Here is a 91,119-nt window from a genome sequence, read left to right as displayed (position 1 = left end):
CCCTAACCCTCCCGAAACGTCGGACCGCCCGGAGGGAGAGGGGACTGACCGAGGTGTCTGTTCGAAATCCATCGACCTGAAAGTCTTCAGTCGAACTCAGGTTCTGAAACCAACGACGGTCAGCTCCCTTTCCCCCTCGCCCCCCTTGGGGGGGAGAGGGTTGGGGTGAGGGGGGAAAAGATCTAAAGCGAACTCAGACCTTCAGCACACCGCGATCAAAGCTTCGCTTTAACCGCCGCCAATGCATCTTTGCCATCCACCGTCTTCACGCCATCAAGCCACTTGTCCAACACCGCCGGGTTCGCCTTGATCCACGTCTTCGCCGCATCGGCATTGCTGACCTTCTTGTTCACCACCTCGGCCATGATGCTGTTCTCCATCTCCTGAGTGAACGAAAGATTGGTCAGCAATTTACCCACATTCGGACAGGCCTCGGCGTAGCCCTTGCGGGTCAGGGTGTAGACGCTGCCGGTGTCGCCAAAGTACTTCTCGCCGCCCTTGAGGTAATGCATTTTCAGCTGCACGTTCATCGGGTGCGGGGTCCAGCCGAGGAAGGTGACGAATTTCTGCTTCTTCACCGCCCGCGAGACTTCGGCCAGCATCGCCTGTTCGCTGGACTCGATCAGCTTCCACTGGCCCAGGTCGAAGTCGTTCTTCTTGATGATCTCTTGCAGCGAGATGTTCGCCGGTGCGCCGGAGCCGATGCCGTAGATCTTCTTCTCGAATTTATCGGCGTACTTATTCAGGTCGGCGAAGTTATGCACACCCGCATCCCACACGTAATCCGGCACGGCCAGGGTGAATTCGGTGCCGTCGAGATTCTTCGCCAGTTGGGTGACATCGCCGGTGGCGACGAACTTGTCGTAGAAGCCCTGCTGCGCCGGCATCCAGTTGCCGAGGAATACGTCGACCTGGCCATCCTTCAAGCCGCCGAAGGTGATCGGCACTGCGAGGGTGTCGATCTTGGCCTTGTAGCCCATGCCATCCAGCAGAAAACCGGTGATGGCGTTGGTCGCGGCGATGTCGCTCCAGCCGGGATCGGCCATTTTCACCGTGTCGCAGCTCTCGGCGAACGCGGATGCGCTGCCCAGTGCCAGCAGGCTGACTGTCACGACTGTGGATAACTTGACCATGGACTTCCCCTTGACGTTATTGGTTTTGGCAGGGTTGTGGATAACGGGCCTTGCGCTCCAGGTCATCGAGGTCGATGTGGTTGCGCATGTACTGCTGACTGGCGTCCACCAGCGGCTGGTGATCCCAGCTCTTGAGCTTGCCGATCGTCAGCGCCTCGGCAACGAAGCGCCGGCGCCGCTGACTTTCGAGCACCTCGCGGTGGATCGTCGGAATGTCCCATCTGGCCCGTGCTTCGGCGAGAAAATCGTCGAACAGCTGACGATGTTGCGGTGATTGGCTGAGTTCTTCGAGTTCACGCGGATCGTTGTGCACATCGAAGAGCAGGCAAGGGTCGCTTTCGCTGTAGATGAATTTGTACGCGCCGCGACGGATCATCATCAACGGGCTGATCGTGCCTTCGGCCATGTATTCGCCGAACACTTCGTCATGACCGCCCTGCCCGTGCAGGTGCGGGACCAGCGAACGACCGTCCAGCGGCAGGTTCGGTTCCAGGCTGCCGCCGGCCAGTTCGACCAAGGTCGGCAACAGGTCGGCGGTGGACACGGCGGCGCTGACTCGGCCCGCAGTGAACTGCCCGGGGGCACTTATCAACAGGGGTACCCGCGCTGCCATTTCGAACCAGTGCATTTTGTACCAGAGGCCTTTTTCCCCAAGCATGTCGCCATGGTCGCCGGAGAACACGATGATGGTGTCATCGATCAGCCCGGTATCTTCGAGGGTTTGCAGGAGTTTGCCGACGTTCGTGTCGATATAGCTGCACGCGCCGAAATACGCCCGGCGCGCATCGCGAATCTTATCCACAGGGAGCGGCTTGTCCCAGAGGTCGTAGACCTTGAGCAAACGCTGGGAATGCGGATCAAGGGAATGTTGATCCGGCGTCGTCGGAAGCGGGATATCCGCATCGTCGTACAAATCCCAGAACGCCTTGGGAATCGTGTACGGATCGTGAGGGTGAGTCATCGATACGGTCAGGCAAAACGGCTGGTCGCCGTCCTCGCGAATGTGGTCGAACAGGTATTGCTGAGCCTTGAACACCACCTCTTCATCGAAGTCGAGCTGGTTGGTGCGCACGCACGGCCCGGCCTGCAACACCGAAGACATGTTGTGATACCAGCTCGGCCGCACATCGGGTTCGTCCCAGTTAACCGCCCAGCCGTAGTCGGCCGGGTAGATGTCGCTGGTCAGGCGTTCTTCGTAGCCGTGCAGTTGATCCGGCCCGCAGAAATGCATCTTGCCCGACAGTGCGGTGCGATAGCCGAGACGGCGCAGGTAATGGGCGTAGGTGGGAATGTCGGCGGGGAAATCGGCGGCGTTGTCGTAGGCGCCGATCTTGCTCGGCAACTGGCCGCTGACCAGGGTGAAACGCGACGGTGCGCACAGCGGGCTGTTGCAGTACGCGGCATCGAACACCACGCCCTGTTCGGCGAGGCGGCTGAGATTCGGCAGTTTGATCGGCGACGGACCGTAGAACGGCAACATTGGCGCGGCCATTTGATCGGCCATGATGAAGAGAATGTTCTTGCGCTTCATGTGATCGCGGCATTCCATAGTGAATATTTATGCGACATTGCTGTGAATGAGCATGGATTCCACGCAATATCCCGTAAAGCCCGCGCCGGACAATGACTAGGATAAGCACAGCTTATGTATGAAGCCCTCGGTGATTTGTCGCTGGACCTGCTGCGTGCCTTCGAGGCTGCGGCCCGTCATCGCAGTTTTACCGCTGCAGCGGTGGAGCTCGGCACGACGCAACCGGCCATCAGCCAGCAGATCAAACGGCTGGAGGAACAGCTCGGAACGCGGCTGTTCGACCGGATCTATCGAGGTATCGGGCTGACTGAGGTCGGTTCGATTCTTTTTGAGCAAGTCACCCTCGGTTTACAGAACATCGACGCAGGATTGAGCGCGATCAGCGCACAACAGCAACATGAAGTGCTGCAGGTCGCCACCGATTTTGCCTTCGCCGCGTACTGGCTGATGCCGCGCCTGCACCGTTTCCATGAAGCTTATCCACAGGTCGACGTCAGCCTGGTGACCAGCGAGCGCAATCACAACATGCTGCGCACGGATATCGATGTTGCCGTGCTGTTCGGCGACGGTCGCTTCAAACAGGGCGAAAGTCACTGGTTATTCAGCGAAGAAGTATTTCCGGTGTGCAGTCCGCAATTGCTCAGGGATCGCGCTCTGCCCTTGCCGGCCCCAGCGTTGCTGGAGTTTCCACTGCTGCACCTTCGCGGGGAAAACAGCAGCAACTGGTTCGACTGGAGCGGTCTGTTCCGCGCGCTGAACATCAGTACGCCGCCGGCCCCGGGCCAGTTGCGCTTCGACAATTACACCTTGCTGATTCAAGCAGCGATTGGCGGTCAGGGTGTAGCCATCGGCTGGCGCCACCTTGTGGATAACTTGCTCACCCAGGGTTTGTTGTGCCGACCGATTGCCGAAACCACCCTGTCGCGCCTCGGTTATTACGTGGTGTTGCCGCAGCGCAAACGCCGGGGCGCGTTGATTCAGACGTTCGTGGATTGGCTGATGGCCGAACAGGCCAGCAGCGCCGAATCCCTGGCCGGGCTGCCGCTGCCGTCGATTGCGGTGTAACGGATCAGCAAGCAGCAACAAAATCCACGTGCTGGCGCAGATGCAAATTCAGCCGCAGCTCATCGGCGATGCCCACCGCCACCCGATTCAGCCGCTCCAGCGGTTCAGCCAGACCCGGTTCAAGCGTGCGGCCAACCTGGCTGAAGTGCTCGATCGTCAGCCCAGCCACGCTGCGCGGTGCATTCACCAACGTCCAGTGCAGCGGGCTGCTTTGCAGGGCTTCGCGCACTTCTTCGGCGGCGTGGCGTTGCAGCGGGTCGGCGTTTTCCGGATCGTCCAGGGCTTCGAATTCGCCGATGACAAACAGCCGCGAGACGTTCGCTGCCTGCAGCCCGTCGATCAGCGCATCCACCGCCAGCACCTGTTCCACCGGCCCCAGCACCACGGATTTCTCAATGTGATCGCTGCTCAGCGGCAGGCCCGGCGCATTGAGCAGGCAGATCACCGCCGAACTGCCAGCCACGCTCTGATTGACCCGCTCGGCATCGAGCAGGTCGCCGCTTTTGGTACGCAGTCCCGGCCGTGGCGCGAGCGCCGTCAAATCGTCGAGGATGGCGATGACTTCATGCTGGCGACGCAGCAGTTCAGCCATCAACGCACTGCCCAGGCTACTCATGGCACCATAGAGCACCACTTTCACCGCCGGGGTTTCGGCATTTTTCATGGCTGAGGTCCCGTTTGTTTTCCCTTGTATGGCGTGTGACATACGGGCAACGCCGAGGGTTCGAACCGATTCAGAGGGTTTGCGATGCAGACGATCAAGGGCTATCACGCCCATGTTTATTTCGATGCCAGCACCATTGAACAGGCGCGGGCGCTGTGTGAGCAGGCCGCGCAATTATTCCCGTTGAAGATGGGCCGTGTGCACGAGCGTCCGGTCGGCCCGCACCCGGACTGGAGCTGCCAGCTGGCCTTCGGGCCGGAACTGATCGGCGACGTGCTGCCGTGGCTGGCGCTCAATCGCAAGGGGTTGGTGGTGTTCCTGCACCCGGATACCGGTGATGATTTGCTTGACCACACCGAGCACGCGATCTGGATGGGCGCTGTGCGGCCGCTGGATCTGTCTGTTTTCTGATCAGAGTGTTTCTTCGGGCTCCCCCGGCAAATGCTCATCCAGGTGCAGCCACGGCAATTGGCTGTCAGTCCAGATGTGCCGCTGCGCAGCGGCCTGCTCCGGGTGATCGAGGGTGGCGACCGTCAGATCGATACTTTCGGGACTGAGCAACGTCACCAGCGCCAGTTGCGCGCCGCAGTTCGGGCAGAAGAACCGTGCGCAACTGGTTGACGAGTCGTAGCGCGAAGGCGTCCCGGCCAGCCACTGGAAATTCGCCACCGGCAGCGTGATCCAGGTGGTGACGATACCGCCGCTGACCCGCCGACAAATCGAACAATGGCAGTGGGCAATGTCGTGCAATGTCCCACTGAACTGATAGCGGATATGTCCGCAATGGCAGCCACCGCTGTGCAATTCACCCATCGCCCCACTCTCCCGTTCCCGTGTTCATTGACTCTAGCCGCATCCGACGGCCGGTTGGCCGTTCGCATCGAAGCTTTCATCCGCGAAAGCTGGCTGAAAGGTTGCCCCATTAGGATCGCCGCCACTACCGGCAACAGACCGGTTGGCCACGCGTGTGATTGCTTGCACGTCAGGCCCTATTAACAACAACAATGGTGATTCTGATGTCCTCTGTAACCCGCCTCCTCGCTGCAACTCCGCCCGTACGTCTCGTGCTTCCCGTTCTGCGCTGATCCCGCCCGATCCGCCCATTCCCTAGCCGCACTACGCCTGGAGTATTCCCATGCTGACTTTCCTTGGCTTTGCCATGGTCATCACGTTCATGTTCCTGATCATGACCAAGCGCCTGTCTGCGCTGATCGCTCTGATCATCATCCCGATCCTGTTCGCCCTGTTCGGTGGTTTCGCGCCGAAGATCGGCCCGATGATGCTCGAAGGTATTACCAAGCTTGCGCCGACCGGCGTGATGCTGATGTTCGCCATTCTGTATTTCGCCCTGATGATCGACTCCGGCCTGTTCGATCCGGCCGTGCGCAAGATCCTCAAACTGGTCAAGGGCGACCCGCTGAAAGTTTCGGTCGGCACCGCCGTACTGGCGCTCGTCGTTTCCCTCGATGGTGACGGCGCGACCACTTACATGATCTGCGTGGCCGCCATGCTGCCGCTGTACAGCCGCATCGGCATGAGCCCTCGGATCATGGCGGGCCTGATCATCCTCGCCGGCGGCGTGATGAACATGACCCCCTGGGGCGGCCCGACCGCCCGTGCCGCCAGTGCGCTGCACGTGGACCCGTCGGACATCTTTGTACCGATGATCCCGGCCATGGGTGCCGGTGTGATCGCGATCCTGATCATTGCCTACTTCTACGGCAAACGTGAACGTGCGCGTCTGGGTGAGCTGCACCTGATCGGCGACGAGATCGATCACAGCGAAATCAGCGTGTCGCAGTTCCCGGATGCCCGTCGTCCGAAGCTGATCTGGTTCAACGGCCTGCTGACCCTGGCGCTGATGTGCACCCTGATCGCCGGCCTGCTGCCGCTGCCGGTGCTGTTCATGGTGGCGTTCAGTATTGCAATGATCGTCAACTACCCTTGCCTGCAACAGCAGAAAGACCGCGTCGCGGCTCACGCCGGCAGTGTGCTGTCGGTGGTCAGTCTGATCTTCGCGGCGGGCATCTTCACCGGTATCCTGTCGGGCACCGGCATGGTCGATGCCATGTCGAAAAGCCTGCTGGCAGTGATCCCTGATTTCCTCGGCCCGTACCTGGCGGTGATCACGGCGCTGGTGAGCATGCCGTTCACGTTCTTCATGTCGAACGACGCGTTCTACTACGGTGTGTTGCCGGTACTGTCGGAAGCGGCCAGCCATTACGGCATCACCGCAGTGGAAATGGCCCGTGCCTCGATTGTCGGCCAGCCGGTTCACCTGCTGAGCCCACTGGTGCCGTCGACGTATCTGCTGGTCGCACTGGCCGGGATCGAGTTCGGCGATCACCAACGTTTCACCCTGAAGTGGGCAGTGCTGGTCTGCCTGTGCATACTGGTCGCAGCCTTGCTGTTGGGGACTTTCCCGCTGTTCAGCACTTTGTAACGGCATCAACTCACCAGAACGCCAGCTGCTTGCTGGCGTCCTGGTTTAACACACGCTCAAAGGAATACACATGGAATGGCTGACCAACCCTGAGATCTGGGTTGCCTTCTTCACCCTGACCGCCCTGGAGATCGTCCTGGGCATCGATAACATCATCATGATTTCGATCCTGGTCAGCCGCATGCCCAAACACATGCAACAGCGCACCCGGATCTTCGGTCTTGGCCTGGCCATGATCACGCGGATCCTGTTGCTGCTGTCGATCACTTGGGTCATGCGCCTCACCGCCGACCTGTTCGTAGTATTCGGTCAGGGCATTTCCGGGCGTGACCTGATCCTGTTCTTCGGTGGCCTGTTCCTGCTGTGGAAAAGCTCCCAGGAGATGTACCACGCGCTTGAAGGTGAGGATGAAACCGGCGACGAGCCTTCGGGCAAAGGCGGCAATTTCCTCTACACCATCATCCAGATCGCGATCATCGACATCGTGTTCTCGCTGGACTCGGTGATCACCGCCGTCGGCATGGTGTCCCACGTACCGGTGATGGTCGCGGCGATCATCGTGGCGGTGCTGGTGATGATGGCGGCCTCGGGCAAGATCAGCGAGTTCATCGACAAGCACCCGTCGCTGAAAATGCTCGCGCTGTCGTTCCTGCTGGTGGTCGGTACCGTGCTGATTGCCGAATCGTTCGACGTGCACGTTCCCAAAGGCTACGTCTACTTCGCCATGGCGTTCTCGCTGGCGGTCGAAGCGATCAACATCAAGATGCGCACCGCCATCGCGAAAAAGAAGAAACAGCAGGATCCGGTAAAACTGCGCAAGGATATTCCGGGTCAGTGACTCGAACGCTGCGCAAAAGATCAAAGGGCCTTCGGGCCCTTTTTTCATGGCTGCATGAACCTGTTTTCATGACACTTTTGTTTCAATCCACGCTTTAGCTGTGCAATGCTGGCGCCGAGACCGTTAGCCAACTACAGCTTAAGTATTAAAAACGTAGAAACCGCGCGGTGCCGTCCACTTGCCCCACTGGGGCGCTGCTACTACAGGGGGTCTGCATGCTAACCCTGCTCAATCTGCTCTCTGCCGTGGCTCTGCTGATCTGGGGCACGCACATTGTCCGAACCGGCATCCTGCGGGTGTACGGCACCAATCTGCGCCACGTGATCGGTCAGAACATGTCCAGGCGCTGGCTGGCCTTTGTCGCCGGTATCGTCGTCACCGCGATGGTGCAGAGCAGCAACGCCACCGCCATGCTCGTGACGTCCTTTGTCGGTCAGGGCCTGATGGTGCTGACCCCGGCCCTGACTACCATGCTCGGCGCCGACGTCGGTACCGCGCTGATGGCGCGGGTGCTGACGTTCGATCTGTCGTGGCTGTCGCCGCTGCTGATTTTCCTCGGGGTGATTTTCTTTCTGTCGCGCAAACAGACTCGGCTGGGGCAGATGGGCCGTGTGGCCATCGGGCTGGGGCTGATCATTCTGGCGCTGCAATTGATCGTCGAAGCTGCCGGGCCGATCACTCATGCCAAGGGTGTGAAGGTGATTTTCGCCTCGCTGACCGGCGACATTCTCCTCGACGCTCTGGTCGGCGCGTTGTTCGCGATGATTTCCTACTCCAGCCTGGCCGCAGTGCTACTGACAGCGACCCTGGCCGGTGCCAATGTCATCAGCCTGCCGGTGGCGCTCGGTCTGGTGATCGGTGCCAACATCGGCAGCGGTGTGCTGGCATTCATGAGCACCAGCATGCAAAACGCCGCCGGCCGTCAGGTCGCGCTGGGCAGCCTGTTGTACAAGCTGATCGGGCTGCTGCTGATCATCCCGGTGCTAGATCCGCTGGTGCACTGGATCGACAGCCTCGATTACAGCCCGCAGGAAATGGTCATCGGCTTCCATCTGCTCTACAACACTGCGCGCTGCCTGATCCTGCTGCCGACGGTCGCCCCCATGGCGCGGCTGTGCGCCTGGCTGTTGCCGGAGCGTCCGGAGGTCAACGGCACCGCAAAACCGCGTCACCTCGACCTGACCGCCCTGGTCACGCCCAGCCTGGCGCTGGCCAACGCTGCCCGGGAAACCCTGCGCATGGGTGATCTGATCGACAACCTGCTGGACGCCACACAGGATGTGTTGCGTGGCAAGCAGACCGCCGTCACCCAGGAAGTGCGCAAACTGACCGATGACGTCGAAGCACTTTACAGCGCGATCAAGCTGTACCTGGCGCAGATGCCTCGGGAGGATCTCGGCGAGCAGGACAGTCGGCGCTGGGCGGAAATCATTGAACTGGCGATCAACCTCAAGCTTGCCAGCGATCTGATCGAACGCATGTTGCGCAAGATCCAGCAGCAGAAGACCTCGCAGCGCCGGTCATTTTCCGAAGACGGGCTGGAGGAACTGGCCGGGCTGCACAGTCAGTTGATTGCCAACCTGCGGCTGGGCTTGTCGGTGTTTCTCAGTGGCGACAAGGAAAGTGCTCGGCAGTTGTTGCGTGAGAAACGTCGCTTCCGCGCCCAGGAGCGCCGTCTGGCCCATGCCCATGTCAGCCGTTTGCAACGCAAGATCGTGCAAAGTATCGAGACCAGTTCGCTGCACCTTGAGTTGATTGCCGACATGAAACGATTGAATTCGCTGTTCTGCAGCAGCGCCTATGCGGTGCTGGAAACCTCCGATACCGGCGCGCTGGCGGCGGACGATATGGCGGACATCACGCATTCGCCTTGAACGTCTGGGGTTGTGGTCAGTCAGTAACTCAGCGTTCAGTCTCAAGGATGCCTTCGCGAGCAAGCTCGCTCCCACATTTGAAACGTATTCCCTTGTGGGAGCGAGCTTGCTGGCGAAAGCGATCTGTCTGACGACACGGATCTCCAATTCAGCCGTATGGAAGCTTGTTATGCGTTGCCTGTTGTTCGCTTGCCTGTTGCTCGGTGCCCTGCCCGCCTTCGCCCTGGATCGTTTTCAGGTCGAAGGCTATGCGCTGCCCAACGGTTTGCAATTGCTGCTCAAGCCCGGCACCGAGCGTGGACATGTGGCAATCCGGCTGGTGATCGGTGTCGGTCTCGATGATTTCGCCTGCAATGAAAAGGAGCTGCCGCACCTGCTCGAACATTTGTTGTTCAGCGGCATAGACGCCACCGGCGAAGGCGGCCTCGAAGAGCGCATGCAGGCCCTGGGCGGTGACTGGAACGCCTTCACCAGCAACGCCGACACCACGTTCGTCATCGAAGCCCCGGCGAAAAACCAGCGCAAGGTGCTCGATCTGTTGCTGGATCTGCTGACCCAGACCCGTTTCGACGACAACGCGATCAACGCCGCCAAACGAGTGGTCGAGCGCGAGGATGGCGGCCATTACACCCGCCTGCGGCGCTTTCTCGATCGTCAGGACCTGGGCCACAGCGCGAGCAATCAACTGGCGGTAGAGCTGGGCTTGAAGTGCTCGCAACGGGCCGAAGTCGATGGCCTGACCCGTGAACAGCTGGATAAGGTGCGCAAAGCCTGGTACGCGCCAAACAATATGACCCTGATCGTCGTCGGCGACCTCGACAAGTTGCTGCCGGCCTATCTGGAGCGGGCCTGGGGCGCACTTGAAGCGGTCGACCCGAGTGAACACCGTCCGTTGCCGGACATCCGTGCCAGCGCCGCCCACGAACGCACGATCACACGCGGCTTCGTCGGTAACAGCGCCAAGCTGCACTGGCTGGTGCCGGAGCCGGTGCTGGACGATCAGTACGACCAGACGTTCGATCTGCTCAAGGAATATCTGGAGTGGGCGCTGTACCGCCAATTGCGCCTGAACCACGGTTTGTCCTACGGGCCCTGGGCCGAGCGCGAGGTGTTCGGCGGCGTTGGCTTCATGAGCCTCAACGCCGACCTGGATCGCGGCGATATCGCCGAAGCCGAACAGGTGCTGGAAGGCCTCAAGGCGGACCTGCGGAAAAACGGTCTCGATGCCGACACGTTCAACCGTATCAAGCAAGCAGCCATCGCCCACCAGGCCTGGGCCGTGCAGGGCAACAGCGGCATGGCCGACTATTACTGGAGCGCGCTGGGCGACTACGAAGATGGCCGCTTCGCCGATCCCGCCAGGGAACTGCAAGGGGTCACGCTGGACGCGGCGAACAAGGCCATGCGCGAGTTGCTGTTGCAGCCGGGGTATCTGCGGATCGAGAAGCCGCTGCTCAGTGACGATCAGGTGGTTTGGCTGATCGGCGGCGGATTGGGCGCCGTGTTACTGATCCTGCTCGGCTGGCGCCTGCATAGACGCCAGTCCGTGCATTCAGACTGATCGACAGCCTCGCCACAGCCCCCGGCGGGCGGTACTCTGTCGAGGTTTTTTTCTTCGACTGTCGTGAATCGCCCAAATGCCCAAATTGACCCTCCTGATCCAGCGCATCCTCGAACTGATGAAGCGCTATCCCGGGGTCATTGCGCTCGGCGGTTTCATCTCCGGAGTCGGCAGTTTCATCCTGGTCGACCGGCAACAGGGGCTGGCGAGCTGGATCACCACGATCATGCTGCTGAGTTGGATCTGGCTGATGCTGGAAAACAGCCTGACCGAGCTGTTCACCCGAGTTTTCAAACGGGAAATCCCCCAGCCGCTGCTGCGTTATGCGACGCAGATGATCCACCAGGAAAGCCTGTTTTTCGTCCTGCCGTTCTTCTTCATCACCACCACCTGGAACAGCGGCCAACTGGTGTTCACCGGTCTGCTCTGCATCGCCGCGCTGATCTCGATCGTCGACCCGCTCTACTACAAATGGCTGGCGCCGCGGCGCTGGGCGTTCCTGGCGTTGCATACCCTGACGCTGTTCGCTGCCCTGCTCACCGCGCTGCCGGTGATCATGCACCTGACCACCTCGCAGAGTTTCAAGTGGGCGCTGGGGACTGCCGTGGTGCTGTCGTTCCCGAGTCTGGCGTCGATCTTCCCGATCCGCACCGTGCGCAACGCGCTCGCGATCCTCAGCATCACCATCGGTATCGGCGGCGTCGGCTGGGTGCTGCGTTCGTGGGTGCCGCCGGCAACGCTGTGGATGACCGACGTGGCGATCAGCACCCAGGTGCAGGATCGCGTCCCCGGCGCCAGCCTGGAGCAAGTCAGTGCCGAGCAGATCCGCAACGGCGGGCTTTACGCCTATACCGCGATCAACGCACCGCGCGGGCTCGATGAGCGGATCTACCATGTGTGGCAGTTCAACGGCAAAGAGGTCGACCGGATCGCCCTCGACATCCACGGCGGGCGCAAGGAAGGCTATCGGGCGTGGACCCACAAGCAGGTTTTCCCCGGCAACCCGGTGGGTGACTGGCAGGTGCGGGTGCTGACCGAGGACGACCAGGTGATCGGCGTGCTGCGCTTCGAAGTCACGGACAGCACACCGACCAAAGAAAAGTAATCCGGTTCGTGCTATTACGTAGGTTCGCGAATTTAGCCGAACAAGCACGGAGCTTATGACCAGCAGCTCGATGACCGGTAATGCCCGTCTGGACACCTCGATCAGCCCTGCCCGCCTGCGGGTCACCGGGGACTGGACGCTTGCTCATTACGCCGAGCTCAAGCACCTGAGCGAAACGCTCCGCGGTCAGTACGACGCCAGCACCCCCATCGACCTCAACGGCCTCGGCGCCCTGGACACCGCTGGCGCCTCGCTGCTGGTGGAACTGCTCGGCTCCGAGCGTCTGGGCCAATCCGCCGAACACCCCGATTGCACGATTTCCACGGCCGACCGCGCGTTGCTGCAAACCGTCTATCGCTCGCTGACCGACTTCTGCGTGCCGGTCAAGGAACCGGAAATCAGCGTCAGCGTGCAATTGCTGACCCGCATCGGCCGGGCCGTCGACACGGTGTGGCAAGACACCCTGCAACTGCTCGGCTTCGTCGGCCTGATTCTTGAGACCATCGCCCGAAGCCTGTTTCGCCCCAAGCGCTGGCGGATCACGCCGATGATTGCGCACATCGAACAGACGGGCCTCGACGCTGCACCTATCGTGGCGTTGCTGACCTTTCTGGTGGGCGCCGTGGTGGCGTTTCTCGGCGCGACGGTGCTGGCCAGTTTCGGCGCCAGCGTGTTCACCGTGGACCTGGTGGGCTTTGCCTTCCTGCGCGAATTCGGCGTGTTGCTCACGGCGATCCTGATGGCCGGCCGTACCGCCAGTGCCTTTACCGCGCAGATCGGCTCGATGAAGGCCAACGAGGAAATCGACGCCATCCGCACCCTCGGCCTCGACCCCATGGAATTGCTGGTGGTGCCGCGGGTGCTGGCTTTGCTGGTGGCGCTGCCGATGCTGACCTTTCTGGCGATGATCTGCGGGATCATCGGCGGCGCGGTGGTCTGCGCGGTGTCGCTGGATATCTCGCCGGCGATGTTCCTGTCGCTGCTGCAAAGCGATATAGGGATTCAACATTTCCTGGTTGGCCTGGTCAAAGCCCCGATCTTTGCGTTCCTGATTGCCGCCATTGGCTGTCTGGAAGGCTTCAAGGTCAGCGGCAGCGCCGAATCGGTCGGCGCCCACACCACCTCCAGTGTGGTGCAATCGATTTTCGTGGTGATCGTGCTCGATGCGGTCGCCGCGTTGTTCTTCATGGAGATGGGTTGGTGAGTCGTCTACCCCGCATGCCCTCCGAGGCGGTGATCGAAGTCCGTGGCCTGTGTAATCGCTTCGGCCGCCAGAGCGTGCACGAGAACCTCGACCTGGACTTGTACAAAGGCGAGATCCTGGCCGTGGTCGGCGGCTCCGGCAGCGGCAAGTCGGTGTTGTTGCGCAGCATCGTCGGCCTGCGCCAGCCCAGTGAAGGCATGGTCAAAGTATTCGGCCAGAACCTGCCGAGCCTGCCGGAACATGAGCGTTCGCTGATCGAGCGGCGTTTCGGTGTGCTGTTTCAGAAAGGCGCGCTGTTTTCATCGCTGACCGTAACCGAGAACGTCGCCCTGCCCCTGATCGAACACGCCGGCCTCAGTCGCGACGACGCAGAGCATCTGGCGGCGGTGAAGCTGGCGCTGGCCGGGCTGCCGCTGTCGGCGGCGGACAAGTATCCCGCCTCGCTGTCCGGCGGCATGATCAAACGCGCGGCCCTGGCACGGGCGCTGGCGCTGGACCCGGACATCCTGTTTCTCGACGAACCCACTGCCGGCCTCGATCCGATTGGCGCGGCGCAGTTCGACCAATTGATCCTGACGCTGCGCGATGCGCTGGGCCTGAGCGTGTTTCTGGTAACCCACGACCTCGACACGCTCTACACCATCACCGACCGGGTGGCGGTGCTGGCGCAGAAGAAAGTGCTGGTGGCAGGCCCCATCGACGTGGTCTCGGAAACCGACGACGCGTGGATTCACGAATATTTCCACGGCCCTCGCGGCCGCTCGGCGCTTGACGCCGCCAAACTGCTCAACGAGGTCTGACATGGAAACCCGAGCCCATCATGTGTTGATCGGCCTGTTCACGGTGATTGTGGTGGCGGGCGCCCTGCTCTTCGGTCTGTGGCTGGCCAAGTCCAGTGTCGACACCGAGTTCAAGGATTACGAAATCGTCTTCAACGAGGCGGTCAGCGGCCTGTCCCGGGGCAGCCCGGTGCAGTACAGCGGGATCAAGGTCGGCGATGTGGTCAGCCTGCGCCTCGACCCGAAAGACCCGCGTCGGGTGCTGGCACGGATTCGTCTGGCGGGCGACACGCCGGTCAAGGAAGACACCGAGGCCAAACTCGCTCTGGCCGGGATCACCGGCACTTCGATCATCCAGCTCAGCGGGGGTACGCCGCAAAGCCCGAAACTCAAGGGCCATGACGGCAATCTGCCGACCATCGTCGCCTCGCCCTCGCCCATCTCGAGGCTGCTCAGTGACAGCAACGATTTGATGAGCGGGGTCACGACGTTGCTCAGTAATGCCAATCAGATGTTCTCCGCCGACAACATCGAGCGCGTCAGCAAAACCCTCGAACACCTGGAACAGACCACCGGTTCGATCAACGATCAGCGCGGTGACCTGCGTCAGGCCATGCAGCAACTGGCGACGGTCGGCAAACAGGCGGGCAACATGCTCGAACAGACGTCTGCGCTGATGCGCAACGCCAACGGCCTGCTCAACGATCAGGGCAAACAGGCGCTGGGCAGTGCCGAACAGGCGATGAAATCCCTGGAGCAAAGCAGCGTCACCATCAACGGCCTGCTCAGCAAGAATCAGAATTCCCTCGACAGCGGCATGCAGGGTCTCAACGGTCTGGCCCCGGCGATCCGCGAACTGCGTGAAACCCTGAATTCGCTGCGCGCCATTTCCCAACGCCTGGAGGCCAACCCCAGTGGTTACCTGCTGGGCAGTGACAAGAACAAGGAGTTCACGCCATGAAGCTGACTCACCTCGCCCTCCTCGCCGGCTTCACGCTGATCAGCGCGTGTTCGATCCTGCCCAAGTCCGAACCGTCGGATGTCTATCGCCTGCCGGCGGCACAGGCGCCCGCCTCGGCCAGTTCGGCGGCGACACAGCACTGGTCGCTGCGCCTGAACAAACTGCAGGCCAGCGAAGCGCTGAACCGGCCGGGCATCGCGGTGATTCCTCAGGGTGATGTGATCAGCACTTATAAGGCCTCGCGCTGGAGCGATCCGGCACCGGTACTGGTGCGTAACCGGTTGCTCGATGGCTTCCAGCGCGATGGCCGGGTATCGCTGTTGAGCACCGATGACAGCAACTTCCAGGCGGACCTGGAACTGGGCGGTAGCCTGCAGGCGTTTCAGACCGAGTATCAGGGCCCGCAGGCCAGCGTGGTGGTGCGGGTGGATGCATTGCTGGTGCGCGGTTATGACCAGCGGATTCTCGCCAGTCGCCGCTTCGAAGAGCGTCAGCCGCTCAATGATGTGAAAGTCCCGGCGGTGGTTGCCGGGTTTGGTCAGGCCAGTGATCGGCTCACCGCGAAGGTGGTGGCGTGGGCGGTGGAGCAAGGGCAGAAAGTTGCCCCACCTGCCCGGCCTTGAGCCTTAACCGAAGAACCAGTAGCAGACGCCAATAGCGCCGAGCACGCCCGCGAGTTCGGCCAGCAGCGCGCAACCCACGGCATGCCGGGCGCGCTGGATGCCCACGGCGCCGAAGTACACCGCCAGTACGTAGAACGTGGTTTCGGTGCTGCCCTGGATCGTCGCCGCGACCAGCGCCGGGAAGCTGTCCACGCCCGAGGTCTTCATGGTTTCGATCAGCATCGCCCGGGCGGCGCTGCCCGAGAACGGTTTGACCATCGCGGTCGGCAGCGCATCGACAAAGCGCGTGTCCCAGCCGGCCCACTGCACCAGATGACGGATGCCGTCGAGCCCGAAATCCAAAGCGCCTGATGCGCGCAACACGCCGATGGCGCAAAGCATCGCCACCAGATACGGCAGCAGATTCTTGGCGACGTCGAAACCTTCCTTCGCACCTTCGACGAACGCCTCGTAGACCTTCACCTTGCGCAAGGCGCCGATCACCAGGAACAACATGATCAGACCGAACAGCGTCAGGTTGCCGAGGATCGACGACAGCCCCGCCAGCGCGGTGGCCGACATTGTCGCGAGCAACGCCATGAAGCCGCCGAGAATCAGCGCGCCGGGAATCAGGTAGGCCAGCACCACCGGGTCCCAGACCCGCAGGCGCTGCATGAGCGCCACCGACAGGAAGCCGACGATGGTCGAGCAACTGGTGGCCAAAAGGATTGGCAGGAACACCAGCGTCGGGTCCGGCGCGCCTTGCTGGGCGCGGTACATGAAGATCGTTACCGGCAACAGGGTCAGGGATGACGCGTTGAGCACCAGAAACAGGATCTGCGCGTTACTGGCGATGGTGGAACTGGGGTTGAGCTCCTGCAGCGCTTTCATGGCCTTGAGGCCGATCGGCGTGGCGGCGTTGTCCAGGCCCAGGCCGTTGGCGGCAAAGTTGAGGGTGATCAGGCCGATGGCCGGGTGCCCCGCCGGCACTTCCGGCATCAGCCGCAGGAACAGCGGGCCTAGCGCTTTGGCCAGCCATTCGACGATCCCGGCCTTCTCGGCGATGCGCAGGAAGCCCAGCCACAGGGTCAGCGTGCCGAACAGCAGCACCATGACCTCGACCGACAGCTTGGCCATGGCAAAAATGCTTTCCACCATCGCCGCGAAAATCCCGGCGTTGCCACCGATCAGCCATTGCCCCAGCGCCGAAACGGCTGCCACGATGAAGAAGCCAAGCCACAGGCCATTAAGCATCAGTCAAATCCCCCGGAAGATGCGGCGAATGATAGCGGGGTCGCCAGAAACGACAAACCCCGGATTTCTCCGGGGTTTGTCAGGGTTGCACAGGGGCGACGATCAGTTCTTGGAAATCTCGCCGGCCGGCAGTTTTTCCTTGCTGCGCCAGTGCGGCAGCGAGTTCCAGTAGCGCTGGCCCTTGGCGTCGTCGTACATGCCTTCCCAACGGGCGATGACCAGTACGGCGAGGGCGTTGCCGATCACGTTCAGGGCGGTACGCGCCATGTCCATCACACGGTCGACACCGGCGATGAAGGCCAGGCCTTCCAGCGGAATGCCCACGCTGCCCAGGGTGGCCAGCAGTACCACGAAGGACACACCCGGTACGCCGGCGATGCCTTTGGAGGTGACCATCAGGGTCAGAACCAGCAGCAGTTGCTGGCTGATCGACAGGTCGATGCCGTAAAGCTGGGCAATGAAGATCGCCGCGATGGACTGGTACAGGGTCGAACCGTCGAGGTTGAACGAGTAACCGGTCGGCACCACGAAGCTGCAGATGGCTTTCGGTGCCCCGTAGGCTTCCATCTTCTCGATGACGCGTGGCAGCACGGTTTCCGAAGAAGCGGTGGAGTAAGCCAGGACCAGCTCATCCTTGAAGATGCGCATCAGCTTGATCACCGAGAAGCCGAACATCTTGGCGATCAGACCCAGAATCACGAAGGCGAAGAAGGCGATGGCGACGTAAACCAGGATCACCAGCTTGGCCAGTGGCAGCAGCGAGGCGAAACCGAAGTTGGCCACGGTCACCGCGATCAGGGCGAACACGCCGATCGGGGCGTAGTTCATGATCATGTGGGTGACTTTGAACATGCTTTCCGAGACGCCCTGGAACATCTTCACCAGCGGCTCGCGCAGGTCCGACTGCAGGCTCGACAGACCGAGACCGAACAGCACGGAGAAGAAGATGATCGGCAGCATCTCGCCGCGGGCCATGGCCGCGAAGATGTTCGACGGGATCAGGTTGAGGATGGTCTCGATGAACGCGTGTTCATGCTGTACTTCGGCGGCGGTCGCCTGGTACTTGGAGATGTCCACGGTGCCCAGAGTGCTCATGTCGATGCCGGCACCCGGATGGAACAGGTTGGCCAGCAGCAGGCCGACGACAATGGCGATGGTGGTGACGATTTCGAAGTAGATGATGGTCTTGAGGCCGATACGCCCGAGCTTCTTGGCGTCGCCCACGCCGGCGATGCCGACGATCAGGGAAGAGATGACGATCGGGATCACGATCATCTTGATCAGACGGATAAAGATATCGCCTGCCGGTTGCAGGACGTTGCTGATCCACCAGGCCTTCTCGGCACTGAAATGGTTGAGCAACGCACCGATTGCAATCCCCAATACCAGACCGATGAGGATCTGCCAGGCGAGGCTAAGCTTTGCCTTCTTCATATTCTTTACCCTTACTTGCGTTTGACTCAAGGCACATGCAGGAACTGGAACGCTCTTGGCGGAAAAGTCTGTGCATCTGCCTCCGTATAAGGTGCCCCGAAGCGCGTGTTTACGGCTCTCCGGCAGGCGAAAAAAGGCGCAACTATTCCCATGCGGGGTTGCGCCGTCTAATGCCGTAAACGCCTACCCTATACCGAATCGGCATGAGCTTTTTTAAATGAAACTGGCGTCCCAACCGGTTCGAATACGACATTTCGGCAGGCATAAGTGCCGTGAACCGGCCATTACAGCGTAGGTTGGTTATTTTTTGAACGAGTGATTTCGTCGAAAAATTTAGGAAAAAGCCTACGTACGGAAACTAAATGTCCGACTTACTCGATCGACTCTTTCTAGATATACGGTCGCCAGGAAACACCGCGAAATGCTTTCGCACGCAGTGTGAGCGATAAAACGACGAGCTGAACGCTCTGGATCAACGTTTTGTCACGTTGAAAGCTCAGCGCAAGTCCGTCGAACCGTTCCGGTTGGCGAACTTGCGTCGCAGCTTTTACCCTGACCCGGCCCTCATCGCAGGCACTCCCTGTACCCGTAGGTCACTCCGACCCTGCAACAGTCAGAACGTCCCGGCCCCCTGGTCATGCACCGGCCTTCCTCGGGCGGGTGCAATGGAGGACAGCCTTTCAGCTGCCCTCATGTTCAATACCAGTTCGGATCTTTCTTGAGCGTTTCCATCAACAGATCCTGCATGCCCTGATCGGGTTTGCCGAGGAAGCGGTAGGTGGCATGTCGCGTTGGCGACTTGTCGGCCGGCAGTCCTTCAGGCACATCGACGAGCATGGCGTAAGCGTGTTTCTTGTCGAAGCTGAACGCGACGATCAAGCGGTGGTTGAGGCACTTGTCCTGCGATTCGCAGAGCGGCCCGACCAGGTACTTGTCGCCATCTTCAGTGACGGCATTCATCTGTTGGTCTGGCGTACCGGAGAGGTTCATCACCCATTCCGGCAGGCGTTCTTCCTTCTTCACCACGCCTTCCCAGGTCTCCCTGTATTGCGGGTCTGAACTCAACAGTTCGTTGACCCGCGTCTGGCCATCATTGGCCGCCATCGCCATGGCACTGCCGCCCAGAAGCAGGGCGGCTGCCAGTGTCTTTAGAGCACTCATGGTCAACCTCGGCCGCGACGGCCGAAGAAGAAGGAGGCGATGAACATCACCAGGAATACGACAAAGAGAATCTTGGCGATACCCGTGGCGGTGCCCGCGATACCACCGAAGCCCAGTACCGCAGCGATGATGGCAATGATCAGGAATGTGATTGCCCAGCTCAACATGGTGATTCTCCTTGTTTCTATTTAGGGATGTTGCCGGTCTCGGCGCAGCGGCGCCCAGATTCGTGGATCAGAAAACCCAGCGTTCTTCACGCGGCATGTCGCCCAGCGGCTGAGGCTGGTCGACATCCATCATGCGCATTGCGCCGCTTTCGGCGTGGCTGCTGCTGACGGCGCTGAAGTGTGTCTGCGTCGCGTGTTGCATCGAAATCAGGGGTTCAGGGTGCTGACTCTGTTCCCAGCGCAGGTACTGCTGGCAGGCGAGCAGGGTGATCAACAGCGCGAGTGCGCCAAACAGGCCCTGCTGAAGATGCAGGGGCGAGATACGCAGTTGGGCGGCACGTTGGCGAGTCATCCTGGGTTCCTCACTCTTATTGGGTTAGGGCAGTGCTTATCTGCCCGGGCTGAGAGAGGTATTGCAGCCGGCATGCCAGCTTTTTTGTTTAAAAAAATTCAATAAAATCAGATAGTTATTAGTGGTATGAAAATTTATGACGACGCATCCTGCACGATGGGTCATCCACGGTCGTGCGAAATGCACGAATGTTTCGTAGGAGAAATCATTCTTTTTGAATTGAGAGCAGGGTGTGGATGTCAGAAACATAAGCAGGCAAATGCCTGAAAAGCGTCGATTTGGAAAAAAATCAACAAAATCAGCTAATTAGCCGTTAGAGCAGGAGAGAGCTACCCTGCTATGACTGGAATCGATCAGAATCAACCATGCAACTTGCCCGATTTTTCCGGGACTAACCCAAGACATTCACTTATGGAGCGTAGGAAAAATGGAATCAGCCACTGAGCATCAAGGCCGCATTCTGCTGGTGGATGATGAATCCGCCATCCTGCGAACCTTCCGTTATTGCCTCGAAGACGAAGGCTATACGGTTGCCACCGCCAACAGCGCGGCCCAGGCCGATGCGCTGTTGCAGCGTCAGGTGTTCGATCTGTGCTTCCTTGATCTGCGCCTCGGCGAAGACAACGGTCTCGACGTGCTGGCGCAGATGCGCATTCAGGCGCCATGGATGCGGGTGGTGATCGTCACCGCCCATTCGGCTGTCGATACAGCGGTCGATGCCATTCAGGCCGGTGCCGCCGACTACCTGGTCAAACCCTGCAGCCCTGACCAGTTGCGCCTGGCCACCGCCAAGCAGCTTGAAGTACGCCAGTTGTCTGCGCGTCTGGAAGCCCTCGAAGGCGAGATTCGCAAACCCAAGGACGGACTCGATTCCCACAGCCCGGCGATGAAAGTCGTTCTGGAAACGGCGCGGCAAGTGGCGAGTACCGACGCCAATATCCTGATCCTCGGCGAGTCCGGCACCGGTAAAGGTGAATTGGCCCGGGCCATTCACGGCTGGAGCAAGCGCGAGAAGAAATCCTGCGTCACCATCAATTGCCCGTCGCTGACTGCTGAACTGATGGAAAGCGAGTTGTTCGGTCACAGTCGCGGTGCGTTCACCGGGGCCAGCGAAAGCACCCTGGGCCGGGTCAACCAGGCAGATGGCGGTACGCTTTTTCTCGACGAGATCGGCGATTTTCCTCTGACGTTGCAACCCAAGTTGCTGCGTTTCATCCAGGACAAGGAATACGAGCGGGTAGGGGATCCGGTCACCCGCCGCGCCGATGTACGCATTCTCGCGGCGACCAACCTCAACCTTGAAGACATGGTGCGCGACGGTCGTTTCCGAGAAGACCTGCTGTATCGCCTGAACGTCATCACCCTGCATTTGCCTCCATTGCGCGAGCGGGCCGAAGACATCCTGACCCTGGCCGACCGCTTCCTGGCCCGCTTCGTGAAGGAATATGCCCGTCCCGCCCGCGGCTTCAGCGACGAGGCCCGGGAAGCGCTGTTGGGTTACCGCTGGCCAGGCAACATCCGTGAGCTGCGCAACGTGGTCGAGCGGGCGAGCATCATTTGTCCGCAGGAGCGTGTAGAGATCAGCCACCTCGGCATGGCTGAACAGCCGGCCAACAATGCCCCGCGGGTTGGCGCGGCCCTGAGTCTCGATGAGCTCGAGAAGGCTCACATCGGCGCGGTGCTGGCGACCGCCGGCACCCTCGACCAGGCTGCCAAGACTCTCGGGATCGATGCCTCGACCCTGTATCGCAAGCGCAAGCAGTACAACCTGTGAGCGTGCGCCGATGAAACTGGCGATGAAGTTGCGGACCCGCTTGTTCCTGAGCATTTCCGCGCTGATCACCGTGGCCTTGCTCGGGCTGATGCTCGGGCTGGTCAGCGTGATGCAAATGGCCGGTACTCAGGAGGCATTGATCCGCAACAATTTCGTCACCCTCGATCTGGGGCTCAAGCTGCGTCAGACCTTGGGCGATCAACTGATCATGATGCTGGCCGAGAAGCCCGATCCGGTGGCCTTCGAAGCGTCCAAGCAGCATTACTTCGAACTGCTCGACGAAGGCATCGCCCAGGAACAGAAAGACGATGGACGCCAGTACGGGTTCAGTCAGGCCAAGGCGGATTATCTGAATTTCCTCCAGGCGTTCGATGTTTCCCGCGACCCTGCTGCAGCCCTGAGTGGCAGTGGCGATCTGCGCGAGCGCTTCAACACCCTGCGCAACGGGTTGATCGCCGAGCACAAGCACGCGCTGGATAACATCAACTCCGTACAACACGCCGCCCGCGACCGGGCCTTGCTGATTGCCGGCCTGCTCGGGCTGGTGGGGCTGGCGGTGTTGATCATCGGTTTCATCACCGCCCAGGGGATTGCCCGCCGGTTTGGGGCTCCGATCGAAGCCCTGGCGAAAGCGGCAGACAACATCGGCCAAGGCAATTTCGAAGTAACCCTGCCGGTGTCCTCGGCCATGGAAATCAATCTGCTGACCCGGCGCTTCGGGTTGATGGCCGAAGCCCTTCGCGAGCATCAGGCGACCAATGTCGACGAACTGCTGGCCGGCCAGCAGCGCTTGCAGGCGGTGCTCGACAGCATCGACGACGGTCTGCTGATGATCGACCGTCAGGGGCACCTTGAGCACTTGAACCCGGTGGCACAGCGACAACTGGGCTGGGACAGTGACCGTTTCGGCCAGGGACTGGGCAGCGCCTTGCAGCGTCCGGAACTGGATGCACAACTGCAACTGGTATTGCGCGGCGGCACCCTTGAGCGCGCACCGGAAGACTTGAGCGTCGAGGTCGATGGCGAATCCCGGCTGCTGACTTACAGCCTTACCCCGGTCAGCCATACCCAGGGCCATATTCTCGGCGCGGTGATGGTGCTGCACGATGTCACCGAACAGCGCGCGTTCGAGCGGGTGCGCAGCGAATTCGTGCTGCGTGCTTCCCACGAACTGCGTACGCCGGTGACCGGCATGCACATGGCGTTCGGGCTGTTTCGTGAGCGGGCAAAGTTCCCGGCGGAGTCCCGTGAGTCCGATCTGCTCGATACCGTCAACGAAGAGATGCAGCGCTTGATGCAGTTGATCAATGATCTGCTGAATTTTTCGCGCTACCAGAGCGGCCTGCAGAAACTCACGCTGGCGCCGTGTTCCATCGAGGATTTGCTGGCCCAGGCGCAATTGCGTTTTGCCGATGCGGCGGCGCAGAAGGGGGTGGCGTTGAATGTCGAGGTGCAGAGCCCTTTGCCACGTTTGCAGGCCGATCAGGCCCAGTTGGATCGAGTCCTGGACAACCTGATCGACAACGCCTTGCGCCACACCGCCCGCGACGGGCAGATCCGCTTGCAGGCGCGCCGCCACGGCGAGCGGGTGATCATCAGTGTCGAGGACAATGGTGAAGGTATTGCCTACGGCCAGCAGGGCCGGATTTTCGAACCTTTCGTACAGGTCGGGCGCAAGAAGGGTGGCGCCGGGCTCGGACTGGCATTGTGCAAGGAAATTGTCCAGCTGCATGGCGGGCGGATGGGCGTCTATTCGCGGCCGGGGCAGGGCACGCAGTTCTACATGGCGCTGGCAGTCTAGGCTTCGTCGTCCATCCGGCGGCCGGCGAGCCGTCGTCCTCGGGTGATCAGCTCAATGAATTGCACGGCGCTCAAGGCATGGGCGAACAGCCAGCCCTGACCGAACTTCACGCCTTCGCTGCTGAGCAGCGCCGCCTGGGATTCATATTCGATACCCTCGGCGATCACTTTCAGATCCAGTGCCTGAGCCATGTGAATGATGTGCGGCGCGACACCGCTGCTGGCCGCGTCATGGCCTAGGGCGTCGATGAAGGCCTTGTCGATTTTCAGGCAGTCCACCGGCAGGGTCTGCAGGTAGGCGAGGCTGCAATAGCCGGTGCCGAAATCGTCGATCAGCACTTGGTGGCCCACATCGCGCAACGCTTGCAGGTTTTCCCGGGCCACCACTACATCGATCAGGCCGCGCTCGGTCACTTCAAATGCGATTTGCCGCGCCGCCACCCGATGCAGGCTCAGCAGCCGCGCCATGACCTGGCCGATGCGCGGCACCATCACATCGCATGCCGCCAGATTCACTGAGATATACAACTGCGGATTGGCCCGCAGCAGTTGGCCCAGTTGCTCCAACAGGCGCTGGAGGACGAAGTCTGTCATCTGGCGAATCTGCCCGGTGTTTTCCGCCATCGGGATGAACAGATCGGGACTGGTCAGCGTGCCATCCGGCCGGCGCCAGCGCAGCAGGGCTTCGGCGCCGACGCAGTTGCGGCTGTCGAGATCGAAGATCGGTTGATACAAAACCTGCAGTTCGCCCCGGCGAATGGCTCCGTGCAGTTCGGCGTCCAGTGACTGGCGCTGGCGCACGACCCAGAACACCACCACCCCCACCAATGCACCCAGCACCACACAGAACGGCACCATCCACCACCACAATTGCGGGATATGCATGCCGGTACGCGGTGTGATCAATACCAATTGATATTCCGGATTGTCGGTCGGCATGCGATAGATGAGACGGGTCTGAGTGACCTGCAGCGCGTCGGTGGATTGCGGCGGCCACGGTTCAGTCGGCGGCCAGGCCTGTGGCACGCCGAGCACCGGAATCGCCCGGGTCCCGTGATCCAGCACCACCAGCAGGCTGCTGTCGGGGGACAGGTCGACCATGTCGGTCAAATGCCCGCGAGAGGTGGCCACACGAAAGTTGCCGCGTCCGAGCATCAGCGCCGCGCGGTTTTCGTCGGGTTCGGTGGTGGTGTTCAGCCAATAGCTGTAGGTCGGGCCCTTGATGTCCGGCGGACGGACGACTGACAGGCCTTCCTGGCGCGGACGGTTCGAGCAGATGCGCGAAGCATCCATGTAGGCCGCTTCATAGACAAAGCGATAGTTGAAGGTCACCTGCTGCAATGTAGCGATCATCTCGTCGTCGCAGCTGCGCAGGGGCTGGGCCTCGAGGTCGTCGAGGCTTTCACGCAACTGGCCGAACAACTGCTCCAGGCGGGCCAGGAAGCGCTCACCCTGGGCGTTCATTTCCTGGCTTTCGCTCTGTTCGACCTGGTGCATAGCCACGAACAACCCGCCAGTGATCAGCAGGCCTGCGCTGAGGACAGCCGCCAGCATCGCCAGAAACCACGGACGATAAAACCAGCTGCGCAGTGTCTCTCGGGTGGCAACCATCATGGATATCCGAAGAGTTACCAATGAGTTATAGCTGCTGATTGCCTTTTCGCCCTGACCGTCGGGCGGGCGTCATTATTTTGTCTGATTCAACACCAGCAGCAACGCTGCGGTTTGCGCGTCCGGCATACCGTCGAAGCGGGAAGGGCGGAAGTGCATCTGAAAGGCTGCGAGAACATGACGGGTTGCCACATCCAGTTCGCCGTTCTGCGGCGTCGCGTAGCCCAGGCGTGCCAGTTGTGTCTGGAACCAGCTGATGCTCGGCAACTCGACGTCGAAACGAACTTGCTGACGGGCTACCGCCTGCTCATCGGGCCACAAGCCAAGGCCTTCGGCAGCCAGGCGCTTCCACGGGAACAATGGGCCCGGATCAAGCTTGCGCAGCGGTGCGATATCGCTGTGACCGATGATGTGATCCGGGCTGATCCCGTTGCGTTTGCTGATGTCCCGGAGCAGCACGATCAGCGACTGTACCTGGGCCTCACTGTATGGATACCACACGCGTCCGGTCGGCGTGTCCTTGAAGCCTGGGTTGACGATTTCGATGCCGATGGAGCTTGAGTTCAGCCAGGTACGGCCTTGCCATTCGCTTTCGCCGGCATGCCAGGCACGGAGGTTTTCGTCCATCAGCTTGTAGATCGTGCCGTTCCTGTCATCGCCGATCAGGTAGTGGCTGCTGACTTCACCGTGGGTCAGTAGTTGCAGTGAACGCTCAAGGGAGGCGGAGGTGTAATGCACGATCACGAATTGCGCGCGGCTGTCGTGATTGGCAGAAGGATGGCTGGTGTCGTAGCGCGGTCCGCTGGCACAACCGGACAGAATGAGCAGCGATGCGATGAGGGCAAGGAATTTCATGGCAGTACACGTCAGTCAGTAATGCAACAGTGTAACGTACTGACTTGCATGCGAACGGCAAAAGGGCTGATTTAAATGAAATGGAACAATTGTCTTCAGCCCAGCTCCACCCGGTTACGTCCTGCATTCTTTGCCCGGTACAGTGCCTGATCGGCTCTTTTGAGTACAAGATCGCTGTGTTCTCCTGGCCTGAACGCTGCCAGTCCCATTGAAATGGTGATCGTCACCCGCTCGCCCTTGAAGTGAAACGGGCAGGCCTCGATGGCGGCGCGCAGGGTTTCCAGCAGTTTGGCACCGACGGCCGGCGGGGTGGCCGGCAGGAGCAGGACGAACTCCTCGCCACCGAACCGGGCAATGAAATCGCTGTCACGCAGGCGCTTGCGCAGCACTGTGGCGATGATCTTCAACACCTTGTCGCCGGCCAGGTGCCCGTAGCTGTCGTTGATCCGTTTGAAGTGATCAAGGTCGAGCATGGCCAGGCTCAGGGTATTGCCATGCTGCTGCCATTGGGCGATTTCGTGGTCGAGCCGTTCGCCCCAGGCGGCGCGGTTGGGCAGCCCGGTAAGCGGATCGATCAGGGCTTTCTGGCGTTGCTCTTCAAGGTGTTCGCGGTAGCCGAGGGCTTCCTGCTCCATATGCGCCACGCGTTCGGCGAGGCTTTTCAAGCGGCCAGCCACTTCCTGTTCACGGGCGTCGCGCTGTTTCTGATGCTGGTCCATCGTGCCGAGCAGGCCTTCGAGGTGGTTTTCCAATACCTGCTTGAGGTCGTCCAGGTCCGCCGCTTCCTGCACGCTGTTCTGCAGACCGTCGACCTGTTCACGGATCTGGGTGTCCATCGCTCGCGCCGCAGAGCTGTTGTCGGCGTGACCTTCGCTGGCGGCCTGCAGGTTGCTCTGGAACGCTTCGAGGCGTTCGTTGAGCTGCTGCAGATACGCCTCGAATTCGTGCTGGCCGCTATCGGTGATGGCCAGCATCAACGTCGCCAGATCGTCGAGGATCGGCAGCAATTCGTACCAGTTCAAGCCATTTTTCAGCCGGTCACGCATGGCTTCGGCTTGCGGGCGGTGACGCTCCGGCAGGGTCAGGTCATCCAGCAGCCCGATCAGCGTGTCTTCGATGTGCTTGGCCACCGAGCTGTAGGAGGGTTCGGGTGAGTCTGGCAGGGCGTAGAGAATGTCATGCTCGGACTGCTCCGGATCGATGGCCGCGAGGGCCTGCGCGATGGGCTCGGGCAGGGGCAGGCTGTCGAGGAAAACCGGGGGCGGGTTGTCGCCGGGGTGGATCAGTTCGTCAGGATTGATGGCCGTTGGTGCCGACGGAGTGAAGACCGGAGGCGGCGCGAAGGTTGGCGGCTCTGATTCCGGCCCGGCTGGTTCCGGTTCGCCGGGAGTGGTAACGACTTCTGGAGGGATCCGGACCGGCTCGAAGGCCACCACTTCCGGCTCTGCAACATGCTCTGGTGTTGATAGTGGTGCGGGTGCTGAAGCCTGCGTTGGTGCGACAAGAGGTATGGCGACCGGTGCTTCGCTGACAGTGGCGATGGCTGCCGGTTCGGCGATTGCGACAGGCGCTTCTGGCATTGGCGCGCTTTCAGGCGCAGCGGGTGGTTGCGCTGGCTGAGCGGCTGGAGACTTCACGACAGGCTGAGCCGCAGGTGCGGGCGCTTCCTCGCTGTCGCGGCTGCCGAACAGGCGCTGCAACAATCCCGGACGTCCCGGTTCCGCCGGCGTCTCCAGTTGGCTCAATGCCTTGCCCTGCAAACCGCTGAGCTCGCTGAGCAGCAGCGGCATTTCCCGCGCCTGGCTGACCCGGCCATCAAGCTGCTTGGCGAATTTCTTCAGTGGCTGAGCGACATCCCGGGGCAGGGGAAGCGATTGCAGCTGAGCCACCAGCGAGTTCAGGGCGGTGCTGACCTGCTCGATCCGGGTTTCACGGCGTTGCTCGGAGTCGAGCACGGCTTTTTCAAGACGCGGCAACAGGGCGGCGAGTCTGGCATCCATGTCGTCGGTGCGCACCACGTCGCGCATTTCCTTCATGCATTGGTCGACCACGCGGTCGGTGCCTTCCGCCGCGAGAGTGCTACGCACCAGGCCGCGGCGCAGCAGGTCGAGCCGGGCGTCCCATCGACGTTCGAGCTTTTCCTGTTGTTCGATGCTTTTGAGGTATTTCTCTTTCCAGCGCTGGGCTTCGTCGCTCATTCAGGCGTTCCGCGAGGGGCAGGACTCAACGCGGGCAATGCATCGGCCGTGAGCGAACCCGGCAGACGAATCTCTACCGCGACGGGCAGGTGATCGGAAATCGGTTGGGCCAGCACTTCGACCTTTTCCAGGGTCAGGGTCGGGCTGAGCAGAATATGGTCCAGGCAACGCTGCGGGCGCCAGCTGGGGAATGTCGCTTCGAGTTGCGGAGCCAGCAGGCCGAGGTCGCGCAAGGGCGAGTGCTGCAGCAGGTCGCTGGCATGGGTGTTCATGTCACCCATCAGCACCTGATGCTTGTAGCCGCCGATCAGCTCGCGGATATAGGCCAGTTGCAGGGTGCGTACCCGGGCGCCGAGCGCCAGGTGCATCATCACCACCACCAGTGCCTCGGGACCTTCGCCGAAGCGCACCAGAATCGCCCCGCGACCTTTCGGTCCCGGCAGCGGATGGTCTTCGATCGCCCACGGACGCAGACGGCTGAGCACACCGTTGCTGTGCTGAGCCAGTCGGCCGAGGTTGCGATTGAGTTGTTGGTACCAGTAGGGGAAGGCGCCGAGCTGAGCCAGATGTTCGACCTGATTGACGTAGCCTGAACGCAGGCTGCCGCCATCGGCTTCCTGCAGGGCGACCAGATCGAAGTCGCCGAGCAGATTGCCGATCTTCTGCAGATTGCCGGAACGGCCGGGGTGCGGCAGCAGATGCTGCCAGCTGCGAGTCAGGTAGTGCCGATAACGCTCGGTACTGATGCCGACCTGGATATTGAAGCTGAGCAAGCGCAAACGGCTGTCTGCGGGCAGGCCCGTGGATTCCAGGTGATGCTCGTTGACCTGCGGATCATGCAGGCCGACGAGACGTTCGGTTCCCCAGCGGCGCATGGCGACAGCCGCGCTTAGTTGGCGGCTGCCTTGTTGGCCGCTCGCTCTTTGGCAACCAGCTGGTCAGCCAGTTTCAGTGCTTCTTCGGCGCCGCCGGCAGAGCCGATGTCGAAGCGGTACTTGCCGTTGACGATCATGGTTGGAACGCCGGAGATTTCATATTTCTTGGCCAGTTCACGAGCCTTGACGATCTGGCCCTTGATGGCGAAGGAGTCGAAAGTGGCCAGGAACTTGTCCTTGTCCACGCCCTGGGTGGCGAGGAAGTCGGCCATGTCGTTCTTGTCCGTCAGCTTCTTGTGTTCTTTCTGGATCGCGTTGAACACGGCAGCGTGAACGCTGTGCTCGACACCCATGGCTTCCAGGGTCAGGAACATCTGACCGTGAGCGTCCCACGGGCCGCCGAACATGGCAGGGATGCGTACGAAGTTGACGTCGGAAGGCAGTTTTTCAACCCACGGATTGATCACCGGCTCGAACGCGTAGCAGTGCGGGCAGCCGTACCAGAACAGCTCCACCACTTCGATCTTGCCAGGCACGGCAACCGGTACCGGGTTGCTCAGTTCGACGTAAGGGGCAGCAGGGGCTTCGGCGGCCTGGGCGGTCACGCCGAACAGGCTGGCAGCGACGAGGGCGGCGCTGATGATCAGATTACGCATGCTTTACTCCTGGACAATTTTGGTCGCCTCGCGCGACCTGTTTTCAGACAGATCCTGGCGGGCATGAGTTCTGTAGTGTAACGGCAGCGGCCACAAAAAAGGGCGGCCAAAGCCACCCTTTTTATACTTCATGCAACGGATTAATCGAGCGTTAACGTGGCAGGCGTGGGCCATCGCACGCAACCCTCGAATCGCGCGTCTTAGTGCAGGCCTTGAATGTAGCTGGAGACCGCCGCGATGTCCTCGTCGCTCAGCTTGCGAGCTATGGTGCGCATAGTCATGGCATCGCCGTCGTTGCTGCGACCGGCCTCTTCCTTGCGGAAATCGGTCAGCTGCTTGGCGATGTATTGAGCGTGCTGGCCACCCAGGTGCGGGAAGCCGGCGGCGGCATTGCCCGCGCCGTTCGGCGAGTGGCAACCGGTGCAGGCGGGCAGGCCTTTTTCCAGGTTTCCGCCACGGAACAGCGCTTCACCGCGAGCGACGATCTTCGGATCGGCGGCGCCGACGCTGCCTTTCTGGCTGGCGAAATAGGCGGCGATGTCAGAGAGGTCCTGATCGCTAAGATTGGTCAGCAGCCCGGTCATTTCCAGAACGGTGCGCTTGCCCGACTTGATGTCGTGCAGCTGCTTGGTCAGGTAGCGTTCACCCTGTCCGGCCAGTTTTGGAAAGTTTGGCGCCATGCTGTTGCCATCCGGGCCATGGCAAGCCCCGCATACGGCCGCTTTCGCCTGGCCTGCGGCGGCATCGCCTGCAGCATGGGCGAAGCCTGAGATTCCCACGGTCAACAGCAGACTCACGATCAGTTTGTTCATCAGCTAATCCAACTACGGCTAAGGGTTAAGAGTTATGGACCGGGTTTACTTCCGCTCATCCAAAGGATGATGGCCTGGTAATCCTCGGCACTGCAGTCCATGCACAAACCACGCGGCGGCATCGCCTTGAAACCCTGGGTCACGTGTTGCACCAGCGTCTCCATACCTTTCGCCAACCTCGGCGTCCAAGCTTCCTGATCGCCTCTTCTGGGCGCCATGGGTAGTTGGCCGGAATGACAGGCACCACAAACACGGTTGTACACGGCTTCCGGATCCTGTGTAGCCTGTGCGCTGTAAAGCGGCATCAGAACTCCGGCAGCCAGCAGCCATTTCGTCATAAAACGACCTTTTCAGGGTTGAGAGCGATCTGCGTTCTGTTGCGCAATCCAAGTCTGTCGCTCTCGTGAACTTCATCCTTCGCTGGGACAAAGCACACACAAAATCTGCGGCATTATATACTGGCGTCACTGAAACGGAAGCGACACCGCGTTCCGCGCCCAATCCCGGCGCCGCCCACATCGGAAATCCCATGCAACTCAAGAATCCCATCCTCGGCCTGTGCCAACAGTCCACGTTCATGCTCAGTGCCGCCAAAGTCGATCAGTGCCCCGACGACGAAGGCTTCGAAGTGGCGTTCGCCGGTCGTTCCAACGCCGGTAAATCCAGCGCGCTGAACACTTTGACTCACGCCAGCCTGGCGCGCACCTCGAAAACCCCGGGTCGCACACAGCTATTGAACTTCTTCAAGCTAGACGATGAACGGCGTCTGGTCGACCTGCCGGGCTATGGTTATGCAAAAGTACCGATCCCGCTCAAGCAACACTGGCAGCGTCACCTCGAGGCTTACCTCGGTGGCCGCGAGAGTTTGAAGGGGCTGATTCTGATGATGGACATCCGTCATCCAATGACCGACTTCGACCTGCTGATGCTCGATTGGGCGGTTGCGGCCGGTATGCCGATGCACATTCTGCTGACCAAGGCTGACAAGCTGACCTACGGCGCAGCCAAGAACACGCTGCTCAAGGTGCAGTCGGAAATCCGTAAGGGGTGGGGCGACCTGGTGACAATCCAGCTGTTCTCCGCACCAAAACGCATGGGCCTGGAAGAGGCTTACACCAAACTGGCAGGCTGGATGGAACTGGCGGATAAGGGCTCTGAGTTGCCTGCCGAGTAAATCGCAGGCAAAAAAAGCCCCGGACTTCATATGGGGAGGGAGAAGTTCCGGGGTTCAAGTTCCGAACCGCTAGGGCGGGGTTCAGATATCTGCCAACACTTAACACAACATAGGAGCATCGAAGGGCTTCACCAGCCATTCAGTATCTCTGAGTGGCCTGTCGCAAGATTAGTTCAGATTCTTTTCAAAAAACTTTGGAATAAGCCCAAGAGCGATCAGAACTAAACCCCTTCCGATGCCTTTGCCGCGACGTCATGTCGCGGCAAAATCCGGTCCCAGAGGCCTCAGTGCGCCTCGTCCCAGTTGTTGCCAACCCCGACTTCCACCAGCAATGGCACGTCCAGTTTCGCCGCTTCGCTCATGTGCACGCGAATTTCGTCGCGAACCTGATCGACCAGATCCTCGCGAACCTCCAGCACCAGTTCGTCGTGCACCTGCAGAATGACTTTGGCGTCCAGCCCCGACGCAGTCAGCCAGTTATCCACCGCCACCATGGCTTTTTTGATGATGTCCGCTGCGGTGCCCTGCATCGGCGCGTTGATCGCCGTGCGTTCAGCGGCAGCGCGTTCCTGCGGCTTGTTGGAGTGGATGTCCGGCAGGTACAGACGGCGGCCGAAGATTGTTTCCACGTAGCCTTGATCGGCTGCCTGGGCGCGGGTGCGATCCATGTATTCACGAACGCCCGGGTAGCGCGCGAAGTAGGTGTCGATGTAGGCCTTGGCGGTCTTGGTGTCGACGCCGATGTCCTTGCCGAGCTTCTGCGCGCCCATGCCGTAGATCAGGCCGAAGTTGATCGCCTTGGCGCCACGGCGCTGGTCGGAGGACACTTCGTTCAGCTCGACCTTGAACACTTCGGCGGCGGTGGCGGTGTGTACGTCCAGATTGTTGCGGAAGGCGTTCATCAAGCCTTCGTCGCGGGACAGGTGGGCCATGATCCGCAGTTCGATCTGCGAGTAGTCCGCCGCCAGCAGCTTGTAGCCTTTCGGTGCAATGAACGCCTGGCGGATGCGTCGGCCTTCAGCGGTGCGCACCGGAATGTTCTGCAGGTTCGGATCGCTCGACGACAGGCGACCGGTCGACGCGACGGCCTGATGGTATGAGGTGTGGATACGCCCGGTACGCGGGTTGATTTGCTCCGGCAGGCGATCGGTGTAGGTGCTCTTCAGCTTGCTCATGGAACGGTGTTCCATCAGCACTTTCGGCAAGCGGTGATCGTCCTCGGCCAGTTTCGCCAGCACTTCTTCGGCGGTGGATGGCTGGCCCTTGGCGGTCTTCTTCAGCACCGGCAGGCCGAGTTTCTCGTAGAGGATCACGCCCAGTTGCTTTGGCGAGCCGAGGTTGAATTCTTCACCGGCGATCTCGAAGGCTTCACGCTCCAGCGCGACCATTTTGTTGCCCAGCTCGATACTCTGGATGCCGAGCAGTTCAGCGTCGACGAACGCGCCCTGGCGCTCGATGCGAGCGAGCACCGGCACCAGCGGGATCTCGATGTCTGTCAGCACGCTGGCCAGGCTCGGGATGGCGCTGAGCTTTTCGAACAGGGTCTGGTGCAGGCGCAGGGTCACGTCGGCATCTTCGGCGGCATACGGCCCGGCCTGTTCCAGGGCGATCTGGTCGAAGGTCAGCTGCTTGGCGCCTTTGCCGGCGATGTCCTGAAAGCTCACGGTGGTGTGATCCAGGTACTTCTGCGCCAGGCTGTCCATGTCGTGACGGGTGGCGGTGGAGTTGAGCACATAGGACTCAAGCATCGTGTCGAAGGCAATTCCGCGTACGGTGATGCCTTCATTCGGATCACCGCCGATGGCGCAATTGGCCAGGATGTTCATGTCGAACTTGGCGTGCTGGCCGACCTTGAGCTTGTTCGGGTCTTCAAGGATCGGCTTGAGCGCGCGCAGCACGGTGTCGCGATCCAGCTGCTCCGGCACGCCGATGTAGGAGTGGGTCAGTGGGATGTACGCCGCTTCTTTGGCCTGTACCGCGAAGGACAGACCGACCAGTTGCGCCTGTTGCGCGTCGATGCCGGTGGTTTCGGTGTCGAAGGCAAACAGCTTGGCGTTCTTCAGTTTTTCCAGCCAGACGTCGAAGCGCGCCTGATCGAGGATGGTCTCGTACGCGGCTTCAGCCGGAGCGGCAGGCGCTTCTTGCGCAGGCGCGCTGAACAGATCGCCGGCCGGTTCAGGCGCGACAGCGCTGCTCAGCTCCAGACGCTTGGCGTCGCGCTCCAGATCGTTGATCCAGCTCTTGAACTCCAGCAGGGTGTAAAGCTCAAGCAGCTTGGCCGGATCTTCCGGGCCCATTTGCAGGTCGTCGAGGCCGATGTCCAGCGGCACGTCGACCTTGATGGTCGCCAGTTGATAGGAGAGGAATGCCATCTCCTTGTGCTCTTCGAGCTTGGCCGGCAGGGTCTTGGCGCCGCGAATCGGCAGGGTCGGCACAATGTCGAGTTGCGCATACAGCTCGGTCAGGCCGCCGTTGACGCCCACCAGCAGGCCGGACGCGGTTTTCGGGCCGATGCCCGGAACGCCAGGGATGTTGTCGGAAGAATCGCCCATCAGGGCCAGATAATCGATGATCTGCTCCGGAGCGACGCCGAATTTCTCCTTCACGCCTTCCACATCCATCGAACTACCGGACATGGTGTTGACCAAGGTAATGTGGCCGTCGACCAGTTGCGCCATGTCCTTGTCGCCGGTGGAGATGATCACCGGGCGATCGGCAGCGGCGCTGCTGCGGGCCAGCGTGCCGATCACGTCATCGGCCTCGACGCCTTCGACGCACAGCAGCGGGAAGCCCAGAGCTTTGACGCTCTGGTGCAGCGGCTCGATCTGCAGGCGCATGTCGTCGGGCATGCTCGGGCGGTTGGCCTTGTATTCGGCGTACATCTCATCGCGAAATGTCCCGCCCTTGGCGTCGAATACCACGGCGAACGGGCTGTCCGGATATTGTTTGCGCAGGCTCTTGAGCATGTTCAGCACGCCCTTGACCGCACCGGTCGGCAGGCCTTTGGACGTGGTCAGCGGTGGCAGCGCGTGAAAGGCGCGGTACAGGTAAGACGAACCGTCCACCAGGACGAGGGGGGCTTGGCTCATGAGCAGGATCAACCTTTTCGGCGGGTCCGGCGCTAGAATAGCGGGACCGTTGACGACAAAGGGACAAGGTTATCATGCGTACGTTAAATCGCTTGCTGCTGGTCAGTTTGATTGCTGTCTCACCGTTGCCTGCGATCGCGGCGGATGATGCGCCGTCAGCGGAGCCGGAAGTCACCATCCGCACCGAGGGTGACAAGACCATCCAGGAGTACCGGCAGAACGGTTTCCTGTACGCGATCAAAGTTACCCAGAAGGGTTTCCCGCCCTATTTTCTGGTGCGTGCGGACGGTACTGATGCAAACTTCATCCGCTCGGACCAGCCGGATATGCTGATCCCCGCGTGGAAGATTTTCGAGTGGAAGTAGTTTCTTAATTTCAACCGGCGCCGGCTTGATGGCGGCGCCAGAACTGAGCAGTTTTAACCATGTCTGTCTTCACCCCCCTGGCTCGGCCTGAGCTGGAAACTTTTCTCGCCCCATACGGGCTCGGCCGTCTGCTCGATTTCCAGGGGATCGCCGCCGGCAGCGAAAACACCAACTTCTTCATCAGCATGGAAAAGGGCGAGTTCGTCCTGACCCTGGTCGAGCGTGGCCCGGTGCAGGAAATGCCGTTCTTCATCGACCTGCTCGACGTCCTGCACCAAGCCGATCTGCCGGTGCCCTACGCGCTGCGCACCACCGACGGCGTGGCCCTGCGCGAGCTGAAAGGCAAGCCGGCACTGCTGCAACCGCGCCTGGCGGGCAAACACATCAAGCAGGCCAATGCCCAGCATTGCGCGCAGGTCGGTGACTTGCAGGCCCACCTGCACCTGGCGACCCAGGGTGACCAGATGATCAAGCGCAAGACCGATCGTGGCCTGGACTGGATGCTGGAAGAGGGCACGCAGTTTCTCTCGCACCTGAGCGATGAACCGCGCGCGCTGCTGCAAAGCGCGCTGGACGAAATCACCCAACAGAAAGAGAAAATTCTCGCGCTGCCCCGGGCAAACATCCACGCTGACCTGTTCCGCGACAATGCGATGTTCGAAGGCACGCACCTGACCGGGCTGATCGACTTCTACAACGCCTGCTCCGGGCCGATGCTTTATGACGTGGCGATTGCCTTGAACGACTGGTGTTCGGACGATGACGGACTGATCGACGGCCCGCGTGCTCGGGCCTTCCTCGGTGCCTACGCGGCACTGCGTCCGTTCACGGCGGCTGAGGCTGAGCTATGGCCGACCATGCTGCGAGTGGCGTGCGTGCGGTTCTGGCTGTCGCGGTTGATCGCGGCGGAATCGTTCGCCGGGCAGGACGTGCTGATTCACGATCCGAAAGAGTTCGAGCAGCGGCTGGCGCAGCGTCAGCAGGTCAGCACACCGCTACCTTTCGCCCTGTAAAAGAAAAAACTGCAGCCTGCGCAGGCTGCGGTTTTTTTGTATCAGAGCGATTCGAGACAACCCGCCAGATCATTCCCCAGCTTCTCCAGCACTTGCTCGTAACCCTGAGCCGTCGCTGGTGTGTAACCGCCCAGCGCATCCAATTCCGCCAGTTTCACCGGCAGGCCCGCCACCAGGGTTTCGGCCAGGCGTGGGCGCAGCGGTGGCTCACTGAACACGCAGGTCTTGCCGACTTCCTGCAATCGCGCGCGCATTGCCGCGACATGCTGGGCGCCCGGTTGCACTTCCGCCGCGACACTGAACACGCCGGTGTGTTTCAAGCCGTAGGCATCTTCGAAGTAGTCGAAGGCTTCGTGGAAGACGAAGTAGGGTTTGCCTTCAATACCGGCCAGACGTTTCTTCAAACGCTGATCCAGTGCATCCAGACGCTCGTCGAACGCTTTGGCGTTGTGCTGATAGCGCTCGGCGTTGGCCGGGTCGGCGGCGCTCAGGTCAGCAGCCATTTTGTCGGCAATCACCCGCGCGTTCACTGGCGATAGCCACAAATGCGCATCGAGAGTACCTGGGCGGTGATCGTGATCATGTTCGTCGGCGTCTTCGGCGTGGGAGTGGCTGTCTTCGGCGAAGCGGCGCAGCTTCATGCCCGGCAGGTCCTGCACGGCGACGCTCGGCAACGTACGACCGTTCAGCACGCGAGGCAGGAAACCTTCCATGTCCGGGCCGATCCAGTACAGCAGGTCAACCGATTGCACCTTGCGCACATCGGACGGGCGCAACGCGTAGTTATGCGGCGAGGCCCCCGGCGGCAGCAGCACTTCCGGAATCGCCACGCCGTCCTGCACCGCAGCGGCAATCAGTTGCAGTGGCTTGATGCTGGTGAGGACTCTGACTTCGGCCTGAGCCGAACCGATCAGCAGAAAACTGGCGACAAATGCCACAAAAACAGAAAAAAGTCGGGACACGATGACCACTCATGGAGGCGAGAACGGGTAACATAATAACGTCTCTAACCAAACTCGTCGCCGCTCATGCCTATTACCCCGATTGCCAGCCGTCCCCACGACCACTCCCATTGCGTCCACAGCGCCCTGTCCGAGGCCGATGCCTTGTGTGCACAGAAAGGCCTGCGCCTGACCGCATTGCGTCGGCGGGTGCTTGAGCTGGTCTGGCAGAGCCACAAGCCGCTGGGTGCCTACGACATTCTGGCGGTGCTCAGCGAGCAGGACGGCCGCCGCGCCGCGCCGCCGACCGTGTACCGCGCGCTGGATTTCCTGCTGGAAAACGGCCTGGTGCACCGCATCTCTTCGCTGAACGCTTTCGTCGGTTGTGTACACCCGAAACATTCGCACCAGGGCCAGTTCCTGATCTGCCGCGAGTGCCACGCCGCTATCGAACTTGAACAAAAAACCATCAGCGACGCGATCGTCCACAGCGCCAAGGACGTCGGCTTCATCGTCGAAGCCCAGACCGTCGAAGTGGTCGGCCTCTGCTCCGGTTGCCGGGGGGCTTGATGAGCGATGCGTTGATCCGTCTGGAGCAGGTGGCTGTCCGGTTTGCCGGGCAAAACGTGCTGGACAACATTCACCTGAGCGTCGAGCCGGGGCAGATCGTCACCCTGATCGGCCCCAACGGTGCCGGCAAGACCACGCTGGTGCGCGCCGTGCTCGGGTTGCTGAAACCCGACAGCGGCAGCGTCTGGCGCAAGCCGAAACTGCGCGTCGGTTACATGCCGCAAAAGCTTCATGTCGATCCGACCTTGCCGCTTTCAGTGCTGCGTTTCCTGCGTCTGGTGCCGGGCGTCGATCGCCCGCGTGCATTGGCGGCGCTCAAGGAAGTCGGCGCCGAACACGTCATCGACAGCCCGGTGCAAAGCGTGTCGGGCGGTGAAATGCAGCGCGTGCTGCTGGCTCGGGCACTGCTTCGCGAGCCGGAACTGTTGGTGCTCGACGAGCCGGTGCAGGGCGTCGATGTGGCCGGCCAGGCCGAGCTGTACAGCCTGATCACTCGCCTGCGCGACCGCCACGGTTGCGGGGTGTTGATGGTGTCGCACGATTTGCATCTGGTGATGAGCACCACAGATCAGGTGGTGTGCCTCAACCGTCACGTCTGCTGCTCCGGGCATCCCGAGCAGGTCAGTGGCGACCCCGCTTTCGTCGAGCTGTTCGGCAATCACGCACCGAGCCTGGCGGTCTATCACCACCATCACGACCACGCCCACGACCTGCACGGTTCAGTGGTCAAAGGGCCTTTGACGGGCCAACCTCACGTTCACGGAGATAGCTGCAAGCATGGCTGATTTTCTGTTTTACGCCCTGCTTGCGGGTCTGGCGCTGGCGGTGGTCGCGGGGCCGCTTGGCTCGTTCGTGGTCTGGCGGCGCATGGCCTATTTCGGTGACACCCTGTCCCACGCCGCGCTGCTGGGTGTGGCGCTGGGCTTTCTGCTGGATGTCAGCCCGACCGTGGCGGTCACCGTGGGCTGCCTGTTGCTGGCGGTTTTGCTGGTGACTCTGCAACAGCGCCAGCCGCTGGCCTCCGACACGCTGTTGGGCATTCTTGCACCGAGCACGCTCTCTCTCGGCCTGGTGGTACTAAGCTTCATGCATGAAGTGCGGATCGACCTGATGGCCTATCTGTTCGGCGACCTGCTGGCGATCAGCCCGACCGATCTGGCGTGGATCCTCGGCGGCAGCGCGGCGGTGCTGGTGTTGCTGGTGACGCTGTGGCGCCCGTTGTTGGCGATCACTGTGCACGAAGAACTGGCCCGGGTCGAAGGCCTGCCGGTGGCGGGTCTGCGCATGGCGCTGATGCTGTTGATTGCGGTGGTGATCGCCGTGGCGATGAAAATCGTCGGTGTGTTGCTGATTACGTCGCTGTTGATCATCCCGGCGGCTGCGGCACAACGTCACGCCCGTTCGCCGGAGCAGATGGCACTGGGCGCGAGCCTGCTGGGCATGCTTGCCGTGTGTGGCGGGCTGGCACTGTCCTGGTTCAAGGACACCCCGGCCGGCCCGTCAATCGTTGTGACGGCGGCCGCACTGTTTCTGCTGAGTTTTGTTCTGCCCCGTCGAGGGGTGTAGACTTGCTCGTTTTTTGCGCAAATAGAGAGTCGCAGGAATGAAGCCGTTCGCCTCCCGTTATCTGCTCCTTGTCGCATTTTCAGTGCTGCTGGGCGCCTGCCAAAGCACGCCGCCGGTGGCCGAAGCCCCCGATGCGCGGGCCACGGCCATCGCACAGCTGGAGCAAAGCCTGGCCAGCAGCGAACTGGCCACTGCCGAGGACCAGTTGGCAGCCTTGCAGGCCGAAACACCCAACGATCAGTCCCTTGAGCAATACCAGCGTCAGTTGGCCGAAGCCTATCTGCGCCGCAGCCAGATTGTCCTGCAGAAGGGCGATGTGAACGCTGCCGCAACCGCTTTGGCCCGCGCCCGCGCGCTGATGCCCAAGGCCCCGGCGCTGACCGGTGGCGTCAATGGCGCCATCACCCAGGCGCGCAAGGCTGAGCTGGAGAAAGCCGAGGCAGCGCTCCAGGCCGCCGAAGCCAAGCCGAAGGCCAAGGTGATCGATCCGACCGCCGAGAGCACCACGGTTGCGCTGAATATCAACGATAGCCGCAAACTTCGCCGTCAACTCGATGCGATCGCCGCCGATGTGGTGAATTACGACTGTGCGGTGACCATTCAGGCCCCCCGTACCAATGATTACCCGTGGCTGGCGACGTTGATCACCAAGCGCGTGAAGAAGCTCGATCCGGATTTCGATCTGAAGATCGAAAAACAGATCCTGCGCAGCATTCCCGCTCAAGTGGTCTTGAGTCCTCGCAAGCCATAAGAAATCGCGAGCAGGCTCGCTCCCACAGGTACAACGTGATTCCTGTGGGAGCGAGCCTGCTCGCGATGACTATTTCAGACATTACAAAACTATCAAGCCGGAATCGCCTTGGCCTTCGCCTCACGATCCCAAACCCGATGCTGCCCGATCGCCGCAAAGAATGGCTTGGTCAGCGCGCCAACATCCTTGCCTTCTAGCAATCCGGCATCCGCCTCCAGCTTCAGCACGTCCAGCAACTGTTTGGCCTCGCCATGCAGCGCAATCGCCTTCAGGTGTTTGTACGCCTCCAGCAGGTAATGCAACGCCACGCCGTCACCGCTCAATGCCTTGACCGACGCCGCGCCACCCGGCACGAACACCGCATCGAACGCCACCGACGGCAAACCTTCCATCGACGCATCCACTGCCAGGCTTTTGCCATCGGCGGTCTTCACCGGCGCCGAAGTCGGGCCGAGCAGCTTGGCGTGTGCACCTTCTGCCGCCAGAGCCTTCTTCATTGCATCAATTGCGGCACCATCGACGCCGTTTGCCGCCAGAATCGCCACTTTTCGCGTCTTGATATTCTCCGGCAACAGGTTGGCCTGGCTCAGGGACGGTGAGTGATCCAAAGATGTTTTGCGCACCTCGACCGTGCCTTTGGCTGGCGCCGGAAGACCAAGATTCGCAGCCACACGCTTGGCCAGTTCCAGATCGATATTGGCCAGAATCTCGTTCACCTCCCGCACACGAATGTGTTCCCGCTCAACCTTGCCCAGCTCGAAGCTGTAGGCCGAGATGATGTGTTCCTGCTCGTGCTTGCTCATGCTCTTGAAGAACAGTCGCGCCTGTGAGAAATGATCGCTGAACGACTCGCTGCGCTGGCGGATCTTGTTGGCGTCGATGCGTTCCGGGTAGCTCTCGAACCCGCCGTCCTGTGCAGCCGGCGGAGTTTCTTTCGGCCAGCCGCCATCAATGGAGTTGGGTTCATAAGAGGCGCGGCCCTTGTCGATCACCGTGCGGTGCTGGGCATCGCGCTGGCCGTTGTGGAACGGTGCCACCGGGCGATTGATCGGCAACTCATGAAAGTTCGGCCCGCCGAGTCGGCTGATCTGCGTGTCGGTGTAGGAAAACAGCCGGCCTTGCAGCAGCGGGTCATTGGAGAAGTCGATGCCCGGTACGATATGGCCGGGGCAGAACGCGACCTGCTCGGTCTCGGCGAAGAAGTTGTCCGGGTTGCGGTTGAGGGTCATCTTGCCCAGCGGCGTGATAGGCACGATTTCCTCGGGGATCAGTTTGGTCGGGTCGAGAATGTCGAAATCGAAGTCGTGCTCGTTTTCCTCCTCGATGACCTGTACGCCAAGTTCCCATTCCGGGTAGTCACCCATTTCGATGGCTTCCCACAGATCGCGCCGATGGTAGTCGGTGTCTTTGCCCGCAAGTTTTTGCGCCTCGTCCCACACCAGCGAACAGGTCCCGGCGGTAGGGCGCCAGTGGAATTTGACGAAGCGCGATTTGCCCTCGGCGTTGATCAGCCGGAAGGTGTGCACGCCAAAGCCCTGCATGCTGCGCAGGCTTTTCGGAATGGCCCGGTCGGACATGGCCCAGATGACCATGTGCGCCGATTCCGGCACCAGCGACACGAAGTCCCAGAAAGTGTCGTGAGCCGAGCCGCCCGTAGGTATTTCGTTGTGCGGTTCGGGTTTTACGGCGTGAACGAAGTCGGGAAACTTGATCGCGTCCTGAATGAAGAACACCGGCATGTTGTTGCCGACCAGATCGAAGTTGCCTTCGTCGGTGAAGAACTTCACGGCAAAACCGCGCACGTCACGTACGGTGTCGCCGGATCCCCGAGGCCCCTGCACTGTGGAAAAACGTACGAACACCGGGGTTTTCTTCCCCGGATCCTGCAGGAAACCGGCCTTGGTCAGCGCCGAATGGTTCTCGTAGCTCTGAAAGAACCCATGGGCGCCAGTGCCGCGGGCATGGACGATGCGTTCGGGAATCCGCTCATGGTCAAAGTGCGTGATTTTCTCACGCATGATGAAGTCTTCCAGCAGCGACGGTCCGCGAGGCCCGGCCTTGAGCGTGTTCTGGTTGTCCGCGACCTTCACGCCCTGATTGGTGCGCAGGGCCTGGCCGGTGGCGTCGGAACGGAATTTTTCCAGGCTGTCGAGTTTGGCGTTGGTGTTGGCGCGATCCGGGGTGTCGGTGCCGGCCATCTGGCTTTTGTCTGTGGCAGGTTTTTTCGTACTCATCAGTCGTGAACTCCTGTCTGTCCCGGGATAGCTCCGGGACGCTTGAGTGTTTCCCGGGCACGGCACCCAGGGTTTTCAAGTCGCTTATCTAGTGACTGACGAGGGTTTTGGGCGTTCCTTTTTTATGACCTTTAGTCCTGTTATTGCCAAATCGAAGGTTAATTGCGAAATAAATGCTAAGAACCTCTATACGGACAGGCTAAAATGCGCGCCCGGCTAACCGCTGATCCTTTTCCAACGCGCCCCACAAGGTTCGCTACGTGATCGAGTTTCAAAACGTCCATAAGACTTACCGCGTCGCCGGTAAGGACATCACCGCGCTGCACCCGACCAGCTTCTCCATCGAGAACGGTCAGGTGTTCGGCCTGATTGGCCATTCCGGCGCGGGGAAAAGTACCCTGCTGCGTCTGATCAATCGCCTGGAAGATTCCAGTGGCGGCAAGATCATTGTCGACGGTGAAGAAGTCACCGCACTGGACGCCAACGGCCTGCGCCGTTTCCGCCAGCAGGTCGGGATGATCTTCCAGCACTTCAACCTGCTGGCGTCCAAGACCGTGGCCGACAACGTCGCGCTGCCGCTGACCCTGGCCGGTGAACTGTCCCGCGCCGAGATCGACCAGCGTGTGGCCGAGTTGCTGGCGCGGGTCGGTCTGTCCGATCACGCCAAAAAGTATCCGGCGCAGCTGTCCGGCGGCCAGAAGCAGCGTGTCGGCATCGCCCGCGCCCTGGCGACCAAGCCGAAAATCCTGCTGTGCGATGAGGCCACCAGCGCTCTCGACCCGCAGACCACGGCGTCGGTCCTGCAACTGTTGGCCGAGATCAACCGCGAGCTGAAACTGACCATCGTCCTGATCACTCACGAGATGGACGTGATTCGCCGTGTCTGCGATCAGGTGGCGGTGATGGACGCCGGCGTGATCGTCGAACAAGGTTCGGTGGCCGAGGTGTTCCTGCATCCGAAGCACCCGACCACCAAGCGTTTCGTTCAGGAAGACGAGCAGATCGACGAGAGCGAGCAGCGCGATGACTTCGCTCACGTGCCGGGCCGCATCGTGCGTCTGACCTTCCAGGGCGAAGCGACCTACGCGCCGTTGCTGGGTACCGTCGCCCGGGAAACCGGTGTGGACTACAGCATCCTGGCCGGTCGTATCGACCGCATCAAAGACATTCCTTACGGGCAATTGACCCTCGCCGTCACCGGTGGCGACATGGACGCGGCGTTCGCCCGTTTCACTGCCGCTGACGTTCACATGGAGGTGTTGCGCTAATGGCAGACCTGATGAGTTTCTTCACCAATATCGACTGGTACGAAATCTGGCTGGCCACCGGCGACACCATGATGATGCTCGGCGGTTCGCTGCTGTTCACCGTGTTGCTCGGCCTGCCGCTGGGCGTGCTGCTGTTCCTCTGCAGCCCGCGTCAGTTGCTCGAAGCCAAAGGCGTGTACGCGCTGCTGTCGCTGGTGGTGAACATCCTGCGTTCGCTGCCGTTCATTATTCTGTTGATCGTGATGATCCCGTTCACCGTGCTGATTACCGGCACCTCGCTGGGCGTGGCCGGTGCGATTCCGCCGCTGGTGGTGGGTGCAACGCCGTTCTTCGCGCGGCTGGTGGAAACCGCCCTGCGTGAAGTCGATCGCGGCATCATCGAAGCGACCCAGTCGATGGGCGCGACCACTCGCCAGATCATCATGAACGCCTTGCTGCCGGAGGCCCGTCCGGGCATCTTCGCAGCGATTACGGTGACGGCGATTACACTGGTTTCCTACACGGCGATGGCCGGTGTGGTCGGCGCCGGTGGCCTGGGTGACCTGGCGATCCGTTTCGGTTACCAGCGGTTCCAGACTGACGTGATGATCGTGACCGTGGTGTTGCTGCTGATTCTGGTGCAGGTGCTGCAAATGGTCGGCGACCGACTGGTCGTACATTTCTCGCGCAAATAACCCGGTTTGGTAATCAAAAAATGAGCCGGCCATTCGCTGGCAGGTGCCACACGGGCACCTCAAAAGGAGTTAGCTGAATGAAAAAACTGATCGCTGCTTTCGCTGCCGTAGCCGCTTTTTCGGCTCACGCTGAAACCTTGACCGTTGCCGCCACCCCGGTGCCGCACGCGGAAATCCTCGAATTCGTGAAGCCGGCACTGGCCAAAGAGGGCGTGGATCTGAAGGTCAAGGTCTTCACCGATTACATCCAGCCGAACGTGCAGGTGGCTGAAAAGCGTCTGGATGCCAACTTCTTCCAGCACCAGCCGTACCTTGATGAGTTCAACAAGGCCAAGGGCACCAGTCTGGTTGCCGTGACCGGCGTACACCTGGAGCCGCTGGGCGCCTACTCGAGCAAGATCAAGAAAATCGAAGACCTGCCAGGCGGTGCCAACGTGGTGATCCCGAACGACGCCACCAACGGCGGCCGTGCGCTGTTGCTGCTGGACAAGGCGGGCGTGATCAAACTGAAAGACTCGAAAAACATCCTGTCGACCGTCAAGGACATCGCTGAAAACCCGAAAGACCTGAAGATCCGTGAACTGGAAGCCGCGACCATCCCGCGTGTGCTGACCCAGGTCGACCTGGCACTGATCAACACCAACTACGCGCTGGAAGCCAAGCTGGATCCGTCCAAGGACGCGCTGGTTATCGAAGGCAACGACTCGCCGTACGTGAACATCCTGGTGTCCCGCGCGGACAACAAGGACAGCGACGCCATGCAGAAACTGGCCGCCGCCCTGCACAGCCCGGAAGTGAAGAAATTCATTACCGAGAAGTACAAAGGCGCGGTATTGCCGGCGTTCTGATTGATATAGCTGCAACGAAAAAGGGGACGCCATTGGCGTCCCCTTTTTTTTGTGGCCGGGTGTTCAGCTTTGGACCCGCTGTGTATTCGTCCCTCACCCCAGCCCTCTCCCGGAGGGAGAGGGGGCCGACCGAGGTGTCTTGCGTCATACATCGACCTGAAAAATCTTGGCGATTATGGATTCAAAGCAATACGTTCAATTCGGTGTAGCTCGCCAATATTCCCCATTCGGTCCACTCTCCCTCCGGGAGAGGGCTAGGGTGAGGGCAGGCTTTTGATCTTGGCTATTTGCGGTTAAGCATCACCGGCAACTGCGCCACCAGCTTGGCATTATTCAACGGCGCCCGAATAAACCCACGCTGCGTACCATCAGGCCCGATCACCGCCAGGTTCCCACTGTGATCCACCGTGTAATTCGGCTTGCTGGTGTCCGCCGGAATGAACGGAATGCTCACCGCGTTCGCCACCTTCTGCAGCTCCTCGATCGACTTCGGCGTCAGGCCGATGAACTGTGGATCGAAGTAGCCCAGGTACTGCTTCAACTGCGCAGGGTTGTCGCGGTTCGGGTCGACGCTGACCAGCACGATCTGCAACTTGTCCACAGCATCCTTCGGCAGCTCGCTCTTGATCTGGCGCAGTTGGGCGAGGGTGGTCGGGCAGATGTCCGGGCAGAAGGTGTAGCCGAAGAACAGCAGGCTCCACTTGCCCTTGAGCTCGTTGATCGTAACCGGTTGGCCGTCCTGATTGGTCATCGTCACGTCCGGCAGGTTGCGACTCTGCGGCAGCAGGATGATGCCGGCGTCGATCAGTGCGGTCGGGTCGCCCTGGCCCTTGCCGCTCAGCACTTTGTTGACGGTCAGGCCGAGGATCAGCGCGATCACGGCGACGAGGATGAAGACGGTTTTCTGGGTTCGAGTCATAGGTTCAACAGTAAGTAGTGGTCTACGAGCAGGGCGATGAACAGCAGAAACAAGTACCAGATAGAGTACTTGAAGGTGTTGATCGCCGCGTGCGGCCGGGTGCCACGGTACAGCACCACGGCCCATTGCAGAAACCTTGCGCCCAGCCCGAGCGCGCAGATCAGGTACAGCAGGCCGCTCATGTGGATCACATACGGCAGCAGGCTGACCGCCAGCAGGGCGAAGGTGTACAGCAGAATGTGCACCTTGGTGTAGTGCTCGCCGTGGGTGACCGGCAGCATCGGAATGTCGGCCTTGGCGTATTCCTCCTTGCGATGGATCGCCAGCGCCCAGAAGTGCGGCGGGGTCCAGGCGAAGATGATCAGCACCAGCAGCAACGGTTCGGCGCTGACGTGACCGGTGGCAGCGGTCCAGCCGAGCAGCGGCGGGGCGGCGCCGGCGAGGCCGCCGATGACGATGTTCTGCGGCGTCGCGCGTTTGAGGAAACCGGTGTAGATCACCGCGTAGCCGAGCAGCGAGGCCAGAGTCAGCCATGCGGTCAGCGGGTTGGTGAAGGTCAGCAGCAGGGCCTGGCCGAGCAGTGCCAGCACCAGTGCAAAGGTCAGTGCAGCGGCAGGCGAGACCCGACCCTCGGCCAGCGGCCGTTTGTGGGTACGAGCCATGACCGCGTCGATGCGCCGGTCCACCACGTGATTGACCGCCGCCGCGCCGCCGGCACACAGCGCGATCCCCAGGTTGCCGAACACCAGCACCGTCCACGGCACCCCGGCGCGGGTCGCGAGGAACATGCCGACCAGCGAGGTGATGAGCATCAGCACCACGACTTTCGGTTTGGTCAGCTCCAGGTAATCACGCCACAGCGCCTGCGCCGGACGTTCGCCGATCAGAACCGCCATGGCGTCTCTCCTTTTATCGTGATGGGCGCGGCCGACTGTTTACGCGGGCTCAGACGCCAGCGCACAAGCATCGGCTGCTTGACCCGAACCAGACTGGTTCGCGCGTGATAGTTGACCAGCACCATGGTCAGCAGCAGCGCCGCGCCACCGGCGTTGTGCGCCACGGCCACCGGCAGCGGCAGATGAAACAGCACGTTGCTGATGCCGAGGGTGATCTGCGCGGCGAGGGCGATCAGCACCAGCCCGGCCAGTCGGGTCATCCCCACCACTTTCAGTTGCCAGGCCAGACCGAGCAGGACGACCGTCACCAGCAACGCGCCGATGCGGTGGGTCAGGTGAATCGCCGTGCGCGCATCGCTGTCGAGTTGTCCGCCGAGGTAATTGGGGCCGATATGTTGGGTCAGGTGAAAGCCATTGGCGAAATCCGCCGGCGGCAACCATTGACCGTGGCAGGTCGGGAAGTCGATGCAGGCCACCGCCGCATAGTTGGAACTGACCCAGCCACCCAGCGCAATCTGGCCGATCACCAGCAACAGGCCGGCAGTCGCCCAATATTGCAGACGCTTGGGCACGGTCAGCGCCGGCAGCACGCCGGACAATCTCAACGTCAGCAGAAACAGCAGGCTCAAGGTCGCGAAACCACCGAGCAAATGCCCGGTCACCACTTGCGGCCAGAGCTTGAGCGTCACCGTCCACATGCCGAACGCCGCCTGAGCGAACACCACCGCCAGCAGAAACAGCGGCAGTTTCAGCGGTTGCCCCGGATGCCGCCGATTGACCCACGCCCGCCCGGCCAGAATCGAAATCAGCAGGCCCAGGGTGCCGGCGAAGTAGCGGTGGATCATCTCGTTCCAGCCTTTGTGCGCTTCCACTGGCGAGTCGGGGTAATGCAGTTCGGCATGGGCCAGTTGGGCTTCGCTTTTCGGCACGCTGATAAACCCGTAGCAGCCCGGCCAGTCCGGGCAGCCGAGGCCGGCGTGGGTCAGGCGGGTGTAGGCGCCGAGCAGCACCACGATCAGTGCCAGCAGGGTGGCAAACAGCGCGAGGCGAAATCCAGGTTTGGCCATGACGATGCCCTTATCCGATGTTCGACAGTTTCAGCAGGTGGCGCAGGTCGTTGAGCAGATCCTTGCCCTTGACGCTCGGGTCGTAGCGCAGCACGAGGTTGCCGTGGGGATCGATGATCCACAGTTGCGGCGTGGCCTTGTCGCCGGTCGCCTTGCTGAACGCGGCGGAATCCAGCGGATAACGTTGCAGTTGCGGATATTCACGGGTCAGCTTGGCTTCGTAGTCGGCGCTCAACGGCTGTGCGGCGGCGAGGGCGTGGCTGGCGCGCCCGGCATCGCGGCCGAGGCCGATCTGGATCTGCCGCGCCAGGTACACCAGTTGCTGGCAATCCACCGCACAGTCTTTCGGCGCGGTCACCAACATCTGCCAGCGTTCTTCGTCAGCCGTCACGCCGAGGTCGGCACGGCTCTGGCCGTTGCCGATCAGTTCGCCGTGATAGCTGCGACCGTCCGGCACCCAGAACTGCAGCTTGTACATGCCGGTGGCGAGGATCATCGGGCCGACGACGCCCAGCACGATCAGCAGCAGCTGGATGCGTCCGCGACGGCGACTGGCCGGGACTTTCGTTTCAGACATGCTGGGTGGATTCATGGCCGCTCCCATGGTGTTTCTCCTTTGCGTTGTGCCAGCCGAGATAGAGGTAGAGACCGAGCAGGGCGGTGGCCATGGCGAACCACTGCACGGCGTAACCGAGGTGTTTCTCCGGGCCCATCGCGACCACCGGCCAGTCGGCCTGATAGCTGGCGGGACCCGGTTCTGCGCGCAATTCATAGGCGAAGCCGTCGCGCTCGAGGGTTTTCCACAATTTGGCCGGTTCGACGGCGGTGACGGTTTGCGGCCAGGTGCTGCTGACCGGGTCGGCGTGCAACTGGAAGGTCGCGCCGGGGGCGACGTACACCCAGGCATCGACATTAACGGCATCGGCCGGTGTCTTGAATTGCGGGGTAATGCGCCGGTCCGACCAGGGCAGCCAGCCGCGATTGACCAGCAGCCATTGGCCGCTGCGCTGATCCTGAAACGGTTGCAGCAATTCGACGCCGACCTTGCCGTCCCGCTGCCGGTTGTCCAGCAGCAGGCTGTGCGCCGCATCGAACTGACCGTGCAGATGCACCCGGCGAAAGGCCGGATCGGCGCTGTGCAGCAGTTCGGTGCTGGCCATCGGCTCGGCGGCGCGGCGTTCGGCGTAACTGGCGAGCAGGGCGGTTTTCTCCGCGCCCCGGCCCAGTTGCCAGAAGCCCAGCGAAATCAGCAGCGGCAGCAGCAAGGCGACCACCAGCGTCGGCACGACGCCCGGCCGGAAGCGCTTCATGGCCGCGCCGCAAAAGCTGTGAACGCGACCGCTATACTTGATTGCATCGCCTGTACCCCCGGAGTCTTCCCATGCTCAAAGCAGCGATCGTCCTGATGCTGATTGCCACGGTGATCAGCCTGTTCAGCGGCCTGTTTTTCCTGGTCAAGGACGACAGCAGTTCAAATCGCCTGGTCATCGCCTTGAGTGTTCGGGTGGCATTGGCCGCTTGCACCGTCGGCTTGATTGCCTGGGGTTTCTACAGCGGCCAACTGGTGTCGCATGCGCCCTGGTAGCTCTGTCCTTCAGAGCACGTAAACGAAGATGAACAAGCCGATCCACACCACATCGACGAAGTGCCAGTACCAGCTCGCGGCTTCGAAGCCGAACTGGTGCTCGTTGTCGAAGTGGCCCTTCATGATGCGCATCAGCATCACGAACAGGATGATCGTGCCGATGGTCACGTGGGCGCCGTGAAACCCGGTGAGCATGAAGAACGTCGCGCCGTAGATCCCCGAACCGAGGGTCAGGCCCAGTTCGTGATAGGCATGCATATACTCCTCGGCCTGCAAGGCGAGGAAGCCGCAACCCAGCAGCACGGTGATCGCCAGCCACAGTTTCAGCGCACCGCGATGGCCTTTCTTCAGGGCGTGGTGAGCGATGGTGATGGTCACGCTGGAGCTCACCAGCAGGATGGTGTTGACCAGCGGCAGGCCCCAGGGGCTGATGACTTCCTTGGGCGGCGGGAACAGTTTCGGATCCGGCGTGTGCAATAGCGGCCAAGTGAACTGGAAATTCGGCCAGAGCATGTGGGCGATGCCTTTGGTGCCTTCGCCGCCCAGCGCCGGGCCGGAGATGTGCCGCACATAGAACAGTGCGCCGAAAAAGGCGATGAAGAACATCACCTCGGAGAAAATGAACCAGCTCATGCCCCAGCGGAACGAGCGGTCCAGCTGCGGGCTGTACAACCCCGCGCGGCTTTCCTTGATCACCGTGCCGAACCAGCCGAACAACATGTACGCCAGCAACAGGCCACCGACGAAAAAGATCAGCGGGCCGTGGGATTCAGGGCGCGCTGCCTTCAGATCGTTGAACCAGGTGGCCAGGCCGTAGACCGTGATGACCATGCCGAAGGTCGCGATGATCGGCCACTTGCTCTGGGCCGGGACGTAGTAGTGCTCATGAGTTGCCATTTATTGTTCTCCTTATCGGGCACGCTTAACCGCCAGTGTTTGCAGCCACCGGAGGATGTCGGGCGGTGATATCGAACAGCGTGTAGGACAGCGTCAGATGCTTCACGTCCTTGGGCATGTCGCGGTCAACGATGAAACGCACCGGCATCTCGATCTGCTGACCGGGCTGCAGCACCTGCTGGGTAAAGCAAAAGCATTCGGTCTTGTGGAAATACGCCGCCGCATTGCTCGGCGCGATGCTTGGCACCGCTTGCGCGCTCATCGGTTTGTCGGTGGGATTGCGGGCGATGAAGATCATCTCGTTCACCGCGCCGGGGTTGGCCGTCAGTTCGTCATGCTTGGGATAGAAGTCCCACGGCATGTCGGCGGTGTTGGTCGACAGAAATTGCACCCGCACCTGCCGCGAGGCATCGACGGTCTGCTCGCCCTCGTACTGCCCGGCGGTCTTGCCGTTGATGCCGAACGCCTTGCACATCACGTCGTAGATCGGCACCAGGGCAAAACCGAAGACGAACATCGCCACCACCACACCGAGCAATCGGGTGACCAGCTTCTTCATCGAAATCGAGTCAGCCATGATTAATGTCTCTACCGAGAGCCCTTGTGGGAGCGAGCCTGCTCGCGATGCAGGCGCTACGGTCTAGCAGACAGACCGCGTCATCGTTCATCGCGAGCAGGCTCGCTCCCACATAGGGTTGGATTTTCATTTCACTTCCGGTGGCGTGGTGAAGGTGTGATACGGCGCCGGCGACGGCACGCTCCATTCCAGACCTTCGGCGCCATCCCACGGTTTGGCCGGAGCCGGCTCGCCGCCACGGATGGTCTTGATCACGATGAACAGGAAGAAGATCTGCGTGGCACCGAACATGAACGCGCCGATCGACGAGACCATGTTGAAGTCGGCGAACTGCAGGTTGTAGTCCGGAATCCGTCGTGGCATCCCCGCCAGTCCCACGAAGTGCATCGGGAAGAACGTCAGGTTCATGCCGACGAAGGACAGCCAGAAGTGCAGCTTGCCCAGGGTTTCGTCGTACATGTGGCCGGTCCATTTCGGCAGCCAGTAATAGGCCGACGCGAAGATCCCGAAGATCGCCCCCGGCACCAGCACGTAGTGGAAGTGCGCCACCACGAAGTAGGTGTCCTGGTACTGGAAATCCGCCGGGGCGATGGCCAGCATCAGCCCGGAGAAACCGCCGATGGAGAACAGGATCACAAACGCCACGGCAAACAGCATCGGCGTTTCGAAGGTGATCGAGCCCTGCCACATGGTGCTGGCCCAGTTGAACACTTTCACCCCGGTGGGCACGGCGATCAGCATGGTCGCGTACATGAAGAACAGCTCGCCAACCAGCGGGATGCCGACCACGAACATGTGGTGCGCCCAGACGATGAAGGACAGGAATGCGATGCTCGCCGTCGCGTAGACCATCGAGGTGTAGCCGAACAGCGGCTTGCGCGAGAAGGTCGGGATGATCTGGCTGACGGCGCCGAAGGCCGGCAGGATCATGATGTACACCTCGGGGTGGCCGAAGAACCAGAACACGTGCTGGAACAGCACCGGGTCACCGCCACCGGCCGCGCTGAAGAAGCTGGTGCCGAAGTGGATGTCCATCAGCATCATCGTTACGCACCCGGCCAGCACCGGCATCACCGCGATCAGCAGGAACGCGGTGATCAGCCAGGTCCAGACGAACAGCGGCATTTTCATCAGGGTCATGCCGGGGGCGCGCAGGTTGAGGATGGTGGCGATCACGTTGATCGCGCCCATGATCGAGCTGATCCCCATCAGGTGGATGGCGAAGATGAAGAACGTCACGCTTTCCGGGGCATAGGTGGTGGACAGCGGCGCGTAGAAGGTCCAGCCGAAGTTCGGCCCGCCACCGGGGGTGAACAGGGTCGAGACCAGCAGCAGGAACGCCGCCGGCAGCAGCCAGAAGCTGAAGTTGTTCATTCGCGGCAGGGCCATGTCCGGCGCGCCGACCATCAACGGGATCATCCAGTTGGCGAGGCCGACGAACGCCGGCATCACCGCGCCGAACACCATTACCAGGCCGTGCATGGTGGTCATCTGGTTGAAGAACGCAGGCTCGACGATCTGCAATCCGGGCTGGAACAGCTCGGCACGGATCACCATGGCGAACGAGCCGCCGAGCAGGAACATGCAGAACGCAAACCACAGGTACAGCGTGCCGATGTCCTTGTGGTTGGTGGTCAGCACCCAGCGCATCAGGCCTTTGGCGGGGCCGTGGGCGTGGTCGGCATGACCGTGGTCATCGATGACAGCGCTCATGGCCGGTCTCCTTCAAGTGAGTGGACTGGGCAGGCCGGGGCGCCTTGCCCCGACCGGTTCACGAAGTACGCAATAGACCGGCTCATTTGCTTTCCGCCTGTTTCAGCTCCAGCACTTCTTTTGGCGTGACCATGTCGCCCTTGTTGTTGCCCCAGGCGTTACGTTCGTAGGTCACGACCGCTGCGATATCGACTTCCGAGAGTTGCTTGCCAAACGCCGCCATGGCGGTGCCCGGCTTGCCGTGGAACACCAGACTCAGGTGCGCCTCTTTCGGGCCGGTGGCGATTTTCGAGCCCTTGAGTGCCGGGAACATTGGCGGCAGGCCCTGGCCTTCGGCCTGGTGACAGGCGACGCAGGTGGTGTGGTAGATCTTGTCGCCACGTTCCTTGAGCTCGTCGAGGGTCCATTCTTTGCTGGTCAGCTCTTTGAGCTGCGCAGCCTCGGCCTTGCGGTCGGCCAGCCATTTTTCGTAGTCGGCCTTCTCCTTGACGTCGACCACGATCGGCATGAAGCCGTGATCCTTGCCGCACAGCTCGGCGCACTGGCCACGGTAGAGGCCGGGCTTGTCGATGCGGGTCCAGGCTTCGTTGACGAACCCCGGGATCGCATCGCGCTTGACCGCAAAAGCGGGCACCCACCAGGAGTGGATCACGTCGGCAGACGTGACGAGGAAGCGCACTTTGGCGCCGATCGGCAGCACCAATGGCTTGTCGACCTCGAGCAGGTAATGCTCGCCCTTGGCTTCCTTGTTGTGGATCTGCTCGGCGGGGGTGGCCAGGTTGCTGAAGAACTCGACGTCCTGGCCCAGGTATTTGTAGTGCCACTTCCACTGATAGCCGGTGATCTGGATATCGATATCCGGCTCACTGGTGTCGTACATCTTGATCAGGGTCGCGGTCGCCGGAACGGCCATCGCCACCAGAATCAGCAGCGGGACGACGGTCCAGAGAATTTCGACGGTGGTGCTTTCGTGGAATTTTGCGGCGACCTGCCCGGTAGAACGGCGGTGCACCATCATCGACCAGAACATGGCGCCGAAGACGATGATCCCGATCACCACACAGATCCAGAAAATGGTCATGTGCAGGTCGAATACTGCGTGACTGATTTCGGTCGCTCCAGGCGCCATATTCACAGTCCAGGCAGCTTGCACCGGGCTGAAAATCGACCACAACAGGAGGCCCATCCAGACGTGTGGATGTCGCATCATTGCGGGTTCCCCTTATCGTTCTTGTTATCCCGCCGGCTTTCACCAGAGGCAAGGGAGCGGCTGCATCAGACTACGAACTTGAATCGCCGGGCCTTGCTGCGTGGGCAGTCGGGCGTCATCAGCTAACTCCATTCAATGGCGAGTATAGACAGCGGCTGAAAAATGCAATGTGCGGACGTAAATCGAATGAAACAGCTGGCACTTGCGTTCCAGGGCACGAATGGAGAAGGATGCAGACGAGTGGTGGCAAACCGATATAACGCCGGTGCATCAAGGATGAAATAATTATGACAAATGCGTCTTAGCATTTTTCGTAAGCCAGCTAAGTTATGTCTTCCCTATTTCATTGCCTTGTTTCCTGGAGTTTTCATGAACACCGCCGCATTGCGCGAGCAGATCCACATAGCCCGACAACACGAGATCGAAACCGGAAAGCTGACCCGTCAGCTCGAAAGCCAACTGCAACACCTGCACCCGGCCATTCAGTTGCCGGAAACCGACGCCAACGGCGTGCTGACGCGTTTTGTCGCCGCCTACATCGATGAAGTGCCAGATCTGCTGGATGCAGCCAATGAAGTCGCCAGGGAAGCGGGAATCGAATCGCAGATCAAACCGGTGCTGAAAATCGCCGAACAGTACTTTCTCCAGCCGCCGGTCGGCCTGGACAGTCTGCTGGACGAAGCCTATCTGGCGCACCGTTTTGTCGAAGAGGTCAACGACCTGTACATCAAGCATTTCGGCCAGCCACTGATCCCCCTGGACATGACGGTCGCCAATCTGATTGCTCACCAGTTGCTCGGTGAGGAATTTGCCAACCAACTCGATGAAGTGGTGCATCACGCGGTGGACAGCATGCTCGACGACGACAGCTTTGCGCTGGAGTCGGTGGAAGCCTACCGCGAGAAACTCAGCAGCCCGGACACCGGTGCGGCGTGGAAACGCTGGCCGTGCATGAGTCGCCGTCTGGGCGTGGGCCTGGAGCTGGATCAGCCGGCCGCATAACCCGGAGTTGCATGCAATTCAAATGTGGGAGCGGGCTTGCTCGCGAAAGCGGTGTGTCAGTCAAAATTAATGTCGACTGATCCACCGATTTCGCGAGCAAGCCCGCTCCCACAGGGGGTATTTCCAAGTCAGGTTTTTAGCCAGCAGCACCTATTCCGGTCGTGGTGCGGATCCGCCCCTCAAGCCGTCGCTTCAACCCGCGCGACTCGATCAACAGTTTCGCCCCCTTCGCCGCATTCGCCCGGCCCCACTCTTCAAGCAGTTCCAGACACGAATGGTCGATGTAGCTCAGGTTGTTGAGTGGCACATGCACCGTCGTGCCCGGCGGAATGCTGCCCAGTACCTGAGTCAGCGCCGGCACTTTGAGGAACGTCGCGGCGCCCACCAGACGCAACTCCATTTCCCCTTCCTGCGGCAGATCGATCAGGCTGATTTTCAGGCGCGAGGCCTTGAACGCCAGTTTCAACAAAGTCAGGCCGAAACCGATCAATACGCCCGTCAACAGGTCGGTGAAGATGATCGCCAGCGCCGTGGCGGCGTAGGTGAACATCGGCATCCGGCCATAACGCCCCAGACCACGGAACGCCTTGAGATCCACCAGTTTGAAACCGGTGTAGACCAGAACGCCCGCCAGACTCGCCACCGGAATGCTCTGCAGCAGGCTCGACAGCAACAACACGAACGCCAGCAGCCAAAGGCCATGGAAAATCGTCGAATAGCGTGTGGTGGCGCCGGCCTGGACGTTGGCCGAACTGCGTACGATCACCCCGGTCATCGGCAGCGCGCCGACCAGACCGCAGAGCATGTTGCCGACGCCTTGCGCCGACAGCTCACGGTCGAAATCCGAACGCGGGCCGCTGTGCATGCGATCCACCGCGGCGGCGGACAGCAGGGTTTCGGCGCTGGCGATGAAGGCCACTGCGAACGCGGCAATCAGCAGCGTCGGGTCGGCCAGGCTCAGCAGATCCGCCGGTTTCAACCAGTCGATGGCTTCGGCCAGATTCGCCGGCACTTCAACCCGCTTCACTTGCAGCGCCAGCAAAAGGCTGGCACCTGTCGCCAGCCCGACACCGAGCAGCGCGCCCGGAATGAAACGCAGCGAATGGGGGCGGAATTTCTCCCACAGCCACATCACCGCGATGGTCGACAGCCCGAGCAGCCCGGCCTGCCAGCCAACGGACGGCAGGGCCTGCGCCACCGCGCCGGGGAATGCCGTGAGGTTGTCGAGACCTGAAGGTTTCGGTGACGCATCGAGCATCACATGCACCTGTGAGAGCACGATCAACACACCAATACCGGCAAGCATGCCGTACACCACCGCTGGCGCCGTGACCCGGAACCAGCAGCCGAGCTTCAGACGTCCCGCTACCAGTTGCAGGAAACCGGCGAGCAGCAGGATCGGCCCGAGCATCTCGATACCGTGCTGACGCACCAGTTCGAATACCAGCACCGCCAGACCCGCTGCCGGCCCGCTGACCTGTAACGGCGAACCCGCCAGCCAGCCCACCACCAGACCGCCGATGATCCCGGTGATCAGACCTTTGGCCGGTGGCAGCCCCGAAGCAATGGCAATGCCCATGCACAGCGGCAGGGCGACCAGAAACACAACCACCGAAGCGAGCAGCTCCCGTGGCAACACAGCTTTCAATTGAGCCGCACGCATGATGACTCTCCCGAAGTTTTCTTCAGGCGTGGCGAAGCCGAGTCGCTTGAACTGCGACCGGCGTCAGACCACACGGATGTTTAGGAGGATTCAGAAGCGCGCTTTGGGCGTCGCCACCGGAATCGGATGGCTGCCGTCCAGCGGCAGGAAGCGTCCCTGATCCGCGTCGTAAGCTTTGATTTCGCTGGTTTCGATGTTGTAGACCCAGCCATGGATGAACAGATGACCGTTCGCCATGCGCGAGGCTACCGAAGGATGGGTACGCAAGTGCTGCAGTTGGGCGATGACGTTCTCCTCGGTGAGGATCGGCATGCTTTCTTTTTCGTCGGTGCAGTTGCAGTTGTCATGCACCATGGTTTTCGCGACTTCGGCGTGGCGCAGCCAGGCTTTGACCGTCGGCATTTTTTCCAGGCTGTGCGGATTGAGTACCGCGCGCATGGCGCCGCAATCGGAGTGACCGCAAATGATGATGTGCTGCACGCCAAGGGCCAGTACCGCGTATTCGATGGCGGTGGATACGCCACCGTTCATCTGGCCGTAGGGCGGCACGACATTGCCGACGTTACGGGTCACGAACAGATCGCCGGGGGAGCTCTGGGTGATCAGTTCGGGCACGATGCGCGAGTCGGCGCAAGTGATGAACATCGCCCGTGGCGACTGGGCCGTGGCGAGTTTCTTGAAGAGTTCTTCCTGCTGGGGGAAGACCTCATGATGAAAATGCAAAAAGCCGTCAACGATATGTCGCAGTGCTGCATCGGCGGAATCCGCCCCGGGGACGGCTTGCGCCGACGCAGCCAACGGCTGTTTATCCTTGTCACTCATGATTCATCCTCTTTGGCGGATTCGGGGAGTCATTCCCGTGTATTCCGGTATGAAGCCAGTGGCTGTTTAAAACATCCGGGCCGTCCTGACCCGTCAGTCACTCGATGAACAAGGTAACCGCCGAAACTTAACTCAAACTGAATCAAGCGCTCTAGAACGTGTGTTCCAGGTCACAAAAAAGATGACTGGCGTGAACCTGGCCAGTATTTCCTTCCACTCAACCGCAGGCCAATTGTTCCTAAATCAGCGCCATCTGACGACCCGGCGGACAGAAGGCCGTGCAATCGAGATTGAAACCTTCGCGGTGATTGAGCCCCAGACGTTTGAGGGCCTTGGCGAAGCGCTGGGCGAGCAGGTCGGCGAATGGCCCTTCACCGCGCATGCGTGCGCCAAAACGGCTGTCGTACAGTTCGCCGCCACGGCTCTGGCGGATCAGGCTCAACACATGGGCGGCCCGCTGCGGGTAGTGTGCCTCAAGCCATTCCTCGAACAGCGGCGCCACTTCCAGCGGCAGGCGCAGCATCATGTAGGCGGCGCTCTGGGCACCGGCAGCGTGGGCTTCGGTCAGCAGGTTCTCGATTTCGCTGTCGTTGATCATCGGAATCATCGGCGAGCACAGCACGCCGACCGGAATCCCCGCCTCGCGCATCACCCGGATCGCCCGCAACCGGGCCTTGGGCGCGGCGGCGCGGGGTTCGAGGATGCGTTTGAGTTCATCGTCCAGGGTGGTGAGGCTGATCATCACCGCCACCAGCCGTTGCTGCGCCAGCTCGGTGAGCAGATCGAGGTCGCGCAGGATCAGCGAGCCCTTGGTGACGATGGTCACCGGGTGTCGATAGCGCAGCAGCACTTCGAGGGTCTGGCGGGTGATTTTGTGTTCGCGTTCGATCGGTTGATACGGGTCGGTGTTGGAACCCAGATTGATCGGTGCGCACTGATAGCCTTTCTTGCCAAGCTGTTCCTCCAGCACTTGGGCGGCATTGGTCTTGGCGATCAGCTTCGTTTCGAAATCCAGCCCCGGCGACATGTCCCAATAGGCGTGGCTCGGCCGTGCGTAGCAATAGATGCAGCCATGCTCGCAACCGCGATAGGGATTGATCGAACGGTCGAAGGGCAAGTCCGGCGAGGTGTTGCGGGTGATGATGGTCTTTGCCGTCTCGAAGCTGACTTCGGTGCCCTGGGTCAGTGGCACTTCCTGATACCAGCCATCGTCCTCGGCCACCGAACGACTCGGTGCGAAGCGGTTGTGCGGGTTGGTGGCGGTGCCGCGACCGCGCGGGGGAAGAGGGGTAGACATGGCAGCGCCTCGATACTGTTTGTATGTACAGTATCGAGGCGCTGTCGATCTGACTAGTGCCGTTGGGCGAACAGTCAGTTGTGCTGTGTCACCTGGCCGAGGTCATCGTTCGAGGTTTGCTTCATATCGTCCTTGCGCAATTCGGCGACGTCAGCGGCCTTGACTGGCGCGCCCTTGTTGCCCCAACTGCCACGAATAAAGCTCACCACATCCGCCACTTCCTGATCCGACAGACGCCAGGCGAAGCCAGGCATGGTGAAGGTCGACGGCGCGGTGTGCGTCGCAGGCAATGTGCCGCCCTTGAGCACGATGTGAATCAGCGAGGTCGGGTCATCCGATTGCAACACCGGGTTGCCCGCCAGCGCCGGGAACACCCGGGTGTAGCCATTGCCGTCGGTACGGTGGCACGCCGCGCAGTTGTCGATGTACACCGACGCGCCGCGCTGACTGTCATCACCGTTCCACAAGGCTTTGGCAGCTTTCTCATCGTATTGATGCGGCTGGTCGGCAGGATCGTTGGCCGGCAGCGATTTCAGGTAACGGGCGATTGCGGTCAGGTCGGCGTCGGTCATGTACTGCATGCTGTGGGTGACCACGTCGCTCATGCCGCCGAATACCGCGCTGCGGTCGCTACGGCCGGTCTTGAGGAACTGCACCAGTTGCTCTTCGCTCCAGCTGCCGAGGCCGTCCTTGTGGTCGCCACGCAGGCTCTTGGCGATCCAGCCTTCCAGCGGCGCACTGCCTGACAGAAAGCTGCTGCCTTCGGCCGCGCTCAGGGATTTTTCCTGCATGGTCAGGGCCCGGGGCGTATGGCAGGCGCCGCAATGTCCGAGGCCTTCCACCAGATAAGCCCCACGGCTGACGACGGCATCGTCCGACGCGGGTTTGTAGTCCTCGACCTTCGGCGCGAACAGCCAGCGCCAGCCCATCAGCGGCCAGCGCATGCTCAACGGCCACGGGATGTCGCTGGCCTTGTTTTCCTGTGCCACCGGTTTCACGCCGTGCATGAAGTAGGCGTAGAGCGCCTGCATGTCGGTTTCGCTGACACGGGCGTAGGACGGGTACGGCATCGCCGGGTACAAGGTGCTGCCGTTTTTGGCCACGCCATGACGCACGGCCTGGTCGAAGTCCTCGAAGCTATAGTCACCGACGCCGGTTTTATCCGGAGTAATGTTGGTCGAGTAGATCGTGCCGATCGGGGTTTCCATCGGCAGGCCGCCGGCGAACGGCTTGCCGTCCTTGGCCGTGTGGCAAGCCACGCAGTCACCGGCACGGGCGAGGTATTCGCCTTGTGTGATCAAGGATTGATCAATTTCGGCGCCGTGGGCGGCAGTGCTGCCGAGCAGCGCCAGGGTCGCGATAACGAGAGTCTTCATGGTCATCGCTCCTTAAGCCTGAACCAGCGGGCCGGGGTTTTTCAGGTATTGCTCGCGGATCGCTTTCGCCGACCAGTAGGTCAGTGCGGCGACCAGCCCGGTCGGGTTGTAACCCAGGCCCTGTGGGAATGCCGAGGCACCCGGGACGAACACGTTGTGCACATCCCAGCTCTGCAGGTAGCGGTTCAGCGCGCTGGTCTTCGGATCGGTACCCATGATCGCGCCACCGTTGAGGTGGGTGGTCTGGTAGGACGCGGTGTTGAAGTGTTCGCCGACTTTCTTGCCAAGCACGGCAATGGCTTTCGGGCCCATGGCTTGCGCGACCTTGCCCATTTTCTCGACCATGAAGCGGTTCATCTTGATGTCGTTTTCCTGCCAGTCGAAGGTCATCCGCAGCAGCGGCAGGCCGTAGGCGTCGCGGTACACCGGGTCCAGATCGAGGTAGTTGCCCCGGTAGGACTGATGCGCACCGTGAGCGTCCATCGACACCTGGTGGGTGTAGTAATCGGCGGTGGCGCGTTTCCAGTCGCTGCCCCAGGCCGGCGTGCCCGGCGGGTTGGAGGTGCCGGCAATCGGACGGCTGCCAGCCTGGTTGACCCACATCGGCGAGCCACCGACGAACCCGTGGGGGCCGTGGTCGAAGTTGTCGGCGTTGAAATCGTCCAGCGCCACGCCGTTGCCACCGGCGCCGATGAAGTTGTTGGTGTGGGTGTCCTTGTCGAAGAACGCCTTGATGGTCGCCATGTTCTGGTAGGCGAAGTTACGCCCGACCACACCTTCGCCGCTGACCGGGTCGTACGGCTTGCCGATGCCGGAGAGCAGCATCAGGCGCACGTTGTGTAACTGGAATGCGCCGAGGATCACCAGATCCGCCGGTTGCTCGATCTCGCGACCCTGGCCGTCGATGTAGGTGACGCCGGTGGCTTTGGTTTTCGTGCTGTCGAGGTTGACCCGCAACACGTGGGCGTTGGGCCGCAGTTCGAAATTCGGCAGCGGTTTCAGCGCTGGCAGAATGTTCACGTTCGGCGAGGCCTTGGAATACATGTAGCAAACGTAACCGCTGCAAAAACCGCAGAAGTTGCACGGGCCCATCTGTGCGCCGTAAGGGTTGGTGTACGGCCCCGAAGTATTCGCGGAAGGCAGGTTGTAGGGTTTGTAACCGACTTCTGTGGCCGCTTTGCCGAACAGCTGTGCTGAAACCGTGTTCTTCTGCGCTTCCAGCGGGAACGGGTTCGAGCGATCCGGGGCGTACGGGTTGCCGCCCTTGCCCTGACCGACCAGTTGGCCTTTCACGGTCCAGGCCTGGCCGGAGGTGCCGAAGACTTTTTCGGCGAAATCGAAGAACGGTTCCAGCTCTTCATAACTGACGCCGAAGTCCTGAATAGTCATGTCCTTGGGGATAAAGCTTTTGCCGTAGCGCTCTTCGTAGTGGCTGCGCATGCGCAACTCGATCGGGTCGACACGAAAGTGCACGCCCGACCAGTGCAGGCCGGCACCGCCCACGCCATTGCCCGGCAGGAACGCGCCCAACTGGCGATTCGGCAGAGCGATGTCGTTGACGCTGTGGCGGATGGTGACGGTTTCCTTGGAGATGTCCTGGAAGAGTTTTTTCCGCACGCTGTAGGTGAGTTCGTCGATCACCTGGGGATAGTTGCCGTCAGGGTAGGTGTCCTGCATCGGCCCGCGCTCCAGCGCCAGCACGTTGAGGCCTGCCTCGGTCAGCTCTTTGGCCATGATCGCGCCCGTCCAGCCGAAACCGACGATCACTGCGTCGACCTTCTTCATTACCGTTGCCATGCTCACGCCCTCTCGCCGCGAATCGAAACTGCCGGGAAGGGGTATTGCTCGTTGCGTTCCACCCAATCCATGAAATCGGCGCGGGCGCCGGGAAAGCCGATCATGGTCCAGCCGACCATGCCTTTATTGCCGCCGTGGATCGGATCGCAGAAGAACCCTTCCTTGGTGTTTTGCAGCAGCAGATTGAAGAAAATCTTCGCCGGAACGCTGTCGAATTGCGGTTTTCCGGCTTCAAGCTGCTTGAGCAGATCGTCTCGGGTAGCGCTGTCTTGCTCGGCAAATGTTTTACCGTTGAGGGATTTTGCCCACTGATCCGTGGCGGCGATGCCGAGGCGATAGATCTCTTTCGGCACCAGTTTGCTCTGCCAGCCCATCTCCGGCGCCGCATCGGCGTTGAACGGGCCCTGCATGTACCAAAGGGCACCGGCGGCGTACGGCGTGTTCATCTGACGGTCGATGTATTCCGGCACGCCAGCCTCGAGAGCGCCAGGGCCCTGGGCATCGCTGGGGATCAATTGCGCGACGGCGGCATTGATGAACGCCCACTCTTCGGCGGTGAAGTAACTCGGCTGATAGACGCCCGCGTCAGTGACGCCCGGTTTTGCCGGCGCCGCAGCCGGTGCGCTTTGCGGGGCGGCTTGCAGCACGCTGCTGCCCAGGCCGGTGCCGGCGAGGGTGACCACCGGGATCAGGGTCAGGGATTTGCGCAAAAACTCACGCCGCGGGTTGTCTCGATCTTGATCAGACATGGGGATGCACCTCATCAGGCATTGATGGTTATCAGCCGTTTCTGAGGACGGCTTTGAAGTGGTTGGTTGCGACGTGGCTGGAAATGACCCGGAAAAGGGGGACGCGCCTGCAACATGATGTGACAAATGGTAGCAGGCTAACCAATCGGATGAATCGATTCGGCCGAAAAAAGCCCGAATTTTCGACGAAGGAAGTGCCTGGCTTCACGTTTCTTTGACAATCGCCTCACAGGGATTTGACTGGACAACCCGCAAGCTGCGGCCCTACTGACGAATCCCACACGGTTACCGCACAGCATGTCCTTGAAGCGTTTTTCCTCCGCGATCTGTTTCTCGCTGTTTGCCCTGCTCGGCTCGATCCCGGCCCATGCCGCAGATGCGCCGGTTTCCCGCCCTCCGGAATGGGCGCAACCGGTCGAAGTGAAATACAACTTCTTCCAGATGTCGCCCACGCTCTATCGCAGTGCGCTGCCTGACGCCGGTGCCGTGCCGTTGCTGCAAAAACTGAAAGTGGCCACGGTCATCAATTTCCTGCCGGAGGCGGACTCGAGCTGGCTGAATGCCCCTGGCATCAATCAGGTGCAACTGCCGTATCGCACCAATCACGTCGATGACAGCGATGTCCTCAAGGCCTTGCGCGCCATTCAGACCGCCGAAGCCAACGGTCCGGTGTTGATGCATTGCAAGCACGGCTCCGACCGTACCGGCCTGATGGCGGCGATGTACCGCATCGTGGTGCAGGGCTGGAGCAAGGAAGACGCCCTGAACGAAATGACCCAGGGCGGTTTCGGTGAAAGCGGTCACTTCAAGGACGGGGTGCGCTACGTGATGCAGGCTGATGTCGACAAGCTGCGCACCGCGCTGGCCAATGGCGATTGCAGCACCAGTGCGTTCGCTACCTGCTCGATGAAGAGCTGGTTCCAGACCGTCAATCTGAAATAACCCGCCGGGTGATGGGGCGGCCGGGGCAAAGCTCTTCAGCGACCGGCCGGCCAATGAACGCCTCCACCGCTTCCAGCAACGGGCGCCCGGCCCCGGGCGCAAAGAACGTTTCCCGGAACGCCCGGCCGGTCTGCGCCCTGAACACCCAGTCAAGACTGAAGCGTTTGAACGCTTCCTGAGCCAGCACCCCTGACCAGACATAGGCGTAAACCGAAGCGTCGTACTGGGTCACCATGTAATCGAAACCATTGGCGAACCGGTGACTGTCGGGCAGTTGCAGATGACCCATCGTGCGCTGCACGTCGGCGCAAACCTCTTCGACAGAGCGACCGTCGCCGAGAGTGGCGTGCAGCTCGAAGTCGATGATCGCTCCCATCAGTAGCAAAGCCTGTTGCCGACTGGAGTGGGCCTGACTGGCCGAGAGTGCCGCGTCGACCCGTGCAGCGCTCAAGCGCTCGCCAGTCTGGAAATGCGCACCGAGCCACAGCACGAACTCCCGCGACTGGCACCACTGTTCGAACAGCTGTCCGGAAAACTCCGCCGCCTCATGGCCCAGTTGCAAAATGCCGGACAGCGTGTGATGGGGCGAGCGCGTCAATACGTGTTGAAGGCAGTGGCCGAACTCATGAAAAAGTACTCGTAGCTCATTGAGCTCCAGTCGGCATGGATGGCCGTCGGTGGCCGGTGTGAAATTGCTGTAGAGCACGGCAATGGGGAGCGCCGGCCGGCCTTCGACGTTGATCCGACGGTTGCGTAGCGTGAAGGTGCCAGCGTAATCCGCAGCGTTATCGCGATGAAACGGGTCGAGGTAGATGTAGCCGATGACCTGTTCATGCTCGCGGATTTCCAGCAGTCGCACATCGTCATGCCAGTGGTTTGCGCCGATCTGTTCGACGATACGGATCCCGAACATGCGCTCGCAGAACAGGCAGAGTCGGAGCAGGGTGCCATCGAACGCGAAATAATCACGTAGGTTATCCAGTGCTCCGGGAAACTGTTGCTGACGCCATTGCTCGGCGAGGAAGTCTTCGTCCCATGGCTGGATACGGTCGATTCCGCATTGGCGGGCGAAGGCGGCCAGTTGTTTTGCGTCCTGCTCCAGGATGGGGATCAATTGCGCAACCTGGCACTGGAGAAAATCCCTGACCCAGGTCGTCGTTCCGGCCATGCTTTTTGCCAGACTCAGTTGCGCGGCGTTTTCGTGGCCAAGCAAGCGAGCTTTCTGTTGGCGCAAGGCAAGCAGCTTTGTCAGCACCGGACCGTTGTCGAAGCGTCCGGCCAGTGGTCCCTGATCGGAGGCGCGGGTCGCGTAGGCAACACAGCATTCCTCGCGCAGGGCACGATTCTCGGCGTATTTGAGGATGTGCTGACAGGTGTTCTGGTCCAGGCGAATCAGCCAGCCGCCATGGCCGGCCTGGCGGGCGTTGAGTGCCAGGCGTTCCTTCATCGCCGGAGACAGGCCTGCAAGCAACGTCGGGTCGTCGACACGTTTGCTCCAGGTCTCGGTCCAGCGTTCGAGGTGGGTCAGAAAACTGAATTCCAGACCGCCGATCTCAAGCTTCAACCGGGCCAGTTCCTGCTGCTGCGCAGTGGGAAGCTCGATGCCGGACTGTCTGAATTTGCGCAGTACCCGCGCCAGCACGGTCTTGCGTGACTCATCGAAACCGGCCGCCACCGAGCTCTGCGCCAAACGCTGGTAAGCCTCGAACAACGGGCGATTTCGGGCTTTTTCAGAGCGATAGTGGTTGATCGCGAGATGAGCCTTGGCGCTTTCCACGAGCCAGTCGGCATCGTCGGATCTGACCGTGGACAGTGTTTCGAGAATCGACCGGAATTCACCGATGCGGGCATCGGCTTCGTCGATGCTCAGTACCAGATCGTCCCAACCGGGATTTTCCAACTGAGTGTCGAGCACTTGCGTAATGATTCGTCGCTGGTCGTCGATGAGGGTGTTGATCGCCGGCAGCAGATGTTCAGCGCGAATCGCCGGCCAGGGCGGCAGGATCCAGTGTTGCAGGAGGGGGTTGGAGTCGGGCATGGCAACTTCCTTCGAGGCATGGCGGAAACGGCCAGCCTACGAAGCAAGTGCAGGGGACAGGTGTTAAGCCAATACCACCTTCCACCGCAGCTCGGTGGAAGGTGGTGCCGGATCAGTGTTGCTCGTCAGGTTTTTTCTTCAGCTTCGGGTTCGGGAAGAACTGCACCGCCTGAACCGTCTTGTCCGGTGCAGGCTTGAGCGCGCTGGTGTTGACCCGCGTGCCCAGTTCTTTCGGCACCGACAGCCCTTGGGCATTCAGCGTATCGCTGTAGCCGCACGCCACGCATTCGCGGTGCGGGACATCGTCCTCGCTCCACATCATCAGTTTGTCCGGCTCGCTGCACGCCGGGCAGACCGCCCCGGCGATAAAGCGTTTTTTGGTCTTCACGGGTGCCTCACTCATGCTGCCGCGTCCTCACTCAGGCCGCTGTGGCGCAAGAGTGCGTCAATCGACGGCTCACGGCCACGGAAGTCGACGAACAGCACCATCGGCTCCTGCGAGCCGCCACGGGCGAGGATCGCTTCGCGGAAGGCGCGACCGGTGTCAGCATTGAGCACACCGTCTTCTTCGAATTTGGAGAAGGCATCTGCCGACAGCACTTCCGCCCACTTGTAGCTGTAGTAACCCGCCGCGTAACCGCCGGCGAAGATGTGCGCAAAGCTGTTCGGGAAGCGGTTGTAGGCCGGAGGACGCATCACCGACACCTCGTCACGCACGCCTTCAAGCACCTGCGCGACGCTGCGGCCGTCGCCGTGGGTGGCGTGCAGTTCGAAGTCGAACAGCGAGAATTCCAGCTGACGCACCATCATCAGGCCGGACTGGAAGTTCTTCGCGGCGAGCATTTTTTCCAGCAGGTCTTGCGGCAGTGGCTCGCCGGTTTCGTAATGACCGGAAATCAGCGCCAGGCCTTCCGGCTCCCAGCACCAGTTTTCCATGAACTGGCTTGGCAGCTCGACTGCGTCCCACGCCACGCCGTTGATGCCCGATACGCCGGCATGCTCGACGCGGGTCAGCAGGTGGTGCAGGCCGTGGCCGAACTCGTGGAACAGGGTGGTCACTTCATCGTGGGTCAGCAGCGCAGGCTTGCCGCTGTCGGCCGGGGTGAAGTTGCACACAAGGTTGGCTACCGGACTTTGCAGCACGCCGTCGACGGTGCGGCGACGGTCGCGGGCGCCGTCCATCCAGGCACCGCCACGCTTGTTGGCGCGGGCGTAGAGGTCGAAGAAGAAGCGGCCGACGTGCTGACCGTTTTCCTTGATCTCGAACAGGCGCACGTCCGGGTGCCAGGTGTCGAAGCCTTTCAGTTCAGCGATTTCGATGCCGTACAGACGCTGAACGATAGCGAACAGCCCGCCCAGCACTTTGTCGATCGGGAAGTAAGCGCGCAGGTTTTCCTGGGCGACGCTGTAGCGTTGTTCACGGAGTTTTTCACCGTAGAAACCGCTGTCCCAGCTTTGCAGATCGGCGCAGCCCTGCTCGGCGGCGTAAGCCTTGAGCTGTTGCAGATCCTGGGCGGCAAATGGTTTGCTGCGCTTGGCCAGGTCACGCAGGAAGCTCAGCACCTGATCGCTGGACTCAGCCATTTTGGTCGCCAGGCTCAGTTCGGAGAAGCTGGAGAAACCGAGCAGTTTGGCCAGCTCCTGACGCAGGTCGAGGATTTCGTCCATCACCGGGCCGTTGTCGTTCTGGCCGGCGTTCGGACCTTGATCCGACGCACGGGTGCAGTAGGCGGCGTAAACTTCTTCGCGCAGCGCACGGTCCTGGGCGTAGGTCATCACCGCGTAGTAGCTCGGGAACTCCAGGGTGATCAGCCAGCCGTCGAGGCCTTTGGCCTGTGCGGCAGCAGCCATTTGCGCCTTGGCCGAATCAGTCAGGCCGGCGAGGGCGGCTTCGTCGGTCAGGTGCTTGGTCCAGGCCTGGGTGGCGTCGAGCAACTGGTTGGAGAAGCGGCTGCCCAGCTCGGACAGCTTGCTCTGCACTTCGGCGTAGCGTTTCTGTTCGGCTTCCGGCAGGTCGATGCCCGAGAGGCGGAAATCGCGCAACGCGTGTTCCAGAATGGTTTTCTGCGCCACGTCGAAACCGGCGGCTTCCGGGCTGTTGGCCAGGGCTTCATAGGCCTGGAACAGCTCGCGGTTCTGGCCCATCTCGGTGGAGTAGGCGCTCAATGCCGGCAGGCACGACTCGTAGGCTTCACGCAGTTCGGCGCTGTTGCACACGGCATTGAGGTGGCTGACCGGACTCCAGGCAGCGCCCAGGCGATCATTGAGTTCGTCCATCGCCAGCACCAGCCCGGCCCACGTCGGGTTCTGGCCCTGGGTCTTGAGGATGTCGGCGATGGCGGCGCGGTTGTCGGCCAGGATGGTTTCGATGGCCGGCTGCACGTGTTCGGCACGGATCGCGGAGAACGGCGGCAGGTCGTAGGACTGCAGAAGAGGGTTGTTCACGCTCACGGTTGGCACCTTGGCTGGAAGAAACATGCGCCCATCTTAATTACAATCGACCCCCACCGCAGCTATCGGCGACAGAGAGAGAACTAATCGTGTCCCTTCGCAAGTACCAGAATCACACCCCACGCTTGGGCCAAGGCGCTTTTGTCGACGGCTCGGCGGTGGTGATCGGCGACGTCGAAATCGGTGAAGACAGCTCCGTATGGCCGCTGACCGTGATCCGTGGCGATATGCACCGCATCCGCATCGGTGCCCGCACCAGCGTGCAGGATGGCTGCGTGTTGCACATCACCCACGCCGGCCCGTTCAACCCGGACGGCTTCCCGCTGTTGATCGGCGATGACGTGACCATCGCCCACAAGGTCATGCTTCATGGCTGCACCGTCGGCAGTCGCGTGCTGATCGGCATGGGCAGCATCGTCATGGACGGCGCGGTGGTCGAGGACGACGTGATCATCGGTGCCGGCAGCCTGGTGCCACCGGGCAAGCGCCTGGAAAGCGGTTTCCTGTACGTGGGCAGCCCGGTGAAACAGGTTCGCCCGCTGACCGACAAGGAAAACGCCTTTTTCACCTACAGCGCGGCGAACTACGTGAAGCTCAAGGACTTGCATCTGGCCGAAGGCTACGACCAGCTCTGACTTTTCTCTCTATTGCCCGGGATTTTTCATGCATTACCAGACCGTACTGTTCGACCTCGACGGCACCCTCACCGATCCGCGTGAGGGCATCACCCGTTCCATCCAGTTCGCGCTGGCCAAACTCGGCATCGATGAGCCGGACCTGACCAGACTGGAACACTTCATCGGCCCGCCGCTGTTGCAGGCGTTCATGCAGTTCTATGGTTTTGATGAAGCGAAGGCGTGGGAGGCGGTTAATTTCTATCGCGAGCGCTTCAAGGTCACCGGCCTGTACGAGAATCGGGTGTTCGAAGGCGTCACGCCGTTGCTGGAAACCTTGAGCGGCCAGGGGCGGCAGTTGTACATCGCGACTTCGAAACCTTGGGTATTTGCTCGGGAAATCGCCCGGCACTTCGATTTCGCCCGACATTTCAAGGTGATCTACGGCAGCGAATTGGACGGTACCCGCACCAACAAGGTCGAACTGATTGCTCACTTGATCGCCGAGGAAGGGCTGGATCCGGCCAATACGCTGATGATCGGTGATCGCAAACACGATTTGATCGGCGCACGCAGCAATGGTCTGGACGCGGCGGCCGTGGGTTACGGTTTTGGCAGTTTTGAAGAGTTGAATGCAGAGGCGCCGGCTTATCACTTCGAGACTTTGGATCAGTTGCATCAGGCATTTTTGCAGCGCTGATGAATCAGCCATCGCGAGCAGGCTCGCTCCCACAGTGACCGCGTTTCAGTACCGGAACTCGGTTTCCTGTGGGAGCGAGCCTGCTCGCGATGGGGCCAAAAAGCCGCAGTAGGTTTATGAGCCTGCCAGCACTTTCAGAGCCGACTTACGCTCAACGACTGGCAAGCCACCCAACTTCTCGACTTCTGTGTAAAACCTGACCCAATCCCCATCGACCTGTCTGAACAACGCCGCAAACGCCGGCACCCACTGGTCATACAGCCCGAACGGCAACAGCCGCGCATTGTTCAGCGGTGCTTTGACCCAGGCGTCATAGCGTTTGTCCCCGGCCCACTGGCTGTCGCGCATCACCCGATAGTCCCGGCGAAACCGTTCGAACTCGGCAGTCTTGCGTTCGCGCATCTGCTCGACGGAAATCGGTTGGGCGTACAGCTTCTCCAGTCGGACACGGGTATCGAGGATCAGTTGAATGAACTGGTCACGACGTTTGAGTTGAGCGTCATTTTCTGGCGGCAAGCCACGAAACGCCCGCCACTGCCGGGTGCCTTCCTGCTCGACAAACGTGGCGTAGGACTCGTTGAACTCGGTGTCGTCCTTCACATAGAAACGTTGATGGCCCAGCTCATGGAAGATCAGCGTGGCCAACCGTTCATCGCCCCAGCCCATCATCGAATTGAGGATCGGGTCATTGAACCAGCCCAGGGTCGAATAGGCTTCGACACCGCCAATCGACACGTCCATGCCTTGCAGGCGCTGAATCGCTGCCTCGCCCCGCGCCGCGCTCTGGCTGTAGTAGCCGCGATAGGCCACGCAGCCGGCAATCGGGAAGCAGTGGTTCTGCGGGCTCAGGGAAAACTCCGGGGTGGCGAAGACATTCCACACCACATACGGCCGGTGGATGTCGGCGTACAGGCGATAGCTCTGGTTGTCGGGCAGGTGCAGGTGTTGGCTGGCGAAATCCCGGGCCTTCTGCGACTGGGTCAGGTGGGCGCGCAGTGTGGCGTCCCGGCTCGGGTCGGCGATCACCTTGGCCACCGGCTCTCGCGCCCGCAGCAATTGCAGTTGACCGCTGGCCAGCTGGCTGTAATAGCCAACGCTGGAACAACCGTTGAGCAACAAAAACAACACACCCGGAAACAAAACCCGCAAAACGCGATCAAGTAACCCAAGGCTTGGAAACGGCCTGACCACAATAAGAACATCCCTGGAAAGTCTGATCGCAAGACTATCCCGCCCATTGGAGCTTCGCCATGCGCATCTTGATACTGACGGGAGGCCTGCTGACGCTGGCCGGTTGTGCCGGATTCGGAATGCCCACCCCTGACCCCTCGCAAGCCTGGATCGATCTGGACGCCCGGCAACAGGACACGGCGCTGCAAGCGCTGGAAGTCGACAGGAAGGCCGCCGTCGACAAACGTTACTTTGAAGTTCAGCCCGGCAGTCATGAACTGAAGGTGCGCTACCAGTTTCCAGTGGAGGCGACCAACATCGGCCCGGATGCCGAGCCGCTGTGGCGCGATTGTCAGTTGAGCCTGAAATTCACGGACTTCAACGCCGGCCAGCGCTATCAGCTCCAGGCTGGCTACATCGGTTTCCGGCCGTGGGCCAAGCTCTATGACCAACAGAAAAATGTAGTCGGCCAAGGCAAACCGGCAGGCTGCCAGCGCACCTGATCGGCGTTATGCTGGATGTCCGAGTTCACGGACATTCATCATGCGCAAGTCAATGCTGTTGCTGGTTGCCGGTGTGCTCGCCGGTTGTCAGACGCCGATGCCCCCGGTCGACCCGAGCATGGCCTGGGTCGAGTTCTCCACGCCGACCCCCGGCGGGAAACTGCTGATGGCCGAGCGTCTCGACAAGCAGAGCTTGAATGACGGGCGTTTTTTCCAGGTAACGCCCGGCAGCCATGAGTTGCTGGTGCGTTTCGATTTCGAGGCGCCTGGTGGAGGCGGCGGTCTGTTGAACGACCCCGTGGAGCGTCTGTGCTACCTGACCATCCGCTTCGACCATTTCGAAGCGGGTCAGCGTTACGTGTTGGAGGGTCGCTCCCTGATGTTTACTCCCAGTGCCCGGCTGTATAACGCCAAGCGGGAAATCGTCGCCGAGGATCGCGACACCTATTGCGCCATCTAGCGTGAATCAGCGGTCGTTCTTCTGATAGATGATGGCTTTGGTGCCGTTGTCGCAGGTGCCGACGATCATGGCGACGTCGTGTTTTTCAGCCTCCTCTTTGGACACTATCTCCAGGGTGTAGGAGGGCACGGCATTCGCCTGAATCTTGATTTCGATCTCTTGCTTGAGTTCTTCGCAGTCTTTGGGCGCTGCGAAGGCCGACGTTGCCAGCACGCCACAGATAACCGCCAAGGCAAAACGTTTCATGGTTGAAGCTCCATCGAAGCAGCGCGCACGAAGATGCGCGAAAGCTGCTGTCATTTATTCGACCACATTTTTGCCTGGCGGGTTCTGATTAGGCTCAATCCCGTCAGCCAACCAGCGACGCGTCGAGACTGATTTTCGCATTCAGCACCTTGGACACCGGGCAACCTTCCTTGGCCTTGTTGCTCAGCTCTTCGAACTGCGCCTGAGTCGCGCCCGGAATCTTCGCCTTGAGAATCAGCTTCACCGCAGTGATCGCGAAACCGCCGTCAACCTGATCAAGGGTGACTTCAGCCTGGGTATCGATGCTGTCGGCCTTCAGCCCGGCGTCGCCGAGGATCATCGAGAATGCCATGGAGAAACAGCCGGCGTGGGCGGCGCCGATCAGTTCTTCCGGGTTGGTGCCCTTGCCGCCCTCGAAGCGGGCCTTGAAGCCGTACGGCGCTTCCCGCAGGACGCCGGTTTCAGTGGAGATCGAGCCGATGCCGGTTTTCAGGTCACCTTCCCAATGCGCGGATGCCTTCTTCACGATAGCCATGTGTGCCTCCTTCAATTCGGGCGCGAACGCCGCGCCGTCGTGGTTTTTGCCTGCAAGGCTTCTGAGGATAGACGCCGGAACAAAGTTCAGCTCATCTGAATCGTTGACTTTTTTAGTAGGAAATTTCGGGTCGGCTATTGAAACTCGGGTATATGCCCTTATTGCACATGACACGCTTATGAATTGGGCAGGTTTGCGTTCGCCAAGAACACACCTGCGCCCTCAATCGGAGATGCAGGTTTATGAAGCAACTGTCCGACGTAAAGTTTTCAACCCTCGATCTGGTGCCAGTGCGCGAAAACGGCAGCCCGGCGCAGTCGCTGCGCAACTCGCTGGACCTGGCGCAGCATGTCGAAAAATTCGGCTACACCCGGTTCTGGGTCGCCGAGCACCACAACATGGACGGCATCGCCAGTTCCGCCACCTCGGTTTTGCTGGGCTATCTGGCCGGCGGCACGTCGACCATCCGCGTCGGCTCCGGTGGCGTGATGCTGCCCAACCACGCGCCGCTGGTGATCGCCGAGCAGTTCGGTACCCTTGAAAGCCTGTATCCGGGGCGGATCGACCTCGGCCTGGGCCGTGCGCCGGGTTCCGATCAGATGACCGCCCGCGCCCTGCGCCGTGAGCGCTCCGGCAGTGCCGACGACTTCCCGGAAGATGTGGCCGAACTGGCGCGGTTCCTCGGCCCGCGTACGCCGGATCAACGTGTGATCGCGATGCCGGGCACCGGCACCAACGTGCCGATCTGGCTGTTGGGTTCCAGCCTGTTCAGTGCGCAACTGGCCGGCGAGCGCGGTTTGCCCTACGCCTTTGCCTCACATTTCGCACCGCGCTTCATGCACGAGGCGATTCGCGTCTACCGCAATCACTTCAAGCCATCGGCGGTGCTCGACAAGCCGTACGTGATGCTCGGCGTGCCGCTGGTGGCCGCCGACACCGACGAGCAGGCCGATTACCTGGCAACCTCGGTGTACCAGCGGATTCTCGCGCTGATGCGTGGGCAAAGTCTGGTGCAGCGTCCGCCGGTGAAAACCATGGACGGCCTGTGGCTGCCACACGAGCGTGAGGCGGTGGGTGATTTCCTCGGTCTGGCGATGGTCGGCAGTCCGCAGAAAATCCGCGCGAAACTCGAAGTGCTGGTGGAACAGACCCAGGCTGATGAACTGATCTTCACCTGCGACCTGTACGAACACGCCGATCGCCTGCATTCCTACGAGCTGCTGGCGCAGGTGATGAAGGGCTGAGGTCTGACATTCAGGCACAAAAAAAGCCGACGCATTGCGTCGGCTTCTGTTTTCCGGCGTGATCAGCCGCGGGTGTAAACGATCTCTTTGGCGCCGCCTTCGCAGGTGCCAACGACTTTGCCGCCACTGGCCGCACCCTTGTCGACAATCTCCAGCGAATACCCGGAAACGCCCTTGGCATCCAGCTTGGCCGCAATTTCAGCCTTCAGTTCTTCACAGGGCTTGCCGGCAGCAAACGCACCACCCGCAAGGCTCAACAAACCTACTGCCAACATGAACTTCTTCATCGGTCGCACTCCCTGGTCGGATTAAAAGAGGCGGGCATCAGGTCGTTTACCCGATGCGCTCACCCTGTAGCGCTTTGCCATTCCTATGGCATTCGGCCAGCGCGCAAGTTCAGAAGCGTAGTCCAAACTCAGCTGCTGGCAATCCTGAACCCGACTTTCAGAGTCACTTGAAAGTGGGCAGCCTTGCCGTCCTTGATGTGGCCGCGGGTATCGACCACTTCAAACCATTCCAGATGCTTGATGCTCTTGTTGGCCTCGGCCAGCGCGTTGTTGATGGCGTCTTCGATGCTGCTGGTGGACGAACCGACCAGCTCGACTTTCTTGTAGGTGTGATGGTCACTCATGGCGATCTCCTTGACGTGTGGAATTGAGCCTAGCAGCGATTTGCGCTGTTGATTTCGGTCGCCGGGAGAAACCGGAGTTCAGATTTTCTGCACTTTCCAGAACCCGTGAAGTCCCAAACAACACACGCCACTCATCACCAATGCAGGAGAGCCACCATGGCCAACACCTCGTTACGCAAAGCCTCGTTGCAAAGCATGGAAGCGGAGATCGAGAGTCTGCTCAAGTCGTTGGAGAGCCTGAAGGACGACGCTTCTGACGAGTCGCGCAAGACCCTCAAGGCGCTCAAGGGCAATGCTGAAAGCGCGCTGAAACACTCGCGCAGCCTGCTCAGCGATGCCTACGAAGAAGTCAAAGTCAAAACCCGGGAGACCGGGATCGCCACTCGTGATTACGCGCAGGAACATCCGTGGACGACCGCCGGTGTGGCGGTCGGTGCGTTGGGTCTGCTGGCCGCTTACTTGCTGTTCAAGCGCGGCGAGTGATCCGCCTGGCGCAGCTCGTTCCTGAGCCACTGCGCCAATTGCCGGGCGCGCCCGTCTGCGGCGCGCTTGGGTAGCCACAACGCCAGTTGCGCCGGGGTTTCACTGAAACCCCACGGCGCGACCAGGCGACCGGCCTTCAAGTCTTCGGTCACCAGCGGTTCCGGTGCGATTGCCACGCCCAACCCGGCGACGGCCGCTTCCAGCAAGTAATACAAATGCTCGAAACCTTGTCCCAGTTTCAACGCCTTGGCGTCGAGGCCGTTTTGCTGTGCCCAGCTCGGCCAGGCTTGCGGGCGTGAGGTCGTGTGCAGCAAAGGTTCGTCGAGCAGGGCGATGGGCGGTGCCGATTGCAGGCGCTGGTAGCCGCTGAACAGCGGGCTCATGACCGGGCCGATGCGCTCGCTGGCCAGCTCGTAGACCTGCATGTCTGCCGGCCATGGCGGTTCGGCGAACAGCAGCAATGCATCCAGCCCCGGACGACGCGGGTCGAGATCGCCTTCGCCGGCCGACAGGTGCAGACGCAAGTCCGGCAGATCGGCATTCAGTCGTCCCAGCCGAGGGATGAACCAGCGCGCCAGCAGACTGCCGGAGCAACCCAGCACGAAGGGCGCGTCGGCGGTGCTTTGGGTCAGTTCGGCGCAGACGCTGCGCAAGCGGTCGAACGCCTCGCCGCTGGCGTCGCGCAGACGGATGCCGGCATCTGTGAGTTTCAAGCCGCGACCATCCTTGACGAACAGGCTGACGCCCAGGTGCTCTTCAAGCGCCTTGAGCTGGCGACTGACCGCACCGTGTGTTACGTGCAGCTGTTCGGCAGCCTGGCTGACGCTGTTCAGCCGGGCGGTGGCTTCGAAGGCGCGCAGGGCGTTCAGCGGGGGAAGGTCATGGCTCATGATATCTGTGAGTTTTCCTGACAGGTCGTGGCGATCTTATCGGTTTTCAGCCTGGAAGGTCAGGGGTAGAGTGAACGCCATTGTCTTCTCGTGAAATCCGCTGGAGCGAACCATGACCCAGACTTCGAACACCTCCGATCTGCGTAACGGCCCTGACGCCAACGGCCTGTTTGGCTCGTTCGGCGGCCGTTACGTCGCCGAAACCCTGATGCCGTTGATCCTCGACCTGGCCCGCGAATACGAAGCGGCCAAGGAAGATCCGGTGTTCAAAGAAGAATTGGCCTACTTCCAGCGCGACTACGTCGGACGTCCGAGCCCGCTGTATTTCGCCGAGCGCCTGACCGAGTTCTGCGGTGGCGCCAAGATCTACCTCAAGCGCGAAGAGCTGAACCACACCGGCGCGCACAAGATCAACAACTGCATCGGCCAGATCCTGCTGGCGCGACGCATGGGCAAGAAACGCATCATCGCCGAGACCGGCGCCGGCATGCACGGCGTGGCCACCGCCACCGTGGCCGCGCGTTTCGGTCTGGATTGCGTGATCTACATGGGCACCACTGACATCGAACGTCAGCAGGCCAACGTGTTCCGCATGAAGCTGCTGGGCGCCGAAGTGATCCCGGTGGTCGCCGGCACCGGCACCCTGAAAGACGCGATGAACGAAGCACTGCGTGACTGGGTGACCAACGTCGACAGCACCTTCTACCTGATCGGCACTGTGGCCGGACCGCACCCTTATCCAGCCATGGTTCGCGACTTCCAGGCGGTGATCGGCAAGGAAACCCGCGATCAACTGCAAGCCCAGGAAGGTCGTCTGCCGGACAGCCTGGTGGCGTGCATCGGCGGCGGTTCCAACGCCATGGGCCTGTTCCACCCGTTCCTTGATGACAAGAGCGTCGAGATCATCGGTGTCGAAGCCGCCGGTTACGGCATCGAAACCGGCAAACACGCGGCCAGCCTCAACGGCGGCGTACCGGGTGTGTTGCACGGCAACCGCACTTTCCTGCTGCAGGACGACGATGGCCAGATCATCGACGCCCACTCGATTTCCGCCGGCCTCGACTACCCGGGCATCGGCCCGGAGCACGCCTGGTTGCATGACATCGGCCGCGTCCAGTACACCTCGGTGACTGACGACGAAGCCCTCGCTGCGTTCCACCAGTGCTGCCGCCTCGAAGGCATCATCCCGGCACTGGAAAGCGCCCATGCCCTGGCCGAAGTATTCAAACGCGCACCGAAGCTGCCGAAGGATCACCTGATGGTGGTCAACCTGTCCGGCCGCGGCGACAAAGACATGCAGACCGTCATGCACCACATGGAACACTCTCAACAAGAGCAATCGAAGCAGGAGAAACACTGATGAGCCGCCTGCAAACCCGCTTTGCCGAACTCAAGGAACAGAACCGCGCCGCCCTGGTGACCTTCGTCACCGCTGGTGACCCGGACTACGACACTTCGCTGGCCATCCTCAAAGGCCTGCCGAAAGCCGGTGCCGATGTGATCGAGCTGGGCATGCCGTTCACCGACCCGATGGCCGACGGCCCGGCGATTCAGCTGGCGAACATCCGTGCCCTGGGCGCCAAGCAGAACCTGATCAAAACCCTGCAAATGGTCCGCGAGTTCCGCAAGGACAACAGCGACACACCGATGGTGCTGATGGGTTACTTCAACCCGATCCACAAGTTCGGCGTCGAGCGCTTCATCGCCGAAGCCAAAGAGGCCGGCGTTGACGGCCTGATCGTGGTCGACATGCCACCGGAGCACAACTCGGAGCTGTGCGACCCGGCCCAGGCTGCAGGCATCGACTTCATCCGCCTGACCACACCAACCACCGATGACGCACGTCTGCCGAAAGTGTTGAACGGCAGCTCCGGCTTCGTTTACTACGTGTCGGTTGCCGGTGTGACCGGTGCCGGTGCGGCGACGCTGGAGCACGTCGAGGAAGCGGTGGCGCGTCTGCGTCGTCACACCGACCTGCCGATCAGCATCGGTTTCGGTATCCGTACGCCGGAGCAGGCTGCGTCCATCGCGCGTCTGGCCGATGGCGTGGTGGTAGGGTCGGCGCTGATCGATCACATTGCCAACGCGACCACGCCGGATCAGGCCATCGACGGCGTGCTGAGCCTGTGTTCGGCGCTGTCCGAAGGCGTGCGTAAGGCTCGCGTCAGCTGAAGGTAACGTTCCTGATTGAGAGGAATTAGCACCTCAAGGCACAGACAACGAGGGATTCAGAACCGCGTTCTGAATCCCTTTTTGCTGTTGGTGCGGTGAGGAAACCCCATGAAAATGCCGAAACGTCTGATTGCCGGTCTGGGCGTGCTGATGATCAGCGCGACGCCGCTGCTGGCCAGCGCCGACCCACGCGATGATCACGACCACGGCGGCCCGCAACAGGGGCATTTCGACGATCGCGGTGGCGATATCGTGTTGATCGCAGTCGGTACCGGGATCGTCTACGAAGTTCTGGACGGCGTTCTGTATTGATTGGCAGGCAATAAAAAAGACCGCAGCCTTTCACAGGCTGCGGTCTTCTTTTTTCAGGGCCGTTGTTTTCAGGGCAGTTCCAGGCCGCCCGAGGCTTTGTGCAGTTTGCGCAAATGCTCGCCGATCTGCTTCACGTTGGCTTCGTTGGCGGCAATCTCCGCCGCTCGCTTCGGTTCCAGCAGCGCGCGTACCTCCTTGTCCAGATCACCGCTGAGCACCAGCAGCTGTTTCTGACGCTGGCTGCTTTCGGCTTCCAGTCGACTGAATTCGCTGGGTTGCGGCAGGCCGTAACCACGAGAATCGAGCAATTCTGCCGGGCGACTGAGGAAGCCGCTGTTGGCGAGGATCTGCTGCAACGTGGCGTTGGCCTTGTCCATGCCGCCGTTCTCCAGTTCCCGGGCGCCGAGGTAGCGTTGCTTGACCTCATCCTGGGCCAGCAACAACTGACGACGGAAACTCGCCTGTTCCAACAGCAGCAATGCAGCGCTGGTGCGCAGGTCGGCGCGTTCGAACCAGGGCCGTCGCTCCTCGGCAGACAGCGACAGCCATTCCTCGACGCTGGTCTGCTTGATCGGCAATTGCTTCTTCAGCACCTCGAACATCGCCTGATAACGATCGCGAAACGAGTCGAAGCGGTAACCCAGGCGCAAGGCCTCTTTCGCGTTGTCCAGCACGCTGGTATCCGCCAGGCCCCGGCCCTTGAGCACTTCCAGCAGGCCATTGGGCATGATGCTGTCGAGGCCGACCAGTTGCGAATTGTTGCTGCCGCTACGCAGCAGCTTCAGGCTTTCCACCGCGCAGTTGTTGGACAGGAAGAAGTAGTTGCCGTCGTAGCTCCAGTGCATTTCGGCGGCGTGTTCGACCACGTCTTCGATCTCGCTGCGGGACAGGTTCAGCGGCACGGAGGCGAGGCTGCGCAATTCGGTCTTGGTGTATTCGTCGATCACTTGCGCCAGTGGCAGGACAAACAGACGCGACGGGTATTTGCCGACCAGTCCATCCCAACTCGACAGCTGCACATCGCCGACAAATGCGCGGTAGGACAGCACCAGGTGCTGATCCAGGTCCAGTCGGCAATCCGGCCCACGAGGCCGGCCCGGGGCGCAGATCACCAGGCGCAGCATGCTGTGCCCCCAGCGGCTGACCCAGTTCTGATTCGCTTCGGCCAGCAGGTAGTCGATGGCGTAGACCCGCTCCGGATCGACCTGCCCCAATGGCTGCTTGGCAAAGTCGTTGCCGGCATTGAGGAAGGCGAAGGATTTGGCGCAGGTGTCCTTTTCCGGCGGCGCCCAGCCGAAGTGTTCCTTGTAATAGCGATACAGCGCCGGGCGGCGGCAGGCGTAGCTCGGGTCGAGGAGGAAGTACTCCATGTTGACCGCGACGAACTCCTTCGGATTGGAGATTTCGTACAGATCCGGGCTGCGGGCGATTTGCCGGTTGTGCTGTTCACGCTCGCCACGGCGGCCGACGTATTGCTGCCAGCCGGCGAGGTCGAGCAGGCGCGGGTCATCGCTGAGGGTGAAGCGCCGGTCATTCTGGCCACGGCATTCATCCGGCAGGCCGATCAGCCCGGCGCTGTTGTTGCGGCGCGTGCAGCGCTGGATCAGCGTGCGTTCGGCGGCCGGCCACAGGCGTGCGCGATCATAAATGTGGGTGATTTCATGCAGTACCGTGGCCAGCAATTCCTGACGCACAGTGCCGTGGGGCCGACTGGTCTTTTGTTTGGCCGCGCTGCCGTCGGTGAGACTGGCGAGCAGTTTGCGGTTCAGGTCCAGTTCGGAGACCAGCGTTGCCTGGCCATAGGCGTTGGCGGGCATGTCGTCGGTCCAGCCGACATCGATGCGTCGATCCAGGCGCTCGATGAAGCTGGGCGGCAGCTTGCGCATCGCTTCATCGAGCAGCGCCTGACTGGCCTGTTGTTGGGCAGGGCTCAGACCATCGGTCTTGAGACGCAGTTGCAGGCTGGCGTGAGCGTTACTGCCGATCAGCAGCAGCGCCCCGGCCAGCAGCCAGGCGCTGAGTGACTTCACAATGCGAGGATGGCTTCGGCGAGTACCTGATCACTGGCGTCGCGGGCTTCCGGCACGCGGGTGCGCAAGGTGTTGAGGGCGGCTTCCAGATGCGCGCCACGGATATCACCGTTGCTGGCGACGAAGCTGGCGGCGTCGTCGTGGGCTTCGCGGATGATTTTCGAATCGCGGATCGACGTGGTGGTGTCGGAGGTGAAATCGATGGTGCGCTGGGAGGCACGAACGATGATGTTACTGGTGGCTACCAGGGTGTGCGCCTGGGCCATATCGGCCAACAACAGCAGGCCAAGGGCGGCAGCAATCAGCGGGCTACGCATGGAACGACTCCGGAGGGGGCAAGAATAACTATTGGACGAGAATTGCCTGTGCCAGTTCAAGGTCGCTTACATGAAGTTTTGGCCGGGATTTACGCAGGTAATGCAACGCGGATTCCAGCTGGGCGCCTCGCAACTGGCCGTCACTGGCAACGAATGCCGCGGCATCGTCGTGGGCGGCGAGCAACAGTTTACGGTCGAAAGGCGCGGAAGACACCATGCTGGTGGCGTAACCGCTGACAACGGTGTTTTGCGTCGAGACGTCAAAGGCATCGACTGACGTCGCCCAGCAGGACGTGAACAGAACGGACGGGATGAGCAGATTTGAAAGAAAACGCATGAGTCTCGGGTGCTGTTAGTGAGCCCCAAGGCTAGCGCAATGCCCGGGCCAGAGCCAGCGGCGAAACATCGGGACACGACGGACGTGTCCCTTCACGCAACGTCGGATCAGATCGCCAGGATGGCTTGCGCCAGTTGTGCATCGGTCGCATTCAGTTGCGGAGCCTGATGGCGGATAAGGTCCAGGGCGCTCTCCAGTTTCACGCCGCGGATCTGGCCTTCGCTGGCAACGAAGCTGGCAGCGTCGTCACGGGCAGCGATCACGACTTTGTTGTCACGCAGCGAAGAGCTGACGTCGGAAGTCGCGTCCGAAGAGGACTTCAGGGCGCCAACAACGGCGTCGGTGGTCACGATGAAGCTGGAGGCGCTGGCATTGGCTGCCACGGCCAGCAGGGCGGCAGCACTGAGCAGGCGAAGACGGGACATGGTGTAACTCCTCTGGAAGTTTCGTATTGAGAGGTGGCTTGGTGTCTGGGAAGTCAGACGCCAGTCGCACGGCATTCGCCACGTTCTGCCCGGATATTAGGCCTGTGTGGGAGGTTTCGCACAGAGGGCAAAATGCTAGCGCCAGAAAGGTTTTTCCAGTTCGTTGAGTCGATCCGTGTGGCTCAGGCCGAGATCGGCGAGCTCCCGTCCATCGAGTTGAGCCAGCAGACGCCGTGTCCTGGCGCGCTCCAGACCCTGCCGGAAACCTCTGAATAGCCGCCGTAGGCGACCGAAACGAAGAGAACGATCGGCCGAAACTGCTGAAACATCCTGTATGTGATTCATGACGTCTTCCTTATTCCAGTGGAGGCGGAAGGTCATGTTGAGCCGAATGCGGTGAGCACGGCAGATACACCGCGGCAAAATTGTACTGGTTCAGTTGTGGTTATATTAAAACTGTACCTGTCTGCGGTACACGCTCCTGTACCGGATGTTTTCCTGGCCCAAAACGACAAGACCCGTCGCGGTTTCCCGCGACGGGTCTTGTGTGTTCAATTCGGGTTGCTGGCGGTGGGTCTAACGACCAGAGCCAGCGACGCTACTTAGCGCCAGAACGGCTTGCTCAGCTCTTCGTAGCGTTGTGCTTCGCTGATACCGGCGTCAGCCAGCAGACGCGAATCCAGACGAGCCAGTTGGTGGCGGCTGGAGATGCGGCGCTGCCACAACATCAGGTTGGCGATAACGCGCAGAGGCAGGGAAGCCTGGGTTTTTGCAGCTTTGTCTTCGAAGAACAGTTCGGAACTGAGTGTACGTTCCATGGTTGACATCCTTCCGCTTGTGGCGGGATCAGGTAGTGGTTTAACTGGTGCCCATGATCCTCTCGTTTGGCCAGACTCTCTAGATACAGTTCACTTGTATTGTGAGTGACCAGTTAACTGTTTATAGGGGGTGTACGGGTCAAAATTGCGCAAACTGTACCTGTCTGCGCATTTTTGGTGCATTTTTACCCAATAGGAAGGCTTGAGCAGGCAAAAGCCGTAGGAAAAGACCGGTACAGAAGTACAGTTTTTGATGAGATCGAAGATTTTAAAATCCCGCTGGCAAAACTGTGTTTGTGCCAGCGGGAAATCTGTGCGGATTACACAGCCAGCATGCGTCCGGTTTCTTCCAGATTGATGTGCCAGCTCAGTGCATCGCGCAGGATGTGCGGGGTGTGGCCGCCGATGGCACAGGCTTTATCGAAATAGTCGTTCAGCGCCTGGCGGTAATCCGGGTGCACACAGTTATCGATGATGACCCGGGCGCGTTCCCGTGGCGCCAGGCCGCGCAAGTCGGCCAGGCCTACCTCGGTCACCAGGATGTCGACGTCATGCTCGGTATGGTCGACGTGGCTGACCATTGGCACCACGCTGGAAATCGCGCCACCCTTGGCGATCGACTTGGTCACGAACACCGCCAGGTGTGCGTTGCGCGCGAAGTCGCCGGAGCCACCGATACCGTTCATCATCCGCGTGCCGCAGACGTGGGTGGAGTTGACGTTGCCATAGATGTCGAATTCGAGCGCCGTGTTGATACCGATGATTCCCAGGCGCCGCACCACCTCCGGATGGTTGGAGATTTCCTGTGGACGCAGTACCAGCTTGTCCTTGTACTTCTCCAGGTTGCCGAACACGTCGCTGTTGCGCCGTTCCGACAGGGTGATCGAGCTGCCAGAGGCGAAACTCAGCTTGCCCGCATCGATCAGGTCGAAGGTCGAGTCCTGCAGCACTTCGGAGTACATGGTCAGGTCTTCGAACGGCGAGTCGATCAGTCCGCACATTACCGCATTGGCGATGTTACCGATCCCGGCCTGCAACGGGCCGAGCTTGTTGGTCATGCGTCCGGCATCGACTTCCTGCTTGAGGAAGGTGATCAAGTGATCGGCGATGGCCTTGGTGTCGACATCCGGCGACGACACGGTAGACGGCGAATCCGGCTGCTGGGTGATGACGACCGCGACGATCTTCTCTGGCGGGATCGGGATCGCGGTGCTGCCGATGCGGTCGTCGACTTTTACCAGCGGGATCGGTGTGCGGGTCGGGCGGTAAGTCGGGATGTAGATGTCATGCAGACCTTCGAGGTTCGCGTTGTGCGCCAGGTTGATCTCGACGATTACGTGTTTGGCGAAGATCGCGAAGCTCGCCGAGTTGCCCACCGAAGTGGTCGGCACGATGTGGCCCTGTTCGGTGATGGCCACGGCTTCGATCACGGCGATGTCCGGCAGCTTCAGTTGCTGGTTGCGCAGTTGCTCGACGGTTTCCGACAGGTGCTGGTCGATAAACATCACTTCGCCGGCGTTGATTGCCTTGCGCAGGGTGCTGTCGACCTGGAACGGCATGCGCCGCGACAGCACGCCGGCCTCGGTCAGTTGCTTGTCGAGATCGTTGCCCAGGCTGGCACCGGTCATCAGGCTGATCTTCAGCGGCGTGACCTTGGCTCGCTCGGCCAATGCATGGGGAACGGCCTTGGCTTCGCCGGCGCGGGTGAAGCCGCTCATGCCGACGGTCATGCCGTCCTCAATCAGCGCAGCGGCGTCGGCGGCGCTCATCACTTTATCCAACAACGAAGGCAGGCGAATACGGTCACGGTACATGGATTATTTTCTCGGGCAGCGAGTAGCAGGATGCGCAGTCTAGTGAATTTCGCGAGCGCCTGTCCCGCTACCAAGGTCGCAAACGAGGCGTCTATTCAGCGGGTTTCAAGTAAAACACCGTTACCGGATCTGCAACAACGCGGCAAATTGTCCGACGGTTTGCGCAAACAAAAACGCCCCGACAAGTCGGGGCGTTCGGTGTTGCCGGCGAGGGTTACTCGACCGCTTTGACCATGTCTTCGATGACTTTTTTCGCGTCGCCGAACACCATCATGGTCTTGTCCAGGTAGAACAGTTCGTTGTCCAGACCGGCATAGCCGCTGGCCATCGAGCGCTTGTTGACGATGATGGTCTTGGCCTTGAACGCTTCGAGGATCGGCATGCCGGCAATCGGCGATTTCGGATCGTTCTTGGCGGCCGGGTTGACCACGTCGTTGGCGCCGAGCACCAGCACCACGTCGGCCTGGCCGAACTCGGAGTTGATGTCTTCCATCTCGAACACCTGGTCGTAAGGCACTTCGGCTTCGGCCAGCAGTACGTTCATGTGGCCAGGCATCCGACCGGCCACCGGGTGAATCGCGTACTTCACGGTCACGCCGTGGTGGGTCAGCTTCTCGGTCAGCTCTTTCAGTGCGTGTTGCGCGCGAGCCACCGCCAGACCGTAGCCCGGCACGATGATCACGGTGTCGGCGTTGGTCAGCAGGAAAGTCGCGTCGTCAGCCGAACCGGATTTCACCGGACGGGCTTCCTTCTCCCCGGCAGGACCGGCGTCTGCTGTATTGCCGAAACCGCCGAGCAGTACATTAAAGAAGGAACGGTTCATCGCCTTGCACATAATGTACGAGAGGATCGCGCCGCTCGAACCCACCAGGGAACCTGCAATGATCAGCATCGAGTTGTTCAGCGAGAAGCCGATACCCGCCGCCGCCCAACCGGAATAGCTGTTGAGCATCGACACCACCACCGGCATGTCGGCGCCGCCGATCGGGATGATGATCAGCACGCCCATGACGAACGCCAGGGCCAGCATCAGTGCGAATGCGGCAAGGTTGCCGGTCAGCATGAAGGTGAGGCCAAGGATCAGCGTCGCCAGACCCAGTACCGCATTCAGCTTGTGCTGACCGCTGAACTGTACCGGTGCCCCCTGGAACAGGCGGAACTTGTACTTGCCCGACAGCTTGCCGAAGGCGATTACCGAACCGGAGAAGGTGATCGCGCCGATGGCGGCACCGAGGAACAGCTCCAGACGGTTACCTGCCGGAATCGAGTCGCCCAGTTGCTTGACGATGCCCAGCGACTGCGGCTCAACCACTGCAGCAATGGCGATGAACACCGCTGCCAGACCGATCATGCTGTGCATGAACGCGACCAGTTCCGGCATCTTGGTCATTTCAACGCGTTTGGCCATGATCGAACCGGCGGTGCCGCCGATCAGCAGGCCGACGATCACGTAACCGATGCCGGCAGTTGCCAGCTCAGCGCCCAGCTTGTAGATGAGGCCGACCGTGGTGATGATTGCCAGTGCCATGCCGAGCATGCCGAACAGGTTGCCGCGCCGCGATGTGGTCGGGTGCGACAGACCCTTGAGGGCCTGGATGAAGCAGATCGACGCGATCAGGTAGAGCGTCGTGACGAGGTTCATGCTCATTACTTAGGCGCCTCTTCTTTTACTTTCGGGGCTTTCTTCTTGAACATCTCAAGCATGCGGCGGGTGACCAGGAAGCCACCAAACACGTTGACCGCTGCCAGTGCCACGGCAAGGGTGCCCATGGTCTTGCCCAGCGGGGTGACGGTCAGGGCGGCAGCGAGCATGGCGCCGACGATCACGATCGCCGAAATGGCGTTGGTCACCGCCATCAAAGGCGTGTGCAGTGCGGGGGTAACGTTCCAGACCACGTGATAGCCGACATAAATCGCCAGCACGAAGATGATCAGGTTGTAGATACCGGGGGAGATAAGCTCTTCCATCGTCTGAATCCCTGCTTAGGCGTTTTTGCGGATGACTTGGCCGTCGCGGCACATCAGGCACGCGGCGACGATGTCGTCTTCGAGGTTCACTTCAAACTGGCCTTCTTTGGTGAAGACCAGCTTCAGGAAGTCCAGCAGGTTGCGTGCGTACAGCGCCGAGGCGTCTGCGGCGACTTCACCGGCCAGATTGGTCGGGCCGACGATGGTCACGCCGTTCTCGATCACAACCTGATCGGCCACGGTCAGCGGGCAGTTGCCACCCTGGGCGGCGGCGAGGTCGATGACCACCGAGCCGGGTTTCATCTGTGCCACGGTGTCTGCGCTTAGCAGCGTCGGCGCCTTGCGGCCCGGAATCAGTGCGGTGGTGATGACAATGTCAGCCTGCTTGGCGCGTTCGTGCACGGCCTGGGCCTGGCGCTGCATCCAGCTGGCCGGCATTGGGCGCGCATAACCGCCGACGCCGACCGCGCATTCGCGTTCTTCATCGGTCTCGTAAGGCACGTCGACGAACTTGGCGCCGAGGGATTCGATCTGTTCCTTCACGGCCGGACGTACGTCGGACGCTTCGATGACGGCACCCAGACGTTTCGCCGTGGCAATCGCCTGCAACCCGGCCACGCCGGCCCCCAGAATCAGCACTCGCGCCGCTTTCACGGTGCCCGCAGCGGTCATCAGCATCGGCATGAAGCGCGGATAGTAATGAGCGGCCAGCAGCACGGCCTTATAGCCGGCAATGTTCGCCTGGGACGACAGCACGTCGAGGCTCTGGGCCCGGGAGGTACGTGGTGCCGCTTCCAGGGCGAACGCGGTAATCCCGCACTCGGCCATTTTCGCGATGGTGTCGTTGTTGAACGGGTTGAGCATGCCCACCAGCACCGTTCCACGCTTGATCAGCGTCAGTTCGGCATCGCTTGGCGCGACCACTTTGAGAATCAGCTCGGCGCCAAACGCGTCATTGGCAGTGCCAATGGTCGCGCCTGCCGCTTCATAGGCACTGTCGACAACGCTGGCTTTAACGCCGGCGCCGGTTTGCACAGTGACCTTATGACCTTGGCTGATCAGCTTTTTAATGGTTTCCGGGGTTGCAGCAACCCGTGTTTCACCGGTCTGGGTTTCGAGAGGAACACCAATGTGCACGTCAAATCTCCTGCGTGATCTTATTGAGTAAACCCATGCACTACGGATGGTGCGACTGGGGCGGCCGATCAGCACGATCCCGCCAAATCAGGGCGGGGCGCGGCATTTTGCAGGCGAAGTTTATGCCCTTCAAGGGATTATGACGGGTGACGGAAAATTAACTACAAGTCATCCCGTGACCGAATGTCGCAGATGGCCAGTTGAATCCCTTGCAGGCCGTGCCTTTCAAGGAGTCTGGATGAATTTGAAGAATTTTCTCATCGGTGACGTGAATAGGTCGCAATGCGTCGCGAATGAGGGCTCAAAGCCACGTCGGCAGGCGCTTGTGGGACGTCTGTACGACTTTCGGATACAGTCTGTCGATTTGCGACAAATAGTTATATCTGTAGGGCTTTGATTTTCCTGACTACGGGGTTAGTAATTGCTGGAGCCCTTTAACCTTCTAGGTTGTAGCTATATGCCTGATTCACCAGCCAGTCGCGAAATGCCTTGAGTGACGCTGATTCGACCTTTCGCTCCGGAATCATCAGGTAATACGCCTTGATGCTGGAGAGCGCGTTCGGGTTGGCAATGACCAGCCGTTTCTCGGCCAGTTCGCGTTGAATGAGGAACGGTGGGATCAGCGCGATGCCCATGTCGTGCATGGCGGCCTGGGCCAGCATGGAGAATAGCTCGTAGCGCGGACCTGTCATGTCACGGGGGATGTTCAGGTGTTGCGAGTTGAACCACTGTCGCCAGGCGTAGGGGCGGGTGGTTTGCTGGAGCAGCGGCAGATCGGCGATATCCTCCGGTGTCAGAAGCTTCCGGTTGCCGAGCAGGGCAGGGCTGCATACCGGCATCGGATTCTCGCCCATCAGCCTGTGGGATTCGGTGCCCGACCAGTCGGCATCGCCAAAATAGATGGCGGCATCGAAGTCAGTGTCGGCAAACAGGAACGGGCGGGTGCGGTTGGTCAGGTTGACCGTAACCTCGGGGTGCTTGAGCTGGAAATCCTTGAGCCTTGGCAGCAGCCATTGCGTGCCGAAGGTGGGCACCACAGCGAGTTCGATCACGTTGGTACCTTGCTGGCCCATGACCGACAGGGTGTCACGCTCAACGGCATCAAGCTGGGTCGCTACTCGACGGCTGTAGGAAAGACCCGCCTCCGTCAGCTTCACCCCGCGCCGGGAGCGTCGGAACAGTTCGACACTGAGGAAGTCCTCAAGGCTGGCGATCTGTCGGCAAATGGCGCCCTGGGTGAGAGAAAGTTCTTCGGCGGCCTTGGTGAAACTCTCGTGACGGGCGGCGGCTTCGAAACTGATCAGGGCGGTGGTGCTGGGTATCTTGCGGCGCATGTACGTCAACCTCACTAATACATCGCTTAATTGGCATTTCGCGACGTTTCGGAGTGAGAAATTAGCACAACAGGATGCGAAATCCTCGTTTGCCGGGATGGCGAAGCGGGCCTAGGATCAATGCCACGTTAATTCACCCGATTTGCGAGGACTCACTCATGGGCGGTAAAGCTAGCTTCAACTGGATCGATCCACTGCTGCTGGATCAACAGCTGACTGAAGAAGAACGCATGATCCGCGACACTGCCGAGCAATTCGCCCAGCAGAGCCTCGCGCCACGTGTTCTCGAAGCCTTCCGCCATGAGAAGACTGATCCGGCGATCTTCCGTGAAATGGGTGAGGTCGGCCTGTTGGGTGCGACGATCCCCGAACAGTACGGTGGCAGCGGCCTCAACTACGTCAGCTACGGCCTGATTGCTCGTGAAGTCGAGCGTGTCGACTCTGGCTACCGTTCGATGATGAGTGTGCAGTCTTCGCTGGTGATGGTGCCGATCAACGAATTCGGTACTGAAGCGCAGAAACAGAAGTACTTGCCGAAACTGGCTTCCGGCGAGTGGATCGGCTGCTTCGGTCTGACCGAGCCGAACCACGGTTCCGATCCGGGTGCGATGATTACTCGTGCGCGCAAAGTCGAAGGTGGCTACAGCCTGACCGGCGCCAAGATGTGGATCACGAACAGTCCGATCGCCGATGTGTTTGTGGTTTGGGCCAAGGACGATGCTGGCGACATCCGTGGTTTCGTTCTGGAGAAAGGCTGGAAGGGCCTGAGCGCTCCGGCGATTCACGGAAAGGTCGGTCTGCGAGCCTCGATCACCGGCGAAATCGTCATGGACAATGTCTTTGTGCCGGAAGAGAACATCTTCCCGGACGTGCGTGGTTTGAAAGGTCCGTTCACCTGCCTCAACTCTGCACGTTATGGCATCTCCTGGGGTGCGCTGGGTGCGGCGGAATTCTGCTGGCACACCGCTCGCCAGTACACCCTGGATCGTCAACAGTTCGGTCGTCCGTTGGCCGCCACTCAGTTGATCCAGAAAAAGCTGGCGGACATGCAGACCGAAATCACCCTTGCACTGCAAGGCTGCTTGCGTCTGGGTCGCATGAAGGATGAAGGCACCGCAGCGGTTGAAATCACTTCGATCATGAAGCGCAACTCTTGCGGCAAGTCGCTGGATATCGCTCGCATGGCGCGTGACATGTTGGGCGGCAACGGGATCTCCGATGAGTTCGGGGTGGCCCGTCATCTGGTCAACCTGGAAGTGGTCAATACCTACGAAGGTACTCACGACGTTCACGCGCTGATCCTCGGTCGTGCGCAGACCGGCCTGCAGGCGTTCTATTAACAGGAGAGCGACCATGGGCGCGCTGTCGCATCTGCGGGTACTGGATTTATCGCGAGTGCTGGCCGGCCCATGGGCCGGGCAGATTCTTGCCGACCTTGGGGCGGAAGTGATCAAGGTCGAGCGCCCGGGTAATGGTGACGATACCCGCGCCTGGGGGCCGCCCTTCCTGAAAGACGCTTACGGCGAGAACACCAGCGAGGCGGCTTATTACCTGTCGGCCAACCGCAACAAGCAATCGGTGACGATCGACTTCACGCGTCCCGAAGGTCAGAAGCTCGTGCGGGAGCTGGCAGCCAGGTCCGACATCCTGATCGAGAACTTCAAGGTGGGTGGTCTGGCCGCTTATGGCCTGGATTACGAGTCGCTGAAGGCGGTCAATCCGGATCTGATCTATTGCTCGATTACTGGTTTCGGTCAGACCGGACCGTATGCCAAGCGTGCGGGTTATGACTTCATGATTCAGGGACTGGGTGGGCTGATGAGCCTCACCGGGCGTCCTGAAGGTGATGAAGGCGCCGGTCCGGTGAAGGTGGGTGTGGCGCTCACGGATATTCTGACGGGGTTGTATTCGACCGTGGCGATTCTGGCCGCGCTGGCTCACCGCGATCATGACGGCGGTGGTCAGCATATCGATATGGCGCTGCTGGATGTTCAGGTGGCTTGTCTGGCTAACCAGGCGATGAATTATCTGACGACGGGCAATGCGCCAAAGCGGCTGGGGAATGCGCATCCGAATATCGTGCCGTACCAGGACTTTCCTACTGCTGATGGTGACTTCATTCTCACGGTGGGTAATGACGGGCAGTTCCGCAAGTTTGCCGAGGTAGCCGGGCAGCCGCAGTGGGCGGACGATCCGCGCTTTGCTACTAATAAGCTGCGAGTGGCGAACCGGGCGGTGCTGATTCCGCTGATCCGTCAGGCAACAGTCTTCAAAACGACCGCCGAGTGGGTGTCTCAACTGGAGCAGGCGGGTGTGCCGTGTGGGCCGATCAATGATCTGTCACAGGTGTTCGAGGATCCGCAGGTTAAGTCCCGTGGGTTGGCGATCGAGCTGCCTCATGCTCTGGCAGGGATGGTGCCGCAGGTGGCGAGTCCGATTCGCTTGTCGCGGACTCCAGTTGAGTATCGACGTGCTCCTCCTCTATTAGGTGAGCATACGCTGGAGGTTTTGCAGCGAGTGCTGGGTCTGGAAGCCGGAGCGGTGGCGGCAATGAAGCAGGATGGAGTGCTTTGATGGCTTCCTCTATATAGAAGGGGGCTTCTATATAGAGGGCGTGGGGTGTTTTACGATCTGTCCGCAAGTTATTGAAAGAAAAACGAAATTAAGTGTTGACGGCAGATTCTGGAGGTCTATAATTCGCCCCACTTCCGGCGCAGTCGAAACGGAAAACTCCTTGAGATTCAATGAGTTACACGGTTTTCGATAGCGGTTTGCT

The 91,119-nt window shown here is 60.8% G+C and carries 91 protein-coding genes; 37 read left to right on the top strand and 54 right to left on the bottom strand.

Going from position 1 to position 91,119, the window contains the following annotated elements:
* Positions 1–215 precede the first annotated feature (215 nt).
* On the bottom strand, positions 216–1,133 hold the full coding sequence (choX, locus tag J5M72_RS24455; protein ID WP_169428231.1) for a choline ABC transporter substrate-binding protein: 918 nt from the start codon (positions 1,131–1,133) through the stop codon (positions 216–218).
* Between the two features lie 16 nt (positions 1,134–1,149).
* The gene (betC, locus tag J5M72_RS24450) at positions 1,150–2,664 is read right to left on the bottom strand and encodes a choline-sulfatase (protein ID WP_207867362.1); all 1,515 of its coding nucleotides are present in this window, start codon (positions 2,662–2,664) and stop codon (positions 1,150–1,152) included.
* Positions 2,665–2,778: 114 nt separating this feature from the next.
* Here betC and J5M72_RS24445 point away from each other — a divergent pair, with 114 nt between their 5' ends.
* Positions 2,779–3,729 (top strand): LysR family transcriptional regulator, encoded by a 951-nt coding sequence (locus tag J5M72_RS24445; RefSeq protein ID WP_207867360.1) that lies wholly within the window; start codon positions 2,779–2,781, stop codon positions 3,727–3,729.
* A gap of 4 nt (positions 3,730–3,733) precedes the next feature.
* Here J5M72_RS24445 and J5M72_RS24440 read toward each other — a convergent pair whose 3' ends face one another.
* On the bottom strand, positions 3,734–4,393 hold the full coding sequence (locus tag J5M72_RS24440) for an NAD(P)H-binding protein (RefSeq protein ID WP_207867358.1): 660 nt from the start codon (positions 4,391–4,393) through the stop codon (positions 3,734–3,736).
* Between the two features lie 84 nt (positions 4,394–4,477).
* Here J5M72_RS24440 and J5M72_RS24435 point away from each other — a divergent pair, with 84 nt between their 5' ends.
* On the top strand, positions 4,478–4,804 hold the full coding sequence (locus tag J5M72_RS24435) for a DOPA 4,5-dioxygenase family protein (RefSeq protein WP_207867356.1): 327 nt from the start codon (positions 4,478–4,480) through the stop codon (positions 4,802–4,804).
* Here the strand turns inward: J5M72_RS24435 and J5M72_RS24430 are convergent, their stop codons facing one another.
* Entirely contained in the window at positions 4,805–5,206 is a 402-nt protein-coding gene (locus tag J5M72_RS24430; protein WP_207867354.1) for a GFA family protein, read from the bottom strand. It lies immediately after the preceding gene.
* A gap of 322 nt (positions 5,207–5,528) precedes the next feature.
* Here J5M72_RS24430 and J5M72_RS24425 point away from each other — a divergent pair, with 322 nt between their 5' ends.
* The 9 genes from J5M72_RS24425 to J5M72_RS24385 all read left to right on the top strand — a co-directional run bounded on the left by J5M72_RS24425 (position 5,529) and on the right by J5M72_RS24385 (position 15,781).
* A complete protein-coding gene (locus tag J5M72_RS24425) occupies positions 5,529–6,836 on the top strand; it encodes a CitMHS family transporter (protein ID WP_169428236.1) in 1,308 nt (435 codons plus the stop codon).
* Between the two features lie 70 nt (positions 6,837–6,906).
* The gene (locus tag J5M72_RS24420; protein ID WP_169428237.1) at positions 6,907–7,674 is read left to right on the top strand and encodes a TerC family protein; all 768 of its coding nucleotides are present in this window, start codon (positions 6,907–6,909) and stop codon (positions 7,672–7,674) included.
* 215 nt (positions 7,675–7,889) lie between these two features.
* Positions 7,890–9,548: a Na/Pi cotransporter family protein gene (locus J5M72_RS24415; RefSeq protein ID WP_207867353.1), complete on the top strand. Its 1,659-nt coding sequence runs from the start codon at positions 7,890–7,892 to the stop codon at positions 9,546–9,548.
* 169 nt (positions 9,549–9,717) lie between these two features.
* Positions 9,718–11,109, top strand: a complete 1,392-nt coding sequence (locus J5M72_RS24410; protein ID WP_207867351.1) for an insulinase family protein — start codon at positions 9,718–9,720, stop codon at positions 11,107–11,109.
* A gap of 76 nt (positions 11,110–11,185) precedes the next feature.
* On the top strand, positions 11,186–12,214 hold the full coding sequence (locus J5M72_RS24405; protein WP_169428240.1) for a DUF5924 family protein: 1,029 nt from the start codon (positions 11,186–11,188) through the stop codon (positions 12,212–12,214).
* Between the two features lie 55 nt (positions 12,215–12,269).
* The gene (locus J5M72_RS24400) at positions 12,270–13,418 is read left to right on the top strand and encodes an ABC transporter permease (protein ID WP_169428241.1); all 1,149 of its coding nucleotides are present in this window, start codon (positions 12,270–12,272) and stop codon (positions 13,416–13,418) included.
* A 14-nt stretch (positions 13,419–13,432) separates the two neighbouring features.
* Positions 13,433–14,218: an ATP-binding cassette domain-containing protein gene (locus tag J5M72_RS24395; protein WP_207867369.1), complete on the top strand. Its 786-nt coding sequence runs from the start codon at positions 13,433–13,435 to the stop codon at positions 14,216–14,218.
* A 1-nt stretch (position 14,219) separates the two neighbouring features.
* Entirely contained in the window at positions 14,220–15,158 is a 939-nt protein-coding gene (locus tag J5M72_RS24390; protein WP_169428243.1) for an MlaD family protein, read from the top strand.
* Positions 15,155–15,781, top strand: a complete 627-nt coding sequence (locus J5M72_RS24385) for an ABC-type transport auxiliary lipoprotein family protein (protein ID WP_169428244.1) — start codon at positions 15,155–15,157, stop codon at positions 15,779–15,781. Before J5M72_RS24390 ends, J5M72_RS24385 begins: the two co-directional genes overlap by 4 nt.
* Before the next feature lie 3 nt (positions 15,782–15,784).
* On the opposite strand, the gene J5M72_RS24380 is transcribed toward J5M72_RS24385, so the two are convergent.
* The 5 genes from J5M72_RS24380 to J5M72_RS24360 all read right to left on the bottom strand — a co-directional run bounded on the left by J5M72_RS24380 (position 15,785) and on the right by J5M72_RS24360 (position 20,128).
* Positions 15,785–17,014 carry a spore maturation protein gene (locus tag J5M72_RS24380; RefSeq protein ID WP_169428245.1) on the bottom strand — a complete coding sequence of 410 codons (1,230 nt, stop codon included), beginning with the start codon at positions 17,012–17,014 and terminating at the stop codon, positions 15,785–15,787.
* Between the two features lie 102 nt (positions 17,015–17,116).
* Positions 17,117–18,448 (bottom strand): glutamate/aspartate:proton symporter GltP, encoded by a 1,332-nt coding sequence (gltP, locus tag J5M72_RS24375; protein ID WP_064379587.1) that lies wholly within the window; start codon positions 18,446–18,448, stop codon positions 17,117–17,119.
* Positions 18,449–19,144: 696 nt separating this feature from the next.
* Positions 19,145–19,609 (bottom strand): inhibitor of vertebrate lysozyme family protein, encoded by a 465-nt coding sequence (locus J5M72_RS24370; RefSeq protein WP_207867349.1) that lies wholly within the window; start codon positions 19,607–19,609, stop codon positions 19,145–19,147.
* 2 nt (positions 19,610–19,611) lie between these two features.
* The gene (locus tag J5M72_RS24365) at positions 19,612–19,776 is read right to left on the bottom strand and encodes a DUF1328 domain-containing protein (protein WP_003177151.1); all 165 of its coding nucleotides are present in this window, start codon (positions 19,774–19,776) and stop codon (positions 19,612–19,614) included.
* Between the two features lie 67 nt (positions 19,777–19,843).
* Entirely contained in the window at positions 19,844–20,128 is a 285-nt protein-coding gene (locus tag J5M72_RS24360) for a hypothetical protein (protein WP_207867347.1), read from the bottom strand.
* 427 nt (positions 20,129–20,555) lie between these two features.
* Between J5M72_RS24360 and algB the strand changes: the two genes are divergently transcribed.
* Both algB and J5M72_RS24350 read left to right on the top strand, forming a co-directional pair.
* Positions 20,556–21,902 carry a sigma-54-dependent response regulator transcription factor AlgB gene (algB, locus tag J5M72_RS24355; RefSeq protein ID WP_025112294.1) on the top strand — a complete coding sequence of 449 codons (1,347 nt, stop codon included), beginning with the start codon at positions 20,556–20,558 and terminating at the stop codon, positions 21,900–21,902.
* Positions 21,903–21,912: 10 nt separating this feature from the next.
* A complete protein-coding gene (locus J5M72_RS24350; protein WP_207867345.1) occupies positions 21,913–23,703 on the top strand; it encodes a KinB sensor domain-containing domain in 1,791 nt (596 codons plus the stop codon).
* Here J5M72_RS24350 and J5M72_RS24345 read toward each other — a convergent pair.
* From J5M72_RS24345 to J5M72_RS24315, 7 genes are all read right to left on the bottom strand, one after another.
* Positions 23,700–25,316, bottom strand: a complete 1,617-nt coding sequence (locus J5M72_RS24345) for an EAL domain-containing protein (protein WP_169428249.1) — start codon at positions 25,314–25,316, stop codon at positions 23,700–23,702. The two genes, J5M72_RS24350 and J5M72_RS24345, sit on opposite strands and share 4 nt — an antisense overlap.
* 72 nt (positions 25,317–25,388) lie before the next feature.
* The gene (locus tag J5M72_RS24340; protein WP_169428250.1) at positions 25,389–26,168 is read right to left on the bottom strand and encodes an N-acetylmuramoyl-L-alanine amidase; all 780 of its coding nucleotides are present in this window, start codon (positions 26,166–26,168) and stop codon (positions 25,389–25,391) included.
* 95 nt (positions 26,169–26,263) lie between these two features.
* Positions 26,264–28,366: a GGDEF domain-containing protein gene (locus J5M72_RS24335; protein WP_207867343.1), complete on the bottom strand. Its 2,103-nt coding sequence runs from the start codon at positions 28,364–28,366 to the stop codon at positions 26,264–26,266.
* Positions 28,363–29,241 (bottom strand): endonuclease/exonuclease/phosphatase family protein, encoded by an 879-nt coding sequence (locus J5M72_RS24330; protein ID WP_169428252.1) that lies wholly within the window; start codon positions 29,239–29,241, stop codon positions 28,363–28,365. The genes J5M72_RS24335 and J5M72_RS24330 overlap by 4 nt, the downstream gene beginning before the upstream one ends.
* A 14-nt stretch (positions 29,242–29,255) precedes the next feature.
* On the bottom strand, positions 29,256–29,897 hold the full coding sequence (locus J5M72_RS24325; protein WP_085713046.1) for a thiol:disulfide interchange protein DsbA/DsbL: 642 nt from the start codon (positions 29,895–29,897) through the stop codon (positions 29,256–29,258).
* 200 nt (positions 29,898–30,097) lie between these two features.
* A complete protein-coding gene (locus J5M72_RS24320; RefSeq protein ID WP_169428253.1) occupies positions 30,098–30,709 on the bottom strand; it encodes a c-type cytochrome in 612 nt (203 codons plus the stop codon).
* A gap of 32 nt (positions 30,710–30,741) precedes the next feature.
* Positions 30,742–31,047 (bottom strand): c-type cytochrome, encoded by a 306-nt coding sequence (locus J5M72_RS24315; protein WP_085713044.1) that lies wholly within the window; start codon positions 31,045–31,047, stop codon positions 30,742–30,744.
* Between the two features lie 191 nt (positions 31,048–31,238).
* Here J5M72_RS24315 and yihA point away from each other — a divergent pair, with 191 nt between their 5' ends.
* Positions 31,239–31,883: a ribosome biogenesis GTP-binding protein YihA/YsxC gene (gene yihA, locus J5M72_RS24310; RefSeq protein WP_169428254.1), complete on the top strand. Its 645-nt coding sequence runs from the start codon at positions 31,239–31,241 to the stop codon at positions 31,881–31,883.
* Positions 31,884–32,167: 284 nt separating this feature from the next.
* Here the strand turns inward: yihA and polA are convergent, their stop codons facing one another.
* On the bottom strand, positions 32,168–34,972 hold the full coding sequence (gene polA / locus J5M72_RS24305) for a DNA polymerase I (RefSeq protein ID WP_207867341.1): 2,805 nt from the start codon (positions 34,970–34,972) through the stop codon (positions 32,168–32,170).
* Positions 34,973–35,046: 74 nt separating this feature from the next.
* Here polA and J5M72_RS24300 point away from each other — a divergent pair, with 74 nt between their 5' ends.
* Together J5M72_RS24300 and J5M72_RS24295 are read left to right on the top strand one after the other, a co-directional pair.
* Positions 35,047–35,337 carry a DUF2782 domain-containing protein gene (locus J5M72_RS24300; protein WP_065260182.1) on the top strand — a complete coding sequence of 97 codons (291 nt, stop codon included), beginning with the start codon at positions 35,047–35,049 and terminating at the stop codon, positions 35,335–35,337.
* Between the two features lie 59 nt (positions 35,338–35,396).
* Positions 35,397–36,350: a homoserine kinase gene (locus tag J5M72_RS24295; RefSeq protein WP_207867339.1), complete on the top strand. Its 954-nt coding sequence runs from the start codon at positions 35,397–35,399 to the stop codon at positions 36,348–36,350.
* A gap of 41 nt (positions 36,351–36,391) precedes the next feature.
* Here the strand turns inward: J5M72_RS24295 and J5M72_RS24290 are convergent, their stop codons facing one another.
* On the bottom strand, positions 36,392–37,312 hold the full coding sequence (locus tag J5M72_RS24290) for a zinc ABC transporter substrate-binding protein (RefSeq protein WP_207867336.1): 921 nt from the start codon (positions 37,310–37,312) through the stop codon (positions 36,392–36,394).
* Positions 37,313–37,378: 66 nt separating this feature from the next.
* Here J5M72_RS24290 and zur point away from each other — a divergent pair, with 66 nt between their 5' ends.
* The 4 genes from zur to J5M72_RS24270 are packed head-to-tail and all read left to right on the top strand — an operon-like array spanning position 37,379 to position 40,178.
* A complete protein-coding gene (zur, locus tag J5M72_RS24285; protein WP_011331783.1) occupies positions 37,379–37,861 on the top strand; it encodes a zinc uptake transcriptional repressor Zur in 483 nt (160 codons plus the stop codon).
* Complete coding sequence (gene znuC, locus J5M72_RS24280; protein WP_169428258.1) at positions 37,861–38,646, top strand: zinc ABC transporter ATP-binding protein ZnuC; 786 nt, start codon at positions 37,861–37,863, stop codon at positions 38,644–38,646. The genes zur and znuC overlap by 1 nt, the downstream gene beginning before the upstream one ends.
* Entirely contained in the window at positions 38,639–39,427 is a 789-nt protein-coding gene (gene znuB, locus J5M72_RS24275) for a zinc ABC transporter permease subunit ZnuB (protein WP_065260666.1), read from the top strand. Before znuC ends, znuB begins: the two co-directional genes overlap by 8 nt.
* Before the next feature lie 37 nt (positions 39,428–39,464).
* A complete protein-coding gene (locus tag J5M72_RS24270; protein WP_207867331.1) occupies positions 39,465–40,178 on the top strand; it encodes a PA5502 family lipoprotein in 714 nt (237 codons plus the stop codon).
* Between the two features lie 92 nt (positions 40,179–40,270).
* On the opposite strand, the gene katE is transcribed toward J5M72_RS24270, so the two are convergent.
* A complete protein-coding gene (gene katE / locus J5M72_RS24265; RefSeq protein ID WP_347709528.1) occupies positions 40,271–42,478 on the bottom strand; it encodes a catalase HPII in 2,208 nt (735 codons plus the stop codon).
* A 194-nt stretch (positions 42,479–42,672) separates the two neighbouring features.
* Between katE and J5M72_RS24260 the strand changes: the two genes are divergently transcribed.
* The 3 genes from J5M72_RS24260 (at position 42,673) to J5M72_RS24250 (ending at position 45,202) form a co-directional block, all read left to right on the top strand.
* Positions 42,673–43,680 (top strand): methionine ABC transporter ATP-binding protein, encoded by a 1,008-nt coding sequence (locus J5M72_RS24260; protein ID WP_169428261.1) that lies wholly within the window; start codon positions 42,673–42,675, stop codon positions 43,678–43,680.
* Positions 43,680–44,354 carry a methionine ABC transporter permease gene (locus tag J5M72_RS24255; protein ID WP_065260662.1) on the top strand — a complete coding sequence of 225 codons (675 nt, stop codon included), beginning with the start codon at positions 43,680–43,682 and terminating at the stop codon, positions 44,352–44,354. The genes J5M72_RS24260 and J5M72_RS24255 overlap by 1 nt, the downstream gene beginning before the upstream one ends.
* Positions 44,355–44,431: 77 nt before the next feature.
* Positions 44,432–45,202 carry a MetQ/NlpA family ABC transporter substrate-binding protein gene (locus J5M72_RS24250; protein WP_085713035.1) on the top strand — a complete coding sequence of 257 codons (771 nt, stop codon included), beginning with the start codon at positions 44,432–44,434 and terminating at the stop codon, positions 45,200–45,202.
* Between the two features lie 283 nt (positions 45,203–45,485).
* Here the strand turns inward: J5M72_RS24250 and J5M72_RS24245 are convergent, their stop codons facing one another.
* From J5M72_RS24245 to J5M72_RS24225, 5 genes are read right to left on the bottom strand one after another with little or no spacing between them, the layout of a single operon-like run.
* A complete protein-coding gene (locus J5M72_RS24245; RefSeq protein WP_085647189.1) occupies positions 45,486–46,121 on the bottom strand; it encodes an SCO family protein in 636 nt (211 codons plus the stop codon).
* Positions 46,118–47,017: a heme o synthase gene (gene cyoE / locus J5M72_RS24240; RefSeq protein ID WP_207867328.1), complete on the bottom strand. Its 900-nt coding sequence runs from the start codon at positions 47,015–47,017 to the stop codon at positions 46,118–46,120. Before cyoE ends, J5M72_RS24245 begins: the two co-directional genes overlap by 4 nt.
* Positions 47,005–48,084: a COX15/CtaA family protein gene (locus J5M72_RS24235; RefSeq protein ID WP_207867326.1), complete on the bottom strand. Its 1,080-nt coding sequence runs from the start codon at positions 48,082–48,084 to the stop codon at positions 47,005–47,007. Before J5M72_RS24235 ends, cyoE begins: the two co-directional genes overlap by 13 nt.
* A 10-nt stretch (positions 48,085–48,094) precedes the next feature.
* Positions 48,095–48,688 carry a hypothetical protein gene (locus J5M72_RS24230; RefSeq protein ID WP_207867324.1) on the bottom strand — a complete coding sequence of 198 codons (594 nt, stop codon included), beginning with the start codon at positions 48,686–48,688 and terminating at the stop codon, positions 48,095–48,097.
* On the bottom strand, positions 48,654–49,394 hold the full coding sequence (locus J5M72_RS24225; RefSeq protein WP_207867322.1) for an SURF1 family protein: 741 nt from the start codon (positions 49,392–49,394) through the stop codon (positions 48,654–48,656). Before J5M72_RS24225 ends, J5M72_RS24230 begins: the two co-directional genes overlap by 35 nt.
* A 71-nt stretch (positions 49,395–49,465) precedes the next feature.
* Here J5M72_RS24225 and J5M72_RS24220 point away from each other — a divergent pair, with 71 nt between their 5' ends.
* On the top strand, positions 49,466–49,669 hold the full coding sequence (locus tag J5M72_RS24220; protein ID WP_065260656.1) for a twin transmembrane helix small protein: 204 nt from the start codon (positions 49,466–49,468) through the stop codon (positions 49,667–49,669).
* Positions 49,670–49,678: 9 nt separating this feature from the next.
* On the opposite strand, the gene J5M72_RS24215 is transcribed toward J5M72_RS24220, so the two are convergent.
* From J5M72_RS24215 to coxB, 4 genes are all read right to left on the bottom strand, one after another.
* Entirely contained in the window at positions 49,679–50,566 is an 888-nt protein-coding gene (locus tag J5M72_RS24215; RefSeq protein ID WP_169428266.1) for a cytochrome c oxidase subunit 3, read from the bottom strand.
* Positions 50,567–50,591: 25 nt separating this feature from the next.
* Positions 50,592–51,143, bottom strand: a complete 552-nt coding sequence (locus J5M72_RS24210; protein ID WP_011331799.1) for a cytochrome c oxidase assembly protein — start codon at positions 51,141–51,143, stop codon at positions 50,592–50,594.
* 126 nt (positions 51,144–51,269) lie between these two features.
* A complete protein-coding gene (gene ctaD, locus J5M72_RS24205; RefSeq protein ID WP_169428267.1) occupies positions 51,270–52,856 on the bottom strand; it encodes a cytochrome c oxidase subunit I in 1,587 nt (528 codons plus the stop codon).
* An 82-nt stretch (positions 52,857–52,938) separates the two neighbouring features.
* On the bottom strand, positions 52,939–54,066 hold the full coding sequence (coxB, locus tag J5M72_RS24200; RefSeq protein WP_169428268.1) for a cytochrome c oxidase subunit II: 1,128 nt from the start codon (positions 54,064–54,066) through the stop codon (positions 52,939–52,941).
* A 369-nt stretch (positions 54,067–54,435) separates the two neighbouring features.
* Here coxB and J5M72_RS24195 point away from each other — a divergent pair, with 369 nt between their 5' ends.
* Positions 54,436–55,068, top strand: coding sequence for a hypothetical protein (locus J5M72_RS24195; protein WP_085733841.1), 633 nt, complete (start codon positions 54,436–54,438; stop codon positions 55,066–55,068).
* Between the two features lie 136 nt (positions 55,069–55,204).
* Here J5M72_RS24195 and J5M72_RS24190 read toward each other — a convergent pair whose 3' ends face one another.
* The 6 genes from J5M72_RS24190 to J5M72_RS24165 form a co-directional block, all read right to left on the bottom strand.
* Positions 55,205–56,731, bottom strand: a complete 1,527-nt coding sequence (locus J5M72_RS24190; RefSeq protein WP_085653895.1) for a SulP family inorganic anion transporter — start codon at positions 56,729–56,731, stop codon at positions 55,205–55,207.
* Between the two features lie 90 nt (positions 56,732–56,821).
* Positions 56,822–57,553: a carbonic anhydrase gene (locus J5M72_RS24185; protein ID WP_169428271.1), complete on the bottom strand. Its 732-nt coding sequence runs from the start codon at positions 57,551–57,553 to the stop codon at positions 56,822–56,824.
* A 238-nt stretch (positions 57,554–57,791) separates the two neighbouring features.
* Positions 57,792–58,850 carry a PA0069 family radical SAM protein gene (locus tag J5M72_RS24180; RefSeq protein WP_169428272.1) on the bottom strand — a complete coding sequence of 353 codons (1,059 nt, stop codon included), beginning with the start codon at positions 58,848–58,850 and terminating at the stop codon, positions 57,792–57,794.
* Between the two features lie 74 nt (positions 58,851–58,924).
* Entirely contained in the window at positions 58,925–60,226 is a 1,302-nt protein-coding gene (locus tag J5M72_RS24175) for a cytochrome c (RefSeq protein ID WP_207867320.1), read from the bottom strand.
* Positions 60,227–60,238: 12 nt separating this feature from the next.
* Positions 60,239–62,023 (bottom strand): GMC family oxidoreductase, encoded by a 1,785-nt coding sequence (locus J5M72_RS24170; protein WP_096822445.1) that lies wholly within the window; start codon positions 62,021–62,023, stop codon positions 60,239–60,241.
* A gap of 2 nt (positions 62,024–62,025) precedes the next feature.
* Positions 62,026–62,772, bottom strand: a complete 747-nt coding sequence (locus tag J5M72_RS24165; protein WP_207867318.1) for a gluconate 2-dehydrogenase subunit 3 family protein — start codon at positions 62,770–62,772, stop codon at positions 62,026–62,028.
* Between the two features lie 297 nt (positions 62,773–63,069).
* On the opposite strand from J5M72_RS24165, the gene J5M72_RS24160 reads away from it, so the two are divergent.
* A complete protein-coding gene (locus tag J5M72_RS24160) occupies positions 63,070–63,714 on the top strand; it encodes a dual specificity protein phosphatase family protein (RefSeq protein ID WP_169428275.1) in 645 nt (214 codons plus the stop codon).
* Here the strand turns inward: J5M72_RS24160 and J5M72_RS24155 are convergent.
* The 3 genes from J5M72_RS24155 to prlC form a co-directional block, all read right to left on the bottom strand.
* Complete coding sequence (locus J5M72_RS24155) at positions 63,701–65,752, bottom strand: M3 family metallopeptidase (RefSeq protein WP_207867316.1); 2,052 nt, start codon at positions 65,750–65,752, stop codon at positions 63,701–63,703. The genes J5M72_RS24160 and J5M72_RS24155 overlap by 14 nt on opposite strands.
* Before the next feature lie 112 nt (positions 65,753–65,864).
* Positions 65,865–66,155: a YheV family putative zinc ribbon protein gene (locus J5M72_RS24150; protein WP_007953955.1), complete on the bottom strand. Its 291-nt coding sequence runs from the start codon at positions 66,153–66,155 to the stop codon at positions 65,865–65,867.
* Positions 66,152–68,230, bottom strand: a complete 2,079-nt coding sequence (gene prlC, locus J5M72_RS24145) for an oligopeptidase A (protein ID WP_207867314.1) — start codon at positions 68,228–68,230, stop codon at positions 66,152–66,154. The genes J5M72_RS24150 and prlC overlap by 4 nt, the downstream gene beginning before the upstream one ends.
* Before the next feature lie 62 nt (positions 68,231–68,292).
* Here prlC and J5M72_RS24140 point away from each other — a divergent pair, with 62 nt between their 5' ends.
* Both J5M72_RS24140 and J5M72_RS24135 read left to right on the top strand, forming a co-directional pair.
* Positions 68,293–68,838, top strand: coding sequence for a gamma carbonic anhydrase family protein (locus J5M72_RS24140; RefSeq protein WP_197869022.1), 546 nt, complete (start codon positions 68,293–68,295; stop codon positions 68,836–68,838).
* A gap of 28 nt (positions 68,839–68,866) precedes the next feature.
* On the top strand, positions 68,867–69,517 hold the full coding sequence (locus tag J5M72_RS24135) for an HAD family hydrolase (protein ID WP_207867312.1): 651 nt from the start codon (positions 68,867–68,869) through the stop codon (positions 69,515–69,517).
* 114 nt (positions 69,518–69,631) lie between these two features.
* Here the strand turns inward: J5M72_RS24135 and J5M72_RS24130 are convergent, their stop codons facing one another.
* Positions 69,632–70,708, bottom strand: a complete 1,077-nt coding sequence (locus J5M72_RS24130; RefSeq protein WP_207867310.1) for an aminopeptidase — start codon at positions 70,706–70,708, stop codon at positions 69,632–69,634.
* Between the two features lie 59 nt (positions 70,709–70,767).
* On the opposite strand from J5M72_RS24130, the gene J5M72_RS24125 reads away from it, so the two are divergent.
* On the top strand, positions 70,768–71,190 hold the full coding sequence (locus tag J5M72_RS24125; RefSeq protein WP_207867308.1) for a hypothetical protein: 423 nt from the start codon (positions 70,768–70,770) through the stop codon (positions 71,188–71,190).
* 40 nt (positions 71,191–71,230) lie between these two features.
* Positions 71,231–71,650: a hypothetical protein gene (locus tag J5M72_RS24120; RefSeq protein WP_169428282.1), complete on the top strand. Its 420-nt coding sequence runs from the start codon at positions 71,231–71,233 to the stop codon at positions 71,648–71,650.
* 6 nt (positions 71,651–71,656) lie between these two features.
* On the opposite strand, the gene J5M72_RS24115 is transcribed toward J5M72_RS24120, so the two are convergent.
* Together J5M72_RS24115 and J5M72_RS24110 are read right to left on the bottom strand one after the other, a co-directional pair.
* Positions 71,657–71,896 (bottom strand): DUF1161 domain-containing protein, encoded by a 240-nt coding sequence (locus J5M72_RS24115; protein ID WP_074689739.1) that lies wholly within the window; start codon positions 71,894–71,896, stop codon positions 71,657–71,659.
* Between the two features lie 103 nt (positions 71,897–71,999).
* Positions 72,000–72,431: an OsmC family protein gene (locus J5M72_RS24110; protein ID WP_007953923.1), complete on the bottom strand. Its 432-nt coding sequence runs from the start codon at positions 72,429–72,431 to the stop codon at positions 72,000–72,002.
* 242 nt (positions 72,432–72,673) lie between these two features.
* Here J5M72_RS24110 and J5M72_RS24105 point away from each other — a divergent pair, with 242 nt between their 5' ends.
* On the top strand, positions 72,674–73,675 hold the full coding sequence (locus J5M72_RS24105; RefSeq protein ID WP_047297487.1) for an LLM class flavin-dependent oxidoreductase: 1,002 nt from the start codon (positions 72,674–72,676) through the stop codon (positions 73,673–73,675).
* 62 nt (positions 73,676–73,737) lie between these two features.
* On the opposite strand, the gene J5M72_RS24100 is transcribed toward J5M72_RS24105, so the two are convergent.
* Together J5M72_RS24100 and J5M72_RS24095 are read right to left on the bottom strand one after the other, a co-directional pair.
* The gene (locus tag J5M72_RS24100; RefSeq protein ID WP_085748065.1) at positions 73,738–73,962 is read right to left on the bottom strand and encodes a DUF1161 domain-containing protein; all 225 of its coding nucleotides are present in this window, start codon (positions 73,960–73,962) and stop codon (positions 73,738–73,740) included.
* Positions 73,963–74,090: 128 nt separating this feature from the next.
* Positions 74,091–74,306, bottom strand: coding sequence for a dodecin (locus J5M72_RS24095; RefSeq protein WP_003220389.1), 216 nt, complete (start codon positions 74,304–74,306; stop codon positions 74,091–74,093).
* A gap of 156 nt (positions 74,307–74,462) precedes the next feature.
* Here J5M72_RS24095 and J5M72_RS24090 point away from each other — a divergent pair, with 156 nt between their 5' ends.
* Positions 74,463–74,789, top strand: a complete 327-nt coding sequence (locus J5M72_RS24090; RefSeq protein ID WP_007953918.1) for a DUF883 family protein — start codon at positions 74,463–74,465, stop codon at positions 74,787–74,789.
* Here the strand turns inward: J5M72_RS24090 and J5M72_RS24085 are convergent.
* Positions 74,762–75,679: a LysR family transcriptional regulator gene (locus tag J5M72_RS24085; RefSeq protein WP_207867306.1), complete on the bottom strand. Its 918-nt coding sequence runs from the start codon at positions 75,677–75,679 to the stop codon at positions 74,762–74,764. The genes J5M72_RS24090 and J5M72_RS24085 overlap by 28 nt on opposite strands.
* A gap of 112 nt (positions 75,680–75,791) precedes the next feature.
* Between J5M72_RS24085 and trpB the strand changes: the two genes are divergently transcribed.
* The 3 genes from trpB to J5M72_RS24070 all read left to right on the top strand — a co-directional run bounded on the left by trpB (position 75,792) and on the right by J5M72_RS24070 (position 78,163).
* Entirely contained in the window at positions 75,792–77,039 is a 1,248-nt protein-coding gene (gene trpB / locus J5M72_RS24080; protein ID WP_207867304.1) for a tryptophan synthase subunit beta, read from the top strand.
* The gene (gene trpA / locus J5M72_RS24075) at positions 77,039–77,851 is read left to right on the top strand and encodes a tryptophan synthase subunit alpha (protein WP_207867302.1); all 813 of its coding nucleotides are present in this window, start codon (positions 77,039–77,041) and stop codon (positions 77,849–77,851) included. Before trpB ends, trpA begins: the two co-directional genes overlap by 1 nt.
* Before the next feature lie 108 nt (positions 77,852–77,959).
* Positions 77,960–78,163, top strand: coding sequence for a hypothetical protein (locus J5M72_RS24070; RefSeq protein ID WP_207867300.1), 204 nt, complete (start codon positions 77,960–77,962; stop codon positions 78,161–78,163).
* Positions 78,164–78,231: 68 nt separating this feature from the next.
* Here the strand turns inward: J5M72_RS24070 and J5M72_RS24065 are convergent, their stop codons facing one another.
* From J5M72_RS24065 to J5M72_RS24015, 11 genes are all read right to left on the bottom strand, one after another.
* Positions 78,232–80,193, bottom strand: a complete 1,962-nt coding sequence (locus J5M72_RS24065; protein WP_169428287.1) for a DUF4105 domain-containing protein — start codon at positions 80,191–80,193, stop codon at positions 78,232–78,234.
* On the bottom strand, positions 80,190–80,510 hold the full coding sequence (locus tag J5M72_RS24060; protein ID WP_065260625.1) for a DUF2388 domain-containing protein: 321 nt from the start codon (positions 80,508–80,510) through the stop codon (positions 80,190–80,192). The genes J5M72_RS24065 and J5M72_RS24060 overlap by 4 nt, the downstream gene beginning before the upstream one ends.
* Positions 80,511–80,538: 28 nt before the next feature.
* Positions 80,539–80,847, bottom strand: a complete 309-nt coding sequence (locus J5M72_RS24055) for a DUF2388 domain-containing protein (RefSeq protein ID WP_169428288.1) — start codon at positions 80,845–80,847, stop codon at positions 80,539–80,541.
* Positions 80,848–80,954: 107 nt separating this feature from the next.
* Positions 80,955–81,272: a DUF2388 domain-containing protein gene (locus J5M72_RS24050; RefSeq protein ID WP_169428289.1), complete on the bottom strand. Its 318-nt coding sequence runs from the start codon at positions 81,270–81,272 to the stop codon at positions 80,955–80,957.
* Positions 81,273–81,407: 135 nt separating this feature from the next.
* Complete coding sequence (locus J5M72_RS24045; protein ID WP_169428290.1) at positions 81,408–81,617, bottom strand: DUF1127 domain-containing protein; 210 nt, start codon at positions 81,615–81,617, stop codon at positions 81,408–81,410.
* A 257-nt stretch (positions 81,618–81,874) separates the two neighbouring features.
* Complete coding sequence (locus tag J5M72_RS24040) at positions 81,875–82,090, bottom strand: DUF1127 domain-containing protein (RefSeq protein ID WP_003220409.1); 216 nt, start codon at positions 82,088–82,090, stop codon at positions 81,875–81,877.
* A gap of 320 nt (positions 82,091–82,410) precedes the next feature.
* Positions 82,411–83,904, bottom strand: a complete 1,494-nt coding sequence (locus tag J5M72_RS24035; protein ID WP_169428291.1) for an acetyl-CoA hydrolase/transferase family protein — start codon at positions 83,902–83,904, stop codon at positions 82,411–82,413.
* 214 nt (positions 83,905–84,118) lie between these two features.
* Positions 84,119–85,552 (bottom strand): NAD(P)(+) transhydrogenase (Re/Si-specific) subunit beta, encoded by a 1,434-nt coding sequence (locus J5M72_RS24030; RefSeq protein WP_169428292.1) that lies wholly within the window; start codon positions 85,550–85,552, stop codon positions 84,119–84,121.
* Positions 85,552–85,872 (bottom strand): NAD(P) transhydrogenase subunit alpha, encoded by a 321-nt coding sequence (locus J5M72_RS24025; RefSeq protein WP_003187417.1) that lies wholly within the window; start codon positions 85,870–85,872, stop codon positions 85,552–85,554. The genes J5M72_RS24030 and J5M72_RS24025 overlap by 1 nt, the downstream gene beginning before the upstream one ends.
* Before the next feature lie 15 nt (positions 85,873–85,887).
* Positions 85,888–87,009 carry a Re/Si-specific NAD(P)(+) transhydrogenase subunit alpha gene (locus J5M72_RS24020; protein WP_207867298.1) on the bottom strand — a complete coding sequence of 374 codons (1,122 nt, stop codon included), beginning with the start codon at positions 87,007–87,009 and terminating at the stop codon, positions 85,888–85,890.
* 434 nt (positions 87,010–87,443) lie between these two features.
* Positions 87,444–88,343: a LysR family transcriptional regulator gene (locus tag J5M72_RS24015; RefSeq protein ID WP_169428294.1), complete on the bottom strand. Its 900-nt coding sequence runs from the start codon at positions 88,341–88,343 to the stop codon at positions 87,444–87,446.
* A gap of 158 nt (positions 88,344–88,501) precedes the next feature.
* On the opposite strand from J5M72_RS24015, the gene J5M72_RS24010 reads away from it, so the two are divergent.
* Positions 88,502–89,683, top strand: coding sequence for an acyl-CoA dehydrogenase (locus J5M72_RS24010; protein WP_085712999.1), 1,182 nt, complete (start codon positions 88,502–88,504; stop codon positions 89,681–89,683).
* A gap of 13 nt (positions 89,684–89,696) precedes the next feature.
* Positions 89,697–90,917, top strand: coding sequence for a CaiB/BaiF CoA-transferase family protein (locus tag J5M72_RS24005; RefSeq protein WP_207867296.1), 1,221 nt, complete (start codon positions 89,697–89,699; stop codon positions 90,915–90,917).
* The last annotated feature ends 202 nt before the right edge of the window (positions 90,918–91,119 follow it).

This window comes from Pseudomonas sp. 58(2021), assembly GCF_017491585.1.
Taxonomy (GTDB): Bacteria; Pseudomonadota; Gammaproteobacteria; order Pseudomonadales; family Pseudomonadaceae; genus Aquipseudomonas; species Aquipseudomonas fluorescens_BT.
This window is presented reverse-complemented; position numbering and strand designations above follow the sequence as displayed.

Coding starts and splice junctions, on each gene's coding strand:
- polA (WP_207867341.1), bottom strand. CDS start 34,972: ATGAGCCAAGCCCCCCTCGTCCTGGTGGACGGTTCGTCTTACCTGTAC.
- J5M72_RS24095 (WP_003220389.1), bottom strand. CDS start 74,306: ATGAGTGACCATCACACCTACAAGAAAGTCGAGCTGGTCGGTTCGTCC.
- J5M72_RS24430 (WP_207867354.1), bottom strand. CDS start 5,206: ATGGGTGAATTGCACAGCGGTGGCTGCCATTGCGGACATATCCGCTAT.
- J5M72_RS24315 (WP_085713044.1), bottom strand. CDS start 31,047: ATGACGAAATGGCTGCTGGCTGCCGGAGTTCTGATGCCGCTTTACAGC.
- J5M72_RS24135 (WP_207867312.1), top strand. CDS start 68,867: ATGCATTACCAGACCGTACTGTTCGACCTCGACGGCACCCTCACCGAT.
- J5M72_RS24040 (WP_003220409.1), bottom strand. CDS start 82,090: ATGGAACGTACACTCAGTTCCGAACTGTTCTTCGAAGACAAAGCTGCA.
- J5M72_RS24155 (WP_207867316.1), bottom strand. CDS start 65,752: ATGCCCGACTCCAACCCCCTCCTGCAACACTGGATCCTGCCGCCCTGG.
- J5M72_RS24325 (WP_085713046.1), bottom strand. CDS start 29,897: ATGCGTAATCTGATCATCAGCGCCGCCCTCGTCGCTGCCAGCCTGTTC.
- gltP (WP_064379587.1), bottom strand. CDS start 18,448: ATGAAGAAGGCAAAGCTTAGCCTCGCCTGGCAGATCCTCATCGGTCTG.
- J5M72_RS24220 (WP_065260656.1), top strand. CDS start 49,466: ATGCTCAAAGCAGCGATCGTCCTGATGCTGATTGCCACGGTGATCAGC.
- J5M72_RS24015 (WP_169428294.1), bottom strand. CDS start 88,343: ATGCGCCGCAAGATACCCAGCACCACCGCCCTGATCAGTTTCGAAGCC.
- J5M72_RS24330 (WP_169428252.1), bottom strand. CDS start 29,241: ATGCGCCGCTGGGGAACCGAACGTCTCGTCGGCCTGCATGATCCGCAG.
- J5M72_RS24190 (WP_085653895.1), bottom strand. CDS start 56,731: ATGCGTGCGGCTCAATTGAAAGCTGTGTTGCCACGGGAGCTGCTCGCT.
- J5M72_RS24350 (WP_207867345.1), top strand. CDS start 21,913: ATGAAACTGGCGATGAAGTTGCGGACCCGCTTGTTCCTGAGCATTTCC.
- J5M72_RS24340 (WP_169428250.1), bottom strand. CDS start 26,168: ATGAAATTCCTTGCCCTCATCGCATCGCTGCTCATTCTGTCCGGTTGT.
- J5M72_RS24055 (WP_169428288.1), bottom strand. CDS start 80,847: ATGCGTTTTCTTTCAAATCTGCTCATCCCGTCCGTTCTGTTCACGTCC.
- J5M72_RS24105 (WP_047297487.1), top strand. CDS start 72,674: ATGAAGCAACTGTCCGACGTAAAGTTTTCAACCCTCGATCTGGTGCCA.
- J5M72_RS24150 (WP_007953955.1), bottom strand. CDS start 66,155: ATGAGTGAGGCACCCGTGAAGACCAAAAAACGCTTTATCGCCGGGGCG.
- prlC (WP_207867314.1), bottom strand. CDS start 68,230: ATGTTTCTTCCAGCCAAGGTGCCAACCGTGAGCGTGAACAACCCTCTT.
- J5M72_RS24225 (WP_207867322.1), bottom strand. CDS start 49,394: ATGAAGCGCTTCCGGCCGGGCGTCGTGCCGACGCTGGTGGTCGCCTTG.
- J5M72_RS24120 (WP_169428282.1), top strand. CDS start 71,231: ATGCGCAAGTCAATGCTGTTGCTGGTTGCCGGTGTGCTCGCCGGTTGT.
- J5M72_RS24165 (WP_207867318.1), bottom strand. CDS start 62,772: ATGTCTGATCAAGATCGAGACAACCCGCGGCGTGAGTTTTTGCGCAAA.
- ctaD (WP_169428267.1), bottom strand. CDS start 52,856: ATGAGCGCTGTCATCGATGACCACGGTCATGCCGACCACGCCCACGGC.
- J5M72_RS24160 (WP_169428275.1), top strand. CDS start 63,070: ATGTCCTTGAAGCGTTTTTCCTCCGCGATCTGTTTCTCGCTGTTTGCC.
- J5M72_RS24070 (WP_207867300.1), top strand. CDS start 77,960: ATGAAAATGCCGAAACGTCTGATTGCCGGTCTGGGCGTGCTGATGATC.
- J5M72_RS24230 (WP_207867324.1), bottom strand. CDS start 48,688: ATGGGAGCGGCCATGAATCCACCCAGCATGTCTGAAACGAAAGTCCCG.
- J5M72_RS24045 (WP_169428290.1), bottom strand. CDS start 81,617: ATGAATCACATACAGGATGTTTCAGCAGTTTCGGCCGATCGTTCTCTT.
- J5M72_RS24360 (WP_207867347.1), bottom strand. CDS start 20,128: ATGACTCGCCAACGTGCCGCCCAACTGCGTATCTCGCCCCTGCATCTT.
- J5M72_RS24320 (WP_169428253.1), bottom strand. CDS start 30,709: ATGAACAAACTGATCGTGAGTCTGCTGTTGACCGTGGGAATCTCAGGC.
- algB (WP_025112294.1), top strand. CDS start 20,556: ATGGAATCAGCCACTGAGCATCAAGGCCGCATTCTGCTGGTGGATGAT.
- J5M72_RS24440 (WP_207867358.1), bottom strand. CDS start 4,393: ATGAAAAATGCCGAAACCCCGGCGGTGAAAGTGGTGCTCTATGGTGCC.
- J5M72_RS24170 (WP_096822445.1), bottom strand. CDS start 62,023: ATGGCAACGGTAATGAAGAAGGTCGACGCAGTGATCGTCGGTTTCGGC.
- J5M72_RS24435 (WP_207867356.1), top strand. CDS start 4,478: ATGCAGACGATCAAGGGCTATCACGCCCATGTTTATTTCGATGCCAGC.
- J5M72_RS24100 (WP_085748065.1), bottom strand. CDS start 73,962: ATGAAGAAGTTCATGTTGGCAGTAGGTTTGTTGAGCCTTGCGGGTGGT.
- J5M72_RS24085 (WP_207867306.1), bottom strand. CDS start 75,679: ATGAGCCATGACCTTCCCCCGCTGAACGCCCTGCGCGCCTTCGAAGCC.
- J5M72_RS24270 (WP_207867331.1), top strand. CDS start 39,465: ATGAAGCCGTTCGCCTCCCGTTATCTGCTCCTTGTCGCATTTTCAGTG.
- J5M72_RS24185 (WP_169428271.1), bottom strand. CDS start 57,553: ATGAGTGACAAGGATAAACAGCCGTTGGCTGCGTCGGCGCAAGCCGTC.
- J5M72_RS24370 (WP_207867349.1), bottom strand. CDS start 19,609: ATGAGTGCTCTAAAGACACTGGCAGCCGCCCTGCTTCTGGGCGGCAGT.
- J5M72_RS24410 (WP_207867351.1), top strand. CDS start 9,718: ATGCGTTGCCTGTTGTTCGCTTGCCTGTTGCTCGGTGCCCTGCCCGCC.
- cyoE (WP_207867328.1), bottom strand. CDS start 47,017: ATGGCGGTTCTGATCGGCGAACGTCCGGCGCAGGCGCTGTGGCGTGAT.
- J5M72_RS24335 (WP_207867343.1), bottom strand. CDS start 28,366: ATGAGCGACGAAGCCCAGCGCTGGAAAGAGAAATACCTCAAAAGCATC.
- zur (WP_011331783.1), top strand. CDS start 37,379: ATGCCTATTACCCCGATTGCCAGCCGTCCCCACGACCACTCCCATTGC.
- J5M72_RS24400 (WP_169428241.1), top strand. CDS start 12,270: ATGACCAGCAGCTCGATGACCGGTAATGCCCGTCTGGACACCTCGATC.
- J5M72_RS24090 (WP_007953918.1), top strand. CDS start 74,463: ATGGCCAACACCTCGTTACGCAAAGCCTCGTTGCAAAGCATGGAAGCG.
- J5M72_RS24215 (WP_169428266.1), bottom strand. CDS start 50,566: ATGGCAACTCATGAGCACTACTACGTCCCGGCCCAGAGCAAGTGGCCG.
- J5M72_RS24365 (WP_003177151.1), bottom strand. CDS start 19,776: ATGTTGAGCTGGGCAATCACATTCCTGATCATTGCCATCATCGCTGCG.
- trpA (WP_207867302.1), top strand. CDS start 77,039: ATGAGCCGCCTGCAAACCCGCTTTGCCGAACTCAAGGAACAGAACCGC.
- J5M72_RS24210 (WP_011331799.1), bottom strand. CDS start 51,143: ATGGCTGACTCGATTTCGATGAAGAAGCTGGTCACCCGATTGCTCGGT.
- coxB (WP_169428268.1), bottom strand. CDS start 54,066: ATGATGCGACATCCACACGTCTGGATGGGCCTCCTGTTGTGGTCGATT.
- J5M72_RS24195 (WP_085733841.1), top strand. CDS start 54,436: ATGAACACCGCCGCATTGCGCGAGCAGATCCACATAGCCCGACAACAC.
- J5M72_RS24110 (WP_007953923.1), bottom strand. CDS start 72,431: ATGGCTATCGTGAAGAAGGCATCCGCGCATTGGGAAGGTGACCTGAAA.
- J5M72_RS24415 (WP_207867353.1), top strand. CDS start 7,890: ATGCTAACCCTGCTCAATCTGCTCTCTGCCGTGGCTCTGCTGATCTGG.
- J5M72_RS24175 (WP_207867320.1), bottom strand. CDS start 60,226: ATGAAGACTCTCGTTATCGCGACCCTGGCGCTGCTCGGCAGCACTGCC.
- J5M72_RS24050 (WP_169428289.1), bottom strand. CDS start 81,272: ATGTCCCGTCTTCGCCTGCTCAGTGCTGCCGCCCTGCTGGCCGTGGCA.
- J5M72_RS24405 (WP_169428240.1), top strand. CDS start 11,186: ATGCCCAAATTGACCCTCCTGATCCAGCGCATCCTCGAACTGATGAAG.
- J5M72_RS24060 (WP_065260625.1), bottom strand. CDS start 80,510: ATGCGTAGCCCGCTGATTGCTGCCGCCCTTGGCCTGCTGTTGTTGGCC.
- J5M72_RS24380 (WP_169428245.1), bottom strand. CDS start 17,014: ATGCTTAATGGCCTGTGGCTTGGCTTCTTCATCGTGGCAGCCGTTTCG.
- J5M72_RS24115 (WP_074689739.1), bottom strand. CDS start 71,896: ATGAAACGTTTTGCCTTGGCGGTTATCTGTGGCGTGCTGGCAACGTCG.
- J5M72_RS24035 (WP_169428291.1), bottom strand. CDS start 83,904: ATGTACCGTGACCGTATTCGCCTGCCTTCGTTGTTGGATAAAGTGATG.
- J5M72_RS24390 (WP_169428243.1), top strand. CDS start 14,220: ATGGAAACCCGAGCCCATCATGTGTTGATCGGCCTGTTCACGGTGATT.
- J5M72_RS24420 (WP_169428237.1), top strand. CDS start 6,907: ATGGAATGGCTGACCAACCCTGAGATCTGGGTTGCCTTCTTCACCCTG.
- J5M72_RS24255 (WP_065260662.1), top strand. CDS start 43,680: ATGGCAGACCTGATGAGTTTCTTCACCAATATCGACTGGTACGAAATC.
- J5M72_RS24425 (WP_169428236.1), top strand. CDS start 5,529: ATGCTGACTTTCCTTGGCTTTGCCATGGTCATCACGTTCATGTTCCTG.
- znuB (WP_065260666.1), top strand. CDS start 38,639: ATGGCTGATTTTCTGTTTTACGCCCTGCTTGCGGGTCTGGCGCTGGCG.
- J5M72_RS24300 (WP_065260182.1), top strand. CDS start 35,047: ATGCGTACGTTAAATCGCTTGCTGCTGGTCAGTTTGATTGCTGTCTCA.
- J5M72_RS24125 (WP_207867308.1), top strand. CDS start 70,768: ATGCGCATCTTGATACTGACGGGAGGCCTGCTGACGCTGGCCGGTTGT.
- J5M72_RS24250 (WP_085713035.1), top strand. CDS start 44,432: ATGAAAAAACTGATCGCTGCTTTCGCTGCCGTAGCCGCTTTTTCGGCT.
- J5M72_RS24395 (WP_207867369.1), top strand. CDS start 13,433: ATGCCCTCCGAGGCGGTGATCGAAGTCCGTGGCCTGTGTAATCGCTTC.
- trpB (WP_207867304.1), top strand. CDS start 75,792: ATGACCCAGACTTCGAACACCTCCGATCTGCGTAACGGCCCTGACGCC.
- J5M72_RS24445 (WP_207867360.1), top strand. CDS start 2,779: ATGTATGAAGCCCTCGGTGATTTGTCGCTGGACCTGCTGCGTGCCTTC.
- J5M72_RS24385 (WP_169428244.1), top strand. CDS start 15,155: ATGAAGCTGACTCACCTCGCCCTCCTCGCCGGCTTCACGCTGATCAGC.
- znuC (WP_169428258.1), top strand. CDS start 37,861: ATGAGCGATGCGTTGATCCGTCTGGAGCAGGTGGCTGTCCGGTTTGCC.
- J5M72_RS24295 (WP_207867339.1), top strand. CDS start 35,397: ATGTCTGTCTTCACCCCCCTGGCTCGGCCTGAGCTGGAAACTTTTCTC.
- J5M72_RS24180 (WP_169428272.1), bottom strand. CDS start 58,850: ATGTCTACCCCTCTTCCCCCGCGCGGTCGCGGCACCGCCACCAACCCG.
- betC (WP_207867362.1), bottom strand. CDS start 2,664: ATGAAGCGCAAGAACATTCTCTTCATCATGGCCGATCAAATGGCCGCG.
- J5M72_RS24345 (WP_169428249.1), bottom strand. CDS start 25,316: ATGATGGTTGCCACCCGAGAGACACTGCGCAGCTGGTTTTATCGTCCG.
- J5M72_RS24245 (WP_085647189.1), bottom strand. CDS start 46,121: ATGACTCGAACCCAGAAAACCGTCTTCATCCTCGTCGCCGTGATCGCG.
- J5M72_RS24025 (WP_003187417.1), bottom strand. CDS start 85,872: ATGGAAGAGCTTATCTCCCCCGGTATCTACAACCTGATCATCTTCGTG.
- J5M72_RS24010 (WP_085712999.1), top strand. CDS start 88,502: ATGGGCGGTAAAGCTAGCTTCAACTGGATCGATCCACTGCTGCTGGAT.
- J5M72_RS24005 (WP_207867296.1), top strand. CDS start 89,697: ATGGGCGCGCTGTCGCATCTGCGGGTACTGGATTTATCGCGAGTGCTG.
- J5M72_RS24235 (WP_207867326.1), bottom strand. CDS start 48,084: ATGGCCAAACCTGGATTTCGCCTCGCGCTGTTTGCCACCCTGCTGGCA.
- J5M72_RS24030 (WP_169428292.1), bottom strand. CDS start 85,552: ATGAGCATGAACCTCGTCACGACGCTCTACCTGATCGCGTCGATCTGC.
- yihA (WP_169428254.1), top strand. CDS start 31,239: ATGCAACTCAAGAATCCCATCCTCGGCCTGTGCCAACAGTCCACGTTC.
- choX (WP_169428231.1), bottom strand. CDS start 1,133: ATGGTCAAGTTATCCACAGTCGTGACAGTCAGCCTGCTGGCACTGGGC.